Consider the following 111,984-nt stretch of genomic DNA (forward strand, 5'->3'; position numbering starts at 1 on the left):
GTGTACGGGAAGTCTGCGTCTAACGCGCATCGCCGCCGGCCGGTTTATAGAACAGGAATTTGCCGACCGCGGCGGTCTTTTTGTACTCCCTGGCCCAGCTCGGATGCACCTGGCGATCATGGAAATACAGTGCGCCATGGGTGCGATCCGGCAACTGGCGGTTGAGTGCCTTGCCGGCGATGTCCTTGGCCAGGGTGTATTCGGCGTCTTCCTTGACCTGATCGGCCTTGCCATCGCACCACCAGGAAAACTGGCAGCTCTTGGTTTCCGAACCTTGCTTGACGACTGCACACACGGTGTCGGGGAAGCCGTCATGGCCGAGGCGGTTCATCACCACGTTGGCCACCGCCTCCATTTCCAGCGTGTCGCGGCCCTTGGCTTCCCAGTAGATACTGCGCGCCAGGCAGGTGATCGGATCGTCCAGCGGCGCGGTGCCGGCGGGGTCAACCGCCTGCACTTCAGTGGGGGTGATCGCTTCGGATTTGGGTGCTGGCGCCGCGCTGACTTTGTCGGCGGCCTTTTCTTCCAGCACCTGGGCTTTCTCTTCGGCCTTGGCCTTGATCGGCGCCTGTTCAGTGGCGCTTACAACACCGACCATCAGGGTTAATGCGAAACAGCCAGCCAACCATTTCAATCCCATGTCAGTTCTTCCGGCAACGCCCGTTCCGGGCAAGGTGTTTCGTGGGGGAGACGCCCGGTTCCCGGGGCCTTCGGAGAGTGTAGACGGCAAATACCGACGTAACGTTCCGCAGAAAAAACCGCTCGATGAAGAAAAAGACATTGCACTGACCGGGGGCCTTTCGCGCATCATGAGCGCACTCAGCTCAAGGGAGATTTCCATGCGCTTCATGCCATCCGTCTTGCGTTTTGCCGCGCTGTCCGTGGGCCTGGCCGTGGCCGCCTCGGCCATGGCTGCCGACGAGTCGCAACTGATCGAGTCGATCAATGCCTACCGCAGCCAACCGCAGCGCTGCGGCAGCCAGGCGTCCAGTGAACTGCCACCGCTGTCGGCCGATCCACGGCTGAGACTGCCGGCCAGCGGTGCGGTCGATCTGCAACAGGCCATGGCCAGCGCCAGCTACCCGATGGTCAACGTGCAGGCGATCACCCTCAACGGCCCACGGGATGCGGCGTCGGCGATGAAGGCGATTCAGGAGAGCTTCTGTCAGGTGGTGCTGGATCCGCAGTTCGTCGATGTCGGGGTCAGCCGCGCCGATCGCGACTGGCGGATCGTGCTGGCGCGACCTCTACTGTCGGCGAAGCTCGGCGATGCGCAAAGCGAAGGCCAGAAGTTGCTCGAGCAACTCAACGCTGCTCGCGCCCAACCGCGTCAATGCGGCGGCCAGGCCTTTGCCGCGGCCGGGCCACTGGCCTGGAACGCGAGCCTGGGCACGATTTCCCAGGATCACAGCCGCGACATGGCCAACAACAACTACTTCGACCACAAGGACCGCGACGGCCGCACACCCGGAGACCGCGCCGAACTGGCCGGCTACAGCGGTCAACTGGTCGGCGAAAACATCGCCGCCGGGCAAGACACCGTGCGCAAGGTCGTCGACGGCTGGCTCGCCAGCCCCGGCCACTGCGCCAACCTGATGAACCCGCAATACAAAGAACTCGGCGCCGCCTACGCGACCGATCCAAAGAGCAGCGCCGGGATTTACTGGACCGCGATGTTTGGGGCGCAGTAACAGCCCTTCAGAAAACACCGAAGATCCGATGTGGGGATTGGTGGTGGATGAAGAATTCAGGGCTGGCCGCTATCAAGGGTGGGAGTGGGCTTGCTCACGAAGGGGTCGGCACATTCAGCATCGATGTCGACTGAGCGGACGCTTTCGCGAGCAAGCCCGCTCCCACAGGGGATAGGTGCTGGGTGAAGGATTCGGGGCTGGCCGCGATCAAGGGTGGGAGTGGGCTTGCTCACGAAGGGGCCGGCACATTCAACATCGGTGTCGACTGAGCGGACGCCTTCGCGAGCAAGCCCGCTCCCACAGGGATCGCGTTTATTCTGATGCAAGGCGGTGAATGCACATCCTGAGTTCAAACCCAGATCGCATCCCATAACGGATAGTCACCGAGTTTTTTTACCAGTCCGGCCCGCAGTGGATTAGCCACTACATAGCGGGCCAGTTTCACCAGATCCTCCTCTCGACGTAATGCATGATCATGAAAACCTTGCTGCCAAAGGCCTCCGGATCTACCGCTCGCTGTGTTGACTGAACGAGTACTCAGGGATTTGACCTGGCACATCAATTGGCCAAGTGTTCCTTTTTGCAATTGGATCAGCCAATGAAAATGATCGGGCATAACCACCCATGCCAATGTGTCGGCAAATCCCTCTTCCTGCGCCTGCCTGAACTGATGCACAACCAACCGGCCGAGCCTGTAATCCGTGAACACCGGCTCACGCCCCAAAGTATTGGCGGTTAGTAGGTAGATCTGATTTTCTTCGCAATGACGGCCGGTTCGCAGGCGATGTGATGAATAACGTTTGGGCATTCCTTTGCCTTGTTCATGGTTGAATTCAAAAAAAAGGCTAGATCAGCCATCACAGTGCGCCGAACATGTTTGTTGGCAGGATGTGTCTGCGCACCGGATCAACTGTGGGAGTGGGCTTGCTCACGAAGAGGCCGGCACACTCAGCATCAATGTCGGCTGACCTGACGCCTTCGCGAGCAAGCCCGCTCCCACAGGGGATTGCTGCTGGATGAAGAATTTGCGGCTGGCCGAAATCCAAGGTGGGATTGGTGGTGGATGAAGAATTCGGGGCTGGCCGCAATCCAGGGTGGGAGTGGGCTTGCTCACGAAGAGGCCGGCACACTCAGCATCAATGTCGGCTGACCTGACGCCTTCGCGAGCAAGCCCGCTCCCACAGGGGATTGCTGCTGGATGAAGAATTTGCGGCTAGCCGAAATCCAGGGTGGGATTGGTGGTGGATGAAGGATTGGGGGCTGGCCGCAATCTAGGGTGGGAGTGGGCTTGCTCACGAAGGGGCCGGCACATTCAGCATCGATGTCCACTGAGCGGACGCCTTCGCGAGCAAGCCCGCTCCCACCGGGGACATCTGCGATGTTCAGAATTGCAGGCACAAAAAAAACCGGAGTCATGGCTCCGGTTTTTTTATTGTCAGTGGGTCCTCATTCCCGCTGCATACATCGCCAGTTTCAGCACACTCGCCACCACGGCGAGCGACACTACACTGCCCAGCCAAATCAGCAACAACCAGCCCAGACGCTTGTACCAGCGGGAGGATTTGACCTCACGCGAATCAATGGTAGCCATCGCCAATCCTCACTTTGCCGCGGAATACGTAGTAGCTCCAGAAGGTGTACATCAGGATCACCGGCAGGATGAACAGTGCGCCGATCAAGGCGAACAACTGGCTCGAAGGCGGAGACGCCGCCGCCCACAGGCTTACCGATGGCGGGATGATGTTTGGCCAGATGCTCAGCGCCAGGCCGATGTAACCGAGCAGCATCAACACCAGAGTGAACACGAACGGCCAGTGGGTGTGACGCTGACGCAAGGTGCGCAGCAGCCCGAACAACGCCAGCAGTGCCAGCATCACCAACCCGGCGAACACCATCAAGTGCCCGCTGGTCGACCAGCGAGTGCCCAATTCCGGGTGCAACTTCAGTGTCCACGTGCCAATCACCACCACCATAGCCGTCAGCAACCACGCCAGCGGCCGGGTGAACAGACGCATCCGCGACTCGAGCATGCCTTCGGTCTTGACCAGCAACCAGGTGCTGCCCAGCAGCGCATAAGCCACCACCAGACCGACGCCGCACACCAGCGGAAACGGCGCCAGCCAGTCCAGGCCGCCACCGGCAAACTGCCGATTCACCACGGGAATACCCGACACGTAGGCGCCGATCGCCACACCCTGGGAGAACGTCGCCAGCAGCGAACCGCCGATGAACGCCTTGTCCCACCAGTGACGCTTTTGCGCTGACGACTTGAAGCGAAACTCGAACGCCACGCCACGGAAAATCAGCCCGCAGAGCATCAGGATCAGCGGCAGGTACAGCGCCTCCAGAATCACCCCGTAGGCCAGTGGAAACGCGCCATACAACGCCGCACCACCGAGCACCAGCCAGGTTTCGTTGCCGTCCCACACCGGGGCAACGGTGTTCATCATCACGTCGCGCTCCTGCTCATCCGGGATCAGCGGAAACAGGATGCCCAGGCCCAGATCGAAGCCGTCCATGATCACGTACATCATCACCCCGAAGGCGATGATCACACCCCAGATCAACGAGAGATCGATACCTTGAATACCCATGACTCAGTGCTCCTTCATCGGGGCGGTAGCCGCCGAAATAGGCCGGCGCGGGGTTTGCAACTGATCGCCCTCCGGCGGATGTTCGTGATGGGGCTGCGGGCCCTTGCGCACCAGTTTCATCATGTAGCCGATGCCCACGGTGAACACCGAGCAGTAGATCACCACGAACAGCAACAGCGAGGTGCTCATCTGCGCCACCGAGTGGTGCGACGCGGCGTCATGGGTGCGCATCAAACCGTAAACGACCCACGGCTGACGCCCGACTTCGGTGGTGATCCAGCCGGCCAGCAACGCGATCAACCCGCTCGGCCCCATCAGCAACACCAGACGCTGGAAGCCGCGATGCTGATAGAGCTTGCCGCCACGACGCAGCGCCAGACCGAGCACACCGACAAGGATCATCAACATGCCCAGCCCAGCCATGACGCGGAAGCTCCAGAAGATGATGGTCGAGTTCGGCCGGTCCTCTTTCGGGAAGCTCTTGAGCGCCGGGATCTGCTTGTCGAGGCTGTGGGTCAGGATCAGGCTGCCGAGGTACGGGATTTCCAGCGCGTACTTGGTCTTCTCCGCCTGCATGTCGGGGATGCCGAACAGCACCAGCGGCGTCGGGCCGTTGTCGGCGTTTTCCCAGTGGCCTTCGATGGCGGCGATTTTTGCCGGTTGATGTTCCAGGGTGTTCAAGCCGTGGGCGTCACCGACCACCGCCTGAATCGGTGCCACGATCAGCGCCATCCACAACGCCATGGAAAACATCCTGCGCACCGGCGCGGTATTGTTGCCGCGCAGCAAATGCCAGGCCGCCGACGAGCCCACGAAGAAGGCCGTGGCGACGAACGCGGCGATCGCCATGTGCGCCAGACGGAACGGAAACGACGGGTTGAACACAATCGCCAGCCAGTCCAGCGGCATCACCCGCCCGTCGACGATTTCGAAGCCCTGCGGCGTCTGCATCCAGCTGTTGGAGGCGAGAATCCAAAAGGTTGAAATCAGCGTGCCGATAGCGACCATCACCGTGGCAAAGAAGTGCAAGCCACGGCCGACGCGGTTCCAGCCGAACAGCATGACCCCGAGGAAACCTGCCTCAAGGAAGAACGCCGTCAGCACCTCATAGGTCAGCAACGGCCCGGTGATGCTCCCGGCGAAGTCGGAAAAGCCGCTCCAGTTGGTGCCGAACTGGTACGCCATGACCAGCCCCGAGACCACGCCCATGCCGAAGTTGACGGCAAAGATCTTCGACCAGAAGTGGTAGAGATCGCGGTAGGTGTCGTCACGGGTTTTCAGCCACAGGCCTTCGAGTACCGCGAGGAAACTCGCCAGGCCGATGGTGATCGCCGGGAAGATAATGTGGAACGAAACCGTGAACGCGAATTGAATTCGCGCCAGGTCCAGTGCCTCCATGTTGAGCATGATGATGTCCTCATCCAGGCTGAAAAGCGGCAGCACGTCGCCGGGCCACCGCCAGGCGCGAACGCCTGCAGCCAGTCAAATTGCCAAGGTTTTTATAAGTAGCGGGTCAGGCCAGCGATGACGGGATCAGGTTGCTGACCTTGGCCGCTTCGAGGCGAATCGCGACGAATTTCGAGGTCGGCGTGTAGGTCCGGTCGCCATAGCTTTCCAGCGGCACCAGCGGGTTGGTTTCCGGGTAGTACGCCGCCGCCTGACCGGGCGGAATGTCGTAGGCGATCAGGGTGAACCCGCTGACCCGACGCTCGCGCTCGTCATCCCACAGCGCCACCAGATCGACCTTCTGCCCCGGTTCGAAACCGAGACGCTGGATATCCTGTTCGTTGGCGAAGATCACGTCGCGCATGCCATAGACCCCGCGATAACGGTCGTCGAGCCCGTACAGCGTGGTGTTGTACTGGTCGTGGGAGCGCATGGTCTGCAGGATCAGATCCGGCTTGACCGGCAGGTTGCGCACGCCTTCGCTGATCAGGTGTTCCGGCAGCACGCACGGGGTGAACTGGGCTTTGCCCGACTCGGTGTTCCAGACCCGATCCGAGGCGTCGTTGCCAAGGTGGAAGCCACCCGGGGTCAGCAGTTTTTCGTTGAAGTTTTCGAAGCCCGGAATCACGTCGCCGATCAGGTTGCGGATGCGTCCGTAATCGCCCACCGCCCACTCCCAGTCGATCGGGTGTTTGCCCAACGTGGCGGCGGCGATTCCGGCAATGATCGCCGGCTCGGATTTCAAGTGCGCCGACTTCGGCTTCAGTTGACCGAACGACAAGTGCACCATGCTGAAGGTGTCTTCCACGGTCACGCCTTGCGGGCCTTCGGCCTGGATGTCGATGTCGGTGCGACCGAGGCACGGCAGGATCAATGCGTCGCGACCGGTGACCAGATGGCTGCGGTTGAGCTTGGTCGAAATGTGCACGGTCAGGTCGAGTTTGCGCATCGCTTCGTGGGTTCGCGGGGTGTCCGGCGTGGCTTGGGCAAAGTTGCCGCCCAGACCGATAAACACTTTGGCTTCGCCACGCTCCATCGCACCGATCGCCATCACCGTGTTGTGGCCGTGCATGCGCGGCACTTTGAAGTTGAAGCGTTTTTCCAGCGCGTCCATCAGCTCCTTCGGCGCCAGTTCGTTGATGCCCATGGTGCGGTCGCCCTGCACGTTGCTGTGACCACGCACCGGCGACAGACCGGCACCCGGACGGCCAACGTTGCCGCGCAGCAGTTGCAGGTTGATGACCTCCTGCAGGGTCGGCACCGAGTGCACGTGTTGGGTCAGGCCCATGGCCCAGCACATGATCACGCTCTTGGCGCGGCCATACATGCGCGCCGCCAGTTCGATGTCGTGCAACGGCACGCCGGACTGCTCGAGGATGTGCTCCCAGGTCGTAGCGTCGACTTCTGCCAGGTAACTGTCCAGACCCGAGGTGTGCTCGGCGATAAACGCATGGTCGAACACCGGTTCGCCACCGCAGGTCTGGGCTTCACGTTCCCACTGCAGAAGGAATTTGACCATGCCGCGAATCATCGCCATGTCGCCACCCAGGGCCGGGCGGAAGTACGCGGTGTTGGTCGCTTCCCAACCGTTGCTGAGCATCTCGATCGGGTTCTGCGGGTTCTGGAAACGTTCCAGGCCACGCTCTTTCAGCGGGTTGATGCACACCACCTGCGCGCCGCGTTTCACCGCTTCACGCAGCGGTTCGAGCATGCGTGGGTGGTTGGTGCCGGGGTTCTGGCCGATGACGAAAATCGCGTCGGCATGATGCAGATCCTCGTAGACCACGGTGCCCTTGCCCACGCCCAGCGTCTCGCCCATGCTCACCGCACTGGCTTCGTGGCACATGTTCGAGCAGTCAGGAAAGTTGTTGGTGCCATAGGCGCGGACGAACAACTGATAGAGAAACGCCGCTTCGTTGCTGGCCCGGCCCGAGGTATAGAACTCGGCCTCGTGCGGCGATTTCAGACCCTTGAGGTGTTCGGCGATCAGCGCGAACGCGTCTTCCCAGGTGGTTTCCACATAACGGTCGATCCGCGCGTCGTAGCGCATAGGGTGGGTCAGACGGCCCTGATATTCCAGCCAGTAGTCGCTCTGCTCGGCCAGGCTCGATACCGTGTACTTGTTGAAGAACGCCGGATCGACCAAGCGCCCGGTGGCCTCCCAGTTCACCGCTTTGGCGCCGTTCTCGCAGAACTTGAGCATGCTCGCACCGGGTGCTTCACCCCAGGCACAGCCCGGGCAGTCGAAGCCGCCGTTCTGGTTGGTCTTGAGCATGGCGCGGATGTTTTTCAGGGCGTTTTCACTGCCCAGCCAGCTTTTGGTCAGGCTGATCACAGCCCCCCAACCGGCAGCGGCACCCTTGTAAGGTTTGTAACGGTCGACTTGTGACATGGGACATCTCCATGACGATGCACACAGGCATGAACCTGATCTTGGTTAAACAGCGACGGCCGACTTTGCACAGCAATAAAGTGGTCGTTTCAGTTGCCGGAGCAAGGATATGAACCGTTACAAAACATTGTCTAATCGCTATTTATGACCACATTATCGAAACCCTCTATCACGGCGAAAAACCCTTTATTTACGGGGCTTTGCGAAACTAAAGCGGTAACTTTCCAGAGAAAATAATTGATCATCGACGCGCTCAATCAAGCAGTCATAAACAGTGATTGGACGAGATCTGAAGTTGCCCATAATCTGCGCTAACCGGTTCCGTCCATGCGGACTTCCCACTTCTGCGAGGCTGTCATGTCAGAGCGTGTCTTGATCGATGGTTACAACCGCCGCGTCGACTATCTGCGCATGTCGGTCACCGACCGCTGCGACTTCCGCTGCGTGTATTGCATGGCCGAGGACATGCAATTTCTGCCGCGTCAGCAGGTGCTGACGCTGGAGGAGATTTATCAACTGGCGCAGAGCTTCGTGACGCTGGGCACGCGCAAGATTCGCCTGACCGGCGGCGAGCCGCTGATTCGTCCGGGCGTGGTCAAGCTGTGCGAGCAGATCGCCGCCCTGCCCGGCCTGCGTGAACTGTGCATGACCACCAATGGCTCGCAGCTGGGCAAACTCGCCGCGCCGTTGTTCGACGCCGGGGTCAAGCGGCTGAACATCAGCCTCGACAGCCTCGACCCGGATCGTTTCAAGCAAATGACCCGCACCGGTGATCTGGCGCAGGTGATCAGCGGCATCGATGCGGCGCGCAAGGCCGGTTTCATCCGAACCAAACTCAACGTGGTGGTGATGCAGGGGCGCAACGATCAGGAGATCAACGATCTGGTGAGCTTTGCCATCGACCGCCAGCTCGACGTCTCCTTCATCGAGGAAATGCCGCTGGGGATCATCAGCGAACACAGCCGCGCCGAGTCGTTTTTCTCCAGCGCCCAGGTGCGCGAAAAAATCGCCGAGCGCTACACCCTGATCGATTCCGCCGAGTCGACCCAGGGCCCGTCGCGCTACTGGCGGCTGGCCGAGGCGCCGGACATTCGTCTGGGCTTTATCTCGCCGCACAGCCACAATTTCTGCGGTACTTGCAACCGGGTGCGGCTGACTGTCGAGGGGCGCCTGCTACTGTGTCTGGGTAACGAGCATTCGGTGGATCTCAAAGCCGTGCTGCGCGCTCATCCGGGGCAACCAGAGCGGCTGGAGAAGGCCATCATCGAAGCGATGAAACTCAAGCCGTATCGGCACAATTTCGAAGTGAACGACGACGTTCAGGTCGTGCGCTTCATGAACATGACCGGCGGCTGAGCCGCCCTCACCCTGCGTAACCGGGATCGCCCAGCATGATCATCAGACCCAAGGTCAACCAATTCGCCATCCTCTTCACCCTCAAGGGTTCGATCGCCAAACGTATCGCCCTGCGCACCCTGATGGTCACCCTGCTGGCTTCTGCCATCGTGCTGATTGAAATGCTCCATCCGAGCAACTTCACCAAGGTCAACGCCACGCCGTTCACCCTGCTCGGGCTGTCGCTGTCGATCTTCATGAATTTTCGCAACAACGCCTGCTACGACCGCTGGTATGAAGCGCGCAAGGCCTGGGGCGATGTGCTGGTGCACATCCGTTCGGTGATTCGCGAAACCCATGTCATCCGCGAATCGGCGCAGCGCAAGCCGTTGCTGCTCAACCTCTGCGGGTTTGCTCATGCGCTGAATGCGCGATTGCGCCGGGAAAGCGAAGCGGCGGCCAGCAGCAAGTGGATAACCCCGCAACACGATGCGCGGGTGCCGGACTACAGTGGCCGGATTCTGCAGCAGGTCGGCCAGCAATGTTCGGATCTGCATCAAAGCGGCGAACTGAGCGAGTGGCGCTACATGTTGCTGGCCAATCACCTGACCAGCCTGACTCAGGCACAAGCGGTGTGCGAGCGGATCAAGAACACCCCGCTGCCCTTCCCCTACACCTTGCTGCTGCACCGCACGATTTACCTGTTCTGCATCCTGCTGCCGTTCGCCATGGCCGAACCGCTGGGCTGGCTGACCCCGCTGTTCACGGCGATTGTCAGCTACACGTTCTTTGGTCTGGATGCGATTGCCGATGAACTGGAAGACCCGTTCGGCCGCGACGAAAACGATTTGGCGACCGACTCGCTGGTGCGCACTATCGAGCGTGACATTCTCAGCGAACTGGGCGAAACCGACCTGCCGCCGATGTTGCTGCCGGTGGACTATGTGCTGAGCTGAGCTCGCTCCCTCTGTAGGAGTGAGCCTGCTCGCGATAGCGGTCGCCCAGTCAGTAAAGATGTTGACTGTGCCGCCGTCATCGCGAGCAGGCTCACTCCTACAGGTTCCAGGTACACCCCGCAGAATGGCTGATCATCACACATCCAAATGTGGGAGCGAGCCTGCTCGCGAAGAGTGCCTGTCAGTCAACATTGATGTTGTATGACACGCCGCCTTCGCGAGCAGGCTCGCTCCCACAGTTCTGATTTGTGTCGGGGTCAGAAGAGTTCGCTGAAGGGTATGAAGCGCAGCGGATCGCCAATGCCGTGGGTGCTGTTTTCCGGCACCTCCACCAGCCCATCGGCCCAGGTCGCTCCGAGCAAAACGCCGGAACTCTGGTTCGGATACAACACCGCGCGCCCCGCCTCCAGCCGCACCCGCAGATACTCTCGACGGCTGCCAGCCTTGTTCCAGGCGAACCCGGCATTCACTGTGAAGCTCAACGGCATGACCTCTTCCACGCCCTGAATGCGCAGCAGATACGGCCGCGCCAGCAGGCCGAAGGTCACCAGCGCCGAGGTCGGATTGCCCGGCAGGCCAATCACCGGCACCGTGCCGAAATGGCCCACGGTCAGCGGTTTGCCAGGCTTGATCGCCAACTTCCACAGCAGCGGTTTGCCGTCCTCGCGCAGCACCTGCCCAAGGCAATCGGCATCGCCAGCAGACACACCACCGGTGGTCAGGATCAGGTCAGCCGCCACTTGCAGTTGCTCAAGCTTGAGCCGCGTCTGCGCCGGACGATCCGGGAGGATCCCGGCGTCGATCACCTCGCAGCCCAGTTCCTTCAGCCAGTGGCCGAGCAGCACACGATTGCTGTTGTAGATGCTGCCGGGACGCAGCGGCAGGCCCGGCTCGACCAGTTCGTCACCGGTGGACAGCAGCGCCACGCGCGGGCGCCGCACCACGTGCAACTGTGCCAGCCCTTGCCCGGCGGCGACCGCCAGTTCGAACGGCCCGAGGCGTTTGCCGGCACGCAGCAGGATGTCGCCGACGCGGTTTTCCTGACCCTGCGCGCGAATGTTCTGCCCCGCTTTCAGCGGCTGCAAAAAGCGTACGCGGCCGTCCTCGAGTACTTCGACGTTCTCCTGCATCTCGACGCAGGTAGCGCCGGGCGGCAACGGTGCGCCGGTAAAGATCCGTGCGCAGGTGCCGGGCAATAGCGCGTCCGGCGCCTGGCCGGCGTAGACCTTCTGCGACACCTTCAGCGGCTGACGATGCAGATCGGCCAGGTTCAAGGCATATCCGTCCATGGCACTGTTCGGCCATGGCGGCAGGTCGAGTGTCGCCACCAGATCACTGGCCAACACCCGCCCGCGCACCTCGTCGAGCGGCAACAGTTCGCTATCGGCCAGACGTTGCTCATTGGCCATGCCGAGCAATTGGTCGAGGGCGTCCTCGACCGGCATCAACCCTGCCTTGCTCATCCGCGCGGCCCACAGGCAGCGACTGATTTGAGGTGCGGCACAAAGTTGCACGGCCGGTGGCGGTTATCCAGTTGCTCGGCGAGGATGCCTTCCCACGCGGTGCGGCAGGCACCGGTCGAACCCGGCAGGCAGCACACCAGCGTGCCGTTGGACAGCCCGGCCAGCGCTCGGCTTTGCACGGTCGAGGTGCCGATGTCGAGAATCGAAATGGCGCGGAACAACTCGCCAAACCCGTCGATCTGCTTGTCGAGCAGACAGGCCACCGCTTCCGGCGTGCTGTCGCGCCCGGTAAAACCAGTGCCGCCGGTGATCAGCACCACCTGAATGCTGTCGTCGGCAATCCAGTGCGCGACCTGAGCGCGGATCTTGTACAGGTCATCCTTGAGCAGATTGCGCTCGCTCAGGGTATGGCCGGCCTCAAGCAAGCGGCTGACCAGCAATTGGCCCGACGTGTCGCTCGCATAATCGCGAGTATCGCTGACGGTCAGTACGGCTATGTTCAGGGGAACAAACAGGGCATCCGCTTTCGCACTCATGGGAATCTCCGGCAGTAGTCAATCAGATTGCCAAGCAGCCTAAGTGCCACTTATGAGTACTGTCTAATCACTCTGGCCAACCACATTATCGAGCTGCTCTATCGGCGCCGTTGACCTCGGCCAACGCCTTTGAAACCATGGGCGATAGAGCTGGTCGATAGGCTTTTCAATTCTTCCGATTGGACGCAGATACAGGCAGGTGAGATCGTCACACCTCGCGTTTTTCGTGCGCTGCGCGCATCTGCGTCAATACTCAATCCAATTTCTCAACGAGCAGGTGCCTGCGTGGACATCAAACAACTCAAGTTCCTGATCGCACTGGACGAAACCCGACACTTCGGCCAGGCCGCCGCCCGCTGCCACATCACCCAGCCGACCCTGTCGATGCGTCTGCGCAATCTGGAAGATGAGCTGGATCTGGTGCTGGTCAATCGCGGTCAGCGCTTCGAGGGTTTCACCCAGGCCGGCGAACGGGTGCTGGCCTGGGCGCGCACACTGCTGGCCGCGCATGACGGCCTGTTCGCCGAAGCGGCGGCCTGCCGCGGGCAACTGGTCGGTAGCTTGCGCCTGGGTCTGGTGCCGCTGAGCAATTTCAACCCGGTCAAATACATTCAGAGTTTGTCCGGGACCTATCCGGAGCTGAAATTCAGCCTGTCGTCGGGGAGTTCCGACGAGATCATCGCCGGTTTGGGCAACAACCAATTGGATCTGGGCGTGTGTTATCTGGACCACGTCAACCCGAACTATTTCGATTTTTTCGAGATCGGCGAAACACGCGTCGGTCTGCTTTACGACAACCGTCACTACCATTTCGAAGGCTCGGAAATGAGCTGGGAAGACGCCGCCGAACTGCCGTTGGGGATGATCACCACCGGCATGCATTACCGCAAATCCATCGACCTGAGCTTCCGCAGTCGCGGGCTGAATCCGCAGCCGATCATGGAAAGTGATTCGACCTATCAACTGCTGCAGGCGATTCACCAGGGTTTCTGCTGCTCGATCATGCCACTGGACAGCGGGCTGGAAGAGCCAATCGAACACCTGTCGTTCATGCAACTGCCGGATGCCAGCGTGCTGGCGCCGCTGGGGCTGGTAATGCGCAAGACCGAGCCGCGTTCGGCGATAGCCGAGAAGTGTTTTGCCGAGGCGCGCAAGTTGTTCGGGGTTGAGTTGCCGGTTGCTTGAGTGATCTCTCCAGACATTGATGCTGGCTGTCAGACCGTCTTCGCGAGCAAGCCCGCTCCCACAGGTTGAATGCATTTCAATTGTGGGAGCGGGCTTGCTCGCGAAGAGGACCGCCCAGCGAATACACATTTCGGATATAACAGCGGTGATCGACCCACCCAATCACCAGATCAGAACAAGCGATTGGACGCACTTTCACCACCCCCGTAGCCTGAACCCACTTCAGCGCTTCGGGACTTTTCAAGATGCTCTGCCACGTCGAATCCAACACCGAACCCAACGCCCCCGCCCCGCAACCGTCACAGGTGGCGTTTCGCGAATACCTGCCGCACGCCCCGCTCTCGCACGTCGCCCTGGCCGCGGAGATCGCCCTGGCGATCACCTTCAACGGCCTGAGCCAGGCGGTGATGATGGTCTCGCCCGGCAACCTTGAAGATTTCATCCGGGGCTTCAGCCTGAGCAACGCGATCATCGACAGCGTCGACGAGATCTACGACATCCGCCTGAGCCATTTCGATCAGGCCTGTCAGGCCGAGGTGCAGATATCCAGTCGCGCGTTCTGGGCGCTGAAAGATCATCGTCGGCAGATGGCCGGCACCAGCGGCTGCGGCATCTGTGGCGTCGAGGCGCTGGAGCAGGCGTTGCCGCAACTGGACATTCTGCAACCCTGCGCCCTGCCGCCGGCCGCGCATTTCGACGGTATCCGCCAACGCATCGAACAGGCTCAGCAACTGGCCCGCAGCAGCGGCGCCCTGCACGCGGCGCTGTACTTCGATGCCAGCGGTGAGGCGCTGTTGTGCCGCGAAGACATTGGCCGGCACAACGCCCTCGATAAGCTGATCGGCGCGATGCAAATCGCTGACGTCGATGCGCGCCAGGGCTTCGTGGTGGTCACCAGCCGTTGCAGCCTGGAGCTGATCCACAAAGCCGTGCGCGCCCGACTTGGCACCCTTGTCAGCCTGTCCGCCCCCACCGCGTTGACCGTGCGCTGGGCGCTCAAGCATCGGCTCAATCTGATCCATGTGCCGCACCGCAACGCCCCCCGAATCTACAGCCCGATCCAGGAGCTTTCGCCATGAGCAACACCCTCACCCACCTCGACGATCAGGGCCGCGCCAACATGGTCGACGTCAGCGACAAAGCCGCGACTCGCCGCGAAGCCACGGCGCAAGCCTGGGTGCAGATGCGCCCGGAAACGCTGCAGATGATCCAGGCCAACGGTCACCCCAAGGGCGACGTCTTCGCCGTGGCGCGCATCGCCGGAATCCAGGCGGCCAAGCGCACCCACGAACTGATCCCGTTGTGCCACGCGCTGCTGCTCAGCTCGATTCACGTTGAACTCAAGGCCTGCGAACCGGACCGCGTGCAGATCACCAGCACCTGCCGCCTCACCGGCCAGACCGGCGTCGAACTTGAAGCCCTGACCGCCGCCAGCGTCGCGGCGCTGACCATTTACGACATGTGCAAAGCCGTGGACCGGGCCATGGTCATCGGCGACATCCGCCTGCTCAGCAAACAGGGCGGCCGCTCCGGACACTTTCAATGGGAGGACGCGCAATGATCCTGATCAACTACTTCGCCAGCTACCGTGACCGCCTCAATCTGGGCGGTGAAAAAATCCCCCTGAGCGACGATCTGACCTGTATCGAGGACGTGCGGCAGATGCTCATGGCCCGTGGTGAGGAATGGCGCGAAGTGCTCGGCGCCGGCAACCTGATGTGCGCGTTGAATCAGGAGCTGTGCCAACCGAGCGCGGCCATCGAGGACTTCGACGAGATTGCGTTTTTCCCACCGGTCACCGGGGGCTGAGCATGACGGTTCGCGTTCAGTACAAAAGCTTCGACGTCGGCCAGTTGACCGCCGACCTGCATGCGCGCAATCCACGGGTCGGCGCGGTGGTGAATTTCATCGGCTATGTGCGTGATCTGAACATCGGGCAGAGCGTGAACGAGCTGTTTCTCGAGCACTATCCGGGCATGACCGAAAAAGCCCTCGAACAGATCGCCGACGAAGCGCGCCAGCGCTGGCCGCTGCTGGGGGTTGAGATTGTGCATCGGGTCGGCGCGCTGGCGGTCAGCGAGCCGATCGTGTTTGTTGGCGTCAGCAGCAAGCACCGGCACATGGCGTTCGAAGCCTGCGCGTTTATCATGGACGTGCTCAAGACTCGTGCACCATTCTGGAAGCGTGAGAGCACGGCGCAGGGTTCGCACTGGGTCGAGGCGCGGGAGAGTGATCAGAATGCGGCACTGCGCTGGAGTCTGGCGCATGCCTGATCCTGCGAGGGAGCCTGGCGAATCATCGCACCGTCCCGCTGGGGCGCTAAGCGGCCTCAAAAAAGCGGGACTGCTTCGCAGCCCGGCGGGAGCAAGCTCCCTCGCCACAGGTTCAGCTTACCGATAGCACTTTTTCATAAAAGCCTGATTAGATAGCGGCTCCGACAGCATCTACCGCAGGAGCCGCGTTTGAACCCCTCATCTGAAGACCTGCCCAAACCCGCTCCCGTCACCCTGCGCCAGGCCTGGCGCTTCTGGCTCAAGCTCGGCTGCATCGGTTTCGGTGGCCCGGCCGGACAGATCGCGATCATGCATCAGGAACTGGTCGAGCGCCGGCGCTGGATCTCCGAGCGGCGCTTTCTGCACGCGCTCAACTACTGCATGTTGCTGCCCGGCCCCGAGGCCCAGCAACTGGCGACCTATATTGGCTGGCTGTTGCATCGCACTTGGGGCGGGGTGATCGCCGGGGCGCTGTTCGTGCTGCCGTCGCTGTTCATCCTGATTGCGCTGTCGTGGCTGTACATCGCGTTCGGTGACGTGCCGGTGGTGGCCGGAATTTTCTACGGAATCAAACCGGCGGTGACCGCGATCGTCTTGCACGCCGCGCACCGTATCGGCTCGCGGGCGCTGAAAAACAGTTGGCTGTGGGCGATCGCCGGGGCGTCATTCGTGGCGATTTTTGCCTTCAATCTGCCGTTCCCGCTGATCGTCCTCGGTGCAGCGTTGCTCGGCTATTTTGGCGGACGCCTGGCGCCACAGCGCTTCAACAATGGCGGGCAGCGCAGCAGTGCCGAATCCTTCGGCCCGGCGCTGATCGATGACGACACGCCGACACCTGAGCATGCGCGATTCAGCCTGCCGAAACTGTGGCGTCTGCTGCTGGTTGGCGCGGCGCTGTGGTGTTTACCGATGGGCCTGCTGACCGCGCTGTTCGGCTGGGATGGCACCTTCACGCAAATGGGCTGGTTCTTCACCAAGGCCGCATTGCTGACCTTCGGCGGCGCTTACGCGGTGTTGCCCTACGTCTATCAGGGCGCGGTCGGACACTATGGCTGGCTGACGCCGACGCAGATGATCGACGGCCTCGCCCTCGGCGAAACCACGCCCGGGCCGTTGATCATGGTGGTGGCGTTTGTCGGTTTCATCGGCGGTTACGTGCAACCGGCGTTCGGCGCGGAACATGCATTCGCCGCCGGTGCACTGGCGGCGACGCTGGTGACCTGGTTCACCTTCCTGCCCTCGTTTCTGTTCATCCTCGCCGGCGGGCCGCTGGTGGAATCAACGCACAACGAATTGAAGTTCACTGCACCGCTGACCGCGATCACTGCGGCAGTGGTCGGGGTGATTCTCAACCTGGCGTGTTTCTTCGCTTATCACGTGTTCTGGCCCAACGGATTTGCCGGGCACCCGGATCTGTTTTCGATCGGGCTGGCGCTGCTGGCCGCGTTGGCGCTGTTCATTTTCAAACGCGGGGTGATCGAAGTGTTGATCGTTTGCGCCCTTGCCGGGCTGGGCTTGCACCTGCTGCGCTGAGCGGCGGCCAAAGATGCAGGGGCGCAATCAGCGGTTTACACGCCCGCGAATTCCCCCTTACTATCCGGGCACACCGGTCGGCGGGCCTGCCCCGCCACCGACGTTTTCCGCCAACGGAAACACGCGTTATGAGCACGTCACCACAACAACCAGAAAGGTTGAACGTCTCCGCTGTGTGCGCCCTCTGTCACAGGGGCCGCGCATGAATCGCATCGTCAATCTCCCCATGGCCCTGCGCCGTTCCAAGCTGCGTCACTCCGCACGCCCGCCGGATATCGCCTGCTGATTTCCATCAGTCAGAAAAGATCCATTGTGGTGAGGGGATTCATCCCCGATGGACTGCGCAGCAGTCCCTATCTTTTTGGCCCGCTACGCGCGCCGTCGGGGATAAATCCCCTCACCACAGGTTCAGTGTCACTTCCGACTGCCGGACATTAGCGAAATACTTTTTTCTTTTTGATATCCCTGCCAGGACACCACGCCTATTTACCGCGTCGTGTCCGGCCCGAATCTGCGCGCCTGTGCGGCGCCATCGTGAGTGATTGACCATGAAATTCGCAGCCATCGAAGACGCACGCCTGTTCCTTGAACAGAACCCCGATATCGACATGATCGAGCTGTTCATCCTCGACGCCAACGGCGTGCCGCGCGGCAAGCTGTTGCACCGCGAAGAACTGCTCGCTGTATACGAAAGCGGTCGCCCGCTGCCCAGCACCATTCTCGGCCTGACCGTGCAGGGCGAGGACGTGGAAAACTCGGGGCTGGTGTGGGACGTCGGCGACATCGACTGCCGCGCCTACCCGCTCGAAGGCAGTCTGGTGCGCCTGCCATGGCGGCAGATTCCGACCGCGGCGGTGCAGGTCAGCATGCACCCCGCCGAGGGAATGCCGGCGAGCATCGCCGACCCGCGTCATCTGTTGATCAAGGTGATCGACGGCCTCAAGGCCGAGGGTTATCACCCGGTGATGGCCTGCGAGCTGGAGTTCTATTTGCTCGACGCCAAACGCGATCACAACGGCCGTCCGCAACCGGCGCTGGACGCCGACGGTGGCCGACCGCGACACACCCAGGTCTACGGTTTGCGTGAACTGGAGCAGATCGAACCGTTCCTCGCCGACCTCTACAGCGCCTGCAAACTGCACGGCATTCCGGCGCGCACGGCGATATCCGAATATGCCCCGGGCCAGGTGGAAATCACCCTCGAACACTGCGACGCGTTGCTCGCGATGGATCAGGCGGTGCGCTACAAACGTCTGGTCAAAGCGGTGGCGCACAAGCACAGCATGCAGGCGACGTTCATGGCCAAGCCGTTCGATGATCTGGCCGGTACCGGCATGCACATGCACGTCAGCCTCGCCGATGCCGAAGGGCGCAATCTGTTTGCTTCCGAAGACCCGGCCGGTACCCAGCTGCTGCGCACCGCGATTGGCGGCATGCTCGCCTCGCTGCTCGATACGTTGCTGCTGTTCTGCCCCAACGCCAACTCCTACCGCCGCTTCCAGGCCAACAGCTATGCGCCATTGGCGCCGACCTGGGGCGTCGACAACCGCACCGTCAGCCTGCGCGTGCCGGGCGGTCCGGCCAATACCCGGCATATCGAACACCGCATCTGTGGCGCCGACGCCAACCCGTATCTGGCGGCGGCAGCGATCCTTGCCGGGATCCATCGCGGAATTCGTGAAAATCTTGATCCGGGCGCGCCGGTCGAGGGCAACGGCTATGCGCAGGCCAAGGAATTGCTGCCGACCGATTGGCTGACGTCGCTGCAGGCGCTGGAAAATTCGGTGTGGGCACGGGATGCCCTGGGGCAGGAATTTCTCGGGGTGTACCTGGCGGTGAAGCGTGCCGAGTACCGGCAGTTCATGGCCGAGGTGGGTGAACAGGATTGGCGCTGGTATCTGACCGAAGCCTGAAGCCTCACCACTAACCCCTGTAGGAGTGAGCCTGCTCGCGATAGCGGTGTGTCATTCAGCAATAATGTGTCTGACATGGCCTCATCGCGAGCAGGCTCACTCCTACAAGGGAAACGCGTTCCAACTGTAGGAGTGAGCCTGCTCGCGATGATGCCATCAGCCTCACACAAATCTCACTCCGGCAACTGCTCCACCATTGAAATGCATTCCAAATGTGGGAGCGGGCTTGCTCGCGATGAGGCCATCAGCCTCACTACAAATCTCAATCAGGCAACTGCTCCACCACAATCCCCAACCGCCGATAATCCTCGATACTCCCCGACGCCACATGCCGCTCGGTAATCAGCGTATGCAGGCGCGAACACGAAGCCACCACAAACGGCTCCACCGCGCCCAATTTATCCGCGGTGGTCACCGCAATCACCCGCGCCGCGCTGTCGAGCAGCGCCTGTTTCACCGGCACTTCATCGAAGTGCAGCGAGGTGATGCCCACCTCCGGGTGAATCGCACAGACCCCGGTAAACACCAGATCCGCCTTGATCCCGGCCAGCATGCGCACCGCTTCATGCCCACTGGCCGACATCGTGCGCGGGTTCAGTTGTCCCCCGGCCAGAATCACTTTCACCCCCTTGTATTCGGACAAGGCAATCGCTGTCATCGGCGCGGCGGTCACCGCAGTGATCTGGATATCCGCGCGCAACGAGCGCGCCACCTGCAACGCGGTCGAGCCGGAATCGAACAGCACAATCTGCCCGTCCTCGACCTTTTGCGCCGCCAACTGCGCCAGCCGCACTTTTACCTCATCGGTCTCTTCCAGCCGGGTGAAGTAATCCTTGCCGCTGTCCTTGGGCCTTGGCAGCGCCCCGCCATGCACGCGCTGCACCAGCCCGGCGTTGTCCAGCTCGGAGAGGTCGCGGCGAATGGTGTCTTCGGACACGGCGAAGTGCTGGCTCAACTCGGAGGCCATGACCTTGCCGTCGCGTTCGAGGATCAGGAGGATTTTCTGCCGGCGCAGGGATGGCAGTTCGGTGACCGAATGATCGTGCATGGTTTTGCCTGTTTATGCTTGTAGTTGCAGGTTTTGCCGAGACTAGCGAAAGCTTTGGGCAAACACAAACCGGCGGGTATCAATTGTTTCGATCATTGGAATCAACATGCCGAATTTTTTCTTTGCATTCAGCCTGTTCAGAATGGCCTCACTTTAAAAAGGCTCAGGATGAACAGCTGATGAATCTCAATTTTGCGTTTGCGTGCATGATCGTGGTGTCTTTTGCGATTGCGTTGGGCCACGCCTGATCCGTCACACCGACGCCGCCAGATGCTCACGCAACCATTTGTGTGCCGGATCGCGATGCGCGCGCTCGCCCCAGAACATCGCCATTTCGTAGCCCGGCACCGGCAACGGCGCATCGACTACCTGCAACGCCGGGTTGTCGCGAACCAAGCGTGACGGCAGCATCGCCACCAGATCGGTACTCGCCAGCACCGACATCACCATCAGAAAATGCGGCACCGACAGCACCACTTTGCGCGCCAGGCCGACCTCGGCCAGCGCCTTGTCGGTCACCCCGAAAAAGCCCCCACCCTCGCGCGACACCATCACGTGTTCCAGCGCGCAGAATTGTTCGCGAGTCGGCTTACGCTTCAATCCCGGATGCCCGACGCGACCGGCCAACACGTAATGCTCGGTGAAAAGCACCCGTTGATGCAGATCCAGCGGCGCCTCTTCGGTGATGTGCAGCGCCAGGTCAAACACGCCCTGCTCCGCCTGCCTGGCCAACTGTGCCGGCACCAGATCGAGCACCGCCAGCCGCGTGCCCGGCGCCTGAGTCCGCAAACCGCTGAGCGCTGGCAGCACCACCGTCGATTCGCCGTAATCCGTCGCCGCAACTTTCCAGATGTGGCGGGCCTGCGCCGGATCGAACGCGCTGGCCGGCGCCACCGCGCGTTCCAGTGCTTCCAGTGCCTCGCGCAACGGCTCGCGCAGTTCATCGGCCCGCGCGGTTGGCCGCATGCCCCGTGGCCCGGGCAGCAACAGCGGGTCGCCGAAGATCTCGCGCAGCTTGGCCAGGTGCACGCTCACCGACGGCTGCGACAGGCTCAAGCGCTCTGCGGCGCGGGTTACATTGTGTTCTGCCAACAACACGTCTAGGGTCAAGAGCAAGTTGATATCCAGACGTCGTAAATTATTCATGGCTATACCTGACATATCAGACATTCATTTCCAATATACCGATCAAGGATTGATCCTGCCTGCATTCAACCAAGGAGCTGCAACATGAATGTGCTACTGGTCTACGCCCACCCCGAACCTACTTCGCTCAACGGCTCGCTCAGGGACTTCACCGTCCAGCGTCTGCAAGCCGCCGGCCACACCGTGCAGGTCTCCGACCTGTATGCGATGAACTGGAAGACCACGATCGACGCCGATGACGCGCCCGGTCGCGATGAAAGCCGGCCATTCCACGCCTCGATCGATTCGAAACTGGCTTACCAACAGGGCCGGCAGTCCGCCGACATCGCCCGCGAGCAGGAAAAACTGTTGTGGGCCGACGCGCTGATCCTGCAATTCCCGCTGTGGTGGTTCACCATGCCGGCGATCCTCAAAGGCTGGGTCGAGCGCGTGTATGCCTACGGGTTTGCCTACGGTGTCGGCGAACACTCCGATGCGCGCTGGGGCGAGCGCTACGGCGAAGGCAAGATGAAAGGCAAACGCGCGATGCTGCTGGTCACCACAGGAGGCTGGGATTCTCACTACAGCCCGCGCGGGATCAACGGGCCGATTGATGATTTGCTGTTTCCGATTCAGCACGGCGTGCTGTTCTACCCCGGTTTCGACGTGGTGCCGCCCTTCCTGGTGTACCGCGCCAGTCGCATGGATCAAGCGCGGTTTGCCGAGACCTGCGAGTCGCTGGGCACGCGGCTGGATGAGTTGTGGAGCACGCGGCCGATAGCGTATCGGCAGCAGAATGCCGGGGATTACGAGATCCCGGCGTTGACGCTCAAGGATGATATTGCTCCGGGTGAGCAAGGGTTCGCCGCCCACACTTTGTAAAGATCACTGAACCTTTGTGGCGAGGGAGCTTGCTCCCGCTCGGCGACGCAGTCGTCGCAAAACCTGCGATTTTGGTACACCTGAAACACCGTGGCATAGGGGTTTGGGGCCGCTGCGCAGCCCAGCGGGAGCAAGCTCCCTCGCCACAGGGGGATTTGCTTCAGACTTCCTCCCGCGCCCGCCGCACCTGCACCAGCAACGCCGGCGCAAAGTGCAGCAGCACCATCCGCGCCAAGTGGTGCGTGAGGATGAACACTACATTCAGGCCACCGGCAAACGCGACAATCGCAATCGTCTCGATCGCCCCCGGCATGTACGCTAGCCACAGCGATAGCGGATCACTGCCCAGCCAGCGCGCCGCCACTTCGGCAAACGCCGCCGCGACCACGATCATCAAGCCGACCGACACCAGCGCCGTCCGCCCGTGCCGCCCCAATTCCGCAAGACCGAGTCCCTGAAAGCGCGAGCCAATCCGCACTCCAAGAATCAGCGCCGCTAGATTCAGGCTCCAGTCCGGCATGTGAAAGCCATGCAGCCATCCCGATTTCACAAACACCGCCGTCAGCAGAATCGCCGTCAACATGAATGGCGCAGGCACGCCGATCACCAGCAGCAAGCGCCCGAGCACCACGCTCAGGCCAATCAGAACGAATACGGTCAACGCCATACCCGTGCTCAACGGAGCGCTTTCAACCACTGTCAACGAGGCTTGCCCGGGAATCAAAAAGCTCACCAGCACCGTGATCAACAGCAAGCGCATCAGGTGCACGATGATGACCTTGCTCGAGGCCTTTTCCGACTCCAGCAAATCGAACACCGCCGCCAGTGCGCCGGGGTACACCGCGAGTAGCGCATCGGTGCGATTCCATCCCGCGCCGCGAGTCAGCCACCATCCGGCGAGGGTAATCTGCACGGTCAGGCATATCAGCAGAACGCCGAGGCTTGGCAACATCGCCGAAGCCGTCGCACTGTCCCACGCCTCGAACATCAGCCCGGTGGCGATGCCCAACGTGACCTGGATGTAGCCCAGGCCATAAGGGGTTGCGGGTGCGAAACCGGTTCGCGTGGTGACCAACGCGGTGACGAGGATCGCCCCCAACAACAGACCATGAGGAACACCGCTGACCTGCAACGCAGCGCCAACGGTGGCAGCGATCAACAAACACAGAATCGATTTCATATTCGCCTTCCTGGCTATTTCCCTGAGGTATCCCACCCTCCTGTAGGAGCTGCCGCAGGCTGCGATCTTTTGACTTTGATTTTCAGAAGCAAGATCAAAAGATCGCAGCCTTCGGCAGCTCCTACAGGGAGGATTCGTTCTACGTGCGCAAGCGCCCGATCGCGCGGCGGTATTTCTCGATCCGCTCCAGATCTTCCCAACTCGGCGAGGCAATCCGCGACAGGTCGCTGTTCTCTTCCAGATCCGCCAGTTTCACCACCCGGCCAATCGGGTTCTGCGCCGCGCGCTCGACGAAATCCTCATAGGACTCGCCCGGCACTTTGGTCACCGACTCAATCGCCGTCAGCACCTCTTCGCTGAAGCCTTCCTTACGCAAATCATTGAGGCTGATACCGCAATCCTCGACCACATCGTGCAGCACGGCGACGATGCGTTCTTCCAGCGTGCTCATGCGCAACATGACTTTCAGCGGATGCAGAATGTACGGCGCACCGCCCTTGTCGACCTGCCCGGCATGGGCGGTGGCGGCGATGGCGATAGCGCGTTCGAGGGTTTGAGTCATGCGAGTCTCCGTGGTTTAAACGCCATAGCGGCCGCCAACGTGGATGTTGCGTTTGAGCCAGTTACGGATCGCTTCAAGCCGTCCGGTTGGCTTCGCAGGCCCGGAATGACGTTGAAGGATCAGCGAGACCACGGTGGACTGATCGGCATTTGGATGGGCATCGATCAACTCGGCAACCCACGCGCAGTCAGCCTTCCTCAGGTGTTCACGCCACTCGCCCGGCCAGGCGTCCAGCTCATCCAGCGCCAACCACCGCGCACCGCCGTGTTCCATGTGCCCGCCAGACATCGACTGCTCGAAACAGAAAGGCGAATCTGGCTTTGCAGGGTCAATGTGAAACAGATAGATGTCGTGAAAGGGGTGTTGCGAGGGGAGCGCGTTATTGCGGCTGCCGATTTCGATCATGGGCAATGTTCCAATCCTTGGGCGCTTAATGTTTCCGATTGTTTCGCAGTGTACGCCACAGGAGCAAATCAAAAACCCGATGGAACCTCCCTCCTCCACGCCATCTCGAAACTATAAAGCGCCAAAAGCTTCGATCAGACCCGGCGCCCCTGAAGAGGAAACCCCGATGAACATTCGCTTCCTGCTTCTAATCGCCACGTTCGCCGTCATCCCCACCTGCGTCATGGCCGAGGGCTGCGACGTTCAGACCCAATCCTCCAGCGCCTCGGTTCCCGCCGTGGAAACCCACAGCTGCTACGAATACGAAGGCATGCCCGTCAACTCAATCGACTGGTCGTGCAGCAATGAAAGCAAAGACATGCTCAACAGTAAGAAAACCAAGGTCGAGCACTGTGCCGACCACTATCAGGCCATCTGTATCGCCACGATCACCCAGGAATCCCTGGCCAACCCGCACTCCACCAGCAAAGACAAAAACGCCAAGGCGCTGAACATCCCCGATAACGCCCAAGTGACCACGTATTACTACGACGTGGATCATCTGGCCCAGGCGCAAATTGATTGTGAGAATGGTGGGGGCCAATGGAAGGCAAAGTAAGCGTTTGAAATCTGTGTTTGCGACAGGCAAAGAAAAGCCCGGCTCTAAAGACCGGGCTTTTTAGTGCGCGACATCCGTTAACCACCGCCGTTACCCCCGCTGCTGCTACCGGACGATTGACCTGCAGGGCTGGGCTTGGAGGCAGAAGGCACCGGCCCATTGTCGCTCTTGCCACCATCACCACCTTCAGGCATCGAATTGGCATCCGGATCGGCATGGGTGGCAGGGGACGCCGGGTCGCGAGTCTGGCTGTTGCCGTCGTTGGCCGTTGGGGTGGGCATATCGCCGGCCGCGATCGCATACAGCGAGCTGCCGGACAGCAACGCCGCGAGGGTAAACACCGCGATTTTATGGTTCAGCATGGTGGCTCTTCCTCTGCGTGGGGAGTTACAGCATTGGAAGAAGGTGTGTGGCGAAGGTGCGGAGTGTCGGACGAATGGTTATCGCCCAGTCATTTCGCGCAGTTTCGATATCTGAAAACTTCGTAGGAAAACGCTTCATGTGGCGAGGGAGCTTGCTCCCGCAGGGCCTGCGAAGCGGCCCCAAAACCGGATGGTCCGTTTTGCTAGCGGTACCGTCGAGTCAGTAAACGTGAAGTGTTATAACTGATTAAAAGGCGGATTATTAGTTTTTCATTTAAAAACCTGTCAGTAATGACAGGTTAGAAAAAACGGCTATTGCGATAACCTATGTTTTCGGCAAGATCAATATTTATCGTTCAGGAGATTATCCATGAGTGCGTTATATGCCTACTACAATAAGTCCGACGAGTTTTCTGCCCATCGCATAATAAAAATTGGACTCATGAAAGGGGCTGAGGCTATGTATTTCAAAGGTGAGAGCGTTTCATGCACGGAGGAAATAAAAGAGGGTTGGTATTACGATGAAAAAAGCCGAAAGTTCATGACTGAGCAAGAATTTGATAACAGTCGCGAAAAATACAGAATTTCACCTGCTCCCTCGGCAGCCCCGACAATAACGTCAGCGAAAGACAGCCTAGGATCAGGGCCTACCAGATCGTATTAAGACTTCGCTAGAGTTTGGACGAGAAAAAAATGCTTTCGAGGCTATTGGCTCATACAAAAAATCACTATATACGCCTCCAAATGCACCGCTGGCTCTCTGGAGTTCAGTGGTGCACTTTCAGCAAACGTGCTCAAGCACAACGGATTGAATTAATTTTCAAAGTAAAACAAATCAAAAATTCGCCGGCGTATTCGCACTAATAATCTCCGCCTCATCCGCCCCGATATTCCGGAACTTGTGCGGCAACGTCGTCGGAAAATAATACCCATCCCCCGCATTCAACACGCTCACCTGCCCATCCACGGTCAACTCAACAGTGCCGCGCGTAACAAGCCCACACTCCTCACCTTCCGCATGCACGATCGGCTCTTCCCCGGAGCTCGCGCCCGGAGCGTACTGCTCACGCAGCAAGCGCATCTGACGGCTCGGCACCGAGGCGCCAATGAGCAGCAGGCGCAGGCCGTGGCGGCCGAGGTCGGGTTGTTCGTTGGCGCGGAACACGTATTGGTGTTCGCGCGGGGGCTGGTCGAAGGTGAAGAAGTCGGCCAGGGACATCGGGATGCCTTCGAGCAGCTTTTTCAGGGAGCTGACGGAAGGACTGACGCGATTCTGTTCGATCAGGGAGATGGTGGCATTGGTCACGCCGCTACGCCGGGCCAGCTCGCGCTGGGAGAGTTTGTAGCTTTCGCGTACTAGTTTGAGTCGAGAACCCGTATCCATGACAGCCTTATGTGAGTAGTACTTAAGGGTAATGGGGGTGGGTGGCGGGTGCCGCGCAAGGCGCGCGGATCACGTTGCTCCCGTGTCCCGGAACCGTGAAAGGCGGCTATTAAATCACGTTTGCCGGTGTTGCTCAGCAGGTTCGATGGACGGTGGGGCAAAAGTCCTTCTTGCCTTGTTAATACAGTCACTGTGGGAGCGAGCCTGCTCGCGAAAGCGGTGTGTCAGTCGACAACGATGTTGGTTGATATGGCCTCTTCGCGAGCAGGCTCGCTCCCACAGTTGGATCACTTTTGTGTCAGTTGGCTTTGTGGCGGTTGTCAGGGAGTCATCGCTGGCAAGCCAGACTCCCACAGGGTTTGCAGTGTTTCTGTGGGAGTGATGGTGCCTGTACTGGCGCCATCGCGAGCAGGCTCACTCCTACAGTGGTCACCTTGGTGTTTCAGGTAAAAAACCGGCGGGGTCCTGGGGACCGCCGCCGGGGAGGTAACTAGATGCCGAAGCGGTCGCGCAGCGAGTAGTAGACGGCGCCGAGGGCGGTCAATGGGGCGGAGAAGGTGCGGCCGCCGATCATTGGCATGTGTGGCAGGGAGGCGAAGGCGTCGAAGCGTTCGGCGTCGCCGCGGATCATTTCCGAGATCAGTTTGCCGGCCAGGTGCGAGCAGGTGACGCCATGGCCGCTGTAGCCCTGCATGTAGTAGGCGTTTTTCTCGATGCGGCCGAATTGCGGCATGCGTGACATGGTCAGCAGGAAGTTACCGGTCCAGCGGTAGTCGATTTTCACGTCCTTGAGCTGCGGGAAGGTCTTGCGGATCTTCGGGCGGATCAGTTGTTCGATGTCGTCCGGTTCACGGGCGCCGTAGACCACGCCGCCGCCGTAGAGCAGACGGTTGTCAGCGGTGAGACGGTAGTAATCCAGCAGGTAGTTGCAGTCTTCGACACAGTAGTTGTTGGTAATCAGGCTGCGCGCCTGCTTCTCGGTCAGTGGCTCGGTGACGACGATCTGCGAGCCGCAGGGCATGCTTTTCGCGGTCACGCGATTGTCCAGACCTTGCGGCAGGTAGGCGTTGCCGGCGATCAGCAGGTACTTGGCGCGCACCTGGCCTTTTGCGGTGCGCACCACGTTAGGCTCGCCGTATTTGATTTCCACGGCAGCCGATTGCTCGTAGATCTTGCCGCCCAGACGCACGATGGCCGCGGCTTCACCGAGGGCCAGGTTCAGCGGATGTACGTGACCGCCCTGCAGGTCCAGCAGGCCGCCGACGTAGGCGTCGGAGCCGACTTCGCGACGAATGTCGGCAGCGTCGAGCATCTTCAGGTTCTTGTTGCCGTAACGTTCCCAACTGCGCTTCTGCTCGGCCAGGCCGTTGAGTTGTTTCTTGTTCATCGCCGCGAAGATACCGCCCGGGCGGTAGTCGCATTGGATGTCGTATTCCTTGATCCGCGAACGGATGATGTCGGCGCCTTCGAAGATCATGCTGCCGAGGATTTCCGCCGTCTTGTCGCCGTAGCGTTCTTCGATCACATCGACGTCACGACTGTAGGAGTTGACCAGTTGCCCGCCATTGCGGCCACTGGCGCCGTAGCCGACTTTCGCCGCTTCCAGCACCGTGACTTTGTAGCCGGCCTCGGTGAGGAACAGCGCCGAGGACAGGCCGGTGTAGCCGGCGCCAATGATGCAGACATCGCACTCGACCGACTCTTCAAGGGTCGGGAAGTCGATGACTTCGTTGCGGGTGGCGGCGTAGTAGCTGTTGACGTGTTGTTGCTTCATTTTATTGTTCTCCGAGGGTCGCTCATCAAAGGCGACCACCGCTTAGAAAATCAGAGCTTGATCCAGGTCGCTTTCAGCTCGGTGTACTTGTCGAACGCGTGCAGCGATTTGTCGCGACCGTTGCCCGACTGTTTGAAACCACCGAACGGCGCGGTCATGTCGCCGCCGTCATACTGGTTGACCCAGACGCTGCCGGCGCGCAGGCCACGGGCGAAGGTGTGCGCCTTGCTCAGGTTGCTGGTCCAGACGCCGGCGGCGAGACCGAAGATGCTGTCGTTGGCGATGTGCAGCGCTTCTTCAACGGTGTCGAAGGTGATCAGCGACAGCACCGGGCCGAAGATTTCTTCGCGGGCGATGGTCATGGCGTTGGTCACGCCGTCGAAGATCGCCGGTTGCACATAGAGGCCACCGGTTTCTTCGAGGGTGCGCTGGCCGCCGGCAATCAGCTCGGCGCCCTGCTCGCGGCCGATGCTGATATAGCGCAGCACGTTGTCCAGTTGACGCTGATCGACCACCGCACCGACGGTGGTCGCCGGGTCGAGGGCGTGCCCCGGTTTCCACGCTTGCAGCGCTTCCACCAGTAGCGGAATGAATTGCTCGCGGATCGAACGCTCGACCAACAGGCGCGAACCGGCGGTGCACACTTCGCCCTGATTGAAGGCAATGGCGCCGGCCGCTGCTTGTGCTGCCGCGCGCAAGTCCGGGGCGTCGGCAAACACCACGTTCGGGCTCTTGCCCCCGGCTTCGAGCCAGACGCGTTTCATGTTGCTTTGGCCGGCATAAATCATCAGCTGTTTGGCAATCGCCGTGGAGCCGGTGAAGGCCAGCACGTCGACGTCCATGTGCAGCGCCAGCGCCTTGCCGACGGTGTGGCCGAAGCCTGGCAGGACGTTGAACACGCCTTTCGGAATGCCCGCGTCCAGCGCGAGCTGGGCGATGCGGATCGCGGTCAGTGGCGACTTTTCCGAAGGCTTGAGGATGAACGAGTTACCCGCCGCCAGCGCCGGGGCGAATTTCCAGCTGGCCATGATCAGCGGGAAGTTCCACGGCACGATCGCGGCGACTACGCCGGATGGCTCGCGGGTCACCAGGCCGAGTTGATCGTGCGGGGTGGCGGCAACTTCGTCGTAGATCTTGTCGATGGCCTCGGCGCTCCAGCGGATCGCGTTGGCGGTCGCCGGAATGTCGATGCTCATCGAGTCGCTGATCGGTTTGCCCATGTCGAGGGTTTCCAGCAGCGCCAGTTCTTCCTGGTGTTGCAGGATCAGATCGGCGAAGCGGATCAGGATGCGTTTGCGCTCGGCCGGGGCTTTGTTGGCCCACACGCCGGAGTTGAACGATTGGCGCGCGACTTCGACGGCGAGGTTGGCGTCGGCTTCATCGGTGCTGGCCACGGAGGCGAGAAAACGGCCGTCGACGGGGCTCAGGCATTCGAAGGTGGCGCCGCTGATCGCCGGGCGATATTCACCGTTGATGAACGCGCGGGATTCGATGGTCAGGGACTGGAAGCGTTGTTCCCAGTCGTTGCGTGTGGTGGTCATGGTTGTGGCTCGACAAGGGGGTGGATGACGGGCAAACACCCGTCAATCGAATTGGGTAACCGAATCCCCTGTGGGAGCGGGCTTGCTCGCGAAGGCGTCGTTACATCCAACGTCTTCATTGCGAGATACTCCGCTTTCGCGAGCAAGCCCGCTCCCACATTGGATCGGTGTTGGTCTGCAAATCACACCGTATGCAGATACCAGTTGTACTCAAGGTCGGAGATCGAGTTCTCGAACTCGGCCAGCTCGCTTTCCTTGCAGGCGACGAACACGTCGATGTACATCGGGTCGATGTACTTGGCCATGACTTCGCTGTCGTCCAGCTCGCGCAGTGCGTCGCGCAGGTTGTTCGGCAGGCTCTGTTCGTTCTGCTCGTAGCTGTTGCCTTCAACCGGCGCGCCCGGCTCGATCTGGTTGGTCAGGCCGTGGTGAATGCCGGCCAGCACCGAGGCCATCAGCAGGTACGGGTTGGCGTCGGCGCCGGCCACGCGGTGCTCGATGCGCACGGCGTCCGCCGAACCGGTCGGTACACGTACCGCAACGGTGCGGTTGTCGATGCCCCAGCTCGGCGAGTTCGGCACGTAGAACTGCGCGCCGAAGCGGCGGTACGAGTTGACGTTCGGGCACAGGAACGCCATTTGCGCAGGCAGGGTCTCCAGCACACCGCCGATCGCGTGGCGCAGCGCGGCGTTCTGCTCGGGATCCTCGCTGGCGAAGATGTTGTTGCCTTCTTTGTCCAGAATCGAAATATGTACGTGCAGACCGTTGCCCGCCTGGCCCGGATACGGCTTGGCCATGAAGGTGGTGTCCATCTCGTGGTCATAGGCGATGTTCTTCACTAGACGCTTGAGCAACACCGCGTAGTCGCAAGCCTTGATCGGGTCGGAGACGTGATGCAGGTTGACTTCGAACTGCGCCGGGGCGCTTTCCTTGACGATCGCGTCAGCCGGAATGCCCTGCTCTTTCGCGCCTTCCAGAATGTCCTGGAGGCAGTCGACGTATTCGTCGAGATCGTCGATCAGGTAGACCTGAGTCGACACCGGGCGCTTGCCGGAGACCGGCGACCGTGGCGACTGCGGACGGCCGTTCACGTTGTCCTGGTCGATCAGGTAGAACTCCAGTTCGAACGCGGCGCAAATGGTCAGGCCCAGCTCGTCGAATTTGCGCACCACGTTAGCCAGCACTTCACGCGGGTCGGCGAAGAACGGCTCACCCTCGATCTCGTGCATGGTCATCAGCAACTGTGCGGTTGGGCGCTTCTGCCACGGCTCGATGCTCAGGGTGCCCGGGATCGGGTAGCAGATGCGGTCGGCGTCGCCGATGTCCAGGCCCAGGCCGGTGCTTTCCACCGTGGAGCCATTGATGTCGAGAGCGAAGAGCGAGGCCGGCAGGTTGATGCCTTTCTCGTAAACCTTGTGAAGACTGGTGCGCTCGATGCGCTTGCCGCGCACCACACCGTTCATATCCGCAATCAGAAGGTCGACGTACAAAACCTCAGGATGTTTCTTAAGGAATGCGTTTGCTTCGTTGAGTTGAACGGCACGCAGAGGGACCGACATGATGCACCTATTTAGCTGTTAATTATTATGTTCACCGCTGTTTCGCCGAGCCAGTCAATCCGAAAGGCAAAGTGAAGTCAATAGCGAACACCTGGCCGCTCAGCGTTTATTTTTCGGGCTTTTTTTAACACTCACGTGCCAATGCAGGCGCCGCAAGGCCTGGAATCATGAAGATTGGATGAACGGCGTTTAGAATTTTTTACATGGCAGTTGTTAATTAAAATCAACGAGGCTAAGCTCCGGAAAAGCTCGTTCAAGTGTCAAACTTCGAGGTGAATAAAAATGGCATTCAAGCCATTGATCGGCGTTACTGCGTGCGTCAAACAGATTGGCCTGCACCCCTATCACATCAGCGGCGACAAGTACGTACGTGCTGTCAGCGTTGGCGCTCAGGGTCTTCCAGTGGTCATTCCTTCCCTTGGCAAACTGACTGAAATCGAAGACCTGCTCGGTCGACTCGACGGTCTGTTGCTGACCGGCTCACCCTCGAACGTGGAGCCCTTCCACTATCAAGGTCCGGCCAGCGAACCCGGTACGGATCACGATCCGGCGCGGGACGCCACTACCCTTCCTTTATTGCGTGCAGCCATTGCGGCGGGCGTTCCGGTACTCGGCATTTGCCGTGGCTTCCAGGAAATGAACGTGGCGTTCGGTGGCAGCCTGCACCAGAAAGTGCACGAGCTGCCGGGCATGCTCGATCACCGTGAAGCCGACAGCCCGGACGTGGCCGTGCAATACGCACCGGCGCATGCCGTGAGCGTGTTGGCGGGCGGTGTGTTCGAAGCGCTGGCGTTGCCGGGCGAGTTCCAGGTCAACTCGATTCACAGTCAGGGCATCGACCGCCTCGCCCCCGGCCTGCGTGCCGAAGCGGTGGCGCCGGATGGCCTGATCGAGGCGATCTCGGTCGAGCACAGCCCGACCTTCGCCCTCGGCGTGCAATGGCACCCGGAATGGCAGGTGCTGGACAACCCGAACTACCTGAAGATTTTCCAGGCATTCGGCGAGGCCTGCCGGCAACGGGCAGCGCGACGCAACCAGCGCTGACTCAACCCAGGATTTCAAAACTGTTTACTGCCCCCACCGGGTCGGCGGTTGCGCGTGTGCGCATCCGTCATCCGTGAAAACAACAAACCGTAATAACAACAAGTACGACCCAGGCAGCCAGGACGGCGGCGCCGAACAAGCCCTCGGCAGCGCAAGGTCAGTCAGGCATGCGCAATTCCCCTGTAGGAGTGAGCCTGCTCGCGATAGCAGTAGACCAGTCAACAGAGATGTCGACTGAAATGGCCTCATCGCGAGCAGGCTCACTCCTACAGGGGGATATGTAATGACTGAAATTGCGCTTACAGGCTTGCAATCCACTTAAGCCCGGCCACGTTGGCCGAGCGAACGAAACCTGTTGGGAGTTTCACATGGCAAACGCCTCCAGCACTTACCGGAAGGCACTTGAAGGCCACCAGCAACCGAAAAAGGTTCTGGTGAAAGTCGATCGTGTCACCAAGAAGTTCGACGAAACCACGGCAGTGGACGATGTGTCCCTGGAGATCCATCAGGGTGAAATCTTCGCCCTGCTCGGTGGCTCCGGTTCGGGCAAATCGACCCTGCTGCGCATGCTCGCCGGTTTCGAGCGGCCGACTGAAGGGCGGATTCTGCTCGACGGTGTGGACATCACTGACATGCCGCCCTACGAGCGGCCGATCAACATGATGTTCCAGTCCTACGCGCTGTTCCCGCACATGACTGTGGCGCAGAACATCGCCTTCGGCCTCAAGCAGGACCGTTTGCCGGCCAGCGAAATCGATGCCCGTGTCGAAGAGATGCTGCGCCTGGTGCACATGACCCAATACGCCAAACGCAAACCCCATCAGTTGTCCGGCGGTCAGCGCCAGCGCGTCGCCCTCGCCCGCTCCCTGGCGAAACGTCCGAAGCTGTTGCTGCTCGACGAACCGATGGGCGCGCTGGATAAAAAACTGCGTTCGCAGATGCAACTGGAACTGGTCGAGATCATCGAGCGCGTCGGCGTGACCTGCGTGATGGTGACCCACGACCAGGAAGAGGCCATGACCATGGCCGAGCGCATCGCGATCATGCACCTCGGCTGGATCGCCCAGATCGGCAGCCCGGTGGACATCTATGAAGCACCGGTCAGCCGCATGGTCTGCGAATTCATCGGCAACGTGAACGCCTTCGATGGCACCGTGGTGGAAGACCTTGAAGGTCACGCGATCATCCACAGCCCGGATCTGCAGCAGAAGATCTACGTCGGCCACGGCGTCAGCACGTCGGTGCAGGACAAGTCGATCACCTACGCGATCCGTCCGGAAAAAATGCTCGTCAGCACCCTCAAGCCAGAGACGCGCTACAACTGGTCCGAAGGCAAGGTGCATGACATCGCCTACCTCGGCGGCCACTCGGTGTTCTACGTCGAACTGCCCGGCGGCAAGATCGTCCAGTCGTTCATGGCCAACGCCGAACGCCGTGGCGCGCGTCCGACCTGGGACGACAAGGTCTACGTCTGGTGGGAAGACGACAGCGGCGTGGTACTGCGCTCATGAGAACCTTCAATCAGCAATTCCTGCGCCTGGTGCCCAGCGGGCGAAAGTTCGTCATCGGCATCCCGTTCATCTGGCTGTTCCTGTTCTTCATGCTGCCGTTTTTCCTGGTGATGAAGATCAGCTTCTCGGAAGCCGCGCTGTCGATCCCGCCGTACTCGGAGATCTACACCTACGCCGAACAGAAATTCCAGCTGATGCTCAACATCGGCAACTACACCATGCTCGGCGAAGACGAGCTGTACCTGTCGGCCTACCTCGGTTCGCTGAAGGTCGCGGCACTGAGCACACTGATGTGCCTGGTGATCGGTTTCCCGATGGCCTACGCGATCACCAAAGCGAGCAAGGAAGCGCAAAACGTCCTGCTGCTGTTGATCATGATGCCGACCTGGACCGCGATCCTGATCCGTGTTTACGCGTGGATGGGCATCCTCAGCAACAACGGTCTGCTCAACGCGTTTCTGATGTGGACCGGGCTCACCGATCACCCGATCGAGATCCTCAACACCAACACCGCGGTGTATATCGGCGTGGTGTATGCGTACCTGCCATTCATGGTGCTACCGCTGTACGCCAACCTGGTGAAGCACGATGGCAGCCTGCTGGAAGCCGCGTCGGATCTGGGTTCGAGCAACTTCAACAACTTCTGGAAAATCACCGTGCCGCTGGCCAAGAACGGCATCATCGCCGGCTGCATGCTGGTGTTCATTCCAGTGGTCGGCGAGTTCGTGATTCCGGAACTGCTGGGTGGCCCGGAGACGCTGATGATCGGTCGCGTGCTGTGGCAAGAGTTCTTCAATAACCGCGACTGGCCGGTGGCGTCTGCGCTGGCGGTGGTGATGCTGTTGATCCTGATTGTGCCGATTCTGCTGTTCAACCGCAGCCAGGCCAAAGAGATGGAGGCACGGGGATGAAACGCTTCGGTTTTTCCAAGTTCATGTTGATCTTCGGCTTGATGTTCATCTATCTGCCGATGCTGATTCTGGTGATCTACTCGTTCAACGCCTCAAAACTGGTGACGGTGTGGGGCGGCTGGTCGGTGAAGTGGTACGTCGGCCTGCTCGACAACACGCAACTGATGGGCTCGGTGGTGCGCTCGCTGGAAATCGCCTGCTACACCGCGATTGCCGCGGTGGCGTTGGGCACCCTCGCCGCCTTCGTGCTGACTCGGGTCACGCGCTTCAAGGGTCGCACGCTGTTTGGCGGTCTGGTGACGGCGCCACTGGTGATGCCTGAGGTGATCACCGGTCTGTCGCTGTTGCTGCTGTTCGTGGCGATGGCGCAGTTGATCGGCTGGCCGCAGGAGCGTGGCATCGTTACGATCTGGATCGCCCACACCACGTTTTGTGCCGCCTATGTGGCGGTGGTAGTCTCCGCCCGCCTGCGGGAGCTGGATCTGTCGATCGAAGAAGCCGCGATGGATCTGGGGGCCAAGCCGTTCAAGGTGTTTTTCCTGATCACCATTCCAATGATCGCGCCGTCGCTGGCAGCGGGCGGCATGATGTCGTTCGCCCTGTCGCTGGACGACCTGGTGCTGGCGAGCTTCGTCTCCGGCCCGGGTTCGACCACGCTGCCGATGGAAGTGTTCTCGGCAGTACGTCTGGGCGTGAAGCCTGAGATCAACGCCGTGGCCAGCCTAATTCTGCTCGCGGTGTCGCTGGTGACCTTCCTGGTCTGGTACTTCGGCCGCAAGGCAGAAGCCAACCGCAAGCGTGCGATTCAGGAAGCGATGGATCAGACCGCGAACGAGGCGTGGCAGCCTCAGCGCGCAGCCACCGCCTAAGCAACACCGATGAACACTGTGGTGAGGGGATTCATCCCCGATCGGCTGCGAAGCAGTCGCCAAACCATTGCATGCGGTGTCCCTGTTACACCGCAAGTGCCTGGCTTGGGGCCGCTTCGCGACCCATCGGGGATAAATCCCCTCACCACAGCAAGCTCCCTCGCCACAGGTTTTACGTACACCCGGTTTGTGTTTTTGAATAAAAAAAATGGAGTTTCACCGATGAAAATGTTTGGCAGGACTCTGCTGACACTGTCCTTAATGGGCGCAATCGCCACGGGCGTCCAGGCCAACGACAAGGTGCTGCGTGTTTACAACTGGTCCGATTACATCGCGCCGGACACCGTCAAGAAGTTCGAAGACGAGACCGGCATCCAGGTGACCTACGACGTGTTCGACAGCAACGAGACCCTCGAGGCGCGTTTGCTGGCGGGCAAATCCGGTTACGACATCGTCGTGCCGTCCAACAGTTTCCTGGCCAAGCAAATCAAGGCCGGGGTCTATCAGCCACTCGACAAATCGAAACTGTCGAACTGGAAGAATCTCAACCCGGTGCTGCTGAAAAACGCCTCCGCCAGTGATCCGGACAACGCTCACGCGTTCCCGTACATGTGGGGCTCGATCGGCATCGGTTTCAACCCGGATAAGGTCAAGGAAGTGCTCGGCGCCAAGGCCCCGACCAACTCTTGGGACTTGCTGTTCAAGCCGGAAAACGCCGAGAAGCTGAAAGCCTGCGGCATCAGCTTCCTCGACTCGCCGACCGAAATGATCCCGGCCGCCCTGCACTATCTGGGCTACCCGGTGAACGACAAGGACAAGGCGCACATTCTCGAAGCCGAAGCGCTGTTCATGAAGATCCGCCCATACGTGGCGTACTTCCATTCCTCGAAGTACATCTCGGACCTGGCCAACGGCAATATCTGCGTGGCGGTCGGTTACTCCGGTGACGTGCTGCAGGCCAAGGCCCGCGCGGTGGAAGCCGGCAACAAAGTGCAGATCGACTACAGCATTCCGAAGGAAGGTGCCGGCAGCTTCTACGACATGGTCGCCATCCCGCGCGATGCGGCGAACGTCGAGAACGCCTACTTGTTCATGAACTTCCTGATGCGCCCGGACATCATCGCCGAGATCACCAACAGCAACGGCTACAGCAACGCCAACTCGGCGGCGACGCCACTGGTGGACGAAGCGATCCGCAACGACCCGGGTTCGTATCCGTCGCAGGCGGTGATGGCGACGTTGTATGCGGTGCCGGATCAGCCGATTGCCACGCAGCGGATCATGACCCGCGGCTGGACCCGGGTGAAGCTCGGTAAATAATTCACTGCAAATCAAAAAATGTGGGGGCGAGCCTGCTCGCGAAAGCGGTGGTTCAGTTAACCAAAATGCTGAATGTGCCGACGCCTTCGCGAGCAGGCTCGCTCCCACAGGGTCTGTGTCTGACTTTCGATTTCCCGTTCACGCAGCGCCTTACCACCGCTGCACCCTGCAATGAACGGCCTCACCTGGCTCCCTCGGCTCAGGTGAATTTCAGGCGCTCTCGGGCGCCTTTTTTTCTGCGCTCAATTCAGTGGCCAATCCTGCAGAATCCGGTAGCGGCCCTTGTGCGATTCGAACAAGGCAAAGCGCTCGGCGCGCAGGAAGAATTCCGGCGGCGTGGTGGATTCCGGCTCTTCTGCCCGATAGTCCCGAGCCAGGGTCAGGTGCGGGCGAAACTCGCGTGGCGATTCTTCGAAGCCGAACGGCAACATCGCCTGTTCCAGCGCATACACCAGACGCAACAGCGCCGGCGGCGCCTGCTCCGGCGCCAGCGACAGAATGCCGGCCCGATGCCAGACCTGCAGACGATCCAGCGCAATCCGTAACGGTTCACCCGGCGTGCGCACCTTGCCGGCGGCCTCGCACACTTCATTGATCTGCGCCAGCGGTACGGCACCGAGAAACAGCAGCGTCAGGTGAAAGTTATCCGCCGGCACCGCTTTGCCGGTGCGCAACCCCAGCTCGCCGCGCCACTGAGCGATGGCCTTACGCTGCGCCGGTGGGCAGTCGAGGGCAAAAAACAGTCGCTTGAACGGTTCATCCCTGCGCGCATCATCGATCATGGGCCAACTCCTTCGCTCGTCGATCAGCCGATTCTACACAGGCTTCTCTGACGACTGGCGACGCCCGGCTATAGTTCAAGGATTGCCATCGAACCGGAGGTCACCATGCGCGAGATCCTCAGCAAAGAACCGTGGTGGGCCCGACCACCCAGCCCAGGGCAGGATGAAACCGAGCTGGAATGGGGCTGGCTGGTGCATTACAGCGAAGGTGAACCGCGTTTCGAATTCGTTCGCGAACGGCCCACGGAAGAGGAAATCCGCCACCGCAAAAGCTGTCGGATCACCCCCTCTCCAGAGTGATCACCCTCCCATGTGGGAGCGAGCCTGCTCGCGAAAGCGTCCGCACATTCAGCCTCACATTGCCTGACACGCCGCTTTCGCGAGCAGGCTCGCTCCCACACTGGATTTGTGGCGTGCCCATGATCGCCGCCATCCGCAAAACCCTGTGGGAGCGTGGCTTGCCCGCGAAGAGGCCGGCACATTTTGCAAACCCGCTGACTGACACACCGTCATCGCGAGCAGGCTCACTCCTACACGGAATCTGGTGAGTTTCAGGCTTCAAGAATGTTCTTGAAGCCCCCAAAGATCATCCGCTGCCCATCAAACCCCATTGGGTTGACGTCCGGTTGCATGCGCGGGTCTTCCATCATTTTCGCCATGCCGGCATCGCGGGTGGCTTTGTCGGGCCAGATCAGCCAGCCGGACGACACCGTCTCGTCGTCCTTGAGTTTTACCGCCATCGGGAATGACGTGACTTTGCCTTCCGGCACGTCATCGCCCCAGCACTGAACCACCTCCTTCGCTCCGTATTCCTTGAACAGTTTCGCGGCAATCTCACAGTGTTTTTTGTACTGTTCACGATTGGCATTCGGCACGGGTGCTACAAAAATATCGATGTAAGCCATGATCACTCTCCTTGCACGTTGGGTTCGATCTGCCGGGTAGTCGATTGCGGCGGCTGCCATTCGACACGATTCACGCCCTGCCCGACCGACGGTTGTTCGCCCCCGCCAAGGCTGCCCTCGACCTGCCCGGCGATATGCAGGGTTCCGGCCATGACCCCGGTGGTCGGGTTCTGCAGCAGTTTCGCCCAGGCCTTGTCGAACGTGCTGCCCAGGCTGCTGCGAATCAGCGCTTCGCTGTCGGGCCGGTCGTTGGCCTGGATGATCGCGCGGATGCCCGCCACGCCGATCGAGATCACCCCGCCGACCAACTTGCCCGCCGCAGCCGCCACGGCACTGGCCGCTCCGCGCGGAGCCATTTCCGCCTCCATCCGCTGGCTGGCGCGCTTGGCCACGGGGGCCATGCCGGCGTCGGTCGAAGCGATGCCCTTGCTGCCGCCTTCGGTGTGGATCTTGTCGATCAACGCGGCATACGCCGGCAAGGTGTTCAGCGGCTCGGTGCTGATTATTTGATACAGCGACGCATCCCGCGCCGGCGGCGGGCCGAGGGCAATCGCCGGGACCTTCTGCAGACGCCCGTTGAGCTGGGCCACCGGCACACCGTAACGCTGGGCGATGAGCGGCATCTGCCGGGCCATCAGTTGCGCGTAGAACGCCGTGGCCTGACCGAGGATCGCGTCCGGATCGATCTCCACCGCCACCGGTTCCAGCACCCTTTCCTGATATTGCTCAAGCAGATAGCTCGCCAGGCGCTTGGCCGAAGCGTCCTGTTCGCCGCCGGCACTGATGGTGTACCAACTGACCTTCATCGACAGCCATTCCTGAGTCCAGTAGCTGCTGAACCACGGTATGAAATTTTCTTCAGTTTGCTGATAGACGCGAGTGCGCCAATGTTCCATCGAACCCCGGGCAAATACTTTGACTTGCTCGGTGGATTGCTGCGAGGCGCTGACGATGTCGCGATCGATCTGCTGCCAGGTCGCCGGCGATACCACCACCGCTCGCGGCGCCACCGGGGCCCGCGCCGAGGAGGCGCAGCCAGCCAGCAGACACAGTGCGGCGAGGCTCAGCGCACGCAGGTTCACGGTGGTGGAGTCCTTGAATGGAGGAAAACAGATTTGAGTATAGGTGCGGGTATTGGGCCATTTGTCGGTTATGGCCAGGCTGGCCCCATCGCGAGCAGGCTCGCTCCTACAGGGGAACGCATTTCAAGGTGGGAGCAAGCTCACTCCTACTGGGGAGAACATCAACCATCAACGCCGTCGATATTCACCATCGCCACGTTTGCCTTCCGCCCGCCGCCCGGCGAGGGCACGATTGACCCATCCGAGACGCAACGAGGAGTACCCATCATGATTCGCACCATCACCCTCTCCGTGAGCTTCCCGGTGTTCGGCAGCAACTACTACGACCAGCAGGTCGTCTCGCGCAAGACTCAAGCGCTGCTGTTCAACGAAGATTTCGACGATGTGCTGATGCCCGCCGCGAGCAATCATTTCAGCAATGAAGTGGTCGGCATCAACGATCAGTTCCGCTTTCTGAGCGACATACTCGCCACCCATTTGCTGGATCTCGAGGCCACCGCGCCTGCGCATTCCAGCGTCCGGGCGAGCGCTCATTTTTAATCGCCGAGGGCGTTCCCGTCGCGGGAACGCCCTTTTGATTTCTACTCAGTCATCGTCGCGATCACGATCGTAACGACGCCCGTCGCGACGACCATCGTCGCGGTCATCCCAACGCCGGTCATGGTCGTAATAGCGACCGTGATCACGGTCGTAATGTCGTCCGTGGCGATGATCATCATCAAAGTCCGCCACACAGCCAGCCAGCAAAACAGCAGCGGATATCGTCAACAGCAAGGTTGTTGCACGCTTCATTCAAAACTTCCCTAACACCAAGGTCTTGACCACGGAACGGCTGTCTCTGCCCGCGCCTTCAGGACGCAGTGCGCGCAGCCGCTGATACGACCGGACAAAAGGACTTTGATTCACTGCCCGACCACGACCGTTGATCGGCCCGCCGCCAGCATCCGGGCAGCGGCGAAATGCCACCTATACTGCTGCTTAGCGACTCCCACGCAACGGATCTGCGCCTCGATAACAACAAGCAGAGGTGGATCATGGTCTGGCAGCAAATCTACGACCCGTTCGGCAACCCGTTGATCTCCACGCTCATGGCTGCAGTGCCGGTGGTGGTGATGCTCGCGGCGCTGGCGTTCTTTCACGTCAAGGCGCATCTGGCCGCCCTGTTGGCGTTGGCGTCGGCCCTGCTCATCTCGATCTTCGCCTTCGGTATGCCGGCGAGCATGGCCGGCTCAGCCGCGCTGTTCGGCGCGGCCAATGGCTTGCTGCCGATCGGCTGGATCGTGCTCAACATCATCTTTCTGCACCGCCTGACCACCGAGAACGGCTCGTTCAAAGTGCTGCAGGATTCTCTGGCGCGAATCACCGATGACCGGCGTTTGCAGTTGCTGCTGATCGCCTTCTGCTTCGGCGCGTTTTTCGAAGGCGCGGCCGGGTTCGGCACGCCGGTGGCGGTGACCGGGGCGATTCTGATCGGCCTCGGTTTTTCGCCGTTGGCCGCCTCGGGGCTGGCGCTGATTGCCAACACCGCACCGGTGGCGTTCGGCGCCCTCGGCACGCCGATCATCACCCTGGCCAAGGTCACCGGGCTGGACGAGATGGAGCTTTCGATGATGGTCGGTCGACAGCTGCCGTTTTTCTCGGTGCTGGTGCCGTTCTGGCTGATCTGGGCGTTTGCCGGGTGGCGCAAGATGCTGGAGATCTGGCCGGCGATTCTGGTGGCCGGGGTCAGCTTCGCGGTGCCGCAATTCCTCGTGTCGAACTACCACGGGCCGATGCTGGTGGACGTGATCGCCGCGCTGATTTCCATGGCCTGCCTGACCCTGTTTCTGCGGGTCTGGAAACCGGCGACGGTGTACACCTCGGCCGCCCTGTCCGGGCGGGTCGACAACTCCCGGGTCGAGGAAGAAAAAGTCACCGCCAGCGCCGCCTTCAGCGATCAGGCGCGCCCGGCGGTGATACGTGCGTGGATGCCGTGGATCATCCTCACCGTATTCGTGTTCGCCTGGGGCACCCAGGGCTTCAAGAACATCTTCGACGTGCGCCCGGCGCTGGATCCGATAACCCATTCGGTCAAACTCGATGCGCAAGGCAAACCGATGAATGAGGCCAATCCGATTTTCTCGCCAGCGCTGACCTTCACCACCCTGCACCTGCAAGTGCAGAAAGTCCCGCCGGTGGTGCCGGCGCCGAAAGCCGAGGAAGCGATCTACAAGTTCACCTGGTTCACTGCCACCGGCAGCGGCATCCTGCTGGCGGCGATTGTCGGCGGGCTGCTGATGGGCTATTCGATCCCGCAACTGATCAAGCAATACCTGCGCACGTTGTGGGTGGTGCGCTTTTCGCTGATCACCATTGCCGCGATGCTGGCGCTAGGATTTCTCACGCGTTATTCCGGACTGGACGCCACCATGGGTCTGGCGTTTGCCGCGACGGGGGTGTTCTACCCGATGTTCGGCACCCTGCTCGGCTGGCTCGGCGTCGCGTTGACCGGTTCGGACACGGCCTCGAACGTGCTGTTCGGCGGACTGCAACGGGTGACCTCGGAACAGCTGGGCATCAGCCCGGTGCTGATGGCCGCAGCCAATAGCTCCGGCGGGGTGATGGGCAAAATGGTCGATGCGCAATCGATCGTGGTCGCCTCCACTGCCACCCGCTGGTATGGGCACGAGGGCGAGATTCTGCGCTACGTGTTCTTCCACTCGATCGTGCTGGCCATCCTGGTGGGCGGGCTGGTGACATTGCAGGCGTATGTGGCGCCGTTTACGAACATGGTGGTTGGCGGGCATTGATCACAAACTCTGTGGGAGCGGGCTTGCCCGCGATGGCGGTGTGTCATTTAAGCGAAAGGCTGACTGACACGACCTCATCGCTGGCAAGCCAGCTCCCACAAGGTTAAGCATTGCCCAGCCAATTGATGAGCCATGCGCATAACTCTATAGCGTAAATCCGCAAAAACCTTTTCCCCTCCGCGCATGTCATTCCAAGAACGAGACCGGTAAACATGCCGGCGCGCCCGTTTGGGCCCTTCAATCCCTGCCGTCCTGATTAAGCCAGAGAGGAATCGAAGCATGACGATTTCCCGACGAAGATTCCTGATCCTCGGCGCGGTGACCGCCACCGCGTTTGCAATGCCCCCCTTCATTAGCCTCAAGGCCTACGCGGCCAGTCTGGAGCAACCCGCCATGGCCAAACTGACGATCAACGTCAACGGTAAACCCCAAGCCCTTGAGGTGGACAACCGCACCACCCTGCTCGACGCCCTGCGCGAGCACCTGCACCTGACCGGCAGCAAAAAAGGCTGCGACCACGGCCAGTGCGGTGCCTGCACCGTCATCGCCGACGGCCGCCGGATCAACTCCTGCCTGACGCTTGCGGTGATGCATGAAGGCAGCGAGATCACCACCATCGAAGGCCTGGGCATGCCCGACAACCTGCACCCGATGCAGGCCGCGTTCATCAAGCATGACGGCTACCAGTGCGGCTATTGCACGCCGGGGCAGATCTGTTCGGCGGTGGCGGTGCTCAAGGAAATCCGCGAGGGCATTCCCAGCCACGTCAGCCCGAGCCTGACCGAAGCGCCGCAACTGATCGCCAGCGAATTCCAGGAACGCATGAGCGGCAACATCTGCCGCTGCGGCGCCTACTCGAACATCATCGAAGCCATCACTGAAGTCGCGCAGGTGCCAGCATGAGAGCGTTCAATTACAGCCGCGCCGACTCCCCCGCCGCAGCCGCAACGCTGGCGGCGCAGGTCGAAGGCGCGAAGTTCATCGCCGGTGGCACCAACCTGCTGGACCTGATGAAACTCGACATCGAAACCCCGTTGCACCTGATCGACGTCAACCACCTGGGTCTCGATCAAATCGAAGCTACACCTGAAGGCGGATTGCGCATCGGCGCGCTGGTGCGCAACACCGATCTGGCCGCCGACAGCCGCGTGCGCAAGGACTACGCGCTGCTCTCCCGCGCCCTGCTCGCCGGCGCTTCCGGTCAGTTGCGCAACATGGCGAGTACTGCCGGCAACCTGCTGCAACGCACCCGCTGCCCGTACTTCTATGACGTCAATCAGGCCTGCAACAAACGCCAGCCCGGCAGCGGCTGCGCGGCGATTGGCGGGGTCAGTCGGCAACTGGGGCTGATCGGCGTCAGTGACGCCTGCATCGCCACCCACCCCAGCGACATGGCAATTGCCATGCGCGCCCTCGATGCACAGGTTGAAACGGTGAAACCGGACGGCAGCACCCGCAGCATCGCCATCGCCGATTTCCATCAACTGCCAGGCAATACGCCGAATATCGAAACCAGCCTCACGCCCGGCGAGTTCATCACGTCGGTAACCCTGCCGGCCCCGGTTGGCGGCACGCACATTTATCACAAGGTGCGCGATCGTTCGTCGTACGCTTTCGCGCTGGTATCGGTCGGTCTGATCCTGCAAAAGGACGGCAGTGGCCGCGTGGCAGTCGGCGGTATTGCGCCGAAACCGTGGCGGGTCGAAGACGCCGACGCGTTGCTGCCCAAAGGCGCAAAAGCCGTCAGCGAACGCTTGCTCGACGGTGCCACGCCAACCCACGACAACCAATTCAAACTGACCCTGGTCGAGCGCACGCTCGGCTCGGTGTTGGCGCAAGCGAGGGATGAAGCATGAAGTTCGACACGCCCGCCACCACCAACCCGATTGACCAGCTCAAGGTCGTCGGCAAACCCACCGACCGCATCGAAGGCCCGCTGAAAACCAGTGGCCAAGCGCCCTACGCTTACGAGCAACATCAGGCCGTGGCGAATCAGGCTTACGGTTTCATGGTCGGCTCGGCCATCGCCAAGGGCCGCATCAGCCACATCGATCTCGACGCTGCACAAGCCGCGCCCGGCGTGCTGGCCATCGTCACCGCCGCCAATGCCGGCAAGCTTGGCAAAGGCCAATACAACGCGGCACCGCTGCTCGCCGGGCCCGAGGTGCAGCACTATCACCAGGCCGTGGCGCTGGTGGTCGCCGAGACCTTCGAACAGGCTCGCGCTGCGGCGCAATTGGTCAAGGTCGATTACGTCGCGGCCAAAGGCGAGTTCGAACTGGCCAAAGTGCTTGACCAAGGCGTCGAAGACGACGAGTTGCCCGACGTCACCCACGGCGATTTCGACAAGGCCTTCGCCGCCGCGCCGGTGCAGTTCGACCAGACCTACACCACTCCCGATCAGTCCCACGCGATGATGGAACCGCACGCGACCCTGGTCGCGTGGAAAGGTGATCATCTGACCTTGTGGACCTCCAACCAGATGATCGCCTGGAGCGTCGGCGACGTCGCCACGACCCTTGGCCTGCCCAAGGAAAACGTGCGCCTGATCTCGCCGTACATTGGCGGCGGCTTCGGCGGCAAACTGTTCATTCGTGCCGACGCGATCCTCGCCGCCCTCGGTGCGCGCCTGGCCAATCGCCCGGTGAAAGTCGCCCTCGCCCGCCCGCAAATGGCCAACAACACCACCCACCGCCCGGCCACGATCCAGCGCATTCGGATGGGCGCCACGGCGGACGGCAAGCTCAGCGCCATCGCTCACGAAGGCTGGTCGGGCAACCTCAAGGACGGCAAGGTCGAAGTCGCCGCGCAGCCGAGCCAGTTGCTTTATGCCGGGGAAAACCGCCGGGTGACCATGCGCCGGGCGCCGCTGGATCTGCCCGAAGGCAATTCCATGCGCGCGCCGGGTGAAGCGCCGGGGCTGATGGCGCTGGAAATCGCCATGGATGAAATGGCCGAGCAGCTCAAGCTCGATCCGGTGCAGTTCCGCATCCTCAACGACACGCAGGTTGATCCGGTAAAAACCGAACGTCCGTTCTCCCAGCGACGGCTGATCGAATGCCTGCAGACCGGGGCCGAGAAATTCGGCTGGAACCAGCGCAACGCCACACCCGGCAGCCGTCGCGAAGGCCGCTGGCTGATCGGCATGGGCGTCGCCGCCGCGTTTCGCAACAACCTGCTGCTGAAGTCCGGCGCCCGGGTGCGGCTGGAGCGCGACGGCAAGGTCACGGTGGAAACCGACATGACCGACATCGGCACCGGCAGCTACACCATCATCGCCCAGACCGCGGCCGAGATGATGGGCGTGGACCTGGCGGACGTCAGCGTGCATCTGGGGGATTCGACCTTCCCGGTGTCGTCCGGCTCCGGTGGCCAGTTCGGCGGCAACTGCTCGACTGCCGGGGTGTATGCCGCGTGCATGAAATTGCGTGACGCGGTGGTGACGAAGCTGGGCATGAGCGGCAGCGACGTCGAGTTTGCTGACGGTCAGGTGCGCGCCGGCGGCAAGACCCTGCCGCTGCGTGATGCGGCAAAAGATGGCGTGGTCGAGGCCGAGGACAGCATCGAATTCGCCGACCTCGCCAAGCAGTATCAGCAATCGACTTTCGGCGCGCATTTCGTGGAGGTTGCGGTGGATGCAGCGACCGGCGAAGTCCGCGTGCGGCGCATGCTGGCGGTGTGCGCAGCAGGTCGGATTCTCAACCCGAAAGCTGCGCGCAGCCAAGTGATCGGCGCGATGACCATGGGCGTCGGCGCCGCATTGATGGAAGAGCTGGCGGTGGACAAACGGCTGGGCTTTTTCGTCAATCATGACCTGGCCGGATACGAGGTGCCGGTGCATGCCGACATCCCGCATCAGGAGGTGATTTTCCTCGATGAGACCGATCCGATTTCATCGCCGATGAAAGCCAAGGGTGTGGGGGAACTGGGGATTTGCGGCGTGAGTGCGGCGGTGGCAAATGCGATCTACAACGCCACCGGGGCGCGGGTGCGCGAGTATCCGATCACGCTGGACAAGATCCTCTCTTCCTTGCCAGAGATGATCTGACTCCCTGTAGGAGCTGCCGCAGGCTGCGATCTTTTGATCTGTTTTTTGAAGATCAAGATCAAAAGATCGCAGCCTGCGGCAGCTCCTACAGAGATCAGTTCGGGTACTGTGCCGCACTCACCTGCTCCATCCACTCCACCACTTCACCTTCCAGCACCTCGGCAATCGCAATGTGCGTCATCGCCGTGGTCGGCGCGGCGCCATGCCAGTGCTTCACCTGCGGCGCAATCCACACCGCATCGCCAGGGCTGATCTGCCGAACCGGCTGACCCCACTCCTGCACAAAACCTGAACCGGCGGTGACGATCAGCGTCTGACCCAACGGATGGGTATGCCACGCGGTGCGTGCGCCCGGCTCGAAGGTCACTGTGGCGCCGCTGACGCGCGCGGCGTCGCTGCCTTTGAACGGTGCATCGACCCGCACAGTGCCGGTGAACCAGTCTGCCGGGCCTTGGGCCGAGGCTTGTGAGCCATTCGGGGTGACAGTGACGCCTGAGATATGTGCATTCATCACAAGACTCCAAATCTGCAAGAAACCTCTCCTGTAGGAGCTGCCGCAGGCTGCGATCTTTTGATCTTGATCCTGAAAAATACAAATCAAAAGATCGCAGCCTGCGGCAGCTCCTACAGGGAACTTGCGTCACTTTAGCGAGCCGTACTCTTTAGATAATCGACTAGAATTCGAAAAAACTTATGCAGGACACTCATCAATGCTTCGAGAAAACGCCAGTGACCTGCTCGCCTTCCTTGCCGTGGCCCGCGAGCGCAGCTTCACAAAAGCCGCAGCCAAACTCGGCGTTTCGCAATCGGCGCTCAGCCATACCATTCGCGCCCTTGAAGCGCGTCTGGGCCTGCGCCTGCTGACCCGCACCACGCGCAGCGTCTCACCGACCGAGGCCGGCGAACATTTACTGCAGACCGTCGGCCCGCGTTTCGAAGAGATCGAACAGGAACTGGCGGCCCTGAGCAACCTGCGCGAAACCCCGGCCGGCCGGATCCGCATCAGTGCCACCGACCATTCGCTGAACTGGCTGTTGCGACCGGTGCTCAAGGAATTCCTGCCCCAATACCCGGACATCGCCGTCGAGGTGATCTGCGATTACGGTTTCGTCGACATCGCCGGACAAGGCTTCGACGCCGGCATTCGGCTGGGCGAAGACGTGGCCCAAGGCATGATCGCCACCCGCATCGGCCCCGACATGCGCATGGCGGTGGTCGGCTCGCCGGCCTATTTCGCCAACCGTACACACCCGCAAACGCCAAGAGACTTGACTGACCACGCCTGCAACAACTTGCGCCTGCCCACCAACGGCGGGCTGTACACCTGGGAGTTCGAAAAGGGTGACGAAAGCCTCAAGGTACGAGTGTCCGGGCAAGTCACGCTGAATGGCGTCTACCCGCTACTCGACGCCGCAGTCGACGGTTTCGGCCTCAGCTACATTCCGGAAAATATCGTCGCGCCGCATCTGGCCGACGGGCGTCTGGTGCAAGTGCTGGCAGACTGGTGCCCGACGTTTGCCGGTTACCACCTGTACTACCCGAGCCGACGGCAGGCGGCGCCGGCGTTCGCGTTGTTGGTGGAGGCGTTACGGTATCGCGGTTGACCGCCTACCCCAGCAGCGCAATCAACTGGTGCCGCTGCGCATCGGTGAGCATCGGCCCGAACCCGGCACCAGCGTTGTCGGCCATATAGCGCGGATTGCCGGTGCCGGGAATCACACAGGTCACCGCCGGGTGCGACAGCAGGAACTTCAACGCCAGTTGCGGCCAGCTGTCGACCTGCACGTCCGAGACCCAGGCCGGCAACGGCTTGACCTTGAGACGGGCGAGCAACCCGCCGCCGCCAAAAGGCCGATTGCAGATCACCGCCACCCCGCGTTCACGGCACAGCGGCAGAATGCGTTTCTCCACGCCACGGTCATCGAGGGCGTAGTTGATTTGCAAAAAATCCAGTTGTTCGGCCTTGAGCACTGCTTCGACTTCATCGTAGGCCGACGGCGTGTAATGGGTGATGCCGATGTAGCGAATGCGCCCCTGTTCTTTCCATTCGCGCAGGATTGGCAGATGGCTCTGCCAGTCCAGCAGATTGTGGATCTGCATCAGGTCGATGCGTTCGGTGCGCAGCAGACGGAAGGATTCCTCCATCTGCGCGATACCTTCCTTGCGCCCTCGGGTCCAGACCTTTGTCGCCAGAAACGCGGGTGAACGCGGTTCGTGAATCGATAGCAGCTCGCCAGTAGTTTGCTCGGCGCGGCCATACATCGGCGAGCTGTCGATCAACGTGCCACCCTTTTTGAACAGCTCGTCGAGCACTGCTGACAATAGCTTATAAGCCGGATCGCCGGGGGCAACGTCAAAGCCGCGATAAGTGCCCACGCCCACTATGGGCAACAGCTCGGAGCTGGAAGGGATGGCGCGGGTCTGCATGGTCTGGTCTCCTGCCTGGCTCGGCGAAGTGGCAGTCGGCGTGATGGCAGTGGCCAACGCCCGGTCAAAGGTCAGGACCGCCGAAACCCCGGCAGCCAGCGTGAGCAAGCGGCGACGGGAGCAACCCTCAGTGTGGCTCATGCGGGTTCCCCTGCTGCGTGAATCTGTTGCACGTTGTGTGCGACGACGGCCAGCCGGATTCGCTGGACTACACTGCGACTGCGAACACCCGCGCCCCGTTAAAGTTAGTCGAATGTCCAGAAAACTGATGTCACTCGTCGCCTTGCTCATCGCCCTCTACCTGTTGCTGTGCGGGGCGCTGTTCATTTTTCAGCGCTCGCTGATCTATTTCCCCCAGCCTGACAACGCCGTGACTACGGAAGATTCGCGGCTGAAACTGGCGATGCCGGAGGCCGATGTGTGGGTGACCACGCGCGCGCATGCCGGGCCAAAAGCGCTGATCTACTTTGGCGGCAATGCCGAAGATGTGTCGCGCAATCTGCCGTCGTTCAGCGAGGCTTTTCCCGACTACGCGGTGTTTTTGCTGAACTACCGGGGCTTCGGTGGCAGCGGCGGCTCACCTTCGGAAGAAGCGATTGCCGAAGATGCGCTGGCGCTGTTTGATCAGGTGTACGCCAGCCATCCGCAGATTGCCGTGATCGGCCGCAGCCTGGGATCGGGGGTGGCGGTGCGGCTGGCGAGTCAGCGTCCGGCGACCAGATTGATTCTGGTGACGCCGTACAACAGCCTCGAAGAAATTGCCGTCCGCCAATACCCGTGGTTTCCGGTCAAATGGTTGCTCAAGGATCGCTTCGAGTCGGGCCGCTATGCCGCGCACATTCGCGTGCCGACGTTGCTGTTGGCGGCCAGCGATGACGAAGTGATTCCACGGGACAGTACGCAGCGGTTGCTGGCGCACTTCCCCAAAGGCGTGGCGACGCTGCGGGTGGTGCCGGATTCGGGGCACAACTCGATTTCCGAGCAGGCGCAATACCTGCAGTGGATGCAGGAAGTGCTTGATCGCTGATAGCCGATTATTGCGTTGGCTGAACTGGCCCCTTCGCGAGCAGGCTCGCTCCCACCTTGATAATGCAATCCCCTGTGGGAGCGGGCTTGCTCGCGAAGGCGCCAGTGCGAACAACACAAAATCCAAGGATCGCCCTCCCCTTCATCACCCACCAAAAAAGCCAGATGGCCAGCATGAACCAAGTGCAAAAAGCCCAGTCCTAGTGGCGCCGTATTCCGCGGCTGCCCACTTCAGCACTGTCTTTTTCCCTGAGTCTGCCGTCCCATGCGCCATGTCGTTCGCTCATCACGCTTCGTTTCGCTGTGCCTGCTGATCCTTGCCCCACTGTTCACCGAGACCTCCCACGCCAGCGAAGAGCGGCAACTGGTGGCCGCGATCAACGACTACCGCGCCCATCCGCAACGCTGCGACCGCCGCCCGGCCCAGCGCCTGGCGCCACTGTCGCTGAAATCGAATCTGGCGCTGCCGATCGGCTATGGCTACGGCGGTGGCTTGCGCGAGAGATTGAAATCTTCGGGGTATTCGGCGGTGGCGGTACGCAGTATCCGCATCATTGGGGCCGGGGATGCCGAGGAAGCCTTCGAACAGCTGCAAGACAGCCACTGCAGCGCACTGCTCGACGATCAGTACGCCGACATCGGCGTCAGCCGCTCCCGTGGTGAATGGCAAGTGGTGCTGGCGCAACCGGTGCTCGACAGTCGTGTCGGCGACAACCGCAGCGTCGGCAAGGCCTTGCTTGCGCAGGTCAACGCCGCCCGGGCGCGACCACGGATGTGCGGGCGCCAACGCTTCGCCGCCGCCCGCCCCCTGAGCTGGAACGCCGCGCTGGGCGCCGCCGCACAAGGCCACAGCAAAGCCATGGCCTACGGCAACTATTTCGCCCACCGCGACCCGGACGGCGACCTGCCGGCAGATCGCGCCCGGGCGGCGGGTTATCGGGGACGGCAGATAGGCGAAAACATCGCCGCCGGCCAGAGTTCACCGGGCAAGGCGATGGCCGGATGGCTGGCCAGCCCCGGCCATTGCGCCAACCTGATGAACCCGATGTTCACCCAGGTCGGTGCCGGATTCGCCAGTGAGGCGCGCAGTGATGAAGGGGTTTACTGGACGATGGTGTTCGGCGCGCCTTGATTCGCTTGAGAGCTTTTCAGTGACGCTACTGGCCCCTTCGCGAGCAAGCCCGCTCCCACACTGGATCTGTGTTGTTCACAAATCCATGTGGAAGCGGGCTTGCTCGCGAAGAGGCTGGTACAGACACCTCAATCGCTTGCGCCGCCTCCCGGTTCGGTCCAGTTCGGTGTGATGCGAGAAGTTACAGCGCAGTAGAAACAGTTGCGCCCTTCGACAAAAAGGGCGCTGGAGTCTGGTGTAAAACGACCGGGGTTCAGACCGGAGAAATCGTCGCAAGCATTCCGATCAGAATGGTCAACGTCAGAAACCCACCGAGGAAAATCGCCATCTTGTTCATGCTGCTCTCCTTAATGTTGAGCTTGCGGTGCACCGGGCGCTTCGGGATGAAGGGCTGCCGCGGGTGACCGAATTGCCGGGCTATTCTGAGCGCCTGACTGAGCCGGTTACAGAGGCAGATCCAACAGAAAAATACGGATCAGATGCCCATCTGATCCGCTCCGGACATGATCTGGTATTCAGATTGGCACACAACGGTTCGTGATCCGCCGCTTTGAACTAGAGTGATTGCCGTCGCGCGCAGAACAACAATTCCAGGAGTGGTCAATGTCCGAACTGAACCTGCAACCCAACGCCGCCGAATCCCTAAAGCACTGGCACGAGATGATCCGCACCGGCAACCTCAAGGCCTTGCCCGAACTGCTCGATGCCAATGCCGTGTTCCGCTCGCCCATGGCCCACTCGCCTTACCCCGGCACGCCAGTGGTGACGATGATCCTCAACACCGTGTTCGACGTGTTTGAAGATTTCAAATATCACCGCGAACTGGTGACTGCCGATGGCTTGAATGTGGTTTTGGAGTTCAGCGCCAAGGTCGGGACCAAGGAGTTGAAGGGGATCGACATGATTCGCTTTGATGAGAGCGGGAAGATTGTCGAGTTCGAGGTGATGGTGCGGCCGTTGAGCGGTTTGCAGGCCCTCGGCGAAGAGATGGGACGGCGGCTTGGTGCGTATCTGGCAAGCGCGAAACCCAAGTAGGATCAGGCGCCACAAAAAAGCCCACTGACCGTTCCCGGTTCAGTGGGCTTTTGTGCATCAGGCGTCTAGTTACAGCGCCATGTCACGTGCAGCATTTTCCTTCGGTGCTTCAGCTTTTTCAGCTGCAGGTGCAGCCGGGGCAGCAGCCTGACCGATCACCGGTGGAGTTGGCAGTTCGAGGATCTTGGCGGTGTACGCCCACTCTTGTGCCACTTTGGCCGGATCGCTGTTCAGCTGAGTGCCGTAGCTTGGAACGATCTGGTGCAGCTTGGCCTGCCACTCAGGGGTGGCGACTTTGTCTTTGAAGACTTTCTGCAGCACGCTCAGCATGATCGGTGCAGCGGTCGACGCGCCTGGCGATGCGCCCAGCAGGCCGGCGATGGAGCCGTCTTGTGCAGCAACGATTTCGGTGCCCAGTTTCAGCACGCCGCCAGCGGCTTCATCACGCTTGATGATTTGCACGCGCTGGCCGGCTTGCCACAGGCGCCAGTCTTCGGCTTTGGCGTTCGGGAAGTATTCCTTCAGCGCGTTCAGACGGTCTTCATCCGACAGCATCAGTTGACCGGCCAGGTACTCGACCAGCGGGTATTCCTTGATGCCGACCTTGGTCATTGGCCAGATGTTGTGGGTGGTGGTGCTGGTCAGCAGGTCCAGGTACGAGCCTTCTTTGAGGAACTTGGTGCTGAAGGTCGCGAATGGGCCAAACAGGATGACGCGCTTGCCGTCCAGAACACGGGTGTCCAGGTGCGGAACCGACATCGGCGGTGCGCCAACCGAAGCTTTACCGTAGGCCTTGGCCAGGTGCTGCTCGGCGATGGCCGGGTTATCGGTCACCAGGAACGAGCCGCCGACCGGGAAGCCAGCGTATTCCTTGGCTTCAGGAATGCCCGACTTCTGCAGCAGGTGCAGAGCGCCGCCACCAGCGCCGATGAACACGAACTTGGCGTCGGTTTCGGTCTTGGTGCCGTCTTTCAGGTTTTTGTAGCTGACGCGCCAGGTGCCGTCGGCGTTCTTGGTGATGTCTTCGACTTCACTCGACAGCTTCAGGTCGAAGTTAGGCTTGGTCTGCAGGTAACCGGCGAACTGGCGGGTGATTTCGCCGAAGTTCATGTCGGTACCCAGCGGGCTCCAGGTGGCCGCGATTTTCTGGTTCGGGTCACGCCCTTCCATCATCAGCGGGACCCACTTCTTGATCACAGCCGGGTCTTCGGAGTACTGCATGCCGGCGAACAGCGGGCTCGCTTGCAGGGCTTCGTAGCGCTTTTTCAGGAACTTGATGTTGTCATCGCCCCACACGAAGCTCATGTGCGGCGTGGTGTTGATGAACGAGCGAGGGTTCTTCAGAACGCCTTGCTGAACCTGCCAGGCCCAGAACTGACGGGACACCTGGAACGCTTCGTTGATCTCGACCGCTTTCGGGATCGTCACGTTGCCTTTGTCGTCTTCCGGGGTGTAGTTCAGCTCAGCCAGGGCGGAGTGACCGGTACCGGCGTTGTTCCAGCCGTTGGAGCTTTCCAGGGCGACGCCGTCGAGGCGCTCGACCATTTCCATCGACCAGCTTGGCTCCAGCTCATTGATCCACACACCCAGGGTGGTGCTCATGATGCCGCCGCCGATCAGCAGAACGTCGACTTTCTTTGCTTCTGCAGCATTGGCGGACGACATCCCCATCGCCAAAGCCAGCCCGAGCAAGGCTGTGTTCACTTTCTTAAACATCCGTTGCACCTATGATAAAACGCCTTCCGCCCGCCGCTGTTATCTGTATGCGATCCGCTTTGATGACGCTCAGGCTCGCGTCGCAGATTCCGGCACACTTCAATTTTGACGGGTGGGCACACAAGGCCGACGTACCGCATCGACCTCAGTTAATGTCCCTTCTGAACTGACTTCTTATCATTATTGGCTTCAGCTACTTGAGCGACAGGGATTCCGTCAGCCCGCCCCAAAGGCAGGCAAACCGAATAAGGTCAAACCAAGTTGGCGCGAAGAATATCACGTCAGGGCAAACCCGCGCGTCTGTTCCCGACTTGAGAGTCTTTTTCCGCTGTGGGCGTTATCGGCCGGTATGGGCTGAACATGATCCCGAAACCTGTGGTGGCTGGGCTGGCCCCATCGCGAGCAGGCTCGCTCCTACAAGGAATGGGCTGCTCGCGATGGCGGCGTTACAACCGAAACCGATCCACCGACAACGCCAACGCCCCCGCCAGACTCGACAGTTCATCGGTGGTATTGGCCGTCTGCCCGATCACTTTGCTGTTGCCCTCCGACATGCCCGCGATCATTTCCACCTGATGGGCGATTTCGTTGCTGGCCTGGCTTTGCTCGCCAATGGTGCGAGTGATGTCGTTGACCAGTTGCGTGGTGCTGAGGGTGGCGTCGAGGATTTCGCGTATCGCTCGTTCGACTTCAGCCGTGACCGCCATGCCCTTGTCCACCTGGGCCACCCCGGCCTCCATGCTGCTGACCGCCTCGCGGGTGCTGTTTTGGATCCGTGCAACCATCGCGGCGATTTCCTGCGTTGAGGCGCTGGTGCGCGCCGCCAGGCTGCGCACTTCGTCGGCAACCACGGCAAAACCCCTCCCCTGCTCGCCAGCCCGCGCGGCTTCGATGGCCGCGTTGAGCGCCAGCAGGTTGGTCTGGTCGGCGATGCTCTTGATCACCTGAATGATGTTGAAGATGCCTTCGGACTCCTGATCCAGCGTGCGGATGACCTGCGCCGACTGTTGCGCCGAGCGGGCGATGTCGTCCATGTCGCTGACCACCTTATGGATCACCTGCCCGCCGCTCTTGGCCAGCGACTCGGCCTGATTGGCCATGCCCAGCGCGCGTTCGGCATGACGAGTGATTTCCTCGATGCTGGCGGTCATCTGGCTCGCGGCGGCGGCCATGGTGCCGGCCGCGGCGCTTTGCTGTTGACTGCTGTCAGCGACCTGATGGCAGCCGTGGCTCAACTGCTCGCTCATGCCGCTGACGCCATGGGCGTTGCGCCGAACGACGTCGATCATGTTGCGCAGGTCGCGCTGCATGGTCGCCAGGCTGCGGATCAGCGTACTGGCCTCGTCCTTGCCGGTCGGCTCGCTGATCGGTTCGCTGAGGTTGCCGTGGGCAATGCTCTGCGCGATCTGGTTAGCGGATTTCAACGGGCCCATGATGCTGCGGGTCACCCAGCGCCCTTGCGCCAATAACAGCAGCAGGCTGGCCAGCAATACTGCGCCGAGGGCGATGTTGGCGTTGCGAATGGCGCTTTCGGTGGCCTGGCTGGTGTCACGGGTGTTGCTTTCGATCAGTTCGCTGAGGGCCGCCATCTGCTCTTCGAGCTGACTGAAGGCCGCATTGAACGTGCCCAGTTCCCGTTGCGCGCTGTCCGGATTGTCCAGTGCCAGGCTGACGATGCGTTCGGCCGCCGCGATGTAGGTATCCAGGCTGGGCTTGACGTGTTCCAGCGCAGACTTGATCGTCGGGTTGACCGGCAATTTGAGGTTTTCATCCAGCACTTCGCGAAAATGCGTGGCGTGCTCGTTGATCGAGTCCCGCACCTCTGCGGCCGTGCCGGTACTTTTGCCCAGGCCCACAAGCATCGCCGAATACACGTCGGCCCGCAGCGCGTCGTGCATCATGTCGGCTTCCATGTGATTGCGCAGCGCGGTCATGCTCACCGCGTTGTCGTTCACCGCTGCGGACATGCGCGTATTCCCCACATAGCTGACCAGACTCACGATCAGCGCCGTCAACAGACTGGTGGCAATCAGCAACAGCAAACGCAATTTGATCGACACTGTGGGTTCCTCCGTGAGGCGCGCCGAATGCGCCTTTCAGGATTTCAGCTAAGCTTATTTGTGCAGATGTGCCGCTTCAGAGCGTTTCAGCAAGTATCCACGCGTTCGAACGGAACTCCGGCAAAGGTCGCACCTCTGAGATTATGTAGTCCTTCCTTTTTGCTTCGCGCTTGTGGAGGAACATCGTCATGCGCAAGTTAGTGCTCATTTCTTCTCTCCTGCTCTGCCTCCCTGTCGGCTCGGCGCTGGCCCGTGTCGATGCCGGAGACGTCGCCACCTCGGCGGGCGTTTCCGCGTCGCTGTACTCGACCTTCAAGGATCACAAAATGGTGATCCCGGCGCGCGACGACCTGTCAGCGTTCGTCGCCAGCGGCGGGGCCATCCGTGGGGTTTATCTTGAGTCGGTACTGCAACAGGTGCGGCACGACAACCCCGGCCTCAATGCCAGCGATGAAGACCTCGCCAACGCGATTCTGGTGCATTACGAAGGCCTGAATCAGTAGTTGCCAGGGATGCAGCGGCCGATGGACGGCAGCTGAGGGCGCATAGGCAAAACCGTCTGACGGCCTCTATGATGGAGGCCATGACGACTCTTGCGCCTCCTGCGCCTTTGCGCTCACCCTGCCCGCCCGGCGCCTGCGATTGCGGGCGCGACGCGTTGCTGGAAGCGCCGGGCACGGATCTGCGCATTCTGCGCCTGACCCGCGAGCAGGAAAAAATCCTCCTCGCCCGGCTGGAACAACTCAAAGACCTCGCGTATTTGCGGCATCTGCAACAGCGCATGCACGAACAGTTGGGCCTGCGTGTGGAAGTCGCTCCGGGGTTTCATGAGGTACGCAGCATGCTCGGCATTGAGATTCAGATCGAGGCGTTGCCGGGACTGTGCCGCAAGACCCGCAAATCAATTCCGGCGGCCATTCGCCGAGGCCTGAACAACCGCCCCGAAATCGCTTTCGAGCTGCTCAACGCTCACGACTTGCTGCGCGACACCTGATCATTTTTTCATGCCAACCCGCTTGCGCATCTCGGCGGTGATGCTCTGGCGGGTTTTCTTCAGGTCGGCCCACGGCTCATCGCCGACTTCGTTCAGACGCTCATGGACATTGCTGATGTTCCACTGATTGCCACCCTTGATCTCGGCCACCTCTTCGCGAAACAGCGGTACCGACACCGGCAGGCCCTCGCGGGTTCGCGCGGCGTAGGTACAAATGGTGGTGGCGCCCAGGCCGTTGCGCAGGTAGTCGATGAAGATCCGCCCGACACGATTTTTCGGCCCGGACACCGCGGAGAAGCGTTCCGGCAACAGCTTGGCCATGTGACTGACGATCGCGTGACTGAAATCCTTGACCTCGTCCCAGCCATGCTTGCGGGTCAACGGCACCACCAGGTGAATGCCTTTGCCGCCGCTAGTCTTGAGAAAGGCCTTGAGCCCCAGTTCATCCAGCACGGTGAGGGTCAGCGCAGTGGCTTCGACCATGCTTTTCCACGGCAGCGCGGGATCCGGGTCGAGATCGAGGACGAAACGGTCAGGCTTGTCCAGATCGACGGTGGTGGCGTTCCAGGTGTGCAATTCGACCGTGCTCATCTGCACTGCGCCGATCAAGGCTTCGGCGTTGTTGATCAGCATCACCGGTTGCCCGGTGACGTCCTTGTCCAGGGTGGTAATGCCGGGGATCGCCAGGCGCTCGGCGTTTTTCTGGAAAAACAGTTCGCCGGCAATGCCATCCGGTGCCCGCACCAGCGCGACCGGGCGATCCTTGAGCTGCGGCAGAATCCACTCGGCAACGCTGGCGTAATACTCGGCCAGTTGCATCTTGGTGGTGCCGCTGACCGCATCGATCACCCGATCGGGGTGAGTGATGCGCACTTTGCCGCTGGCGAGTCCGAGCTGTGATGGCGCCGCTTCGGCTTTCTTCGGCTCCGTAGCTTTCTTTGATTCTGCAGCTTTCTTCGACGAGGCAGCTTTTTTCGACGGGGTGGCTTTCGCTGAAGTCTTCACGGGTTTCGCGCGCTCCTCGGTAATCGACCTGGCCGGTTTGTCATTGCGCAGACCATGGAACACGGCGTGGCGTACCGAGCCATCCTTGGTCATTTCGGCGAACGCCACTTCTGCCAACAGATTCGGTTTGAGCCAATGCACGCCTTTGGCCTCAAAGCCGCTCGGCGGATTGACCACCGCAGCCTTCTTCACCTGCAACGGCTTGAGCTGGGCGAGGATGCTCTTCAATGTAATTTCATTGAAGCCGGTGCCGACCTTGCCGGCATAGCGCAACTCGCCGCTGTCGCGATCATGCAGGCCCAGCAATAACGCGCCGAAGGCACTGCGCGCACCTTTCGGATCGGTATAGCCGACGACCACGAATTCCTGCCGATGCTTGCACTTGAGCTTGATCCAGTCACTGCTGCGCCGCGAAACGTAAGGCGAGCCGAGGCGTTTGCCGATCAGCCCCTCCATCTGCATCTGGCAGGCGCTGTTGAGCAGTGCGTCCGCCGTTTCATCGAAGGCTTCGGAGAAGCGCAGCAACGGCTGCTCATGCCCGCCGAGTACCGTGGACAACGCCGCGCGACGCTCCTCGACCGGCACTTCGCGCAGGTCGACACCGTTGAGGTACGGCATGTCGAACAGGTAGTACATGATGCTGCCGCTGCGCCCGGCTTCGAAGGCGTTTTGCAACGCCTGAAAATCCGGCACACCCTGCTCGTTGGTGACCACCACTTCGCCGTCCAGCCATGCCGATTCAAGCCCCAGCTCAGCGAGGGCTTGCGCCTGTTGCGGCAGTTTGTGCGTCCAGTCGTGACCGTTGCGGGTGAACAGTTGCACCTGATCGTGATCGATGCGCGCCAGGATCCGGTAGCCGTCGAACTTGATCTCGTAGCTCCACTGCCCTTCCGGTGCGCTGTCGACCAGCGTCGCCAGTTCCGGTTTGAGCTGCGCCGGCAGTTTGGCCTTGCGCGCACCCGTGAGCGTCCCGGATGCCGCTTTGCGCGGTTTCGCCGGGGCCTTTTTCACGGGCTTGACTTGCTCGGCGGCGAGCTTGGGTTTGCTGATCAGGGTGCGCTCGCTGAGCACGCTGTCCGGCTCGGCGCTGAGCACATCGTAGTCGTCCTGCGGGCGCGCCGCACTGTCCTGATGTTTGATCAGAAACCAGTTTTCCTTCTTGCCCGGCATGTGCGTGCGCACCAGATTCCAGATCCCGGACAGCTTCTCGCCCTGCAGCTCGAACTTGAGTTTGCCCTTGGCGTAAGCCTTGGCCGGATCCTCCTGCGGAATCCACACGCCACGATCCCAGACAATCACATCGCCGGCACCGTAATGCCCCTCGGGAATGCTGCCCTCGAACGTCGCGTAGTCCAGCGGATGGTCTTCGACGTGCACCGCCAGACGCTTGACCTTGGGGTCGAGCGACGGCCCCTTGGGCACCGCCCAGCTCTTCAGTGCGCCATCGAGTTCGAGGCGAAAGTCATAATGCAGGTGCGAAGCGTCGTGCTTCTGGATGCAGAACTGCAGCGCATGCTCAGTGGCCTTGCTGCGGCCACGACGCTTGACGGCAGCGGGCTCCGAGGTCGCGGAAAAGTCGCGCATGCGATTGTAGTCGTCAAGGTTCCTGGTCATGGCGCACCTGCCTTGTGTCAGCCAATGCGGGTCACGGTCAGCGCGACCACGGCGATCCGGTCCACGCGCTGGTAACCGGGGTTCAACAACTCTTCACCGAACACGTCAGGATCCAGTTCGCGATAGGTCCAGCCGAATCGCGTCGAATCCAGGCGCGGCACCACAGTGTCGAAAAACGGATCGCGGCCATCGACCATCGCCACGCCGGTGTACAGCAACAAGGAGCCACCGGGGGCCAGCCGATTGAGCGCCTGCTCGACGATGCGTAGCGACAGGCCGGCGCCGAGCGAGCCACCGCCATGCCGATAAGCACGCCCGGCCGGATCGGCCATGTACGGCGGGTTGGCGACAATCAGGTCGAAATTGCCTTCGGTGCCCTGCAGCACATCACTGGCCTGCACCTCGACATTCGCGACTTCGGCCAATGCCGCGTTGATCGCGGTCAAGCGCAGCGCTGCGGGGTTGATGTCCACCGCCAGCACCTGCGCTTCACGCCGTGCGCGGGCAATCAGGATGGCGCCGACGCCGGCGCCGCAGCCAATGTCCACCGCACGCTGAATCGGCGCGAAGCTCTGTTGCAGATGCGCGTGAATCAGCTGCGCGAAACGGTAGGTGTCCGGGCCGAAAAACACCGAATCGGCGGCATCGGTGGGAAAGCCGGAATGCACGAACAACAAGTCATCAAGACTCGACCAGCGCACCCGGCTTTTCAAGCGGCCGTCGTAGACGTCAATCACTTGCGCATCCTGCAACTGCCGCTGTTCATCGGCGGACAGCAAGCCAGGTTCGAACGGCCGCGACCAGCCGAAAACGTCGCGCAGGGTATCGGCGATCTGCCCTTCGTCGCGCTGATTGACCCGCTGATGGGTCAAGGGCGTCGGCGTGATGAAACGGTAGCCGTCGGCCTGCAAGCGCCGGCCGAGTTGCAGCAGCGTCAGGTCGTTGGCGGACAGTTGTTCTTCCTGATTCATGGGGATTTCCTTAACGCAGACTGGATTTGAGTTCGATGAAGCGACGCGTCGCCAGAAGCCCCGCCGGGTGGGCATGGCGGGCCGGTGCCAACCATGGGATCAGCGTGGCCATTTGCGCGTGACCGTCCTGACCTTGCAGCGCAGATGTCAGGCGCTGCACATCGGGATCGTGTTCGGGCACGGCGGCGTCCGGGGTGGCGACCTGATGGCTGCGTCGTGGCGCTTTGCGTTGGTCGGATGGGGTCCAGTCACCGGCAATCCAGTCGTGCAGCAGCTGCTTTTCATACGGACTGAACACGCCGAACATCGCCGCACCGTCGCCGTCGATCAACTGCCAGAAACGGCTGGCTTGCGGATCTTCGTTGCGTTTGATCCAGCCTTTATCCTGCATCGCCTGAAGAAATCCGGGCAGTTGCTCGGACGTGGCCAGCCATTGATTGACGGTTTTGCCTTCGAAACGGCAGTAGTCGGAATGCATGTGCTGACCGAACGGGCGTTTGCGCTCTAGCATCGCCAGCACTTCCTGCTCCAGGTCAAAACCTTCGATGATCGCGCGGCTGCCCTGCCCCAGGTCGTTGAGTCGATAGCCCAGCGATACCCGGCGCAGGAATTCGCCGCGATCGGCTTCCAGCGGCAACAGGTCGAGCACCGACTGCACGGCTTTTTGCGCATGGCCGGTGCTGGCGTTATCGATGGTCACATGCAGGGTGAAGTAGTAAGGATCAACGCCCAACTCGCTGAGTTCATAGCCACTGATCAGCAAGTGCAGCGGCAGTTGTTCGTAGCCGAGGTTGTAGCCGATCACCTCCGGCAGCAAGCTTTCGCCACAGGCACCGAGTGCCAGTTGCAGCGCGCCTTGCAAGTAGCGTTCATCGGCAATCGCGCTGGCGTCCTGCAAACCGTGCTCAGCGAGCAGTTTGCGGTAGATCACCACGTGGTTTTGCGCCGGATTGCCGTCGCCCAATTCTTCCAGATAGGTACACAGCAACCCGTCGAAACGCGGGTCGCGCCACTGCGCCAACAAACCGTACAGCCACGCGCCATCCACCAGTTTGGTCGGCGCCACGGCTTGCAGAAAGTACAACGCGTGAGCCTTGTTGCTGAAAAACTGGCGCGGTCCGCCGGCCTGGCGTTGTTGCAGGTAATCGGCGTACTGCCGGGCAACTTCCGTGCAGTGCCCGGCGACCCAGTTTTGCCACGCCGACGGATCCTGCGGAAGTTCTTCGGGCAACAGCGCGGCACGTTGCAACTGCTCGGCGAGAAAATCCCGCGCGAGGGTTTCAGGCGCATCCTCAAGCAGCAGTGCCTCATAAATACGCCGCAAATCGCCGTCGGCAGTGATGGGCTGTTGCTGCGCGCTCGGCGCCTGCAGAGGGGTCAGGGCAGTCATGTCAGTGTTCTCGTTCGGTTGGCCGGTCAGGGCGTTGTTTCACGCCTCTACATCAGCAGAGCAACCGCTACGGAGAAAAATTCAATCGACATGAAAATTGCCCTGACGGACGGAGCATCGCGGTCCCGGCAAGGGCTGCCCGAGACCGCGATTTTTGACGGTGCTTCAGGCCTGACCTTTGGCCTGAGCCTCCAGATGCACCTGCAATTGCGGGTCGATCTGCAGCGCGGCAGCCAGTTCATCCAGGTAGTTGCGTTCGGCGTCTTGCTGATCGTCCACCAGGATCACGCTGACCAGGTACATCTCGGCGGCCATGGCCTGGTCGCCGTTTGCAGCCGTGGCGACTTCGTTGGCGTCCAGCGATTTGGCGACTTCGCTTTCGAACCACTGCTGCAATTGCGGATCGTCGGTGTGCTTGCTGATTTCACTGTTGATCATCTGTTGTTCCCGGGGGTCGATCTCGCCGTCAGCCTTGGCTGCCGCGATCAGCGCCCGCAGCACAGCATGCCCGTGCTCCTCGACTTCGGGCCCGGCCAGCAGATTTGCGGTTGGCGGAATCTGTTGTGGCGCCGCCGACGCCTGACTGCGCTGCCAGGCCTGATACGCCTGGAACGCCATCATTCCCAATGAGGCCAGCGCCGCATAATTGGTGCCGCCGGAACGACTTTGTGTTCCGCCGCCACCGAGTGCCCCACCCAGCGCGCCGCCCAAGCCACCACCGCTACCGCCGCCGAGCAGGCCACCGAGCAAACCGCCCAAACCGCCCAGCCCTCCGGACTGCACCGCACTGCCGCCGGGGCCTGCACCGCCACCCAACAGACCGCCAAGCAAATCGCCCAATCCACCCAGCCCAGCGCCGGCCGAACCAGCACCTTGTTGTCCCACCGAGGCCTGGCCCCGCAGCAGTTGTTCGAGCAAATCACTGGTGTTCATGATCTCGTCCTCAGCCATTGGCAATAAATGCGTCAGGCAACAATAGACCGCCGACGCCGGCGCGCCAGCACCGTCTGGCTGACGCTGGCAGATTTCGCCGAGGTATTTTTTGTGCGGGCAGCTAAGATTCAAAGGTGGTGAACCTTATCCCGGCCAAACCGGTCGATAGCTGCAACCCCGACCCGGTTTGCCGGCGCCCTTTGCCCGAGGGTGATAACCGGCATGCTTCATTTTTCTGGAGAACGCCCCTGTGATATCGACCGTACACATCGCCAGGCTCAAAGCATGGGGCGCCCATGGTTTTACCGCGACCGGCGTGGTCACAGCCTTTCTGGCGACCCTCGCCCTGCTGGAAAACCAGCCGACTCACTGCCTGATGTGGCTGGGCGTGGCATTGATCGTCGACGGTCTCGACGGAGCGCTAGCGCGTAAGGTCAATGTGCAGTCGGTGCTGCCGAGTTTCGACGGCTCGATCCTCGATCTGGTGATCGACTACCTGACCTACGTGTTCATTCCGGCGCTGTTCATCTATCGCTACATTCCCCTGCCCGACTACACCCTGCTGCTGAGCGTATCGCTGATTCTGGTGTCGTCGCTGTTCTGTTTCTGCAACGTCAACATGAAGAGCAAGGACAACTATTTCGTCGGTTTCCCCGCCGCGTGGAACGTGGTTGCCCTGTGCCTGTACATCATCGATCCAGGGCCGTGGATCACCTTTCTGACCATCATCGGTCTGGCGCTGCTGACCGTGACCCGCATGAAGTTCCTGCACCCGTTCCGGGTACGCCGGTTCATGCCGATCAACATCGCGGTGACGGCCATCTGGCTGCTGTGCAGCCTGTCGCTGGTGCTTAATCACCCGATGATCAATCCGCTGGTGATGGGTTTGTGGTTGCTGGCGTCGGCGTACTTTCTGGGGATCTGCATCTGGCGTACGGCGCTGGAGTGGTTTGATCGGCCGCACCTGAAATAGCACCAGACCTGCCAATCACGAATACCTGTGGGAGCTGGCTTGCCAGCGATTTCGGACTGCCAGTCGACATCGTTTGGACAGGACGGCCGCCATCGCTGGCAAGCCAGCTCCCACAGGTTTTGGCATGATTCTGAACATTCAGCGCTTGTTGATGACCACCTCCAGATACTCGCTCGGCACCACCAGTGACGTCTCTCCCACCCGGTTCGAGCGGTTCAGCAGATCCGCCAGATCACTCTCCAGCGCCTGCCCGCTTTCCGGCGGCAATGCCGCAAATGCCTTGTGCACCGGCCCGTACCAGTGACGGAAAATGTCGATGAAATGCGCCGCCGAGCGATAGCGGAAATTGAAGGTGCGGCGGGTGACCTGCAGCAGAAATTCGCGCTCATTGAAGTGGCTGTGCAACCACGCTTCAGTGCCCCAGTTCGACGGCGGCTGGGCCACGGCGGGGGGTGGCACGTGGCGACCGAGAACCTTGAACATCTGGCCGACGAAACCTTCCGGCGTCCAGTTCGCCAGACCGATGCGCCCGCCCCTTCGGCAGACCCGCGCCAGTTCCGCTGCGGCAGTCGCCTGATCCGGGGCAAACATCACGCCAAAGGTCGACAGCACCGCGTCGTAACTCTCGTCGGCGAACGGCAACGCTTCGGCATCGGCGACCTGAAAAATCACATCCAGATGCTCGGCCCGTGCCCGATCCTGTCCCCGCTCCAGCAGCGCCGCGACATAGTCGGTCGAGGTCACCTGACAACCACGTCGCGCCGCCGCCAGAGTCGCATTACCGTTACCGGCGGCGACATCCAGCACTTCCTCATCGCAGTGCAGGTCGCAGGCCTCGGCGAGGTTTTCGCCGACGATCTGCAAGGTGGTACCGATCACCGCGTAATCACCGCTGGCCCAGGCGACTTTCTGGCGCTCTTTCAGACCCGTCAGATCAATGGGAGTACTCATCAATCGTGCTCCGCAGCAGGTAGAAGGACTTCATTCGGCCGTGGTCGGGTCGATGACCGTCATCACCCGCGCCACGCTGTTGGCCGGGAATCCACCCAGCCTGGCGTGCTCGCGCACCTGCTCTTCGTCAGGGGCGATGTAGACGCAATAGATTTTGTCGGCGGTGACGTAACTCTGCAGCCACTGCACCTGTGGCCCGAGTTCACGCAACACCTGGCAGGAGGTTTGCGACACGGCTTGGAGTTCTTGCGGCGACAGCTTTCCGGCCCCTGGAATCTCGCGTTCAATCACGAATTTCGGCATGGCAACCTCGCGTTCTTTTTATCAGTGACAGGGACGGCAGTGGCCCTGCTCATCCACTATCGCGCCGAGGGTCGATGGCGTCCCTGCCAATCGTCCGAAGAGCCGGCAAAACAACGGCCGGGCCGATGAGTGGCGGTTTTTTGTAAAGGCCTCGAGACACTCCGAGATTGCCATTGCGTGGGGCAATCGGCTTTTATGCCTTCCCGTCTTCCGTGAATGGATTCCATCATGTCCCTGCGTTTTGAATGGCTCGTCAATCACCCGCAGCACAGCGACACTTACGCCGAGTGGATCCACCGCCAGTTCGCCTACGAATACGCCGAGCAACCCTTGGCCGAATGGCAACGCGAGTTCGCTGCCGGCCAGAACAATGGCGACTGGTCATGCCTGATTGCGCTGGACGGCGAGCGTCTGCTCGGCGGTGCGGCGCTGGCCCGGGCGGATCTGGCCCTGCGTCCGGATCTCGGCCCTTGGCTGGCGTGCGTGTTTGTCAGCCCGCAAGCTCGTGGCCAGGGGCTGGCAGAGCGGTTGATCGATGGCATCAGCCAGGCGGCGAAACAGCGCGGTTTCGCACGTTTCTATCTGCACACACAGAACAAGCAGGACTACTACGCGAAACGCGGCTGGACAGTGCTGGAGCGCTTTCGCGCCTGGGACAACGAGCAATGGCTCATGGTGCGCGACCTGTGAGCCATTGATATGCGCGGGCGGTGACTGTCGATGCATCTGAGCACTCAGTTCTGGTTGTTACAGCCATCGGCAAATTTGCGGTAATCCAGCACCTGGGTTTTTCCGGCCGAATCCAGGTACGTCATGCGCGCATCGATAATGCCGCAGTTCACCGCGTTGTCCTCGGTCATCGACAGCACTTTCTGGATGTCCAGGTGCGTGCCGTAGGTGTAGGTGTGCGGGCTGAAATCGGATTCGGCCCGGGCCGACAGGGTGCAGATGTTCAGGGCGGCGAACAGGCAGGCGGCGACAACGGTTTTGTGCGTCATGGTGGTTTCCTCAAGGCTTGTATGGGTTGAGCCGAGGCAAGTTGTGTGGGCCTCGATGGAGCCTATTTGAGGCGCGTGAGGTATCGCGTCTGTGTCAGGAAACGGCCGCTATCAATCACTGTGTATCCCCACCGCCCGGAGATACACAGCGATACAAAACCCTGAAAAAATCGCGTTTTTGCATGTGTGTGTATCCGCCATTACGCCAGATACACTGCAATACAAACCCGGGCAGGCAAGCCGGCGCAGGCTCGATAGACTGCATGGCATTGCCCTTTGATAGAGGTTCTGCACCGATGGAACATGTCGATCACATCCTTATCGTCGACGACGACCGCGAGATCCGCGAGCTGGTCGGCAATTACCTGAAGAAGAACGGACTGCGCACCACCGTGGTCGCCGATGGTCGGCAGATGCGCAGTTTTCTCGAAGCCAACACTGTCGACCTGATCGTGCTCGACATCATGATGCCCGGCGACGATGGCCTGCAGCTGTGCCGCGAATTGCGCGTGGGCAAGCACAAGGCCACGCCGGTGCTGATGCTCACGGCGCGCAACGATGAAACCGACCGCATCATCGGCCTGGAAATGGGCGCCGACGATTACCTGACCAAGCCGTTCGCCGCCCGCGAACTGCTGGCGCGGATCAACGCGGTGCTGCGGCGCACACGCATGCTGCCGCCGAATCTGGTGGTCACCGAAAGCGGTCGCCTGCTGGCCTTCGGCCGTTGGCAACTGGACACCTCGGCCCGGCATCTGCTGGACAATGACGGCACACTGGTCGCCCTCAGTGGTGCCGAATACCGTTTGCTGCGGGTGTTCCTCGATCATCCACAACGGGTGCTCAGCCGTGATCAGTTACTCAACCTGACCCAGGGCCGCGAAGCCGATCTGTTTGATCGCTCGATTGATCTGCTGGTCAGCCGTTTGCGCCAGCGCCTGCTTGATGATGCGCGTGAGCCGGCCTACATCAAAACCGTGCGCAGCGAGGGTTATGTTTTTTCGCTACCGGTGGAAATCCTCGGGGCCTCGGCATGAGCCTCAAGCTGCATTGGCCACGCACCCTGGCTTCGCGGTTGTCGCTGATCTTTCTGATCGGGCTGATCCTGGCCCAGGCCCTGTCGTTTGGCGCGCAGTATTACGAGCGTTTCCAAAGCGCCAGAAGCACCATGCTCAGCAATATGCAAAACGACGTTTCGACGTCGGTTGCCATCCTCGACCGCCTGCCCGCGCAGGAACGCCCCGCCTGGCTGCCACGACTGGCTCGCACCAACTACGATTATCGGTTGAACGACGGCGATCCCGGCGCCCTGCTCGACGCCGAGGAGGTACCGGTGGCCGCGACCTCGATCAGCGGTGCGATCGGCGGCGCCCATCCGCTGTCCTTCAGCCGATTTTCCGCAGAGAAAAAACACTTCCAGGCCCATTTGCGCCTCAGCGACGGCAGCCCGTTGACCATCGATGTGCGTCCGGCCATGCCGCCGCTGTCGCCGTGGCTGCCGGGGGTATTGCTCGGGCAACTGGCGCTGCTGATCGCCTGCACCTGGCTGGCGGTGCGCATTGCCATACGCCCCCTCGCCCGCCTCGCCAATGCCGTGGAATCCCTCGACCCCAACGCGCACCCGGTGATGCTCGACGAACACGGCCCGACCGAAGTGGCCTACGCCGCACGGGCCTTCAACGCGATGCAGGCGCGCATCGCTGCGTATCTGAAGGAGCGCATGCAACTGCTGGCGGCGATTTCCCATGACCTGCAAACCCCGATCACCCGCATGAAATTGCGCGCAGAGTTCATGGACGACTCGGTCGAGAAAGACAAACTGTGGAACGACCTCGGCGAGATGGAGCATCTGGTGCGCGAAGGCGTGGCGTACGCTCGCAGCATCCACGGCTCGACCGAGGAAAGCCGGCGCACCGACCTCGACTCGTTCCTCGACAGCCTGGTGTTCGACTATCAGGACATGGGCAAGGACGTGCAGCTGAGCGGCAAGAGCGCGGCGGTGATCGATACCCGTCCCCAGGCCCTGCGCCGGGTGCTGGTGAACCTGACCGACAACGCACTGAAATTCGCCGGTGCCGCGCAGTTGCAGGTCGATATCGACGATGGTCTTTGCATCAAAATCCTCGATCGCGGGCCAGGCATTGCCGAAGCCGAGTTGCAACAGGTCATGCAGCCGTTCTACCGGGTGGAAAACTCGCGCAACCGCAGCACCGGCGGCACCGGCCTGGGCCTGGCCATCGCCCAGCAACTGGCCATGGCACTCGGCGGATCACTGACCCTGAGCAACCGCGAGGGCGGAGGCCTGTGCGCGGAGTTGAAATTGCCCCTGCGCTGATCCCCACACCAATCACCTGTGGGAGCGGGCTTGCTCGCGAAAGCGGCGTATCAGCCCCTGATGCATCGACTGACACACCGCGTTCGCGAGCAAGTCGAAGCTTCGTACCGCCGCTCCCACATTGGAATTTGCATGGCGCACAAACACTGCATCTTGCCCCAGCCCGGCTAGACTGATTCATTACCCAGTCGAGGGGGATTGCAGGACGACGTCAGCTGTGCCCTGCCCACTTCTGTGACCACCGCCCAGCGGCCCATGCCTCGACAACGTTTTGCCACCGGACGGTGATCCTGTATCAGGAGCACTCGTGATGGACGAAACACGACTCAACGCCTTCATGGGCAAACTGGTCAACGACATGGGCGGCGCCGCGATGCTGGCGAACGTCATCGTTGGCGAAGAACTCGGGCTGTACCGGGCGATGGCCGACAGTCAGCCGATCACCCCGCAAGCCCTCGCCGAAAAAACCACCTGCAACCCGCGTCTGGTACGCGAATGGCTCAGCGCACATGTCGCGTCCGGCTATATGGAGCATCACGATGGCCAGTTTCGGTTGCCGGAAGAGCAGGCGCTGGCACTGGCCGTGGAAGACTCGCCGGTGTACGTCGCCGGCGGGCTCGGTGTGGTGGCCTCGTTTTTCCACGACAAGGACAAACTGGTCAAAGCCATGCGCGGCAATGGCGCCCTGCCCTGGGGCGATCACCATCCGTGCATGTTCAGCGGCACCGAACGCTTCTTTCGCCCCGGCTACAAAGGTCACTTGATCGCTGAATGGCTGCCGGCGCTGGACGGCGTGGTCGCCAAACTCGAAAAAGGCGCCAAAGTCGCCGACATCGGCTGCGGCCACGGCGCCTCGACGGTGATCATGGCCCAGGCGTATCCCAACTCGCGCTTCGTCGGTTTCGATTATCACGCGCCGTCGATCACCGTCGCCACCCAGCGCGCCGAAGAAGGCGGCGTCAGCAGCCGGGCGAAATTCTTCCAGAACGACGCCAAAAGCTACCCCGGCGACGACTATGACCTGATCTGCTATTTCGACTGTCTGCACGACATGGGCGACCCGGTCGGCGCCGCACGGCATGCGTTCGAATCATTGAAGGACGACGGCACGGTGCTGCTGGTCGAGCCGTTTGCCAATGATGCGCTGGACGACAACATCAACCCGGTCGGACGCCTGTTTTACGCGGCCTCGACCTTTATCTGCACGCCGAATTCGCTGTCCCAGGAAGTTGGCCTGGGGCTGGGTGCGCAGGCCGGTGAAATGCGCTTGCGCAAGGTGTTTACCGAGGCCGGGTTCAAGCATTTTCGCCGGGCGACGCAGACGCCGTTCAATCTGATTCTGGAGGCGCGCAAATAAATCACCGCTATCACCTGTGGCGAAGGAGCTTGCTCCCGTCGGATTGCAAAGCAAGCCCAAAACAGGCCTGCTGCGCAGTCCAGCGGGAGCAAGCTCCCTCGCCACACGGTTAATGCTAACCTGCGGGCATCGTCCTCCCCGGAGTGCTGACCATGCTCGACAGCCCGACCCGCGAACACCTCGACACCCTGCACCAAGCCATGGCCGATGGCGGCTTTGTGGTGCTGACCGGCGCGGGCATCAGCACGCCGTCGGGCATCCCGGATTACCGCGACAGTGAGGGTGTACGCCGGGGCCGGCAGCCGATGATGTATCAGGAATTTCTCGCCGCTCCGGAATCCCGTCGCCGCTACTGGGCGCGGGCCATGCTCGGCTGGCCACGGGTGCGCCAGGCGCGGCCGAATGCAGCGCATCAAGCACTGGCCGAGTTGCAGCGCCGGGGACTGATCAGTGCCTTGATCACGCAGAACGTCGACACGTTGCACGATCAGGCCGGCAGTCAGGACGTGATCGAACTGCATGGCAGCCTGCACCGGGTGCTGTGCCTGGATTGCGGCCAGCGCAGCGCGCGTGACGACATTCAGCAGCGGATGGTCGAGCAGAATCCCTATCTGGCCGGGGTCGACGCGGTGCAGGCGCCGGACGGCGATACCCTGCTCGATCCGGCCTTCGAAGCACGCTTCCAGACTCCGCAATGCCCGTATTGCGAGGGTGAACGGATGAAACCGGACGTGGTGTTTTTCGGTGAGAACGTGGCGCAGCCGACGGCGGCGCGGGCCATGGCGGCGGCAGAAAATGCTGCGGGATTACTGGTGGTGGGGTCGTCGCTGATGGCGTATTCGGCGTTTCGTCTGTGCCGGGTGATCGCCGATCGGAGCAAGCCGTTGCTGGCGATCAATCTGGGCAAGACTCGCGCCGATGACCTGCTGGATCTGAAGATCGAGGCGTCATGCGAACAGCTGCTGCCGTTGCTGGTGCAACGCTTGACTTCCTGACTCGCGAAATCCCCTGTAGGAGCGAGCCTGCTCGCGATAGCGTCCTTTCAGCCAAGACTTTCCTCGACTGATACCCCGCCTTCGCGAGCAAGCCCGCTCCCACAGGATCAATGTTCGGCTTTGAGGATGTCGAACAGTGCCTGCGCCGCCGCCGACAGCTCATTGCCCGGCTCCGTGAGCACACCAATCGCCCGCTCCACTGAATCATTCAAGGTCAGGCAATGCGCGCCCAGCTCCAGCATCTGCTCGGCGCACAACGCTGGCACCGCACTCACCCCCAGGCCACTGGCGACCATGCGCCCGACGGTTGCCAGTTGATGACTCTCGAATTCCACCGGCAGTTTCATGCCCCGGGCCTGCAAGTGCTCTTCGAGCATCACCCGCACCGTCGACGGCCGTTGCAGGGTGATGAACGGTTCCTGCAGCAGAGTCTGCCAGTCGATCTCTGTGCGCCCGGCCAGCGCGGAATCCTGCGGCACCACTGCGACGAAGCGATCGATGTACAGCGGGGTGAACGTCAGCGAGGTGTTCTGCATCGGCTCGAACGCCACGCCCAGCTCCACCTGCCGGTCGCGAACCATTTCCAGCACTTGCTCGTTGATCACGTCGTTGACCGTGACGTTGACGTTCGGATAGCGCGCGCGAAAGCTCTTGAGAATCGGCGGCAGCAGGTTGCCGGCAAACGACGGCATGGCCGCCAGCGTCACCCGCCCGCGTTGCAGGCTGAAGCGCTGACGCATTTCGTCTTCGGCGTTGTCCCAGTCGGCAATCAGACGCCGGGCCAGCGGCAGCAGCGATTCGCCCTCGGCGGTCAGCGCCACATTGCGCGTGTTGCGACTGAACAACCGCCCGCCCAGCCCCTCCTCCAGCGCCTTGATGGTCAGGCTCAGCGCCGATTGCGACAGGTGCAGACGCTCGCAGGCCACGGCGAAGCTCAGGCTCTGAGCCACGGCGAGGAAGGCGCGGATCTGTTTGATGGTCATGAGCGCTATGCTTCCGTATCTGCAATCAGTCAATTGTTGAGCTTTATCAATCAATCAACCTTAAAAATCAACTTAACAAATATATTCTCCAGCGAGACACTCCAGTCATTCGGCTAGCCAGCCGCCCGACAAACAATAAAAGAGGTGCATATGGCAGGTTTCGACAAGCGCGTGAGTTCCTACGAGGAAGCTCTGGCCGGTCTTGAAGACGGCATGACCGTGATCGCCGGCGGCTTCGGCCTGTGCGGCATCCCGGAAAACCTGATCGCCGAGATCAAGCGCAAGGGCACCCGCGACCTCACTGTGGTTTCCAACAACTGCGGCGTCGACGGTTTCGGCCTCGGTGTGCTGCTGACCGACCGCCAGATCAGCAAGGTGATTGCCTCCTACGTCGGCGAAAACAAACTGTTCGAAGAGCAACTGCTCAAGGGCGACATCGAAGTCATCCTGACCCCGCAAGGCACCCTCGCCGAGAAAATGCGCGCAGGCGGCGCCGGCATCCCGGCCTTCTTCACCGCCACCGGCGTCGGCACCCCGGTCGCCGAAGGAAAGGAAGTGCGTGAATTCAAAGGGCGCAAGTACCTTATGGAAGAGTCCATCACCGGCGACTTCGCCATCGTCAAAGGCTGGAAAGCCGACCATTTCGGTAACGTCGTCTACCGTCACACCGCGCAGAACTTCAACCCGCTGGCGGCCACCGCCGGCAAGATCACCGTGGTCGAAGTCGAAGAAATCGTCGAGCCCGGCGAGCTGGATCCGTCGCAGATCCACACCCCCGGCATCTACGTCGACCGGGTCATTTGCGGCACGTTCGAAAAGCGCATCGAACAGCGCACCATCCGCAAATAATCCAGGCTGACGGAGAATAAAAACATGGCACTTACCCGCGAACAAATGGCTCAGCGCGTCGCCCGCGAAATGCAGGACGGCTACTACGTGAACCTCGGCATCGGCATTCCGACCCTGGTCGCCAACTACATTCCCGACGGCATGGAAGTCATGCTGCAATCGGAAAACGGCCTGCTCGGCATGGGCCCGTTTCCGACGGAAGACACCATCGATGCCGACATGATCAACGCCGGCAAACAGACCGTGACCGCGCGCATCGGCGCATCGATTTTCAACTCCGCCGAATCCTTCGCGATGATCCGCGGCGGGCATGTCGACCTGACCGTGCTGGGCGCGTTCGAAGTCGACGTTGAAGGCAACATCGCCTCGTGGATGATTCCCGGCAAACTGGTCAAGGGCATGGGCGGTGCGATGGATCTGGTGGCCGGTGCCGACAACATCATCGTGATCATGACCCACGCCTCCAAGGACGGTGAGTCCAAACTGTTGGCCAAGTGCAGCCTGCCGCTGACCGGCGCCGGCTGCATCAAGCGCGTGCTGACCGACCTCGCCTACCTGGAAATCGAAAATGGCGCTTTTGTCCTCAAGGAACGCGCACCTGGCGTCAGCGTCGAGGAAATCGTCGCCAAAACCGCTGGTAAACTGATCGTCCCGGATCACGTACCGGAAATGCAGTTCGCTGCCCAGTGAGGAATTCGAAAATGCAAGACGTCGTAATTGTTGCCGCCACCCGCACCGCGATCGGCAGTTTCCAGGGTTCGCTGGCCAGCGTGTCCGCCGTGGATCTGGGCGCTGCGGTAATTCGCCAGTTGCTGGAACAAACCGGTCTGGACGGTGCGCAGGTCGATGAAGTGATCATGGGCCAGGTGCTGACCGCTGGCGCTGGCCAGAACCCGGCGCGTCAGGCCGCGATCAAGGCCGGCCTGCCCCACGCCGTGCCGGCCATGACCCTGAACAAGGTCTGCGGCTCGGGCCTGAAAGCCCTGCACCTGGGCGCGCAAGCGATCCGTTGCGGCGACGCCGAGGTGATCATCGCCGGTGGTCAGGAGAACATGAGCCTGTCCAACTACGTGATGCCGGGCGCACGCACCGGTCTGCGCATGGGTCATGCGCAAATCGTCGACACCATGATCAGCGATGGCCTGTGGGATGCGTTCAACGATTACCACATGGGCATCACTGCCGAGAATCTGGTCGATCAATATGAGATCAGCCGCGAACAGCAGGACGCCTTCGCCGCTGCCTCGCAACGCAAAGCCGCTGCGGCCATTGAAGCCGGACGCTTTGTCGATGAGATCACCCCGATCCTGATCCCGCAGCGCAAAGGTGACCCGGTGGCGTTCAAGGTTGATGAGCAACCGCGTGGCGACACCACCGCCGAATCGCTGGCGAAACTGCGTCCGGCATTCAAGAAGGACGGCAGTGTCACCGCCGGTAATGCTTCGTCGCTGAACGATGGCGCCGCTGCAGTCATCCTGATGAGCGCCGAAAAGGCCAAGGCCCTGGGCCTGCCGGTGCTGGCAAAAATCGCCGCATATGCCAATGCGGGTGTGGACCCGGCGATCATGGGCATCGGCCCGGTCTCGGCCACCCGTCGCTGCCTGGACAAGGCGGGCTGGAACATCGGCCAACTGGACCTGATCGAGGCCAACGAAGCGTTCGCCGCGCAATCGCTGGCAGTGGCCAAGGATCTGCAATGGGATCTGGACAAGGTCAACGTCAACGGCGGCGCCATCGCCCTCGGTCACCCGATCGGTGCATCGGGCTGCCGCGTGCTGGTGACGCTGCTGCACGAAATGATCAAGCGTGATGCGAAAAAAGGTCTGGCGACCCTGTGCATCGGCGGCGGTCAGGGTGTGGCGCTGGCGCTGGAGCGCGCTTAACCCAAAGGAGCAATACAGGCGGCGGACGGATCCACGACATCCGCTCGCTGCCTGGTTTCATCGCTTTTGTGGCGAGGGGATTTATCCCCGATGGGATGCGCAGCAGCCCCAGTTTTTATTGCCTCGACACACATCTTTGCCAGCGCTTCGCACTGGATCGGGGATAAATCCCCTCGCCACAGGGTGCTTTGAAAATCACACCACCATCTGCAGAATCAACCAGGCATTCGCCCCACTGATCACCGCAAACAAGCCCCACGCCAGCACCCGGGTCGGCAGCCGGTTCACAAACGGCCCCATCAGTTGCTTGTCGCTGGTCATGCGGATCAGCGGGTACAGCGCAAACGGCAGCTGCAGGCTCAACACCACCTGACTCAGCACCAGCAATTTGCCCACCGCGTTATCGCCCATCAGCCACACGCCGAGGAACGCCGGGATCAGTGCCAGTCCGCGAGTGATCAAACGCCGCTGCCAGCAGGGAATCCGCAGGTTCAGATAACCCTCCATGATCACCTGTCCGGCGATGGTCCCGGTGAACGTCGAGCTCTGCCCCGACGCCAGCAACGCCACGCCGAACAGCACACTGGCCAGCGCGCCGCCGACCAGCGGGTCGAGCAGATGGTAGGCGTCCTGAATGTCGACCACGTCGGTATGCCCGGACTGGTGAAACGCAGCCGCCGCCAGAATCAGGATCGCCGCGTTGACCAGCAGCGCCAGCGCCAGCGAGCCGATAGTGTCGATGCGCGCCAGGTTGACCGCGTCCTGCTTGCTGGCCAGGTCCCTGCCGATCATCCGTGTCTGCACGATCGAAGTGTGCAGGTAGAGGTTATGCGGCATCACCGTCGCGCCGAGAATACCGATCGCCAGATACAACGGCGCGGCATCGCTGATCGCCGAGAGCGACGGTTTGAAACCGGCGAACACATCTGGCCAGTAGGGTTTGATCAGCACCAGTTCAACGAAGAAACACACGCCGATGGTCGCCACCAGCACCAGCATGATCGCCTCCAGCCGACGGAAGCCACGGTTCTGCAAGGCCAGTACCAGCAGCGTGTCGAAGGCGGTCAGGGCAATGCCGAAGGTCAGCGAACAGCCAAGCAACAAGTGAAACGCCAGGGCGCAGCCGAGCACTTCGGCCAGATCAGTGGCGATGATCGAGATTTCCGCCAGCACCCATTGCAGGCGTGCGGTCGGGGTGCTGTAGCGCTCGCGGGCCAATTGCGCCAGATCGCGACCGGTGGCGATGCCCAGACGCGAGCACAGGCACTGCACGACCATTCCCGCCAGACTTGCGAGCAACACCACGAACAGCAGGCTGTAACCAAAACGCGAACCGGCCTCGATCGCGGTCGCCCAGTTGCCCGGGTCCATGTAGCCGATCGACACCAGCAAGCCAGGCCCGGCAAAACGCAGCACGCGTTTGAAGAACGAAGCGCTCGGATCCACCGCGACACTGCCGGCCACCTCCGGCGGGCAGAACGGCGCGGTGGCGATTTTGGGTAAGCTGAATTTCACGCACACATCCAGAAACAAGTTCGAAAGACGCAGCTTAGAGGTTTCAGTCAGCGCCTTGAAGAACAAAAACTCTATCGGCTCATGCCCAACAGTTGCTCACGCAGTTCGGGATTGCGCGTACGCGGATCCAGCCAGATATCGAAAAACGCCCGGGCAAATTGCGGATCATCGATTTCATGCTGCAACTGCTGACCGACAAAAAACCGCGCGCCCTGCCCCGGCAGATACACGCCCGTAATCCGCGTGCCGGCCTGCACATCGACGAACGATTGTTCCATTTGCCCTTGCCACCTGGACAGTTGTGCGGGACTGACGCTCGAGCCTGCCAGCCGTTTGATTTCATCGACACTGGCCTGCACCAGATCGTCACGGGAGATCTTGCGCCGATAGATCAGCTCCAGAGCGAAGGGCTGCTCGGTGGACAACGGGCGTGCCGCGCTCCACAACCGGGCGTTGTAGACGTCAAAGCCGAACACACTGAAATCACCGGTGCCGATGATTTGCGCGCCGGGCACGGCGTCCTGCCAATTGGCCCAGGTCGGCGTCAGCAACAACGCCCACAAGCCGATGCCACAGCACCCACGCAGCAACTTCGATGGTTTGCTCATCGCGGCATCGACTCCGTTAAAACCTGATCTTCAGAGCATAGCGGATATCACTCGCAGACTTTGTATACAAAAATTGTCGATCAATGCAGCAATCGGTTACCTTGGCCGTTCCATCCCCGGAGGCCTCCCGCGTGCTGATCCTCAAATTACTGCTGATCCCCGCTTTTCTGCTGCTGATTTCTCTCGCCGGCAAGCGCTGGGGACCAAGCGTCGCCGGTTGGCTGTCGGGGCTGCCGGTGGTGGTCGGGCCGATTCTGTTTTTCCTCGCCATCGAACAGGGGCCGCAGTTTGCTGCGCAATCGGCGGTGGCGGCGCTGTCGGCGATGTTCGCCATGATCGCGTTCTGCATCACCTACGCGCAGGTGGCGCAGCGGGCGAACTGGCCGTTGGCGCTGACGGCGTCACTGTCGGTGTGGGCGGTACTGGCGCTGGTGTTGTCGCTGATTCCGTCGTCACTGACGTTCTCGGTCGCTGCGGCGGCGATTGCCCTGCTCGCCGCGCCGTACCTGTTTCCCGACGTGCAGCCGGTGCTGAGCGGCCCGGCACCGAAGTCGGACAAACTGCTCTGGCGGATGATTGCCGGCGCGGCGCTGACGCTACTGGTGACCATGCTTGCGAGTACCGTGGGCGAGCGCTGGAGCGGCCTGCTCGCGGTGTTCCCGGTGCTCGGCAGTGTGATGGCGGTGTTCTCTCAGCAGACTCGTGGCCCAGCGTTTACCGCGGCATTGCTGCGGGCGACGGCGACCGGCATGTACTCGTTCTCGGCATTTTGCCTGGTGACGGCGCTGACCCTGCCGAGTCTCGGCCTCAGCGGATTCATCGCCGGTGTCGCGGTGTCGGTGGCGATGCTCGGGGTCACCCGCAAGTTGCTGGCCCGACCGACTCCCGCCAAAAGCCCACAACCTCAAGGCTGAGGCAGCCTGACAAACCGCGCTGGAATGCCAGGCATGCTCCGTGGGATCATCGCCGCCCTGGCGCGACCATCCCTCGGAGATTCACATGTCATTGCTCAGCAAGAAAGCCGTCGTCCTGTTGCTGGCGGCGGTCGCCGGCCTCGGCGCCCTCAACGCCCAGGCAGCCAAGCCCAAGGAAAAAGCCTCGACCAACAACGGGTCGATGCTCGACGGCAAGTTCACCTTCGTCCTGCCCAAAGGCTTCACCGCCGACCCGCTGCCGGCCGGGCCAACCGGTGCCAAGGGCACGATGTACACCAATCAGGCGACCAAGACTGTGGTCATCGCCGCCGAAAACCAGATCGCCGGTGGCGCCAGCGTCAAGGACAACGACAACGAATTTCTCGATGGCAGCCTGGCGAGTTTCATCGATGACCAGCGCAAGGCCCTGCCGGACTTCAACAAGCTCAGCGAAAAAAGCCTGACCCAGAAAAGCAGCGGCCTCGGCGTGCGTCAGGTCGACAGCACCGCCACTCAGGGCGGCGGCCAGACCCTCAATACCACGCTGCTCGCCGCCTCCGGCAAGCGCATCGCGCTGGTCCAGGTGATTTCCCGGGCCAGCGACAAGAGCGGTCACGATGCGCTGGTGAAAACCATCCTCAAGGACAAGTGATCCTTACGGATTGAGCTGCTGCAGCCAGGCGTTCAAGTCCCGCAGTTCGGCAGAACTGATGCTGTGGCCGACACCGGGATAAGCGTGAAACTCGGGTTTGTAGGCAAGTTTTTGCAGCAGCGCATTGGCCGCGGTGCCGTCGCGGTACGGCACCCGATCATCGGCGGTGCCATGGCCGATGAAGATCTTCAGCGGCAACGGTTGTTGCTGCGCCTGGAGCTCGGTTTTCAACACCGGCAACAGGCGTCCGCTCAACGCTGCAATGCCGCCGACCGCCACGGGCGGACGCAAGCCCACCTCGTACGTCATCATCGCGCCCTGGCTGAAGCCGATCAGGTACACCTTGTCCGGGCTGGCGTGATATTTCTTCGCCGCCTGGGCGACAAACTCCCGCAGTTTCTGACCGCTGGCCTTCAGATCATCGGTCTCACCGTTGTAGGCGCCTTCGCCTTTTTTGCGAAACCACTGGAAACGCCCTTCGCCCAACGCCAACGGCGCCTGCACCGAAAGGTAGTTGTACTGCGCCGGCAGCTGAAACTTCATACCGATCAGATCGGCTTCGTTACTGCCGTAACCGTGCAGAAAAATCACCAGCGGCCGAGTGTTCGCGTCCGGGTGAACCTGTTCGATGTATTTCAGTGGCAAATCGCTTTGCAGCGTGGTTTGCGCGTGGACGACGCTGGACGCCAGCAGGGTTAACAGGGCAAACGCCTTCAACATAGAGCCTTCCTTCACAGAGTGTCGGGTTCGTCGGTGAGCCTAACACTCTCTGAAGATTGTGGTGCTGGCGAGACCGCTATCGCGAGCAGGCTCGCTCCTACAGGGAAAACGCATTCCAAATGTAGGAGTGAGCCTGCTCGCGATGAGGCCGGAAAATCCAAGGAAATCTGTCAGTCGTTGATCAGCTTGCCCACCCGAATCGGCTCACGCCCCGCCACCTTGGCCTGCCAGATCCCCGGCTGGGTGTAGCGCCCACGATCAATCGCAAACAGGACGCCACTGGTGCCGGCGCGGACGGTGGTGAGGCGGTCATTCAACGGATCCACCACTTCGAACAGCGCATCGCCCTGCTCGACCCACTCCCCGGCATTGCGCAGGAAACTGACCACGCCATGGTGCGGCGCGAACAGGTATTCGGTGCCTTCGAACGGCATGCCTTCGCAGCATTCGCTCGGCGCCGCCGGCCATTCGCCGCTGATAAAACCCTGCTCGGCGAGAAAGCCGAGAATCGCTTCACAATTGGCCTGCGCCTGATCGACCCGCGTGTCGCCCATGCTGCCCAGTTCAAGGGTGGTGGCGAGGTTCGCCGGGGGAATCGCCGCACTCGGAAACGCTCGGGCCAGACGCAGCCACGGCGATGAGCACGATTCATCGAACGAACTGCCACCGGAGTCTTCGCACAACAAGGCCACGCCGGCCTTCAGTCGCGCCGCCAGCGATTGCCAGCGCGGCCAGTGTTGCGGCAATGCGTAAATGTGAATCGCCGCGTCGAAATCGCAATGCAGATCGAGGGTGATGTCGGCGTCGCAGGCATGGCGCAGCAGCAAGCGGTGCAGCGCTTCCAGTTGCGAGGCCGGGGCTGGCAACTCATCGAGCACCTCGCCCATGGTCTGGCGGATCAAGGCGATGTTGGCCTCGGCGTCGCTGCCCAGTTGCTCGCCGATGCGCGCCGCCACCGGCGCACTGAGTTCAACAAACGCGCGGTTGAAATTCTTCCCGCTGCCCAACTCGAAGCGCCCCATGTGGCTGCCTTGCAGGTGCTGGTCGAGGCCGATCGGGTTGGCCACCGGTACCAGCTCGATCACGCCTTGCAGACGGCCCTGCTGTTCCAGCGCGTTGAGGCGTTGCTTGAGTTCCCACGCGGTGCGCATCCCCGGCAGCTCGTCGGCGTGCAGGCTGGCCTGGATGTACACCTTGCGGCTGCCCGCGCCGTAACGGAAGACGCTGAGGGAACGTTCGCTGCCCAGATGGCTCCAGGGCAGGACATGGTCGATGCGTTGCATGGGAAAACTCCTGAATGGCTGGATCACGCAGATCCCCTGTAGGAGTGAGCCTGCTCGCGATAGCGGTGTGTCAGGCACTAAAGCGGCTGAATGTTAAACCGCTATCGCGAGCAGGCTCACTCCTACAGGGTTCTCCTATGAATCAGAGCACAAAAAAAGTGGCCACCGCGCAAACGGGACCACTTTTTTCTACAGCGTATTAATGACCGTACACGTCAAAGTCGAAGTACTTGTCCTGGACTTTCTTGTACTCGCCATTGGCGCGGATTTCGGTGATGGCCTTGTTGAATTTCTCGGCCAGCTCGGTATCGCCCTTGCGCACCGCGATGCCCGCGCCGCCGCCGAAGTACTTGGCGTCTTCGTAGGTCGGGCCGACGAATTCGAAGCCTTTGCCGGCGTCGGTCTTCAGGAAACCGTCGCTGAGGTTGACCGAGTCGGCCAGCATCGCGTCAAGACGACCGGATTTCATATCCAGGTTGGCTTCCTGTTGCGAGCCGTAGCGCACCACTTCAAACCCGGCGTCCTTGGCCATGTCGGTGGCGTAGCGGTCGTGGGTACTGGCGCGCAGCACGCCGACTTTCTTGCCCTTGAGCTCGGTCAGCGGGTCTTTGACACCGGAGCCTTCCTTCATCACGAAGCGCGCCGGGGTGTGGTAGTACTTGATGGTGAAATCGACGTTTTTCTTGCGGTCATCCGTAATGGTCATCGAGGACAGGATTGCGTCGATCTTCTTCACTTTGAGTGCCGGGATCAGGCCGTCGAATTCCTGCTCGACCCACACGCATTTGACATCCATCTGTTTGCACAGGGCATCGCCGATATCGACGTCGAACCCGGTGAGTTTGCCATCAGCGGTTTTCATCGAGAATGGCGGGTAAGCGGCTTCGATCCCCAGACGAATCGGTTTGGCGTCTTCGGCCACTGCGGTCAGGGACAACATCGACAGTGCCAGGGCACCGAACATCACTAGCTTCTTCATTTATTACTCCTGTGTGCGGAGGCTTTTATTGGCAGCTTTCGATTGGCGTTCGGTCATGGCCATTGAGCAGCAAAAACCGACGTGGCCGGCAGTCTATGGCGGGGCGCACAGGGCAAATTGTGTTTAGGCGACAAATACTTACAGAAAATCGGCGCACGCGTTGACCGGGATCAACAGTGCGCCGACATGGTGCAAAGGCTGTAGGACAAACTCCGATTCTGCTCAGGAAATGGCTGAAAAACCTGTCAGCATTCGCAGGCAATGACAACTCGGGCAGGCTGTTCGACACTCAGCGAAAAACCCTCATCCAGCCAGCCGGTCACGCCGCCGATCATCTCCTTGACCGGGTAACCCAACGCCGCCAGTTTCACCGCAGCCTTGTTGGCGCCGTTGCAGTGCGGGCCGGCGCAATAGACCACGAACAACGTGCTCGTCGAATACTCCGCCAGGCCTTCGGCGGTCAGCAAGCGGGTCGGAATGTTGATCGCGCCCGGCACGTGACCGCGCTCGAACGCCAAAGGCCCGCGCACATCGACCAGGACAAAATCGACTTCACCGGCTTCCTGGCTGCTGTACACGTCAGAACAATCGGTTTCAAACGTCAGACGGTTGCTGAAATGCATCAGGGCAATGGCCGACGGTGCAGCAGGAATGTCGCGAACCAGGCTGGTCATGTTGTGTGGCTCCTTCATCTGTTGGGGTGTGAGCAGACTTTATCGGGCCAGCGCTTGGCGCTACAGTGGCGCGCAAGACACTCACCGGGAATTTTCCGCCAAATGCCTGACTCACCTGGATTGGTTGCGATTCTGGCCTACGATGGCCTCTGTACCTTCGAGTTCGGCATTGCCGTGGAGATTTTCGGCCTGCCCCGGCCGGAATTCGATTTCCCGTGGTACGAGCACTGCATCGTCGCCGTCGATCAAGGGCCGATGCGCGCCATGGGCGGGATTCACGTATTGGCCGACGGCGGCCTGGAGCTGCTGGCGCAGGCGCGCACCATCATCATTCCCGGTTGGCGCGACCGCGAGGCCCCGGTGCCGCCGGCGCTGATCGGCGCCTTGCGACAGGCCCACGCCCAGGGTGCGCGGTTGCTGTCAATTTGCTCAGGGGTGTTTGTGCTGGCCGCCAGTGGCTTGCTCGACGGCCACGGTGCGACCACCCACTGGCGCTACACCGAAGAACTGGCGCGACGCTTTCCGGCGATTGCGGTCGATCCGGACGTGCTTTACGTCGACTCCGGACAGTTGATCACCTCGGCGGGCAGCGCCGCCGGGATCGATGCCTGCCTGCATCTGCTGGCACGGGACTTCGGCACCCAGGTCGCCAATTCGGTGGCTCGGCGGCTGGTGATGTCGCCGCAACGCACTGGCGGTCAGGCACAGTTCATCCCGACGCCGGTCAGCGCGACGCCGCGCAACGACTTGTCGCGGGTGATGCAGTGGGCCCGCGAGCGCTTGCACCAACCGCTGGAAGTGCGCGATCTGGCCAGCGAAGCGGCGATGAGCGAGCGCACCTTTTTGCGCCGTTTCACCGAAGCCAGCGGACAATCGCCCAAAGCGTGGCTGCAACACGAGCGACTGGCCCGGGCGCGGGAATTACTGGAGAGCACCGTGCACAGCACCGAGCAGATCGCCCAGCGCTGCGGTTATCGCTCGGTGGAAAGTTTTCGCGTGGCGTTTCGCAGCGTGGTCGGGGTGCCGCCGTCGGTGTATCGGGAGCGGTTTGGGCGTGGGGTCAAAGCGATTTCCTGAGGTGGCTGTGATGACCCCTTCGCGAGCAGGCTCGCTCCCACATTTGAAATGGGTACCCCTGTGGGAGCGAGCCTGCTCGCGAAGAGGCCAGCCCAGACAGACATAATCTAGGGCTTGCGCAACAGATAGGTATCCATGATCCACCCATGCTCGGCCCGCGCCGCTTTGCGCGTGCGCTCGATTTGATCCGCAACATCCTTGAGCTTGCCGCTGATCAGAATCTCATCCGGCGTGCCGAGGTAAGCGCCCCAGTAAATCTCGGTCTGCTGATCCGCCACATGGTGGTAGGAATCTTCCGCATCGAGCATCACCACCAGGCTGTCCGTGTCACTCTCCTGCCCTGCCGCCAGACGCCGGCCAGTGGTGATTTCAATTGACCGGCCAATGCTGTTCAACGGCACTTTATGCTGCGCCGCCAACGCCTGAACGCTGGTTATCCCGGGGATCACTTCAAACTCGAAAGCACAGCGGCCTGACACCAGAATCGCCTGCAGAATACGAATCGTGCTGTCGTACAGCGCCGGGTCGCCCCACACGAGGAAACCGCCGCACTGCTCGTCAGCCAATTCTTCATTGATCAGTCGTTCGAAGGTTTCCTGCTTGGCACGGTTCAGAGCATCGACCGCGCGGGTGTAGTCCACTTCGCCGCGCTCGCGCTCCGGGCTGTGGGCTTCGACGAAGCGATACCCAGGGTCGGTGATGTAGCGCGCACAGATGTCGCGCCGCAGATCGATCAGTTTGTCCTTGCTCGGGCCTTTGTCCATCAGAAAGAACACGTCGACCTGATTCAGCGCCTTTACCGCCTGCATGGTGATGTAGTCGGGATTTCCGGCGCCGATGCCGATGACCAACAGTCGTTTCATCACAGTGCTCCCGCAAGATCGATACCCACCAAGCGTAGCCGCCAGATGCCGTTGAACCGCAGTTCAACCACGGACAACGGTTCAACATCAATCGCGTTGAACGCCGCGCCCTGTAACACCTGCATCAGTGCCGCACGCACCACAAACGGATGGGTGACGGCGACGATGTGCCCCGGAACGCCTTGCAGACTGGTCAGCCATGCCGCCACGCGTTCGCTCAACTGCATTACCGACTCGCCACCATGCGGTGCCGCCTGCGGATCATTGATCCACGCCTGCAAGGCCTCGGCCTCGCGCACTTGCAGATCCTTGATCGCTTGCCCGTGCCAGCGCCCCCAATCGCAATCGCGCAGCGCTTCGTCCACTTGCGGCGCCGCACCGAACCACTCGGCGGTCTGACGCGTACGCAATTCCGGCCCGCACAACAAACGACTGGCACCGGTGAACTTCGCGGCCAACGCGCCAATCGCGAATGGCGAATTCTCAACAGGCTCGTTCGTAGGAAAGCGCGACAATTTCTGTGCGACGGTTCGCGCGTGGCAAATCAAAGTCAAACGGGTGGACTGCACAGGATTTCACTCGATGAACATCAGCTGAATCGGCGGTAAATCGCCGGTCTTGTGGCAATTGTGCCGTAACCCGGTCGCTTCAGGGGATCTCGTGAACCTCCAGCCCAGTACTCTGAAGTAGAAAAAGCGGCAATGTCTGACACGCTTGGAGGCAATGGACTACAAGAGGCACAGACTCAGGTGTAGCCCTTGTTACTCAGGGTTGTGAGCTTATTTAAACGTCGAATCGCCAACGCTAAAAATTCACTAGACATGTAACCTGAGTTACATAAATACTGTTTTAACGGATTGTGAAACGAATTCAACACCCCCCCTTCATCCAGCAGGAGCCCGGATGCCCCCTCTCAGAGACTTGATCACCGACCCCGGCCTGGAACTGACGCCGTCGGAGCGCAAAGTGATTCGCGCCCTGCTCGACCAGTATCCACGCAACGGCCTGGGTCCGATGGCGCGTCTGGCCGAACACGCCGGCGTCAGCGATCCGACCATCGTGCGGCTGGTGAAGAAGCTCGGATTTGGCGGTTATGCCGAGTTTCAGGACGCCCTGCTCAGCGACATGGACCACCGCCTGCGTTCGCCGCGCACCCTGTTGCAGCCACGCTCGCACCTCAATAAAGACGATGCCTGGGGCCATTATCTGGCTGACAGCCAACGCCTGCTGGTGGAAACCCAGGTTCTGACGCAACCCGAAGACGTGCGCATTCTGCTCGACTGGCTGCTCGATACCCGGCACCAGATCTACTGCTTCGGCGGGCGCTTCAGCAGCCTGATGGCCAACTACCTGCTCAACCACTTGCGCCTGCTGCGACCCGGCTGCTTTGCGCTGGAAGACAACGCGCAACTGCCCGACCGCCTGTTCGATCTGCAACGCCAGGACGTGGTGCTGCTGTTCGACTACCGCCGCTACCAGTCCCAGGCCCTGCGGGTGGCCTCGGCGGCGAAGAACAACAACGCGCGGGTGGTGCTGTTCACCGACATCTATGCCTCGCCACTGCGTGAACTGGCTGACCTGATCATCAGTGCTCCGGTGGAATCGGCCTCGCCGTTCGACACCATGGTGCCGGCGCTGGCCCAGGTCGAGGCGCTGATTGCCTGCCTGACCCTGCGCAGCCCCGATCTGGCCGATCGCCTGGAAGGCATCGACGCCCTGCGCAACGACTTCAACACCCATCTGCTGGAGGATAAATAAGGATGTTCAGTCTTCCCCACCGCTCGCCGCGGGATTTGCCGTTCGTCACCGGTCACACCGCTCTGTTGCTGGTGGACATGCAGCGTGCCTGGCTCGAACCGCAGTTCGACCCGCACCTGAACGGCCCGGATGCCGAGTATTTCCTGACCCGCGCGCACATGCAGGTGGTGCCCAACCAGCGCCGCTTGCTCAGTGCCTTTCGCGAAGCGCGGCAGAATGTGCTGCACACGATTATCGAAAGCCTGACCGCCGACGGTCGCGACCGCTCGCTGGATCACAAACTGTCGGACATGCACTTGCCCAAGGGCAGCACCCAGGCGCGGATCATCGACGACCTGACCCCGGTGGAAAACGAAATCGTGTTGCCGAAAACCTCGTCCGGGGTGTTCAACTCGACCAACATCGATTACGTACTGCGCAACCTCGAAACCCGCCACCTGATCATTGCCGGCATCGTCACCGACCAGTGCGTCGACATGGCCGTGCGCGATGCCGCCGACCGTGGCTATCTGGTGACGCTGGTCGAAGACGCCTGCGCCACCTACACCCCGGCGCGGCATGACGCCTGCCTCAACGCGATCAAGGGTTACTGCTGGATCACTGACACACAAACCGTGCTCGGCCGCTTGCAGGAGATGCGTCCATGAGCGAGCGCCTGACGCCGTTGCCGATGACCACCATCGTCACCACCGACCTGATCGGCATCACCCGTGGCCGCTCGTTTCCCACCGATCAGCTGGAACATTATCAAGCGGCCGGGTGCGGCTGGGTGCCAGCCAACAGCGCACTGACGCCTCAGGACATCATCGCCTCGACCAACCCATGGGGCGCCTATGGTGATTTGCGGCTGATTCCCGATCTGGCCAGTCGCGTGACGGTCGGTAATGGCCCGGACGCCGCAGCACCGGCGCTGGACTTCATCCATGGCGACATCCGCGAGACCGATGGCCGGCCGTGGAGCGCTTGCCCGCGCACGTTGTTGCGCGATGAAATCGAGCGCTATCGCGACGACCTCGGTTTGCAGGTCAACGCGGCGTTCGAACACGAATTCAACCTGCATGCCGGCTTCGCCGAGCATCTGGCGTTTTCCCTCGAAGCCCAGCGTCAGGGGGCCGAGTTCGGCGGCTGGCTGCTCAGCGCTCTGCGCGCGGGTGGCGTTGAGCCGGAAATGTTCCTGCCCGAATACGGCAAGCACCAATACGAAATCACCTGCCGGCCGACCCTCGGCGTGGCGGCGGCGGATCGTGCGGTCAACGTGCGCGAGATCACCCGCGAAATCGCCCGACAAATGGGCGTCGACGTCAGTTTCGCGCCGAAAACCAAGGCTGACGCGGTGTGCAACGGCGTGCACCTGCACGTCAGCCTGCTCGACCTGCAAGGTCTGCCGCTGCTCTACGACGCCGGCACCAGCAACGGTCTATCGACCCTCGGCCAGCATTGGGCCGCCGGGATCCTGCATTATCTGCCGGCGCTGTGTGCATTCACCGCGCCGACACCGGTGTCGTACGAGCGTTTGCAGCCACACCACTGGAGCGCGTCCTATGCGTGTCTGGGGCAGCAGAACCGTGAAGCGGCGCTGCGCATTTGTCCGACCGTGAGCCTGGGCGGCAAATCCGTGGCGGCGCAGTACAACCTGGAATTCCGCGCGATGGACGCCACCGCCTCGCCGCATCTGGCAATGGCCGCGCTGCTGATTGCCGGACGGTTGGGCATCGAACAGCGTCTGGCGCTGAACGCGATCACCGATGAAATTCCCGATTCACTCAACGACGAGCAACGCAAGGCCCGGGGCATTGTGGCCCTACCCGCCTCGCTGGCCCAGGCGCTGGATTGCCTGCGTGACAGTGCAGCCTTCAATCAATGGCTGCCCAAGCCGTTGCTCGACACGTACCACGCCCTTAAAACCGAGGAACTGGCGCTGACGGAACAGCTCTCGCCCGCTGACCTGTGTGAGCACTATGCACGCCTGTACTGAATCCGCCGAGCTGGGGTTGTACACCCGCCCGGTCTACAACCTGAGCCGCGAAGATTCATCGCATCCGTTGATTCTGGTGTGCGAGCACGCCAGCCGCTACATCCCCGAGGCCCTGAACAATCTGGGCCTGGACGATGCCGCCGCGCGCGAACACATCGCCTGGGACATCGGCGCACTGCAACTGGCCGAAAAGCTCTCGGAGACACTCGGGGCAACGCTGTTGAGCGCCAACTATTCACGGCTGCTGATCGACCTCAATCGGCCCCGACATGCCCCCGACAGCATTCCGGGGCAGAGCGAGATTTATCAGGTGCCCGGTAACCGCGAGCTGGACGAAGCCACGCGCGAATACCGGCGCCAGACCCTGTTCAAACCGTTTCACGCCCGGCTGCAGACCCTGATCGACCAGCGCGTTGCACAAGGCCAGGTAGTACGGGTAGTGGGGATTCACAGTTTTACCCCGGTGTATTACGGCCAGCCGCGCTCACTGGAAGTCGGCGTGCTGTTCGGTCAGGCCGGCGCCTATGCGCAACGGGTGATCGATGGCCTCGGCCAGCACCCGTTGAACGTCGCGGGCAACCAGCCGTACCGGGTTGATCCGCTGGGCGACATGACCGTGCCAGTGCACGGCGATGCCCGGGGGCTGGAGTCGGTGCTGATCGAGGTGCGCAACGATCTGCTGCGCAGCCCGGAAGCGGTTTCGCTGTGGGCCGAGCGCCTGGCACCGCTGCTGTAAAGAATGCTGCAAGACTGCTGACGCTGTAACGATGGATCGACATAACAACTAAAACGCTGGATAGGCTGACAAGGAGTTGCGCTTCATGGAAATAGAAGAGTTCGGCTACAAACAGGAGTTGAAACGTAGCCTGACACTGACCGACCTGGTGGTGTACGGGATGATCTTCATGATCCCCATCGCCCCCTTCGGCGTGTATGGCTACGTGAATGCCGAGGCGCCCGGAATGGTGCCGCTGGCCTACATCATCGGCATGGTCGCGATGCTGTTCACCGCGCTGAGCTACGGCAGCATGGCCAAGGCGTTTCCGGTCGCCGGTTCGGTGTATTCCTACGCGCAACGCGGCCTCAATCAACACGTCGGCTTCATCGCCGGCTGGCTGATGCTGCTCGACTATCTGCTGATTCCACCGCTGCTGTACGTCTACGCGGCGATGGCCCTGAACCATCTGTACCCGGACATTCCGAAGGTCGGCTTCATTCTGGCGTTTCTGGTCAGCGCGACATTCGTCAACCTGCGCGGCATCACCTTCACCGCACGGATGAACATCATTTTCCTGCTGGCACAGCTGGTGGTGCTGGGGATTTTCCTGTTCTACGCCTGGAACGCCCTGCACAACGGCGGCGGCAACGGCGAGCTGACCCTGGCGCCGCTGTATCACCCGGAAACGTTCAATTTCGCCCTGCTGATGCAAGCGGTGTCGATTGCCGTGCTGTCATTCCTCGGCTTCGATGCGATCTCGACCCTCGCCGAAGAAATCAAGGGCGATCCGGGCCGCAGCGTCGGCCGCGCAGCGCTGATCACTCTGGTGGTGATGGGCGTGATTTTCGTCGTACAGACCTGGATCGCCACCGATCTGGCTGCTGGCATGGGTTTCAAGTCCGCCGACACCGCATTCTATGAAATCGCCGAAATCGCCGCTGGCAGCTGGCTGGCGACGCTGACCGGGGTGGCGACCGCGCTGGCCTGGGGTGTCGCAGTAGCGATCACCTCGCAAGCGGCAGTGTCGCGCCTGCTGTTCGGCATGGCCCGCGATGGCAAGTTGCCAAAAGTCCTGGCCAAGGTGCACCCGAAGCACAACACCCCGTACCTGAGCATTTATCTGGTGGCGGTGCTGTCGCTGGTGATCTGCTACCTGTTCATCAATTCGGTCGACACCCTGACCTCGCTGGTCAACTTCGGTGCCCTCAGCGGTTTCATGCTGCTGCACCTGACAGTGATCAACTACTACTGGCGTCGGCAGAAGTCCGGTCAGGTCGTACGCCATCTGATCTGCCCGGTGATCGGCTTCATCATCGTCGCCGCCATCATGTACAACATGGGCGTCGATGCGCAAAAACTCGGCCTGATCTGGATTGCGCTGGGTCTGGTGTACCTGTTCTTCCTGAACAAGCTCGGCGCCAGCACAGCGCTGCCTGACCCGAGCAATGGCTGACAAGAAAAAGAGCGGCGTCTGACATCAAATCAGGCGACCGCCGCTTTAAAGCGTGGCAACCGACAGTGATAGTCAGGTTCGGTGGGATCACCGGACCCTTTGATACAGGAGTGCATCCATGCTGGTCTTACGCCCAGTCGAGACAACCGACCTGCCGCAATTGCAGCAGCTGGCCCGCGACAGCCTGGTCGGCGTCACGTCGCTGCCTGACGACGTCGAACGCCTGCGCGAAAAAATCGCCGGCTCCTGTGCCTCGTTCGACAACGACATTCAGGCGCAAGGCCCGGAGAACTACTTCTTCGTGCTGGAAGACCTCGACACTCAACGGCTGGTCGGTTGCTCGGAGATCCTCGCCACGGCCGGTTTCAACGAACCGTTCTACAGCTTGCGCAATCGCCACTTCACCAGTGCTTCGCGGGAACTGAACATCGAGCACGGGGTGCCGGCGCTGTCGCTGTGTCACGATCTCAGCGGACACACGCTATTGCGCGGTTTTCACATCGACAACGCGCTGGTGCGCAGCGCCTTTTCCGAATTGCTGTCGCGGGCACGGCTGCTGTTCATCGCCGCTCACGCACAACGCTTTGCCGATGCGGTGATCACCGAGATCGTCGGCTATAGCGATGAGAACGGTCATTCGCCGTTCTGGGACGCACTGGGCAAACACTTCTTCGACCTGCCCTACGTCGAGGCCGAGCGCCTGTGCGGCCTGCAAAGCCGCACGTTTCTCGCCGAACTGATGCCGCAATACCCGATTTACGTACCGATGCTGCCCCCGGCAGCACAGGAATGCATCGGCCGGATTCACCCGGACGGTCAGGAAGCCTTCGACATCCTCGAACGCGAAGGCTTTGAAACCAACAGCTACATCGACCTGTTCGACGCCGGTCCGACCCTGTATGCGCGCACCGCGAACATCCGTTCGATCGCCCACAGCCAGACCGCCAGCGTGCGCGAGCAGGCGCAGATCGACGCCCGCGGCCATTACCTGCTGAGCAACGACGCGCTGCATGGCTTCCGGGCCATCGTCGCCGAACTGGATTACCAGCCCGATCAACCGCTGTCGCTGACGCCGGCCCTGTGCGCGGCGCTGAAGGTCACCGATGGCTGCACGATCAGGCTGACCGCCCTGTGAACCGCGCCCGGTTGCATACCCAACGACAGTGCCCGAACCGGCGCGTACAAGGAGTTACCGCATGATCGTCCGTCCGGTCAAAGTCAGCGACCTGCCAGCACTGATGACTCTGGTGCAACAGGCCGGCCCGGGGTTCACCACCCTCCCGGCCAATGAGGATCGCCTCGCCCACCGGGTGCGTTGGGCCCAGCGCGCGTTTTCCGGACAAGTGGAACGGGCCGACGCCGATTATCTGTTCGTGCTTGAAGATGACGACCTGCGGGTGGTCGGCGTCAGCGCCCTGACCGGCGCGGTAGGCCTGCGCGAGCCGTGGTACAACTACCGAGTCGGCCTGACCGTGAGTTCGGCACCGGATCTGGGCATTTCGCGGCAGATCCCCACACTGTTTCTCAATAACGAGCTGACCGGCCAGTCGGAACTGTGTTCGCTGTTCCTTCAGCATGAGCAACGCCATGGCAACAATGGCCGGCTGCTGTCGCTCGGGCGGCTGCTGTTCGTGGCCGAGTTTCCGCAACTGTTTGGCGAGAAGATGATCGCCGAACTGCGCGGCAGTGCCGATGAACTCGGTTGCTCGCCGTTCTGGGACAGTCTGGGCCGGCATTTCTTCCAGATGGACTTCAGCCATGCTGACCACTTGTCGGGTCTGGGCAACAAGTCGTTCATCGCCGAACTGATGCCGCGCCAGCCGTTGTACACCTGCATGCTCACCGAACAGGCACAGGCGGCCATCGGCCAGGCGCATCCCAATACCGAGCCCGCGCTGAAGATCCTGCGCGAAGAAGGATTTGTGCATAAGGGCTACATCGACATCTTCGACGGTGGCCCGGTGATCGAAGCACCGATCGGCAACATTCGTACCGTGCGCGACAGCCTGGCGCTGACCCTGAGTCTCGGCACGCCGGACGATCAGGCACCGTTGTGGCTGATCCACAACCGGCGCCTGGAGAACTGCCGCATCACCGTGGCCCCCGGTCGTCTGGTCGGCAATACCCTGGTGGTCGACCGCCTCACCGCCAAGCGCCTGCAACTGCAACCGGGCAATTCGGTGCGCGCCGTGCTGCTGCCCAGGCAACAGCAACAGGCGGTAGCGGCCTGATCTGCGGTTTAGCCAGTGAAAATCCGCTGACTGCCGATGAAACCTTTCAGCCGCTGGATCCTTCATCAACGCCTCACTCGCAAATTCGTCATGAACCTTGACCCATTCGCGTGATAGCCTTTTCATTCTTCGGCGTTGACACCTTTGCTCAAGCCGTTCCATTCCTTTGTATTGGTGGAACTCGTATGACCAGGCTTTCCCATCAAGATTTGCGCCGTAACTTCCGTCAATTGCTGGCTTCCGACACCTGCTACCACACCGCCTCGGTGTTCGACCCGATGTCCGCGCGCATTGCCGCCGACCTGGGTTTTGAAGTGGGGATCCTCGGCGGCTCCGTGGCCTCGCTGCAGGTGCTGGGCGCCCCCGACTTTGCCCTGATCACCCTCAGCGAATTCGCCGAACAGGCCACCCGCATCGGCCGCGTTGCCCAGTTGCCAGTGATCGCCGACGCCGACCACGGTTACGGCAACGCCCTCAACGTGATGCGCACCATCGTCGAACTGGAACGCGCCGGCGTCGCCGCCCTGACCATCGAAGACACCCTGCTGCCGGCGCAATTCGGCCGTAAGTCCACCGACCTGATCTCGGTCGCCGAAGGCGTCGGCAAGATCCGCGCGGCGCTGGAAGCCCGGGTCGATTCGGAAATGGCAATCATCGCCCGCACCAATGCCGGCATTCTGCCGAATCAGGAAATCATCAGCCGCACCAAGCAGTATCAGGCCGCCGGTGCCGACGGCATCTGCATGGTCGGGGTGCAGGACTTCGATCAGCTCGAGCAAATCGCCGAACACCTGACGGTCCCGCTGATGCTGGTGACCTACGGCAACCCGGCGCTGCGCGACGACAAGCGCCTGGCCGAACTCGGGGTGCGCGTGACCATCGACGGCCACGGCGCCTACTTCGCCGCGATCAAGGCGACCTACGACAGCCTGCGCGAACAACGCCAGATCTTCACCCAGGCCTCGGACCTGAGCGCCACCGAGCTGACGCACACCTACACCCAGCCTGAGGATTACATTCTGTGGGCGAAGGAATACATGAGCGTCAAGGAATAAGCTGCGGTCAGGACTGGCCTCTTCGCGAGCAAGCTCGCTCACACAGTGGATCTTCAGTGAACACAGCATTGGTGTTGAACACAGATCCCATGTAGGAGTGAGCCTGCTCGCGATGACGTCGGCACATTCAACACCCATTTAGCCTGACCCGCCGCCTTCGCGAGCAGGCTCGCTCCCACAGTGGATCTTCAGTGAACACAGCATTGGTGTTCGACACAGATCCCATGTAGGAGTGAGCCTGCTCGCGATGACGTCGGCACATTCAACACCCATTTAGCCTGACCCGCCGCCTTCGCGAGCAAGCCCGCTCCCACAATGGATCTTTCAGTGAACACAGCATTGGTGTTCGGCACAGATCCACTGTGGGAGCGGGCTTGCTCGCGAAGACGTCAGTTGCAGCACCGCCAAACCGAGGGAGTCAGCGCTTGGCCAACTCCATGATCATCCGCGACAACAGATAAATCCGCGGCGTCACACTCGCCACTTCGGCGTATTCCTCCGGCGTATGAATATTGCCGCCGACAATCCCGAAACCGTCCAGCGTCGGCGTACCCACCCCGGCGGACAGGCTGGCATCCGCCGCGCCACCACTGCCCTCTTCGGTCAGCTTGCGGCCGATCTCGCCGTAAATCCCTTGCGCCATGGCCATCAAGCGATCCGACTCCGCCGTTTGCGGCATCGGTGGCAGTCCGCGTTTGAGGCTGGTGGTGACTTCGGTTTCAGCGATCAGCTTGTCCTGCGACACTCGCGCCAGGTCTTTCTCGATCCGGTCGAACTCTTCCGGCACCGCCGCACGCACGTCAGCCTTGGCGGTGGCGTGATCCGGGATCACGTTGGTGCGATCACCGGCCTGGAGCACGGTGAAGTTGATGGTGGTTTTCTTCGCTTCGTCGCCGAGTTTGCCCAGTTGCAGAATCTGGTGCGCCGCTTCCATCGCCGCGTTCCGCCCCAGTTCCGGCGCGACTCCGGCGTGCGCCGCCTTGCCTTTGACCTCGACCAGCGCCGTCGCGCTGCCTTTGCGCCACACCACTAGACCATCGGCCGGACGCCCCGGTTCGAGGTTGAGGGTCACGTCATGAGCCTTGGCGGTTTTCTTGATCAGGTCGGTGGCGACGTCGGAACCGGTTTCCTCGCTGGCGTCGAGCAAAAAGGTGATTTGCGCGTAATCCTTGAAGTCGAGGTTCTTCAGAATTTTCAGCGCGTAGATCCCGGCGACGATGCCGCCCTTGTCGTCCATCACCCCCGGCCCGTAGGCGCGGCCGTCCTTGATGCGGAACGGGCGCTCGGCGGCGGAGCCTTCCTTGAACACCGTGTCCATGTGCGCCATCAAGAGGATTTTTGCCTTGCCGGTGCCCTTGAAGGTCGCCAGCACGTGGTTGGATTTTTCCGGGGTATTGGGTACCAGCTCGATGGTGGCGCCGAGCTTCTTCAGCTCATCGATGGCGATCTCGCTGACTTGTTTCAGGCCCGGTTCATAACCGGAACCGGAGTCGATGTTGACCAGCCGTTCCAGCAGTTTCAGGGCTTCGGGCTGATACTGCTCGGCATCCGCCAGCACTTGCTTGTGCGGTTCGGCGAAGGCGCTGGCGGAGCTGAGGACGAGGGACAGGCCGAGGCTGGCGGCCAGCAGCGAGCGGGAAAATGAGAACGTCATGAATCGATCCTTGTTTCGCGTCGGGGGGAATTGAACCGTACCTGACATCGACGCAAGGCTCTATACCGGATGCGACATCTCTGCGGCCGACACCGAACACCTGTAGGAGGAAATTGTGCTGGGCCGTCAGACCGAATCGAGCAGTTCCTGCTTCGGCAGATCATCACTGTTGCAGATCACCCGATTGCGCCTGCTCGCCTTGGCCTCGTACAGCGCCTGATCCGCATCATTGAGCCAACGGGTCGCGTCGCCGTGTGCCGGTTCGTAAGCCGCCAGACCAATGCTCAGACTGACCTTGAGCGCCGGGTTCTGCTCGTAACCCAGGGTGGCGAAACGCTCGCGCAAGGCTTCCATGGCCTGCGCGGCATTGAACAGCGGCAGGTCAGGCAGGATCACGCAAAACTCGTCGCCGCCATAGCGCCCGGCGACGTCCGCAGCGCGCAGGTTCTGCTTGAGCATTTTGCTCAACTGGCGCAGCACGATGTCACCCGCCACATGCCCGTAGGTGTCGTTGATCGCCTTGAAGTGATCGATGTCGATCAACGCGATCGCTGCGCCCTGCTGCTGCCGGCGGCAACGTTGAAAGGCGATTTCCAGTTGATCCTTCCACGCGCCGTGATTGAGCAGTCCGGTGAGGCTGTCGGTGCGACTCAGGGCCAGTAGCTCACGCTTGTGCAGGCCCAGCGTGTAGGCCTGGCGAAAGCAGATCCAGCCCAGCGCCAGCGGGTACAGCATCAGCAACGGCAGGCAGGCATAAAGCTGCAGAGGCGAGGTTTGCGGGATGAACGCCGGGGCGAAAACCACCAGGCCGACGCCGATACCGAGGATCTGCGCCGCCAGGCCTGCGGCGAGAAAACGTAATCCGCCGATGGCGACGTTATTCATCGCCATCATCGAAATGGTGGTGGCACTGGGCAGCGGATTGAACTGCATGGCGGCGACCCAGAAGCCGCCCATAAAGGCATCAACCAACAGATTGCGGTGTTCCGCATGGTAAGGAACGCTGGCACGACGGGCCCATTGAAACGCCAGGTGCGGCCAGAGCAGGCCATTGAACAGCATCAACGCCCAGACCCACAGCGGCGGGTCTAGCGGGTACATCGCCGCGCTCACGCACAACAGCCCCAGCACCAGCCCGAGGGTTCGCGATGTATAAAGCCTCCTGGCCAATGAAAGTCCCTTTCCCCCCTTGTTTCGCATAAGGGCCTCGACCACTCAACGGAACCTGCGCACACCGTCAGACGGATGTGCTGGAAGTCTAACAGGCAGCCGTTAAATAGCTATCACCGGCCAGCCGCTGAATACCGCGCCATCGCCGTCGCGCACAGGGCAAATTTTTAGCTATACCTGAAAGGACGAAAACGGAAAAACGACTATAAGAAGGAGGCCCATGCAGACCTACCGAGTGTTGATCATCGGCAGCGGATTTGGCGGCCAATGTGCGGCGGTCAATTTGCTCAAGGCCGGTATCGACGATTTTCGCCTGCTGGAAAGACGCGACTTCCTCGGCGGCACTTGGTGCCAGAACACCTACCCCGGCGCGGCGGTGGATGTGCCGTCGCCGCTGTATTCGCTGTCCTTCGCGCCGTACCGCTGGACGCAGATGTTCGCCGCCCAGGCTGAACTGCACCAATACACCGAACATGTCATCGAGCGCTTCGGCCTGCGCGAGCGCGTGGCGCTGCAAACCAACGTCGAACGCATCGAATGGGACGACGCCGAACAGCGCTGGGCGGTGCACACCAGCAAAGGGATTTTCTACGCGCAGTTCGTGATCAACGCCTCCGGGCCGTTGAGCCAACCGGTGATCCCGCCCTTCCCCGGCCAGGATCGCTTTGAGGGCAAGACTTTTCATACCAACAATTGGGATCACAGCTACGACTACCGCGGTAAACGCGTGGCCATTGTCGGCAGCGGCGCCAGTGCCGCCCAGGTGATTCCGGCGATTGCTGCCGAAGTCGAGCAATTGCACGTATTCCAGCGCACGCCACATTGGGTGCTGCCGCGCGCCGATCGCACGTTCGGGCCTTTCCAGCGTTGGCTGCTGGGGGTGAAACCGGCTTACAAGCTGCTGCGCTGGCTGCTCTACTGGCAATTCGAAACCCGGGTCATCGCCTTCAAATATTCGAAACCGGCGATTCACCTGGTTCAGCGTCAGGCGCTGCGTTTTCTCAAGCAACAGGTGCCGGACCCGGTATTGCGCGCAAAACTCACCCCGGACTTCACCATCGGCTGCAAGCGCATTCTGCTGTCCAGCACCTATTACCCGGCGCTGACCCGGCCCAACGTCACGTTGCACAGCCGCGAACAAGGCATCGCCGAAATCGATGAAACCGGGATCACCACCACGGACGGCCAGCACATCGACGTCGATCTGATCGTCTGGTCGACCGGCTACGACGCCACCGACGGCGTGGTCTCCTACCCGGTGACCGGCAAGCACGGCGTGCAACTCAAGGACGTCTGGGCGCAGTACCCGCGCGCCTATCTGGGCACCAGCCTGCCGGACTTTCCCAACCTGTTTATCGTCACCGGCCCCAACACCGGCATCGGGCATACCTCGGCGCTGTTCATCATCGAAGCGCAGATGAACTACATCCTCGACTGCATCCACACCCTGCAGTCAAAAGGCCTGCGCAGCATCGAAGTGCGCCCCGCAGCGGAACGTACCTACACTGCAATGATCCACCGTGAGATGGAACGCACGGTGTGGAAGTCCGGCGGCTGTCACAGTTGGTATCAGAGCAAGAGCGGTCATGTGATCGCGATATTTCCGGGCTTCAGTTTCAGCTACTACCGGTTGACCCGGACGCTGAAACCGGCTGACCACATTCTGTCCTGAACACGTAAAAGGAAGACGTCGATGCTTGTGCTGTTTGTCGCTCTCGCGGTTTTCGTGGCCTGGAGCTGGTTGAGTTACCCGGCGGTCGGGCATTGGTTGTACGACCTCAGCACGGCGCTCGAGGCCAAGTTGTACAAGTTGCACAAAATCGAGGTGCCGATTGCCGAAATGACCGTCTCGACCTGGCAGGGTGGTCCCTATGAAGCAGCCAGCGCGATCCTGATGCTGCACGGCTACAGCGCCGAGAAGAATCTGTGGCTGCGCTTCGCCAGGCATTTTGTCCGCCAGTACCGGGTGATCATTCCGGACATCGCCGGTCATGGGGAAACCGGGTTCAAGGCCGGTGGCGGCTACGACATTGCGCTGCAGGCCAAGCGCATGATCCAGCTGCTGGACGTGTGCGGCGTGGAGAAAGTCCACGTGATCGGCAACTCGATGGGTGGCTACATCGCGGCATGGCTGGCAGCAACTTACCCGGAGCGGATCGCCTCGGTGGCGCTGATCGACCCGGCCGGCGTCACTGCACCGCAGGCCAGCGACATGGAGCGCCACCTCGCCCGTGGGCATAACCCGTTCCTGATCAACTCCCGGGAAGAGTTCCGCCAGTTTTATGCGATGACCATGGCCTCGCCGCCGTGGGTGCCCGGGCTGGTGCTGGACGCCATCGCCCAGCGATACGAACGCCAGCGTGATGAACTGGAAGAGATCTTCCGCGACTTTCGCGCCAGCCCACCCATGGAGCCGAAACTGGCCGAGATCAAATGCCCGGCGCTGCTGCTGTGGGGGCGCAAGGACCGCTTGATCGACGTCAGCAGCGTGCCGGTGTGGAGCAAGGGCATCGCCAATCTGCGGGTCGAAGTGTGGGATGGCGTCGGGCACATGCCGATGGTCGAACAACCGGGGAATACCGCGCGGTTGTATCGGGAGTTTCTGGGAAACCAGCGATGAAACCCAACACTATCCTTGTGGTGAGGGGATTCATCCCCTCACCACAATGAATTTCCTCACCACCTTAAGTCTTCATCCAAAGAATTAAGGTTGGCAGAAGGTTGTGTGAAATGAACATTCTCTACGACGAACGCCTCGATGGCCCGCTACCGGAGGTGAACAAGGCCGAGTTGCTGAAAACCCTGCAGCGCGCCCTCCCGGATCTCGACCTGCTCTGGCGTGAAGACGAACTCAAGCCTTACGAATGCGACGGTCTCTCGGCCTATCGCACCACACCGATGCTGGTCGCCCTGCCCCGACGGCTCGATCAGGTGCAGGCCCTGCTCAAGCTCTGCCATCAACACAACGTGCCGGTGGTGGCCCGGGGTGCTGGCACCGGGTTGTCGGGCGGTGCGCTGCCGCTGGAAAAAGGCCTGCTGCTGGTGATGGCGCGTTTCAATAATATTCTGCACATCGACCCGACGGCCCGTACCGCGCGGGTGCAACCTGGGGTGCGCAATCTGGCGATTTCCCAGGCGGCCGCGCCGTTCGGCCTGTATTACGCGCCGGATCCGTCGTCGCAGATCGCCTGCTCGATCGGCGGTAACGTCGCGGAAAACGCCGGTGGCGTGCATTGCCTCAAGTACGGCCTGACCGTGCACAACCTGCTGAAAATCGAAGTGCTGAGCATCGAGGGCGAACGTCTGACGCTGGGCAGCGACGCCCTCGATGCGCCGGGTTTCGATTTGCTGGCGCTGTTTACCGGCTCCGAAGGATTGCTCGGGATCATCACCGAAATCACGGTCAAATTGCTGCCCAAACCGCAGCTCGCCAAGGTCTTGCTGGCCAGTTTCGACTCGGTGGAAAAGGCTGGCCGCGCCGTGGCCGACATCATCGCCGCAGGGATCATTCCCGGGGGCCTGGAAATGATGGACAACCTGGCGATCCGCGCCGCTGAAGACTTCATTCACGCCGGTTACCCGGTTGATGCCGAGGCGATTCTGTTGTGCGAACTCGATGGCGTCGAAGCCGATGTCCACGACGATTGCCTGCGGGTGCGCGAGGTCATGCTCCAGGCCGGCGCCAGCGAAGTGCGGCAGGCCCGCGATGAAGCCGAGCGCGTGCGCTTCTGGGCCGGGCGCAAAAACGCCTTTCCGGCGATTGGCCGCTTGTCGCCGGACTACTACTGCATGGACGGCACCATCCCGCGCCGCGAATTGCCCGGCGTGTTGCACGGCATCGCCCGCCTCGGCGCCGAATACGGCTTGCGCGTGGCCAACGTGTTTCATGCCGGCGACGGCAACATGCACCCGCTGATTCTGTTCGACGCCAACCAGCCCGGCGAACTGCATCGCGCCGAAGCGTTAGGCGGGAAGATTCTCGAACTGTGCGTGCAGGTTGGCGGCAGCATCACCGGTGAACACGGGGTCGGCCGCGAGAAAATCAATCAGATGTGCGCGCAGTTCAACAGCGCTGAGCTGAGCCTGTTCCACGCGGTCAAAGCCGCGTTCGACCCGCAAGGTCTGCTCAACCCCGGCAAGAACATCCCGACTCTGCATCGCTGCGCCGAATTCGGTGCGATGCACATTCATGCCGGACAATTGCCATTCCCCGATCTGGAGCGCTTCTGATGGCTGATTTCGACGCCAGCGGCGCGCTGCTCGATCAGGTCAACGAGGCCCGGGCCAACGCCACGCCGCTGAAGATTCAGGGCGGCAACAGCAAGGCGTTTCTCGGCCGCGAAGTGGCCGGTGAAGTGCTCGACGTCCGCGCACATCGCGGCATCGTGCGCTATGAACCGACGGAACTGGTGGTCAGCGTGCGCGCCGGCACACCGCTGCGCGAGTTGCTCGCGGCGCTCGACGCGGCCGGGCAGATGTTGCCCTGCGAGCCGCCGGCCTTCGGCGACAGCGCCACGGTGGGCGGGATGATCGCCAGCGGACTGTCCGGGCCACGGCGGCCATGGTCAGGTTCGGTGCGCGATTTTGTCCTCGGCACCCGGGTCATCACCGGCCTCGGCGAGCACCTTCGCTTCGGTGGCGAGGTGATGAAAAACGTTGCCGGCTACGACCTCTCACGCCTGTTGACCGGCAGTTTTGGTTGTCTCGGGGTGCTGACCGAAGTCTCGCTGAAAGTCCTGCCGAAACCGCGTCAATGCCTGAGCATCAGCCTCGATATCGACTGCGCGCGGGCGCTGACCAGACTGGCCGAATGGGGCCAGCAGCCGTTGCCGATCAGCGGCGCCTGCCATGACGGGCAAAGCCTGTATCTGCGCCTTGAGGGCGGCGAAGGCTCGGTCACCGCCGCGCATCAACGACTCGGCGGCGAGCTGCTGGATTCGAGGTTCTGGCGCGACCTGAACGAGCAACGCCTGAGCTTTTTCGACGAAGGTCTGCCGCTGTGGCGCCTGTCACTGCCGAACAATCTCGGGCCGCAGGACTTGCCCGGCCAGCAGTTGCTCGACTGGGCCGGCGCGCAACGCTGGCTGAAATCCGATCACCAACACATTCAAATCCTCGCCCAGGAACTCGGCGGCCACGCCACCTGCTTTACCCATGGTGCCAGCGACACACCGTTCCAGCCGCTAGCCCCGGCGCTCATGCGTTATCACCGGCAACTCAAGGCGCAACTCGACCCGCAAGGGCTGTTCAACCCCGGCCGGATGTACGCGGAGTTCTAGCCATGCAAACCACCCTCAGCGAAGAGTCCCGACAACTGCCGCGTGCGGCCGAGGCGGAAAAAATCCTCCGCACCTGCGTGCATTGCGGGTTCTGCAACGCCACCTGCCCGACCTATCAGTTACTCGGCGATGAGCTCGACGGGCCGCGCGGGCGCATCTATCTGATCAAGCAAGTGCTCGAAGGCGCGCCGGCCACCGAGCAGACGCAGTTGCATCTGGATCGCTGCCTGTCCTGTCGCAACTGTGAAACCACCTGCCCTTCCGGTGTCGACTATCACAACCTGCTCGACATCGGCCGTGCGGTGGTCGATCAGGCGGTGCCGCGCCCCGCTGCCCAGCGCTTGTTACGCGAGGGCTTGCGTGCACTGGCGCCGAATCCCGGGGTGTTCAAGGGCTTGTTGCGGGTCGGCACGACGTTCCGGCCTTTGCTGCCGCGCCTGTTCGAAAGCAAATTGCCCCAGCGCTCGCCAGCGTCTGGCACACGCCCAGCGCCGCGCCATGCACGGCGGGTGCTGCTGCTCGAGGGTTGTGTGCAACCGGGCCTGTCGCCGAACACCAATGATGCGACGGCGCGGGTGCTCGATCGGTTGGGGATCAGCGTGACGCCGGTGGCCGAGGCCGGTTGCTGCGGCGCGCTGGACTATCACCTCGACGCCCAGGCCAAGGGCCTCGACCGCGCGCGGCAGAATATCGACGCGTGGTGGCCGCACCTGGAAAACGGCGCGGAAGCCATCGTGCAGACGGCCAGCGGTTGCGGCGCGTTCATCAAGGATTACGGGCATTTGCTGGCACAGGATCCGCGCTACGCCGACAAGGCGCGGCAGATCAGCGAACGGACGCTGGATCTGGTACAGATCCTGGTCCGGGAACCCTTGGAGAAACTGTGCGCCGCCAGCCAACGCCGGATCGCCGTGCATTGCCCCTGCACCTTGCAACATGCGCTGAAACTCGGCGGCGCGGTGGAGACACTGTTGACCCGGCTGGGCTTCAACCTCACGGCGGTGCGGGACGGGCATTTGTGTTGCGGTTCGGCCGGCACCTATTCGCTGACGCAACCGACCCTTGCCCGGCAACTGCGCGACAACCGCCTCAACGCCTTGGAGAGCGATCGCCCGGACCTTATCGTCACCTCCAACATCGGTTGCCAGAATCATCTGGCCGGCGCCGGGCGCACCCAGGTTTTGCACTGGATCGAACTGGTGGATCAGTCGTTGGCAGAATGAAGTTCGTAGGATTCTTCGTTTGCCGCCGTCGGCGAAGGCTGCGATCTTTTCCTCCATCCAAACCGTGACCGTGGCAGGAATTTTTTTCATGACCGTGCAGCCTTTCGTCAGCCCCGACCTGATCCGCCAACGCTTCTCCAAAGCGATGTCCGACATGTACCGCGAAGAAGTGCCGCTGTACGGCGCGCTGATGGAACTGGTGGAACAGACCAATCGCGAAGTGCTGGCGGCTCAGCCGGACATCGCACGGCAGCTCGACAGCACCGGTGAAATCGAACGGCTGGACATGGAGCGCCACGGCGCGATTCGCGTCGGTACCGGCAAAGAGCTGGCGACCCTCGCCCGTTTGTTCGCGGTGATGGGCATGCAACCGGTGGGTTATTACGACCTGACCCCGGCGGGTGTGCCGGTACACTCCACGGCGTTTCGCGCGGTGCATGAAGCGGCGCTGCAGGTCAGTCCGTTTCGGGTGTTCACTTCGTTGCTGCGTCTGGAACTGATCGAAGATCCCGAGCTGCGCGCGTTTGCCGAATCGGTACTGAATCAGCGTTCGATCTTTACCCCTGCTGTCTTGCACCTGATCGAGCAGGCTGAGTCAGCGGGTGGGCTGAATGAGCCTGAAGCGGAGGAATTTGTCCTGCAGGCCCTGGAGACCTTTCGCTGGCACCACAGCGCAACCGTCACCGCCGCGCAGTACCAGACCCTCAGCGCTCAGCACCGTCTGATCGCCGATGTGGTGGCGTTCAAAGGCCCGCACATCAACCACCTGACCCCGCGCACGCTGGACATCGACAAGGTTCAGGCGCAAATGCCGGTGCATGGCATCACCCCGAAAGCGGTAATCGAAGGGCCGCCGCGTCGGCACTGCCCCATCCTGCTGCGCCAGACCAGTTTCAAAGCGCTGGATGAGCCGATCACTTTCACCGACCAGCACAACACCCGTGGCAGCCACAGCGCGCGCTTCGGCGAAATCGAACAACGCGGTGCGGCGCTGACTCCCAAGGGGCGAGCGCTGTATGACCGTTTGCTGAATGCCGCCCGCGATGAACTCGGTGACTTCCCCAACGAAGGTAACGCCGCACGCTACAACGAGCTGATGACCCAGCACTTTGGCGAGTTTCCTGACAGCGTCGAAGGCATGCGCGAACAGGAGCTAGCGTATTTTCGCTACTTCCCTACCGAAAAAGGCCTGACAGCGGGTAGCCTCACGTCGGCATCGCTGGAGGATTTGCTCCGTGAGGGCCATGTGAAAGCTGAACCGTTGGTGTACGAAGATTTCCTGCCGGTGAGTGCGGCGGGGATTTTTCAGTCGAACCTTGGGGACGCGGCGCAGACGCACTATGGCGAGCACTCGAACCGTCAGGCGTTTGAACAGGCCTTGGGCCGCGCGACGATTGATGAGCTGGGGTTGTATGCCCAGACGCAGCGGCGTTCGATTGAGGAGTGCGCCCAGGTTTTGGACCTGAAACTGTTCTGACTGTGGCGAGGGAGCTGGCTCCCGCTGGGCTGCAAAGCGGTCCTCGTTTTGGGAGCGCTGCGCACTCCAGCGGGAGCAAGCTCCCTCGCCACAGAATCAAATGTTGCCTCTAGCGCAGTCGCGACAACAAGACGCAACGCTCGACGCTGGCCCTTGGCCTTACTGCGCAACTTCTTGCGCACTTGTTCGGTGAAAAAGGCGATTTATCGCGCTGCAGGCCTTGACTGGCGTGGCTTACAGCTAAGTGCGCAACTTCTTGCGCAGTACTGCGCAAGAAGTTGCGCACTTTCCCTCTCGATTCAGCAAAAAACATCGGTCATAACGCAGGCTAGAGCCGCTTCACCCCCGGCTGCCGGGACCTTCGGCAAACCTGGCACGCTCCTTGATAACAGTCAGGCACCCACCGGGCGATTTCGCCTCCCGGGCACCCTAAATTTATCCGCAAGGAGAGCACCCCATGGCAACACCAGCGTACATGTCGGTTACCGGCGAAAAACAAGGCCTGATCACTGCCGGCGCCTTCACCGCCGACTCCGTTGGCAACACCTACCAGGAAGGCCACGAAGACCAGGTTATGGTTCAGGCTTTCAGCCACGACGTGATCATCCCGCGTGACCCACAATCCGGTCAGCCAACCGGTCAGCGCGTTCACAAGCCAGTGATCATCACCAAGGTCTACGACAAGGCTTCGCCTCTGCTGCAAGCGGCTCTGACCTCCGGCGAGCGCATGAGCGAAATCGTTATCCAGTGGTACCGTACTTCTGCTCAAGGTACTCAAGAGCACTACTACACCACCAAACTGGAAGACGCGATCATCGTCGCCATCAACAACAAAATGCACAACTGCCAGGATCCAGGCAACTCGCACTTCACCCACCTGGAAGAAGTGCAGTTCACCTACCGCAAAATCACCTGGACCCACGAAGTATCCGGTACTTCGGGTTCCGATGACTGGCGTGCTCCAGTCGTTTAATTACGGCTGATCGTTACAAGCATCGACCAGCCCTGCTGGTCGATGTTGTTTACGCCCCTCCAGAATTTCGCGTACGTTGAGCCGCTTTTTTTGCGGCCGTCGACGAGCGCCGCTGTACAGCACGAGGAACAAGGGATGTTCGCGCCGGCCAATGAAACCCACTTTGCCCTGACCATCGAAGGGCTCTCCGCCGATTTTCAGGTATTTACCCTGACCGGCCGGGAAGCCATCAGCCAGCCTTTTGTGTTTGAGGTGGAGCTGGTCAGTGAGCAGCCGTCGCTGGACCTCGAAACCCTGCTGCACAAACCGGCCTTTCTGCAGCTGTCGCCCGATGGCAGCGGCATCCACGGCCAGATCTACCGCGCCGCGCAAGGTGACTCGGGCAAACGCCTGACCCGTTATTCGGTGACCCTGCGCCCGCAACTGTCGTACCTGGCGCACCGCGTCAACCAGCGGATCTTCCAGAACCTCACGGTGCCGAAAATCATCGGCATGGTCCTCGAAGAGCACGGCATCCAGAGCAACGCCTACGAGTTCAAGACCGGTTCGATCTATCCTGAGCGCATCTACTGCGTGCAATACGATGAATCGGACCTGCATTTCATCCAGCGTCTGTGCGAGGAGGAAGGTATTCACTACCACTTCCAGCACAGCTCTACAGCGCACAAGCTCGTCTTCGGCGATGACCAGACGGTGTTCCCGAAACTCAAACCTGTGGCCTACCAGCAAGACTCCGGCATGGTCGCCAGCAACCCGGTGATCAAGCGTTTCGACCTGCGCCTGGAAACCCGCACCAGCCGCACCACGCGCCGCGATTACGACTTCGAAAAACCACGCCTGACGCTGGAAAGCGAAAACCGCGGCGACGCCCTTCCCGACCTCGAAGACTACGATTACCCGGGCCGGTTCATCGACCGCGAGCGCGGCAAACACCTGGCCAAACGCGCCCTCGAACGCCACCGCAGCGACTTCCAGCTCGCCGAAGGCAAGAGCGATCAGCCGCTGCTGGTCAGCGGCCATTTCCTCGCCCTGACCGAACACCCGAAAGCCAAATGGAACGACCTGTGGCTACTCACCGAAGTCCTGCACGAAGGCAAACAGCCGCAAGTGCTGGAAGAGTCGGTGACCAGCGACACCACTGCCCTTAAAGACGATTTCCATCAGGGCTATCGCAACCGCTTCCAGGCGACCCCGTGGGACGTGCCGAACCGTCCACCGCTGCGCCACCCGAAACCGCGCATCCTCGGTAGCCAGAGCGCAGTGGTTACCGGCCCGAAAGGCGAAGAGATCCACTGCGACCAGTACGGCCGGGTCAAAGTCCAGTTCCACTGGGACCGCGAAGGCCAGGCCGACGACAAGACCAGTTGCTGGCTGCGCGTCTCCAGCGCCTGGGCCGGCGCCCAGTACGGCGGCATCGCCATCCCGCGCATCGGCATGGAAGTGCTGGTCACCTTCCTTGAGGGCGACCCCGATCAACCGCTGATCAGCGGCTGCCTGTACCACAAGGAAAACACCGTCCCGTATGAGCTGCCGGCAAACAAGACCCGTAGCACCTTCAAGACCCTGAGCTCGATGGGTGGCGGCGGTTACAACGAACTGCGCATCGAAGACAAAAAAGGTCAGGAGCAGATCTTCCTCCACGCCCAGCGCGACTGGGACGAGAACATCGAGCACGACCAGAAGATCCGCGTCGGCAACGAACGCCACGACACCGTCGAGCAGAACAGCTACACGGAATTCAAAGCCGAAGAACATCACACCGTCTACGAAGACCGCAAAGTCGAAGCCCGCGCCAACGACCACCTGACCGTGGGCGTCAACCAGCACATCAAGATCGGCACCGGCCAGTTCATTGATGCCGGCCAGGAAATCCACCTCAGCAGCGGAATGAAAGTCGTGCTCGAAGCCGGCGCCGAGTTGACTCTGGTCGGCGGCGGCAGCTTCATCAAGATCGACGCCGGCGGCGTGACCATGAGCGGCCCGACGATCAACATCAACTCCGGCGGCAGCCCCGGCAGCGGCACCGGGGCCGCCCCGCTGATGCCCGGCGTGCTGAAACAGGCCGACGCCGACAAGGCCGGCCAGGTCCTGACCCCGGCCCAGATCAACACCCTCAAACGTAACGCGCCGTTCTGCGAAGAATGCGAAAAATGCAAGGCAGGTGCCTGTGCCATCTGATCGACTGACACCCAAGGACTGGCTGGCACAACAGCCGCTGCAGAGTGGCGAGCGCCTGTACCTGATCGTCAGCGCAGCAAGCGATGCCGACGCGCTGAAAACCCTGTACCTGACCGAACCCACCGCCCAGCTCCTGCCAATCTGGGGCGGCACGCCCTACTCCACTTGGCAACCAGTGATGCCCTACGTCACCGAACTCAAACCGAACTCGGCATTCCTGCCGTGGATCGCCGAAACCGACGCCCTCGACTGGGGCTGGCTGGCCGTCTCACGCGCCGAACCGAACGAGGTGTTCGAGCACCTGCGCAGCCTGACGCAGGTGAAGATGCCCGACGGGACTGAGGTGTTTTTCCGGTTCTGGGATGGGCGGCATATCTACCCGATTCTGAAGGGGCTTGGGGAGAAGGCTGGGGAAGTACTGCCGGTGTTTGAGCGGTATCTGATTAATGAGCAAACGCTGGAGGTTGGGACGCGGGTGTTGCCGAAGGTGAAGGATTGGCCGTGGTGGGAGGTGCCGAAGGAGTTGCTGGATGGCTTAGCCAAAGAGAACCCGACGACACTGATCAGCAACCTGATGCAGTGGCTGGAAGAAGATCGCCCGGACATTTACAACGCTTGGCCAGAGAACAACCTGAAGCTGAAAGTCAGCCGTTTCGTGCGCCGCCCGGATGCGCCGAAAAACCTTAAAGAAGCACTGTTAAACCATCTGATTCTGGAGCAAGGCTGATGATCGCAAAGGAACGCATTGCCTTCGTTGACAACCAACTGAAGAACTTCAAAAACAGCCTGACGATTTACCAGAAGCAAACCCATTCCTGGTACGCAAGTCTGGCTGATGAAGTCAGCCATAAAGCCAATAAACCCTCGCTGTTGGGAATGGAGCGGATCCTCAAAGCCGGCGGGTCATCGACTGCGGTAAGCATGACTGATGACAATTTCAGTGTTGTGGCTCAATGCCCACTGAAAGGTCCTCTGCTGATCGAGAGCAAGTTCGAATCGCTTTACGACATTCCTCTGGGCAATATCGAAGTTGAGGTCGTTGCAGTGGATGGCGGCGCTATCCACAAGGTAAAACTCGATGCTAAGGGTAAAGGTAGTTGGTCTGGTGGTGTGCCGGGAAAAAATTACATCATCCGCGTTCACGACGAGGTGACACCTGCACAGATCAATACGCTGTTCGACTCGTACAAGGGACTTAACAGCGAACTCGAGGGTTTTCTGCGCAACAAATGGACGGGGCCTGGGGGATATCGGCAGCAATGGTCGAGCTTTTCTCTTTCAGGTACGGTCATGGCCGTCGGTAGCGGCATCCTTGACGGTGGATGGGAGGCAATTAAAGGCGTTTGGGATGGAATCAAACTTGTCCTCGATATCCTTCAGGATCCTGGCAAATTTGGAAAAAAATTAGGCGAAGGTGCCCAAGAGCTAATTGACGTAGCAAAAACCGCCCCTGAGGTCATGAAAAAAGCCATGCTTTTAGCCAGTGACGAAGCAGCGCTTTTTCTCATGATGCACACTGCGATTATCTGGCTGGCCAGCTTGCCACCGATGAAAACCGCAGGCGATGCCGCAAAGATGACTACAGCGGCTGTCGTGGGTATTGCCATCGATATCGTCATTTCCATCGTTTTGACAGTGGCCGCCGAAGGCACGGGGCTGATTTATCTCGCCGCACGAATCAAGAAATACGGAGAAATCGTCCTTAAAGCCGTTATTAATTTTGTTAAGTCAATCTTTGAAATTATTAAAGGCTTCATGGCATACGTTACCAAGTATGTTCCAGTGGCCGCGCGCGGAGTTGGAAGGCAAGTTAAACAAGGCGTAGTGCAAGTTCGATTCGATGGTAAAGCAAACGCTCGCCTAGGCACTGGGGCGCACGGTGACGATGCTTCCAGACAAGCCACGACGCCCGCCAATAAAAGCGCGGAGCCTGTGTCTTGCACGCGCGTCGACAAATGCCCGGTTTCGATGGTTACCGGTGAAGAGTTGCTGACGCTGACCGATGGTCAACTGGATGGTCTGCTGCCGTTTGAGTGGACCCGCCTATACAGAACCAGCGCCGTGGAAATAGACTGCGGCTTGGGACATGGTTGGAGCCATGCGCTGGCCCATCGCCTCGAAATCAACGGCGACGAAGTCGTTTGGACCGACCAGGAAAACCGCGCAACGCCCTTCCCGCTCCCAACAGAAAAACGTCCAGCAATCACCAACACTCTCTCGCGAGCCGCCATTTTTCTCGGTGACGATCCGTCAGAACTGGTTCTGGCACAGGCAGGCAAACGTCCATCGTTCTACCACTTCCGCTTCAACAGCAAAGGCGCCACCCTGATCGCTATCAGCGACAGCTATGGCAATCGGCTGCACGTCACGCGCGATATCCACGGTCGGATCAAGCGTCTCGATAACGGTGCCGGTCGCGCCCTGCTGCTGCGCTACGACCGCAAACACATTATCGCTGTGGACTATCAACAGTTCCTGCCGGCGGACAACCTGGAAGATGCCTGGAATACCGTTCAAACGCTGGTGACATACAGCTATGACGCACAGCACCGTCTGATCGAAGCGAAGAACGCGGCCGGCGAAGCCGAGCGCTATCGCTACAACGAACAGCACGTGATTCTGGAGCGCCAACTGGCGGGCGGCGCGGCCTTCTATTGGGAGTGGGAGAACGAAGGCAAACTGTCTCGTTGCATCCGTCACTGGGCCAACTTCTCGCAGATGGAAGCGCATTACGCCTGGGACGATAAAGGCAGCGTAACGGTAACCAACGCCGATGGCAGCGAAGAGGTCTACACCCACGACGACCAGGCGCGACTGATCAGCAAGGTCGACCCGGACGGCGCCGAACACCTCAAGGCGTACAACGACAAAGGTCAGTTGATCGCGGAAAAGGATCCGTTGGGTGCCGTCACCGAATACCGGTACGACGACAACGGACTGATGACTGCCGTCATCCCGCCGGAAGACGAAGCCACCACGTATGAATACATCAATGGTTTCGTCAGCGATGTTCATCGCGGCAAAGCCAGCTGGAAGTACCAACGTAACCGTCAGGGCGATATCACCCAGCAAATCGACCCGGACGGCAATGCCACGCTATACAGCTACGATGCCCAGGGTCGCCTGCTGGAGATCCGCCACCCCGATGGCAGCCGCCATCAACTCGGCTGGAACAACCTCGGGCAGTTACTGGAAGAACGCCTGCCGGACGGCGGCCAGCGTAAATATCGCTACGATGCACTGGGTCGGCAGATTACCCGTCAGGAAGAATCCGGCGCCATCACCCACTACCAATGGGATGCGGCCAACCGCCTGGCACAAGTCACGCTGCCGGGCGGCGCAACACGTGCCTTCACCTACAACGCCTATGGCAACGTCACCGCCGAACGCGACGAACTCGGTCGCGTCACGCGATATGAGTATGCGGAAAACCTACACCTGGTCAGCCGCCGCATCAATCCGGACGGCAGCCAACTGCGCTATCGCTACGACAACTCGCGTCTGTTACTCACCGACATCGAAAACGAGCGCGGCGAACATTACCAGCTCGATTACTACTCGAACGGCCTGATCCAACAGGAAACCGGCTTCGACGGCCGTCGCACGGCCTACGAATACGACCTCAACGGCCAGTTGCTGAAGAAAACCGAATTCGGTGATGACGGCAGCGAACTTGTTACCGAATACCAGCGCGATACCGCTGGCCGTCTGCTGGTAAAAACCCTCGCCGATGGCGAAGAGATTCATTACAGCTACGACGCTTTGGGTCGTCTGGTGAATGTCGACGACGGCCACTGGCCGCTCGCCTATGAATACGACGTGCAGGATCGCCTGATCACCGAACACCAGGGCTGGGGCACCACGCGTTACGAATACGACAGCGTTGGCCAACTGAGTCACTGCCGTCTCCCTGACGGCAGCACACTCGACTACCGTCACCTGTCCGGCGGACGCCTGAGCAGCATCGACCTCAACGGCTCACGCCTGACCAGCCACCAGTTCAGCGCCGGTCGCGAACAACAGCGCCAGCAAGGCCTGTTGCTCAGCCAATACCAATACGACGAACAAGGCCGCCTGCAAGCACACACCGTCGGCCAGCGTGATAAAAACCTGTTCCAGCGGCGCTACAACTACGACGCCAACGGCAATCTCGCCGGCATTGACGACAGCCGCAAAGGCAATCGCAGCTACCATTACGACCCGCTCGATCGCTTGGTCAGCGTACGCGGCACGACACCGGAAAGCTTCGCCCACGACCCGGCGGGCAACCTGCTCGGTCAGAACAACGAAGGCACGGCCAACCTCGCCAACGTCAAAGGCAACCGCTTGCTGATGCAGGGCGACCGTCATTACGACTATGACGCCTATGGCAACCTGATCCGCGAACGCCGTGGCGCCGGCCAGAAACTCGTTACCGAATACAGATACGACTGCCAGCACCGTCTCATCGGCGTCAGCCTGCCGGGCGGCAGCACCGCGTCCTACAAATACGACGCCTTCGGTCGACGCATCGAGAAGACCGTTGACGGCCAGACCACCGAGTTTCTGTGGCAAGGTGAACGACTGATCGCCGAAAGCGCGGAAAACCGCTACCGCAGCTACATCTACGAACCCGGTAGCTTCCGCC

At 61.2% G+C, this 111,984-nt stretch carries 105 protein-coding genes and 1 pseudogene (2 of these 106 only partly in view); 61 read left to right on the top strand and 45 right to left on the bottom strand.

Features of this window, described 5'->3' with window-relative positions; translation table 11 throughout:
• Window positions 1–23: the final stretch of a LysR family transcriptional regulator gene (locus ACM6I7_RS09010; RefSeq protein WP_414888393.1), read on the top strand. It extends 865 nt beyond the left edge of the window; the window shows 23 of its 888 coding nt (coding positions 866–888); the start codon falls outside the window, past its left edge; the stop codon is at window positions 21–23.
• Here ACM6I7_RS09010 and ACM6I7_RS09015 read toward each other — a convergent pair.
• Window positions 20–640 (bottom strand): cell wall hydrolase, encoded by a 621-nt coding sequence (locus ACM6I7_RS09015; protein ID WP_285376262.1) that lies wholly within the window; start codon window positions 638–640, stop codon window positions 20–22. The two genes, ACM6I7_RS09010 and ACM6I7_RS09015, sit on opposite strands and share 4 nt — an antisense overlap.
• A gap of 199 nt (window positions 641–839) precedes the next feature.
• Here ACM6I7_RS09015 and ACM6I7_RS09020 point away from each other — a divergent pair, with 199 nt between their 5' ends.
• Window positions 840–1,691 carry a CAP domain-containing protein gene (locus ACM6I7_RS09020; protein ID WP_414888394.1) on the top strand — a complete coding sequence of 284 codons (852 nt, stop codon included), beginning with the start codon at window positions 840–842 and terminating at the stop codon, window positions 1,689–1,691.
• Window positions 1,692–2,040: 349 nt separating this feature from the next.
• On the opposite strand, the gene ACM6I7_RS09025 is transcribed toward ACM6I7_RS09020, so the two are convergent.
• From ACM6I7_RS09025 to ACM6I7_RS09045, 5 genes are all read right to left on the bottom strand, one after another.
• The gene (locus ACM6I7_RS09025; protein ID WP_027611716.1) at window positions 2,041–2,499 is read right to left on the bottom strand and encodes an REP-associated tyrosine transposase; all 459 of its coding nucleotides are present in this window, start codon (window positions 2,497–2,499) and stop codon (window positions 2,041–2,043) included.
• 627 nt (window positions 2,500–3,126) lie between these two features.
• The gene (locus tag ACM6I7_RS09030) at window positions 3,127–3,282 is read right to left on the bottom strand and encodes a DUF2474 family protein (RefSeq protein WP_095118385.1); all 156 of its coding nucleotides are present in this window, start codon (window positions 3,280–3,282) and stop codon (window positions 3,127–3,129) included.
• Window positions 3,269–4,285, bottom strand: a complete 1,017-nt coding sequence (cydB, locus tag ACM6I7_RS09035) for a cytochrome d ubiquinol oxidase subunit II (RefSeq protein WP_027611715.1) — start codon at window positions 4,283–4,285, stop codon at window positions 3,269–3,271. Before cydB ends, ACM6I7_RS09030 begins: the two co-directional genes overlap by 14 nt.
• A 3-nt stretch (window positions 4,286–4,288) precedes the next feature.
• Window positions 4,289–5,692, bottom strand: a complete 1,404-nt coding sequence (locus ACM6I7_RS09040) for a cytochrome ubiquinol oxidase subunit I (protein WP_095136770.1) — start codon at window positions 5,690–5,692, stop codon at window positions 4,289–4,291.
• Between the two features lie 106 nt (window positions 5,693–5,798).
• Window positions 5,799–8,123 carry an FdhF/YdeP family oxidoreductase gene (locus ACM6I7_RS09045; RefSeq protein ID WP_414888395.1) on the bottom strand — a complete coding sequence of 775 codons (2,325 nt, stop codon included), beginning with the start codon at window positions 8,121–8,123 and terminating at the stop codon, window positions 5,799–5,801.
• 357 nt (window positions 8,124–8,480) lie between these two features.
• Between ACM6I7_RS09045 and moaA the strand changes: the two genes are divergently transcribed.
• Together moaA and ACM6I7_RS09055 are read left to right on the top strand one after the other, a co-directional pair.
• A complete protein-coding gene (moaA, locus tag ACM6I7_RS09050; protein ID WP_414888396.1) occupies window positions 8,481–9,479 on the top strand; it encodes a GTP 3',8-cyclase MoaA in 999 nt (332 codons plus the stop codon).
• A 35-nt stretch (window positions 9,480–9,514) separates the two neighbouring features.
• A complete protein-coding gene (locus ACM6I7_RS09055) occupies window positions 9,515–10,414 on the top strand; it encodes a bestrophin family protein (protein WP_027611711.1) in 900 nt (299 codons plus the stop codon).
• A 257-nt stretch (window positions 10,415–10,671) separates the two neighbouring features.
• Here ACM6I7_RS09055 and glp read toward each other — a convergent pair whose 3' ends face one another.
• Together glp and moaB are read right to left on the bottom strand one after the other, a co-directional pair.
• Window positions 10,672–11,877 (bottom strand): gephyrin-like molybdotransferase Glp, encoded by a 1,206-nt coding sequence (gene glp / locus ACM6I7_RS09060; RefSeq protein ID WP_414888397.1) that lies wholly within the window; start codon window positions 11,875–11,877, stop codon window positions 10,672–10,674.
• Window positions 11,874–12,413: a molybdenum cofactor biosynthesis protein B gene (moaB, locus tag ACM6I7_RS09065; RefSeq protein ID WP_027611709.1), complete on the bottom strand. Its 540-nt coding sequence runs from the start codon at window positions 12,411–12,413 to the stop codon at window positions 11,874–11,876. Before moaB ends, glp begins: the two co-directional genes overlap by 4 nt.
• A gap of 285 nt (window positions 12,414–12,698) precedes the next feature.
• Here moaB and ACM6I7_RS09070 point away from each other — a divergent pair, with 285 nt between their 5' ends.
• From ACM6I7_RS09070 to ACM6I7_RS09100, 7 genes are all read left to right on the top strand, one after another.
• The gene (locus ACM6I7_RS09070; protein ID WP_414888398.1) at window positions 12,699–13,598 is read left to right on the top strand and encodes a LysR family transcriptional regulator; all 900 of its coding nucleotides are present in this window, start codon (window positions 12,699–12,701) and stop codon (window positions 13,596–13,598) included.
• A gap of 245 nt (window positions 13,599–13,843) precedes the next feature.
• Window positions 13,844–14,677: a formate dehydrogenase accessory sulfurtransferase FdhD gene (fdhD, locus tag ACM6I7_RS09075; protein WP_414888399.1), complete on the top strand. Its 834-nt coding sequence runs from the start codon at window positions 13,844–13,846 to the stop codon at window positions 14,675–14,677.
• Window positions 14,674–15,159, top strand: a complete 486-nt coding sequence (moaC, locus tag ACM6I7_RS09080; RefSeq protein WP_027611706.1) for a cyclic pyranopterin monophosphate synthase MoaC — start codon at window positions 14,674–14,676, stop codon at window positions 15,157–15,159. Before fdhD ends, moaC begins: the two co-directional genes overlap by 4 nt.
• On the top strand, window positions 15,156–15,407 hold the full coding sequence (locus ACM6I7_RS09085; protein ID WP_095136553.1) for a MoaD/ThiS family protein: 252 nt from the start codon (window positions 15,156–15,158) through the stop codon (window positions 15,405–15,407). The genes moaC and ACM6I7_RS09085 overlap by 4 nt, the downstream gene beginning before the upstream one ends.
• A 2-nt stretch (window positions 15,408–15,409) precedes the next feature.
• Window positions 15,410–15,871 (top strand): molybdopterin synthase catalytic subunit MoaE, encoded by a 462-nt coding sequence (moaE, locus tag ACM6I7_RS09090; RefSeq protein ID WP_115989473.1) that lies wholly within the window; start codon window positions 15,410–15,412, stop codon window positions 15,869–15,871.
• Between the two features lie 189 nt (window positions 15,872–16,060).
• Window positions 16,061–17,404, top strand: a complete 1,344-nt coding sequence (chrA, locus tag ACM6I7_RS09095) for a chromate efflux transporter (protein WP_414888400.1) — start codon at window positions 16,061–16,063, stop codon at window positions 17,402–17,404.
• 548 nt (window positions 17,405–17,952) lie between these two features.
• Window positions 17,953–19,317: a glutamine synthetase family protein gene (locus ACM6I7_RS09100; protein ID WP_414888401.1), complete on the top strand. Its 1,365-nt coding sequence runs from the start codon at window positions 17,953–17,955 to the stop codon at window positions 19,315–19,317.
• A 262-nt stretch (window positions 19,318–19,579) separates the two neighbouring features.
• Here ACM6I7_RS09100 and ACM6I7_RS09105 read toward each other — a convergent pair whose 3' ends face one another.
• Together ACM6I7_RS09105 and ACM6I7_RS09110 are read right to left on the bottom strand one after the other, a co-directional pair.
• Window positions 19,580–20,365: a DeoR/GlpR family DNA-binding transcription regulator gene (locus ACM6I7_RS09105; protein WP_414888402.1), complete on the bottom strand. Its 786-nt coding sequence runs from the start codon at window positions 20,363–20,365 to the stop codon at window positions 19,580–19,582.
• A gap of 252 nt (window positions 20,366–20,617) precedes the next feature.
• Window positions 20,618–21,511 carry a LysR family transcriptional regulator gene (locus ACM6I7_RS09110; protein ID WP_171061869.1) on the bottom strand — a complete coding sequence of 298 codons (894 nt, stop codon included), beginning with the start codon at window positions 21,509–21,511 and terminating at the stop codon, window positions 20,618–20,620.
• Between the two features lie 84 nt (window positions 21,512–21,595).
• Here ACM6I7_RS09110 and ACM6I7_RS09115 point away from each other — a divergent pair, with 84 nt between their 5' ends.
• Window positions 21,596–22,372 (top strand): NAD(P)H-dependent oxidoreductase, encoded by a 777-nt coding sequence (locus ACM6I7_RS09115; protein ID WP_414888403.1) that lies wholly within the window; start codon window positions 21,596–21,598, stop codon window positions 22,370–22,372.
• A 160-nt stretch (window positions 22,373–22,532) separates the two neighbouring features.
• Here the strand turns inward: ACM6I7_RS09115 and ACM6I7_RS09120 are convergent, their stop codons facing one another.
• The 3 genes from ACM6I7_RS09120 to ACM6I7_RS09130 all read right to left on the bottom strand — a co-directional run bounded on the left by ACM6I7_RS09120 (window position 22,533) and on the right by ACM6I7_RS09130 (window position 24,519).
• A complete protein-coding gene (locus tag ACM6I7_RS09120) occupies window positions 22,533–23,552 on the bottom strand; it encodes an AbrB family transcriptional regulator (protein ID WP_414888404.1) in 1,020 nt (339 codons plus the stop codon).
• Window positions 23,553–23,691: 139 nt separating this feature from the next.
• The gene (locus ACM6I7_RS09125) at window positions 23,692–24,114 is read right to left on the bottom strand and encodes an HD domain-containing protein (RefSeq protein ID WP_414888405.1); all 423 of its coding nucleotides are present in this window, start codon (window positions 24,112–24,114) and stop codon (window positions 23,692–23,694) included.
• Window positions 24,115–24,129: 15 nt separating this feature from the next.
• Window positions 24,130–24,519, bottom strand: coding sequence for a hypothetical protein (locus ACM6I7_RS09130; protein ID WP_098964469.1), 390 nt, complete (start codon window positions 24,517–24,519; stop codon window positions 24,130–24,132).
• 166 nt (window positions 24,520–24,685) lie between these two features.
• On the opposite strand from ACM6I7_RS09130, the gene ACM6I7_RS09135 reads away from it, so the two are divergent.
• Window positions 24,686–25,117 carry a hypothetical protein gene (locus ACM6I7_RS09135; RefSeq protein ID WP_414888406.1) on the top strand — a complete coding sequence of 144 codons (432 nt, stop codon included), beginning with the start codon at window positions 24,686–24,688 and terminating at the stop codon, window positions 25,115–25,117.
• Window positions 25,118–25,194: 77 nt separating this feature from the next.
• On the opposite strand, the gene ACM6I7_RS09140 is transcribed toward ACM6I7_RS09135, so the two are convergent.
• Complete coding sequence (locus ACM6I7_RS09140; protein WP_414888407.1) at window positions 25,195–25,479, bottom strand: hypothetical protein; 285 nt, start codon at window positions 25,477–25,479, stop codon at window positions 25,195–25,197.
• A gap of 370 nt (window positions 25,480–25,849) precedes the next feature.
• Between ACM6I7_RS09140 and ACM6I7_RS09145 the strand changes: the two genes are divergently transcribed.
• Window positions 25,850–26,143 carry a hypothetical protein gene (locus ACM6I7_RS09145; protein ID WP_027611692.1) on the top strand — a complete coding sequence of 98 codons (294 nt, stop codon included), beginning with the start codon at window positions 25,850–25,852 and terminating at the stop codon, window positions 26,141–26,143.
• 171 nt (window positions 26,144–26,314) lie between these two features.
• Here ACM6I7_RS09145 and ACM6I7_RS09150 read toward each other — a convergent pair whose 3' ends face one another.
• From ACM6I7_RS09150 to ACM6I7_RS09165, 4 genes are all read right to left on the bottom strand, one after another.
• Entirely contained in the window at window positions 26,315–26,863 is a 549-nt protein-coding gene (locus ACM6I7_RS09150; protein ID WP_003226097.1) for a cupin domain-containing protein, read from the bottom strand.
• A gap of 490 nt (window positions 26,864–27,353) precedes the next feature.
• Window positions 27,354–28,637, bottom strand: a complete 1,284-nt coding sequence (locus ACM6I7_RS09155) for an NAD(P)/FAD-dependent oxidoreductase (protein WP_414888408.1) — start codon at window positions 28,635–28,637, stop codon at window positions 27,354–27,356.
• 50 nt (window positions 28,638–28,687) lie between these two features.
• Window positions 28,688–30,178, bottom strand: coding sequence for an aldehyde dehydrogenase (locus ACM6I7_RS09160; RefSeq protein ID WP_414888409.1), 1,491 nt, complete (start codon window positions 30,176–30,178; stop codon window positions 28,688–28,690).
• A 182-nt stretch (window positions 30,179–30,360) separates the two neighbouring features.
• Complete coding sequence (locus ACM6I7_RS09165; RefSeq protein ID WP_027611689.1) at window positions 30,361–31,737, bottom strand: glutamine synthetase family protein; 1,377 nt, start codon at window positions 31,735–31,737, stop codon at window positions 30,361–30,363.
• A 282-nt stretch (window positions 31,738–32,019) separates the two neighbouring features.
• On the opposite strand from ACM6I7_RS09165, the gene ACM6I7_RS09170 reads away from it, so the two are divergent.
• From ACM6I7_RS09170 to ACM6I7_RS09190, 5 genes are all read left to right on the top strand, one after another.
• Complete coding sequence (locus ACM6I7_RS09170; protein WP_414888410.1) at window positions 32,020–32,781, top strand: gamma-glutamyl-gamma-aminobutyrate hydrolase family protein; 762 nt, start codon at window positions 32,020–32,022, stop codon at window positions 32,779–32,781.
• 368 nt (window positions 32,782–33,149) lie between these two features.
• Entirely contained in the window at window positions 33,150–34,292 is a 1,143-nt protein-coding gene (gene potA / locus ACM6I7_RS09175) for a polyamine ABC transporter ATP-binding protein (RefSeq protein ID WP_041073459.1), read from the top strand.
• A gap of 29 nt (window positions 34,293–34,321) precedes the next feature.
• Window positions 34,322–35,203: an ABC transporter permease subunit gene (locus ACM6I7_RS09180; protein ID WP_171061872.1), complete on the top strand. Its 882-nt coding sequence runs from the start codon at window positions 34,322–34,324 to the stop codon at window positions 35,201–35,203.
• Complete coding sequence (locus ACM6I7_RS09185) at window positions 35,200–36,072, top strand: ABC transporter permease subunit (RefSeq protein ID WP_282413481.1); 873 nt, start codon at window positions 35,200–35,202, stop codon at window positions 36,070–36,072. The genes ACM6I7_RS09180 and ACM6I7_RS09185 overlap by 4 nt, the downstream gene beginning before the upstream one ends.
• 222 nt (window positions 36,073–36,294) lie before the next feature.
• Entirely contained in the window at window positions 36,295–37,392 is a 1,098-nt protein-coding gene (locus ACM6I7_RS09190) for a polyamine ABC transporter substrate-binding protein (protein ID WP_139054667.1), read from the top strand.
• A gap of 242 nt (window positions 37,393–37,634) precedes the next feature.
• On the opposite strand, the gene thpR is transcribed toward ACM6I7_RS09190, so the two are convergent.
• A complete protein-coding gene (thpR, locus tag ACM6I7_RS09195) occupies window positions 37,635–38,174 on the bottom strand; it encodes an RNA 2',3'-cyclic phosphodiesterase (protein WP_414888411.1) in 540 nt (179 codons plus the stop codon).
• Between the two features lie 105 nt (window positions 38,175–38,279).
• Here thpR and ACM6I7_RS09200 point away from each other — a divergent pair, with 105 nt between their 5' ends.
• Window positions 38,280–38,474: a hypothetical protein gene (locus ACM6I7_RS09200; RefSeq protein WP_041073468.1), complete on the top strand. Its 195-nt coding sequence runs from the start codon at window positions 38,280–38,282 to the stop codon at window positions 38,472–38,474.
• A gap of 251 nt (window positions 38,475–38,725) precedes the next feature.
• Here the strand turns inward: ACM6I7_RS09200 and ACM6I7_RS09205 are convergent, their stop codons facing one another.
• Together ACM6I7_RS09205 and ACM6I7_RS09210 are read right to left on the bottom strand one after the other, a co-directional pair.
• Window positions 38,726–39,079: a DUF1428 domain-containing protein gene (locus tag ACM6I7_RS09205; protein WP_414888412.1), complete on the bottom strand. Its 354-nt coding sequence runs from the start codon at window positions 39,077–39,079 to the stop codon at window positions 38,726–38,728.
• Window positions 39,080–39,081: 2 nt separating this feature from the next.
• Window positions 39,082–40,161, bottom strand: a complete 1,080-nt coding sequence (locus ACM6I7_RS09210) for a hypothetical protein (protein WP_414888413.1) — start codon at window positions 40,159–40,161, stop codon at window positions 39,082–39,084.
• 267 nt (window positions 40,162–40,428) lie between these two features.
• Here ACM6I7_RS09210 and ACM6I7_RS09215 point away from each other — a divergent pair, with 267 nt between their 5' ends.
• A complete protein-coding gene (locus ACM6I7_RS09215; RefSeq protein WP_003226119.1) occupies window positions 40,429–40,701 on the top strand; it encodes a hypothetical protein in 273 nt (90 codons plus the stop codon).
• Window positions 40,702–40,746: 45 nt separating this feature from the next.
• Here ACM6I7_RS09215 and ACM6I7_RS09220 read toward each other — a convergent pair whose 3' ends face one another.
• Window positions 40,747–40,953, bottom strand: coding sequence for a hypothetical protein (locus ACM6I7_RS09220; RefSeq protein ID WP_183780693.1), 207 nt, complete (start codon window positions 40,951–40,953; stop codon window positions 40,747–40,749).
• Between the two features lie 242 nt (window positions 40,954–41,195).
• On the opposite strand from ACM6I7_RS09220, the gene ACM6I7_RS09225 reads away from it, so the two are divergent.
• The 4 genes from ACM6I7_RS09225 (at window position 41,196) to paoC (ending at window position 46,998) form a co-directional block, all read left to right on the top strand.
• Complete coding sequence (locus ACM6I7_RS09225) at window positions 41,196–42,950, top strand: L-lactate permease (RefSeq protein ID WP_414888539.1); 1,755 nt, start codon at window positions 41,196–41,198, stop codon at window positions 42,948–42,950.
• A gap of 279 nt (window positions 42,951–43,229) precedes the next feature.
• Window positions 43,230–43,853: an aldehyde dehydrogenase iron-sulfur subunit PaoA gene (gene paoA / locus ACM6I7_RS09230; RefSeq protein ID WP_097088855.1), complete on the top strand. Its 624-nt coding sequence runs from the start codon at window positions 43,230–43,232 to the stop codon at window positions 43,851–43,853.
• Window positions 43,850–44,806 (top strand): FAD binding domain-containing protein, encoded by a 957-nt coding sequence (locus ACM6I7_RS09235; protein WP_123588337.1) that lies wholly within the window; start codon window positions 43,850–43,852, stop codon window positions 44,804–44,806. Before paoA ends, ACM6I7_RS09235 begins: the two co-directional genes overlap by 4 nt.
• Entirely contained in the window at window positions 44,803–46,998 is a 2,196-nt protein-coding gene (gene paoC / locus ACM6I7_RS09240; RefSeq protein ID WP_414888414.1) for an aldehyde oxidoreductase molybdenum-binding subunit PaoC, read from the top strand. The genes ACM6I7_RS09235 and paoC overlap by 4 nt, the downstream gene beginning before the upstream one ends.
• A gap of 94 nt (window positions 46,999–47,092) precedes the next feature.
• Here the strand turns inward: paoC and ACM6I7_RS09245 are convergent, their stop codons facing one another.
• On the bottom strand, window positions 47,093–47,509 hold the full coding sequence (locus ACM6I7_RS09245; protein ID WP_414888415.1) for a cupin domain-containing protein: 417 nt from the start codon (window positions 47,507–47,509) through the stop codon (window positions 47,093–47,095).
• 199 nt (window positions 47,510–47,708) lie between these two features.
• Between ACM6I7_RS09245 and ACM6I7_RS09250 the strand changes: the two genes are divergently transcribed.
• Window positions 47,709–48,602 carry a LysR family transcriptional regulator gene (locus ACM6I7_RS09250; protein WP_414888416.1) on the top strand — a complete coding sequence of 298 codons (894 nt, stop codon included), beginning with the start codon at window positions 47,709–47,711 and terminating at the stop codon, window positions 48,600–48,602.
• A gap of 4 nt (window positions 48,603–48,606) precedes the next feature.
• On the opposite strand, the gene ACM6I7_RS09255 is transcribed toward ACM6I7_RS09250, so the two are convergent.
• The gene (locus ACM6I7_RS09255) at window positions 48,607–49,566 is read right to left on the bottom strand and encodes an aldo/keto reductase (RefSeq protein WP_414888417.1); all 960 of its coding nucleotides are present in this window, start codon (window positions 49,564–49,566) and stop codon (window positions 48,607–48,609) included.
• A gap of 112 nt (window positions 49,567–49,678) precedes the next feature.
• Here ACM6I7_RS09255 and ACM6I7_RS09260 point away from each other — a divergent pair, with 112 nt between their 5' ends.
• The 3 genes from ACM6I7_RS09260 to ACM6I7_RS09270 all read left to right on the top strand — a co-directional run bounded on the left by ACM6I7_RS09260 (window position 49,679) and on the right by ACM6I7_RS09270 (window position 52,618).
• The gene (locus ACM6I7_RS09260) at window positions 49,679–50,452 is read left to right on the top strand and encodes an alpha/beta hydrolase (protein WP_027611672.1); all 774 of its coding nucleotides are present in this window, start codon (window positions 49,679–49,681) and stop codon (window positions 50,450–50,452) included.
• 264 nt (window positions 50,453–50,716) lie between these two features.
• Window positions 50,717–51,583: a CAP domain-containing protein gene (locus ACM6I7_RS09265; RefSeq protein ID WP_414888418.1), complete on the top strand. Its 867-nt coding sequence runs from the start codon at window positions 50,717–50,719 to the stop codon at window positions 51,581–51,583.
• Window positions 51,584–52,186: 603 nt separating this feature from the next.
• The gene (locus ACM6I7_RS09270; RefSeq protein ID WP_414888419.1) at window positions 52,187–52,618 is read left to right on the top strand and encodes a nuclear transport factor 2 family protein; all 432 of its coding nucleotides are present in this window, start codon (window positions 52,187–52,189) and stop codon (window positions 52,616–52,618) included.
• Between the two features lie 69 nt (window positions 52,619–52,687).
• Here ACM6I7_RS09270 and mqo read toward each other — a convergent pair whose 3' ends face one another.
• The 3 genes and pseudogenes from mqo to ACM6I7_RS09285 form a co-directional block, all read right to left on the bottom strand.
• Window positions 52,688–54,334, bottom strand: a complete 1,647-nt coding sequence (gene mqo / locus ACM6I7_RS09275; protein ID WP_027611669.1) for a malate dehydrogenase (quinone) — start codon at window positions 54,332–54,334, stop codon at window positions 52,688–52,690.
• A 446-nt stretch (window positions 54,335–54,780) separates the two neighbouring features.
• Complete coding sequence (locus tag ACM6I7_RS09280; RefSeq protein ID WP_414888540.1) at window positions 54,781–55,644, bottom strand: methyl-accepting chemotaxis protein; 864 nt, start codon at window positions 55,642–55,644, stop codon at window positions 54,781–54,783.
• Window positions 55,639–56,394, bottom strand: a pseudogene (locus ACM6I7_RS09285) (MCP four helix bundle domain-containing protein); the annotation flags it as partial. The gene ACM6I7_RS09280 and the pseudogene ACM6I7_RS09285, both read right to left, overlap by 6 nt.
• A 188-nt stretch (window positions 56,395–56,582) precedes the next feature.
• On the opposite strand from ACM6I7_RS09285, the gene ACM6I7_RS09290 reads away from it, so the two are divergent.
• The gene (locus tag ACM6I7_RS09290) at window positions 56,583–56,897 is read left to right on the top strand and encodes a DUF2388 domain-containing protein (RefSeq protein ID WP_007962425.1); all 315 of its coding nucleotides are present in this window, start codon (window positions 56,583–56,585) and stop codon (window positions 56,895–56,897) included.
• A gap of 68 nt (window positions 56,898–56,965) precedes the next feature.
• Window positions 56,966–57,388 (top strand): hypothetical protein, encoded by a 423-nt coding sequence (locus ACM6I7_RS09295; RefSeq protein ID WP_414888420.1) that lies wholly within the window; start codon window positions 56,966–56,968, stop codon window positions 57,386–57,388.
• On the opposite strand, the gene ligD is transcribed toward ACM6I7_RS09295, so the two are convergent.
• From ligD to ACM6I7_RS09315, 4 genes are all read right to left on the bottom strand, one after another.
• Window positions 57,389–60,007, bottom strand: a complete 2,619-nt coding sequence (gene ligD / locus ACM6I7_RS09300; protein WP_414888421.1) for a DNA ligase D — start codon at window positions 60,005–60,007, stop codon at window positions 57,389–57,391.
• A gap of 17 nt (window positions 60,008–60,024) precedes the next feature.
• Window positions 60,025–60,978 (bottom strand): methyltransferase, encoded by a 954-nt coding sequence (locus ACM6I7_RS09305; protein WP_414888422.1) that lies wholly within the window; start codon window positions 60,976–60,978, stop codon window positions 60,025–60,027.
• Window positions 60,979–60,988: 10 nt separating this feature from the next.
• A complete protein-coding gene (locus ACM6I7_RS09310) occupies window positions 60,989–62,368 on the bottom strand; it encodes an iron-containing redox enzyme family protein (RefSeq protein WP_414888423.1) in 1,380 nt (459 codons plus the stop codon).
• Between the two features lie 165 nt (window positions 62,369–62,533).
• Window positions 62,534–63,301, bottom strand: coding sequence for a tellurite resistance TerB family protein (locus ACM6I7_RS09315; protein ID WP_414888424.1), 768 nt, complete (start codon window positions 63,299–63,301; stop codon window positions 62,534–62,536).
• A gap of 250 nt (window positions 63,302–63,551) precedes the next feature.
• Between ACM6I7_RS09315 and pcsA the strand changes: the two genes are divergently transcribed.
• Window positions 63,552–64,274, top strand: a complete 723-nt coding sequence (gene pcsA / locus ACM6I7_RS09320) for a phosphatidylcholine synthase (protein WP_096796489.1) — start codon at window positions 63,552–63,554, stop codon at window positions 64,272–64,274.
• A 138-nt stretch (window positions 64,275–64,412) separates the two neighbouring features.
• Here pcsA and ACM6I7_RS09325 read toward each other — a convergent pair whose 3' ends face one another.
• Together ACM6I7_RS09325 and ACM6I7_RS09330 are read right to left on the bottom strand one after the other, a co-directional pair.
• Entirely contained in the window at window positions 64,413–65,225 is an 813-nt protein-coding gene (locus ACM6I7_RS09325; protein WP_414888425.1) for a class I SAM-dependent methyltransferase, read from the bottom strand.
• A gap of 30 nt (window positions 65,226–65,255) precedes the next feature.
• Window positions 65,256–65,528, bottom strand: coding sequence for a DUF4242 domain-containing protein (locus ACM6I7_RS09330; RefSeq protein ID WP_007962415.1), 273 nt, complete (start codon window positions 65,526–65,528; stop codon window positions 65,256–65,258).
• A gap of 228 nt (window positions 65,529–65,756) precedes the next feature.
• Here ACM6I7_RS09330 and ACM6I7_RS09335 point away from each other — a divergent pair, with 228 nt between their 5' ends.
• A complete protein-coding gene (locus ACM6I7_RS09335; RefSeq protein WP_096796491.1) occupies window positions 65,757–66,218 on the top strand; it encodes a GNAT family N-acetyltransferase in 462 nt (153 codons plus the stop codon).
• A gap of 44 nt (window positions 66,219–66,262) precedes the next feature.
• On the opposite strand, the gene ACM6I7_RS09340 is transcribed toward ACM6I7_RS09335, so the two are convergent.
• Complete coding sequence (locus tag ACM6I7_RS09340; RefSeq protein WP_414888426.1) at window positions 66,263–66,526, bottom strand: DUF2790 domain-containing protein; 264 nt, start codon at window positions 66,524–66,526, stop codon at window positions 66,263–66,265.
• A gap of 296 nt (window positions 66,527–66,822) precedes the next feature.
• Here ACM6I7_RS09340 and ACM6I7_RS09345 point away from each other — a divergent pair, with 296 nt between their 5' ends.
• The 4 genes from ACM6I7_RS09345 to ACM6I7_RS09360 all read left to right on the top strand — a co-directional run bounded on the left by ACM6I7_RS09345 (window position 66,823) and on the right by ACM6I7_RS09360 (window position 71,213).
• Window positions 66,823–67,563: a response regulator gene (locus tag ACM6I7_RS09345; RefSeq protein ID WP_027611658.1), complete on the top strand. Its 741-nt coding sequence runs from the start codon at window positions 66,823–66,825 to the stop codon at window positions 67,561–67,563.
• Complete coding sequence (locus ACM6I7_RS09350) at window positions 67,560–68,861, top strand: ATP-binding protein (protein ID WP_027611657.1); 1,302 nt, start codon at window positions 67,560–67,562, stop codon at window positions 68,859–68,861. The genes ACM6I7_RS09345 and ACM6I7_RS09350 overlap by 4 nt, the downstream gene beginning before the upstream one ends.
• Window positions 68,862–69,171: 310 nt before the next feature.
• Window positions 69,172–70,218: a class I SAM-dependent methyltransferase gene (locus ACM6I7_RS09355; protein WP_027611656.1), complete on the top strand. Its 1,047-nt coding sequence runs from the start codon at window positions 69,172–69,174 to the stop codon at window positions 70,216–70,218.
• Window positions 70,219–70,370: 152 nt separating this feature from the next.
• Window positions 70,371–71,213: an NAD-dependent protein deacetylase gene (locus ACM6I7_RS09360; RefSeq protein WP_414888427.1), complete on the top strand. Its 843-nt coding sequence runs from the start codon at window positions 70,371–70,373 to the stop codon at window positions 71,211–71,213.
• A gap of 107 nt (window positions 71,214–71,320) precedes the next feature.
• On the opposite strand, the gene ACM6I7_RS09365 is transcribed toward ACM6I7_RS09360, so the two are convergent.
• Complete coding sequence (locus tag ACM6I7_RS09365) at window positions 71,321–72,196, bottom strand: LysR family transcriptional regulator (RefSeq protein ID WP_027611654.1); 876 nt, start codon at window positions 72,194–72,196, stop codon at window positions 71,321–71,323.
• A gap of 150 nt (window positions 72,197–72,346) precedes the next feature.
• Between ACM6I7_RS09365 and ACM6I7_RS09370 the strand changes: the two genes are divergently transcribed.
• The 3 genes from ACM6I7_RS09370 to ACM6I7_RS09380 are packed head-to-tail and all read left to right on the top strand — an operon-like array spanning window position 72,347 to window position 74,928.
• Entirely contained in the window at window positions 72,347–73,045 is a 699-nt protein-coding gene (locus ACM6I7_RS09370) for a CoA transferase subunit A (protein WP_007919568.1), read from the top strand.
• A gap of 24 nt (window positions 73,046–73,069) precedes the next feature.
• Window positions 73,070–73,735: a CoA transferase subunit B gene (locus ACM6I7_RS09375; RefSeq protein WP_096796497.1), complete on the top strand. Its 666-nt coding sequence runs from the start codon at window positions 73,070–73,072 to the stop codon at window positions 73,733–73,735.
• A gap of 11 nt (window positions 73,736–73,746) precedes the next feature.
• On the top strand, window positions 73,747–74,928 hold the full coding sequence (locus tag ACM6I7_RS09380; protein WP_414888428.1) for an acetyl-CoA C-acetyltransferase: 1,182 nt from the start codon (window positions 73,747–73,749) through the stop codon (window positions 74,926–74,928).
• A 195-nt stretch (window positions 74,929–75,123) separates the two neighbouring features.
• Here ACM6I7_RS09380 and ACM6I7_RS09385 read toward each other — a convergent pair whose 3' ends face one another.
• Both ACM6I7_RS09385 and ACM6I7_RS09390 read right to left on the bottom strand, forming a co-directional pair.
• Window positions 75,124–76,443, bottom strand: coding sequence for an Nramp family divalent metal transporter (locus tag ACM6I7_RS09385; protein WP_414888429.1), 1,320 nt, complete (start codon window positions 76,441–76,443; stop codon window positions 75,124–75,126).
• 71 nt (window positions 76,444–76,514) lie between these two features.
• On the bottom strand, window positions 76,515–77,051 hold the full coding sequence (locus ACM6I7_RS09390; protein WP_414888430.1) for a chalcone isomerase family protein: 537 nt from the start codon (window positions 77,049–77,051) through the stop codon (window positions 76,515–76,517).
• 131 nt (window positions 77,052–77,182) lie between these two features.
• Between ACM6I7_RS09390 and ACM6I7_RS09395 the strand changes: the two genes are divergently transcribed.
• Entirely contained in the window at window positions 77,183–77,965 is a 783-nt protein-coding gene (locus ACM6I7_RS09395; protein ID WP_414888431.1) for a hypothetical protein, read from the top strand.
• Window positions 77,966–78,050: 85 nt separating this feature from the next.
• Window positions 78,051–78,617, top strand: a complete 567-nt coding sequence (locus ACM6I7_RS09400; RefSeq protein ID WP_414888432.1) for a hypothetical protein — start codon at window positions 78,051–78,053, stop codon at window positions 78,615–78,617.
• A gap of 3 nt (window positions 78,618–78,620) precedes the next feature.
• On the opposite strand, the gene ACM6I7_RS09405 is transcribed toward ACM6I7_RS09400, so the two are convergent.
• The 4 genes from ACM6I7_RS09405 to ACM6I7_RS09420 all read right to left on the bottom strand — a co-directional run bounded on the left by ACM6I7_RS09405 (window position 78,621) and on the right by ACM6I7_RS09420 (window position 82,273).
• Window positions 78,621–79,337, bottom strand: coding sequence for an alpha/beta hydrolase (locus ACM6I7_RS09405; protein WP_414888433.1), 717 nt, complete (start codon window positions 79,335–79,337; stop codon window positions 78,621–78,623).
• Window positions 79,338–79,507: 170 nt separating this feature from the next.
• Window positions 79,508–80,620, bottom strand: a complete 1,113-nt coding sequence (locus ACM6I7_RS09410; RefSeq protein WP_103367684.1) for a M14 family metallopeptidase — start codon at window positions 80,618–80,620, stop codon at window positions 79,508–79,510.
• A gap of 199 nt (window positions 80,621–80,819) precedes the next feature.
• Window positions 80,820–81,599, bottom strand: coding sequence for an ABC transporter substrate-binding protein (locus tag ACM6I7_RS09415; RefSeq protein WP_003226194.1), 780 nt, complete (start codon window positions 81,597–81,599; stop codon window positions 80,820–80,822).
• A 245-nt stretch (window positions 81,600–81,844) separates the two neighbouring features.
• Entirely contained in the window at window positions 81,845–82,273 is a 429-nt protein-coding gene (locus ACM6I7_RS09420) for a rhodanese-like domain-containing protein (protein WP_027611645.1), read from the bottom strand.
• A 102-nt stretch (window positions 82,274–82,375) separates the two neighbouring features.
• Here ACM6I7_RS09420 and ftrA point away from each other — a divergent pair, with 102 nt between their 5' ends.
• Window positions 82,376–83,350, top strand: coding sequence for a transcriptional regulator FtrA (gene ftrA, locus ACM6I7_RS09425; RefSeq protein WP_414888434.1), 975 nt, complete (start codon window positions 82,376–82,378; stop codon window positions 83,348–83,350).
• A gap of 107 nt (window positions 83,351–83,457) precedes the next feature.
• On the opposite strand, the gene cobF is transcribed toward ftrA, so the two are convergent.
• Together cobF and ACM6I7_RS09435 are read right to left on the bottom strand one after the other, a co-directional pair.
• A complete protein-coding gene (cobF, locus tag ACM6I7_RS09430) occupies window positions 83,458–84,213 on the bottom strand; it encodes a precorrin-6A synthase (deacetylating) (protein ID WP_414888435.1) in 756 nt (251 codons plus the stop codon).
• A complete protein-coding gene (locus ACM6I7_RS09435) occupies window positions 84,213–84,671 on the bottom strand; it encodes a histidine phosphatase family protein (protein ID WP_414888436.1) in 459 nt (152 codons plus the stop codon). Before ACM6I7_RS09435 ends, cobF begins: the two co-directional genes overlap by 1 nt.
• Before the next feature lie 445 nt (window positions 84,672–85,116).
• Here ACM6I7_RS09435 and ACM6I7_RS09440 point away from each other — a divergent pair, with 445 nt between their 5' ends.
• The 8 genes from ACM6I7_RS09440 to ACM6I7_RS09475 all read left to right on the top strand — a co-directional run bounded on the left by ACM6I7_RS09440 (window position 85,117) and on the right by ACM6I7_RS09475 (window position 93,403).
• Window positions 85,117–85,971 (top strand): MurR/RpiR family transcriptional regulator, encoded by an 855-nt coding sequence (locus tag ACM6I7_RS09440; RefSeq protein WP_027611641.1) that lies wholly within the window; start codon window positions 85,117–85,119, stop codon window positions 85,969–85,971.
• Window positions 85,972–85,973: 2 nt separating this feature from the next.
• A complete protein-coding gene (locus ACM6I7_RS09445) occupies window positions 85,974–86,618 on the top strand; it encodes an isochorismatase family cysteine hydrolase (RefSeq protein WP_027611640.1) in 645 nt (214 codons plus the stop codon).
• The gene (locus tag ACM6I7_RS09450) at window positions 86,615–87,946 is read left to right on the top strand and encodes a glutamine synthetase (RefSeq protein WP_123588369.1); all 1,332 of its coding nucleotides are present in this window, start codon (window positions 86,615–86,617) and stop codon (window positions 87,944–87,946) included. Before ACM6I7_RS09445 ends, ACM6I7_RS09450 begins: the two co-directional genes overlap by 4 nt.
• Window positions 87,930–88,682: an N-formylglutamate amidohydrolase gene (locus ACM6I7_RS09455; protein ID WP_414888437.1), complete on the top strand. Its 753-nt coding sequence runs from the start codon at window positions 87,930–87,932 to the stop codon at window positions 88,680–88,682. Before ACM6I7_RS09450 ends, ACM6I7_RS09455 begins: the two co-directional genes overlap by 17 nt.
• An 85-nt stretch (window positions 88,683–88,767) precedes the next feature.
• Window positions 88,768–90,117 carry an APC family permease gene (locus tag ACM6I7_RS09460; protein ID WP_027611637.1) on the top strand — a complete coding sequence of 450 codons (1,350 nt, stop codon included), beginning with the start codon at window positions 88,768–88,770 and terminating at the stop codon, window positions 90,115–90,117.
• A 118-nt stretch (window positions 90,118–90,235) separates the two neighbouring features.
• Window positions 90,236–91,252 (top strand): arginine N-succinyltransferase, encoded by a 1,017-nt coding sequence (locus ACM6I7_RS09465; protein ID WP_103367677.1) that lies wholly within the window; start codon window positions 90,236–90,238, stop codon window positions 91,250–91,252.
• A 61-nt stretch (window positions 91,253–91,313) separates the two neighbouring features.
• Window positions 91,314–92,348: an arginine N-succinyltransferase gene (gene astA / locus ACM6I7_RS09470; RefSeq protein WP_027611635.1), complete on the top strand. Its 1,035-nt coding sequence runs from the start codon at window positions 91,314–91,316 to the stop codon at window positions 92,346–92,348.
• Window positions 92,349–92,533: 185 nt separating this feature from the next.
• Window positions 92,534–93,403, top strand: coding sequence for an isocitrate lyase/PEP mutase family protein (locus ACM6I7_RS09475; RefSeq protein WP_007968750.1), 870 nt, complete (start codon window positions 92,534–92,536; stop codon window positions 93,401–93,403).
• Window positions 93,404–93,821: 418 nt separating this feature from the next.
• On the opposite strand, the gene ACM6I7_RS09480 is transcribed toward ACM6I7_RS09475, so the two are convergent.
• Together ACM6I7_RS09480 and ACM6I7_RS09485 are read right to left on the bottom strand one after the other, a co-directional pair.
• A complete protein-coding gene (locus ACM6I7_RS09480) occupies window positions 93,822–95,057 on the bottom strand; it encodes a M20/M25/M40 family metallo-hydrolase (protein WP_414888438.1) in 1,236 nt (411 codons plus the stop codon).
• Window positions 95,058–95,183: 126 nt separating this feature from the next.
• Entirely contained in the window at window positions 95,184–96,257 is a 1,074-nt protein-coding gene (locus ACM6I7_RS09485; RefSeq protein ID WP_414888439.1) for a diguanylate cyclase, read from the bottom strand.
• 190 nt (window positions 96,258–96,447) lie between these two features.
• Here ACM6I7_RS09485 and ACM6I7_RS09490 point away from each other — a divergent pair, with 190 nt between their 5' ends.
• The 10 genes from ACM6I7_RS09490 to ACM6I7_RS09535 form a co-directional block, all read left to right on the top strand.
• Complete coding sequence (locus ACM6I7_RS09490) at window positions 96,448–97,899, top strand: flavin-containing monooxygenase (RefSeq protein ID WP_414888440.1); 1,452 nt, start codon at window positions 96,448–96,450, stop codon at window positions 97,897–97,899.
• A gap of 21 nt (window positions 97,900–97,920) precedes the next feature.
• Entirely contained in the window at window positions 97,921–98,847 is a 927-nt protein-coding gene (locus ACM6I7_RS09495; RefSeq protein WP_330206986.1) for an alpha/beta fold hydrolase, read from the top strand.
• A gap of 110 nt (window positions 98,848–98,957) precedes the next feature.
• Window positions 98,958–100,457, top strand: coding sequence for a glycolate oxidase subunit GlcD (glcD, locus tag ACM6I7_RS09500; protein ID WP_414888441.1), 1,500 nt, complete (start codon window positions 98,958–98,960; stop codon window positions 100,455–100,457).
• Window positions 100,457–101,506: a glycolate oxidase subunit GlcE gene (gene glcE, locus ACM6I7_RS09505; protein WP_414888442.1), complete on the top strand. Its 1,050-nt coding sequence runs from the start codon at window positions 100,457–100,459 to the stop codon at window positions 101,504–101,506. Before glcD ends, glcE begins: the two co-directional genes overlap by 1 nt.
• Window positions 101,507–101,508: 2 nt before the next feature.
• On the top strand, window positions 101,509–102,729 hold the full coding sequence (glcF, locus tag ACM6I7_RS09510) for a glycolate oxidase subunit GlcF (RefSeq protein WP_414888443.1): 1,221 nt from the start codon (window positions 101,509–101,511) through the stop codon (window positions 102,727–102,729).
• Between the two features lie 88 nt (window positions 102,730–102,817).
• Entirely contained in the window at window positions 102,818–104,206 is a 1,389-nt protein-coding gene (locus ACM6I7_RS09515) for a VOC family protein (protein WP_414888444.1), read from the top strand.
• 457 nt (window positions 104,207–104,663) lie between these two features.
• Complete coding sequence (locus tag ACM6I7_RS09520) at window positions 104,664–105,179, top strand: Hcp family type VI secretion system effector (RefSeq protein ID WP_003226246.1); 516 nt, start codon at window positions 104,664–104,666, stop codon at window positions 105,177–105,179.
• A gap of 135 nt (window positions 105,180–105,314) precedes the next feature.
• Window positions 105,315–107,357 carry a type VI secretion system tip protein TssI/VgrG gene (gene tssI / locus ACM6I7_RS09525; RefSeq protein WP_414888445.1) on the top strand — a complete coding sequence of 681 codons (2,043 nt, stop codon included), beginning with the start codon at window positions 105,315–105,317 and terminating at the stop codon, window positions 107,355–107,357.
• Entirely contained in the window at window positions 107,347–108,084 is a 738-nt protein-coding gene (locus ACM6I7_RS09530; RefSeq protein WP_414888446.1) for a DUF4123 domain-containing protein, read from the top strand. Before tssI ends, ACM6I7_RS09530 begins: the two co-directional genes overlap by 11 nt.
• On the top strand, window positions 108,084–111,984 hold the 5' portion of the coding sequence (locus ACM6I7_RS09535; RefSeq protein ID WP_414888447.1) for an RHS repeat-associated core domain-containing protein. 785 nt of this gene lie beyond the right edge of the window; the window shows 3,901 of its 4,686 coding nt (coding positions 1–3,901); the start codon lies at window positions 108,084–108,086; the stop codon falls past the right edge of the window. Before ACM6I7_RS09530 ends, ACM6I7_RS09535 begins: the two co-directional genes overlap by 1 nt.

The sequence above is a fragment of the Pseudomonas sp. IT-93MI4 genome (assembly GCF_949767635.1).
Lineage (GTDB): Bacteria > Pseudomonadota > Gammaproteobacteria > Pseudomonadales > Pseudomonadaceae > Aquipseudomonas > Aquipseudomonas putida_A.

What these genes read in the sequence shown, in the direction of transcription:
- paoC (WP_414888414.1), top strand. Translation starts at nt 44,803, where the DNA reads ATGAAGTTCGACACGCCCGCCACCACCAACCCGATTGACCAGCTCAAG.
- ACM6I7_RS09450 (WP_123588369.1), top strand. Translation starts at nt 86,615, where the DNA reads ATGAGCGAGCGCCTGACGCCGTTGCCGATGACCACCATCGTCACCACC.
- ACM6I7_RS09460 (WP_027611637.1), top strand. Translation starts at nt 88,768, where the DNA reads ATGGAAATAGAAGAGTTCGGCTACAAACAGGAGTTGAAACGTAGCCTG.
- ACM6I7_RS09170 (WP_414888410.1), top strand. Translation starts at nt 32,020, where the DNA reads ATGGCATTCAAGCCATTGATCGGCGTTACTGCGTGCGTCAAACAGATT.
- potA (WP_041073459.1), top strand. Translation starts at nt 33,150, where the DNA reads ATGGCAAACGCCTCCAGCACTTACCGGAAGGCACTTGAAGGCCACCAG.
- ACM6I7_RS09480 (WP_414888438.1), bottom strand. Translation starts at nt 95,057, where the DNA reads ATGACGTTCTCATTTTCCCGCTCGCTGCTGGCCGCCAGCCTCGGCCTG.
- ACM6I7_RS09015 (WP_285376262.1), bottom strand. Translation starts at nt 640, where the DNA reads ATGGGATTGAAATGGTTGGCTGGCTGTTTCGCATTAACCCTGATGGTC.
- ACM6I7_RS09360 (WP_414888427.1), top strand. Translation starts at nt 70,371, where the DNA reads ATGCTCGACAGCCCGACCCGCGAACACCTCGACACCCTGCACCAAGCC.
- ACM6I7_RS09255 (WP_414888417.1), bottom strand. Translation starts at nt 49,566, where the DNA reads ATGAGCCACACTGAGGGTTGCTCCCGTCGCCGCTTGCTCACGCTGGCT.
- ACM6I7_RS09260 (WP_027611672.1), top strand. Translation starts at nt 49,679, where the DNA reads ATGTCCAGAAAACTGATGTCACTCGTCGCCTTGCTCATCGCCCTCTAC.
- ACM6I7_RS09270 (WP_414888419.1), top strand. Translation starts at nt 52,187, where the DNA reads ATGTCCGAACTGAACCTGCAACCCAACGCCGCCGAATCCCTAAAGCAC.
- ACM6I7_RS09325 (WP_414888425.1), bottom strand. Translation starts at nt 65,225, where the DNA reads ATGAGTACTCCCATTGATCTGACGGGTCTGAAAGAGCGCCAGAAAGTC.
- cydB (WP_027611715.1), bottom strand. Translation starts at nt 4,285, where the DNA reads ATGGGTATTCAAGGTATCGATCTCTCGTTGATCTGGGGTGTGATCATC.
- ACM6I7_RS09405 (WP_414888433.1), bottom strand. Translation starts at nt 79,337, where the DNA reads ATGTTGAAGGCGTTTGCCCTGTTAACCCTGCTGGCGTCCAGCGTCGTC.
- ACM6I7_RS09040 (WP_095136770.1), bottom strand. Translation starts at nt 5,692, where the DNA reads ATGCTCAACATGGAGGCACTGGACCTGGCGCGAATTCAATTCGCGTTC.
- ligD (WP_414888421.1), bottom strand. Translation starts at nt 60,007, where the DNA reads ATGACCAGGAACCTTGACGACTACAATCGCATGCGCGACTTTTCCGCG.
- ACM6I7_RS09520 (WP_003226246.1), top strand. Translation starts at nt 104,664, where the DNA reads ATGGCAACACCAGCGTACATGTCGGTTACCGGCGAAAAACAAGGCCTG.
- ACM6I7_RS09280 (WP_414888540.1), bottom strand. Translation starts at nt 55,644, where the DNA reads ATGCAGCGCGACCTGCGCAACATGATCGACGTCGTTCGGCGCAACGCC.
- ACM6I7_RS09330 (WP_007962415.1), bottom strand. Translation starts at nt 65,528, where the DNA reads ATGCCGAAATTCGTGATTGAACGCGAGATTCCAGGGGCCGGAAAGCTG.
- ACM6I7_RS09215 (WP_003226119.1), top strand. Translation starts at nt 40,429, where the DNA reads ATGATTCGCACCATCACCCTCTCCGTGAGCTTCCCGGTGTTCGGCAGC.
- moaE (WP_115989473.1), top strand. Translation starts at nt 15,410, where the DNA reads ATGACGGTTCGCGTTCAGTACAAAAGCTTCGACGTCGGCCAGTTGACC.
- glcD (WP_414888441.1), top strand. Translation starts at nt 98,958, where the DNA reads ATGAACATTCTCTACGACGAACGCCTCGATGGCCCGCTACCGGAGGTG.
- ACM6I7_RS09125 (WP_414888405.1), bottom strand. Translation starts at nt 24,114, where the DNA reads ATGACTCAAACCCTCGAACGCGCTATCGCCATCGCCGCCACCGCCCAT.
- ACM6I7_RS09105 (WP_414888402.1), bottom strand. Translation starts at nt 20,365, where the DNA reads ATGCACGATCATTCGGTCACCGAACTGCCATCCCTGCGCCGGCAGAAA.
- ACM6I7_RS09350 (WP_027611657.1), top strand. Translation starts at nt 67,560, where the DNA reads ATGAGCCTCAAGCTGCATTGGCCACGCACCCTGGCTTCGCGGTTGTCG.
- ACM6I7_RS09165 (WP_027611689.1), bottom strand. Translation starts at nt 31,737, where the DNA reads ATGTCGGTCCCTCTGCGTGCCGTTCAACTCAACGAAGCAAACGCATTC.
- ACM6I7_RS09205 (WP_414888412.1), bottom strand. Translation starts at nt 39,079, where the DNA reads ATGGCTTACATCGATATTTTTGTAGCACCCGTGCCGAATGCCAATCGT.
- ACM6I7_RS09085 (WP_095136553.1), top strand. Translation starts at nt 15,156, where the DNA reads ATGATCCTGATCAACTACTTCGCCAGCTACCGTGACCGCCTCAATCTG.
- ACM6I7_RS09415 (WP_003226194.1), bottom strand. Translation starts at nt 81,599, where the DNA reads ATGAAGAAGCTAGTGATGTTCGGTGCCCTGGCACTGTCGATGTTGTCC.
- ACM6I7_RS09490 (WP_414888440.1), top strand. Translation starts at nt 96,448, where the DNA reads ATGCAGACCTACCGAGTGTTGATCATCGGCAGCGGATTTGGCGGCCAA.
- ACM6I7_RS09315 (WP_414888424.1), bottom strand. Translation starts at nt 63,301, where the DNA reads ATGAACACCAGTGATTTGCTCGAACAACTGCTGCGGGGCCAGGCCTCG.
- ACM6I7_RS09295 (WP_414888420.1), top strand. Translation starts at nt 56,966, where the DNA reads ATGATGGAGGCCATGACGACTCTTGCGCCTCCTGCGCCTTTGCGCTCA.
- ACM6I7_RS09515 (WP_414888444.1), top strand. Translation starts at nt 102,818, where the DNA reads ATGACCGTGCAGCCTTTCGTCAGCCCCGACCTGATCCGCCAACGCTTC.
- ACM6I7_RS09310 (WP_414888423.1), bottom strand. Translation starts at nt 62,368, where the DNA reads ATGACTGCCCTGACCCCTCTGCAGGCGCCGAGCGCGCAGCAACAGCCC.
- ACM6I7_RS09100 (WP_414888401.1), top strand. Translation starts at nt 17,953, where the DNA reads ATGAAATTCGCAGCCATCGAAGACGCACGCCTGTTCCTTGAACAGAAC.
- ACM6I7_RS09190 (WP_139054667.1), top strand. Translation starts at nt 36,295, where the DNA reads ATGAAAATGTTTGGCAGGACTCTGCTGACACTGTCCTTAATGGGCGCA.
- ACM6I7_RS09130 (WP_098964469.1), bottom strand. Translation starts at nt 24,519, where the DNA reads ATGATCGAAATCGGCAGCCGCAATAACGCGCTCCCCTCGCAACACCCC.
- ACM6I7_RS09355 (WP_027611656.1), top strand. Translation starts at nt 69,172, where the DNA reads ATGGACGAAACACGACTCAACGCCTTCATGGGCAAACTGGTCAACGAC.
- ACM6I7_RS09365 (WP_027611654.1), bottom strand. Translation starts at nt 72,196, where the DNA reads ATGACCATCAAACAGATCCGCGCCTTCCTCGCCGTGGCTCAGAGCCTG.
- ACM6I7_RS09485 (WP_414888439.1), bottom strand. Translation starts at nt 96,257, where the DNA reads ATGCGAAACAAGGGGGGAAAGGGACTTTCATTGGCCAGGAGGCTTTAT.
- ACM6I7_RS09140 (WP_414888407.1), bottom strand. Translation starts at nt 25,479, where the DNA reads ATGCTGAACCATAAAATCGCGGTGTTTACCCTCGCGGCGTTGCTGTCC.
- astA (WP_027611635.1), top strand. Translation starts at nt 91,314, where the DNA reads ATGATCGTCCGTCCGGTCAAAGTCAGCGACCTGCCAGCACTGATGACT.
- ACM6I7_RS09305 (WP_414888422.1), bottom strand. Translation starts at nt 60,978, where the DNA reads ATGAATCAGGAAGAACAACTGTCCGCCAACGACCTGACGCTGCTGCAA.
- mqo (WP_027611669.1), bottom strand. Translation starts at nt 54,334, where the DNA reads ATGTTTAAGAAAGTGAACACAGCCTTGCTCGGGCTGGCTTTGGCGATG.
- ACM6I7_RS09110 (WP_171061869.1), bottom strand. Translation starts at nt 21,511, where the DNA reads ATGAATAATTTACGACGTCTGGATATCAACTTGCTCTTGACCCTAGAC.
- ACM6I7_RS09390 (WP_414888430.1), bottom strand. Translation starts at nt 77,051, where the DNA reads ATGAGCAAACCATCGAAGTTGCTGCGTGGGTGCTGTGGCATCGGCTTG.
- ACM6I7_RS09345 (WP_027611658.1), top strand. Translation starts at nt 66,823, where the DNA reads ATGGAACATGTCGATCACATCCTTATCGTCGACGACGACCGCGAGATC.
- ACM6I7_RS09400 (WP_414888432.1), top strand. Translation starts at nt 78,051, where the DNA reads ATGTCATTGCTCAGCAAGAAAGCCGTCGTCCTGTTGCTGGCGGCGGTC.
- glcE (WP_414888442.1), top strand. Translation starts at nt 100,457, where the DNA reads ATGGCTGATTTCGACGCCAGCGGCGCGCTGCTCGATCAGGTCAACGAG.
- ACM6I7_RS09115 (WP_414888403.1), top strand. Translation starts at nt 21,596, where the DNA reads ATGAATGTGCTACTGGTCTACGCCCACCCCGAACCTACTTCGCTCAAC.
- ACM6I7_RS09445 (WP_027611640.1), top strand. Translation starts at nt 85,974, where the DNA reads ATGTTCAGTCTTCCCCACCGCTCGCCGCGGGATTTGCCGTTCGTCACC.
- ACM6I7_RS09020 (WP_414888394.1), top strand. Translation starts at nt 840, where the DNA reads ATGCGCTTCATGCCATCCGTCTTGCGTTTTGCCGCGCTGTCCGTGGGC.
- tssI (WP_414888445.1), top strand. Translation starts at nt 105,315, where the DNA reads ATGTTCGCGCCGGCCAATGAAACCCACTTTGCCCTGACCATCGAAGGG.
- ACM6I7_RS09245 (WP_414888415.1), bottom strand. Translation starts at nt 47,509, where the DNA reads ATGAATGCACATATCTCAGGCGTCACTGTCACCCCGAATGGCTCACAA.
- moaB (WP_027611709.1), bottom strand. Translation starts at nt 12,413, where the DNA reads ATGAGTGCGAAAGCGGATGCCCTGTTTGTTCCCCTGAACATAGCCGTA.
- ACM6I7_RS09220 (WP_183780693.1), bottom strand. Translation starts at nt 40,953, where the DNA reads ATGAAGCGTGCAACAACCTTGCTGTTGACGATATCCGCTGCTGTTTTG.
- ACM6I7_RS09495 (WP_330206986.1), top strand. Translation starts at nt 97,921, where the DNA reads ATGCTTGTGCTGTTTGTCGCTCTCGCGGTTTTCGTGGCCTGGAGCTGG.
- ACM6I7_RS09030 (WP_095118385.1), bottom strand. Translation starts at nt 3,282, where the DNA reads ATGGCTACCATTGATTCGCGTGAGGTCAAATCCTCCCGCTGGTACAAG.
- ACM6I7_RS09155 (WP_414888408.1), bottom strand. Translation starts at nt 28,637, where the DNA reads ATGAAGCAACAACACGTCAACAGCTACTACGCCGCCACCCGCAACGAA.
- ACM6I7_RS09290 (WP_007962425.1), top strand. Translation starts at nt 56,583, where the DNA reads ATGCGCAAGTTAGTGCTCATTTCTTCTCTCCTGCTCTGCCTCCCTGTC.
- ACM6I7_RS09150 (WP_003226097.1), bottom strand. Translation starts at nt 26,863, where the DNA reads ATGGATACGGGTTCTCGACTCAAACTAGTACGCGAAAGCTACAAACTC.
- paoA (WP_097088855.1), top strand. Translation starts at nt 43,230, where the DNA reads ATGACGATTTCCCGACGAAGATTCCTGATCCTCGGCGCGGTGACCGCC.
- ftrA (WP_414888434.1), top strand. Translation starts at nt 82,376, where the DNA reads ATGCCTGACTCACCTGGATTGGTTGCGATTCTGGCCTACGATGGCCTC.
- ACM6I7_RS09410 (WP_103367684.1), bottom strand. Translation starts at nt 80,620, where the DNA reads ATGCAACGCATCGACCATGTCCTGCCCTGGAGCCATCTGGGCAGCGAA.
- ACM6I7_RS09235 (WP_123588337.1), top strand. Translation starts at nt 43,850, where the DNA reads ATGAGAGCGTTCAATTACAGCCGCGCCGACTCCCCCGCCGCAGCCGCA.
- ACM6I7_RS09160 (WP_414888409.1), bottom strand. Translation starts at nt 30,178, where the DNA reads ATGACCACCACACGCAACGACTGGGAACAACGCTTCCAGTCCCTGACC.
- ACM6I7_RS09025 (WP_027611716.1), bottom strand. Translation starts at nt 2,499, where the DNA reads ATGCCCAAACGTTATTCATCACATCGCCTGCGAACCGGCCGTCATTGC.
- glp (WP_414888397.1), bottom strand. Translation starts at nt 11,877, where the DNA reads ATGAGCAAGGCAGGGTTGATGCCGGTCGAGGACGCCCTCGACCAATTG.
- ACM6I7_RS09375 (WP_096796497.1), top strand. Translation starts at nt 73,070, where the DNA reads ATGGCACTTACCCGCGAACAAATGGCTCAGCGCGTCGCCCGCGAAATG.
- ACM6I7_RS09265 (WP_414888418.1), top strand. Translation starts at nt 50,717, where the DNA reads ATGCGCCATGTCGTTCGCTCATCACGCTTCGTTTCGCTGTGCCTGCTG.
- ACM6I7_RS09055 (WP_027611711.1), top strand. Translation starts at nt 9,515, where the DNA reads ATGATCATCAGACCCAAGGTCAACCAATTCGCCATCCTCTTCACCCTC.
- ACM6I7_RS09185 (WP_282413481.1), top strand. Translation starts at nt 35,200, where the DNA reads ATGAAACGCTTCGGTTTTTCCAAGTTCATGTTGATCTTCGGCTTGATG.
- ACM6I7_RS09475 (WP_007968750.1), top strand. Translation starts at nt 92,534, where the DNA reads ATGACCAGGCTTTCCCATCAAGATTTGCGCCGTAACTTCCGTCAATTG.
- cobF (WP_414888435.1), bottom strand. Translation starts at nt 84,213, where the DNA reads ATGAAACGACTGTTGGTCATCGGCATCGGCGCCGGAAATCCCGACTAC.
- ACM6I7_RS09455 (WP_414888437.1), top strand. Translation starts at nt 87,930, where the DNA reads ATGCACGCCTGTACTGAATCCGCCGAGCTGGGGTTGTACACCCGCCCG.
- ACM6I7_RS09200 (WP_041073468.1), top strand. Translation starts at nt 38,280, where the DNA reads ATGCGCGAGATCCTCAGCAAAGAACCGTGGTGGGCCCGACCACCCAGC.
- ACM6I7_RS09465 (WP_103367677.1), top strand. Translation starts at nt 90,236, where the DNA reads ATGCTGGTCTTACGCCCAGTCGAGACAACCGACCTGCCGCAATTGCAG.
- ACM6I7_RS09225 (WP_414888539.1), top strand. Translation starts at nt 41,196, where the DNA reads ATGGTCTGGCAGCAAATCTACGACCCGTTCGGCAACCCGTTGATCTCC.
- ACM6I7_RS09145 (WP_027611692.1), top strand. Translation starts at nt 25,850, where the DNA reads ATGAGTGCGTTATATGCCTACTACAATAAGTCCGACGAGTTTTCTGCC.
- ACM6I7_RS09420 (WP_027611645.1), bottom strand. Translation starts at nt 82,273, where the DNA reads ATGACCAGCCTGGTTCGCGACATTCCTGCTGCACCGTCGGCCATTGCC.
- moaC (WP_027611706.1), top strand. Translation starts at nt 14,674, where the DNA reads ATGAGCAACACCCTCACCCACCTCGACGATCAGGGCCGCGCCAACATG.
- ACM6I7_RS09380 (WP_414888428.1), top strand. Translation starts at nt 73,747, where the DNA reads ATGCAAGACGTCGTAATTGTTGCCGCCACCCGCACCGCGATCGGCAGT.
- ACM6I7_RS09135 (WP_414888406.1), top strand. Translation starts at nt 24,686, where the DNA reads ATGAACATTCGCTTCCTGCTTCTAATCGCCACGTTCGCCGTCATCCCC.
- glcF (WP_414888443.1), top strand. Translation starts at nt 101,509, where the DNA reads ATGCAAACCACCCTCAGCGAAGAGTCCCGACAACTGCCGCGTGCGGCC.
- ACM6I7_RS09250 (WP_414888416.1), top strand. Translation starts at nt 47,709, where the DNA reads ATGCTTCGAGAAAACGCCAGTGACCTGCTCGCCTTCCTTGCCGTGGCC.
- ACM6I7_RS09440 (WP_027611641.1), top strand. Translation starts at nt 85,117, where the DNA reads ATGCCCCCTCTCAGAGACTTGATCACCGACCCCGGCCTGGAACTGACG.
- fdhD (WP_414888399.1), top strand. Translation starts at nt 13,844, where the DNA reads ATGCTCTGCCACGTCGAATCCAACACCGAACCCAACGCCCCCGCCCCG.
- ACM6I7_RS09045 (WP_414888395.1), bottom strand. Translation starts at nt 8,123, where the DNA reads ATGTCACAAGTCGACCGTTACAAACCTTACAAGGGTGCCGCTGCCGGT.
- moaA (WP_414888396.1), top strand. Translation starts at nt 8,481, where the DNA reads ATGTCAGAGCGTGTCTTGATCGATGGTTACAACCGCCGCGTCGACTAT.
- ACM6I7_RS09120 (WP_414888404.1), bottom strand. Translation starts at nt 23,552, where the DNA reads ATGAAATCGATTCTGTGTTTGTTGATCGCTGCCACCGTTGGCGCTGCG.
- ACM6I7_RS09335 (WP_096796491.1), top strand. Translation starts at nt 65,757, where the DNA reads ATGTCCCTGCGTTTTGAATGGCTCGTCAATCACCCGCAGCACAGCGAC.
- thpR (WP_414888411.1), bottom strand. Translation starts at nt 38,174, where the DNA reads ATGATCGATGATGCGCGCAGGGATGAACCGTTCAAGCGACTGTTTTTT.
- ACM6I7_RS09370 (WP_007919568.1), top strand. Translation starts at nt 72,347, where the DNA reads ATGGCAGGTTTCGACAAGCGCGTGAGTTCCTACGAGGAAGCTCTGGCC.
- ACM6I7_RS09340 (WP_414888426.1), bottom strand. Translation starts at nt 66,526, where the DNA reads ATGACGCACAAAACCGTTGTCGCCGCCTGCCTGTTCGCCGCCCTGAAC.